Source organism: Actinoplanes siamensis (genome assembly GCF_016862395.1).
GTDB classification, from domain to species: domain Bacteria; phylum Actinomycetota; class Actinomycetes; order Mycobacteriales; family Micromonosporaceae; genus Actinoplanes; species Actinoplanes siamensis.
In genome coordinates this window covers 1-113,458 of record NZ_BOMW01000021.1, presented here as the reverse complement: position 1 = coordinate 113,458, position 113,458 = coordinate 1, and the positions used below count along the sequence as shown (strand labels likewise).

100 protein-coding genes and 2 pseudogenes (1 of these 102 cut by a window edge) are annotated in these 113,458 nt (G+C 71.7%); 49 read left to right on the top strand and 53 right to left on the bottom strand.

What is annotated here, in order from left to right; translation table 11 throughout:
* A protein-coding gene (locus tag Asi03nite_RS38875; protein WP_203678920.1) for a CPCC family cysteine-rich protein crosses the window boundary here: on the top strand, window positions 1-315 show its 3' portion. 225 nt of this gene lie to the left of the window's left edge; 315 of the gene's 540 nt are visible here — the last part of the coding sequence; its start codon lies off the left edge, out of view; the stop codon is at window positions 313-315.
* Here the strand turns inward: Asi03nite_RS38875 and Asi03nite_RS11720 are convergent.
* The 3 genes from Asi03nite_RS11720 to Asi03nite_RS11710 all read right to left on the bottom strand — a co-directional run bounded on the left by Asi03nite_RS11720 (window position 299) and on the right by Asi03nite_RS11710 (window position 6,126).
* The gene (locus tag Asi03nite_RS11720; RefSeq protein WP_203678919.1) at window positions 299-3,634 is read right to left on the bottom strand and encodes a glycoside hydrolase family 3 C-terminal domain-containing protein; all 3,336 of its coding nucleotides are present in this window, start codon (window positions 3,632-3,634) and stop codon (window positions 299-301) included. The two genes, Asi03nite_RS38875 and Asi03nite_RS11720, sit on opposite strands and share 17 nt — an antisense overlap.
* A 1,155-nt stretch (window positions 3,635-4,789) precedes the next feature.
* Window positions 4,790-5,539, bottom strand: a complete 750-nt coding sequence (locus tag Asi03nite_RS11715; protein WP_203678917.1) for a class I SAM-dependent methyltransferase — start codon at window positions 5,537-5,539, stop codon at window positions 4,790-4,792.
* A 242-nt stretch (window positions 5,540-5,781) separates the two neighbouring features.
* Window positions 5,782-6,126 carry a COG4705 family protein gene (locus Asi03nite_RS11710; RefSeq protein ID WP_239102622.1) on the bottom strand — a complete coding sequence of 115 codons (345 nt, stop codon included), beginning with the start codon at window positions 6,124-6,126 and terminating at the stop codon, window positions 5,782-5,784.
* 70 nt (window positions 6,127-6,196) lie between these two features.
* On the opposite strand from Asi03nite_RS11710, the gene Asi03nite_RS11705 reads away from it, so the two are divergent.
* Complete coding sequence (locus tag Asi03nite_RS11705; protein WP_203678915.1) at window positions 6,197-6,946, top strand: ABC transporter permease; 750 nt, start codon at window positions 6,197-6,199, stop codon at window positions 6,944-6,946.
* A gap of 394 nt (window positions 6,947-7,340) precedes the next feature.
* On the opposite strand, the gene Asi03nite_RS11700 is transcribed toward Asi03nite_RS11705, so the two are convergent.
* Together Asi03nite_RS11700 and Asi03nite_RS11695 are read right to left on the bottom strand one after the other, a co-directional pair.
* The gene (locus Asi03nite_RS11700; RefSeq protein WP_203678913.1) at window positions 7,341-8,231 is read right to left on the bottom strand and encodes a M48 family metalloprotease; all 891 of its coding nucleotides are present in this window, start codon (window positions 8,229-8,231) and stop codon (window positions 7,341-7,343) included.
* Complete coding sequence (locus Asi03nite_RS11695) at window positions 8,228-8,596, bottom strand: BlaI/MecI/CopY family transcriptional regulator (RefSeq protein ID WP_239102621.1); 369 nt, start codon at window positions 8,594-8,596, stop codon at window positions 8,228-8,230. The genes Asi03nite_RS11700 and Asi03nite_RS11695 overlap by 4 nt, the downstream gene beginning before the upstream one ends.
* A 41-nt stretch (window positions 8,597-8,637) precedes the next feature.
* Here Asi03nite_RS11695 and Asi03nite_RS11690 point away from each other — a divergent pair, with 41 nt between their 5' ends.
* Complete coding sequence (locus Asi03nite_RS11690) at window positions 8,638-8,841, top strand: hypothetical protein (RefSeq protein WP_203678911.1); 204 nt, start codon at window positions 8,638-8,640, stop codon at window positions 8,839-8,841.
* Here the strand turns inward: Asi03nite_RS11690 and Asi03nite_RS11685 are convergent.
* Window positions 8,832-9,440, bottom strand: coding sequence for a DedA family protein (locus Asi03nite_RS11685; RefSeq protein WP_203678909.1), 609 nt, complete (start codon window positions 9,438-9,440; stop codon window positions 8,832-8,834). The genes Asi03nite_RS11690 and Asi03nite_RS11685 overlap by 10 nt on opposite strands.
* A gap of 422 nt (window positions 9,441-9,862) precedes the next feature.
* Between Asi03nite_RS11685 and Asi03nite_RS11680 the strand changes: the two genes are divergently transcribed.
* Together Asi03nite_RS11680 and Asi03nite_RS11675 are read left to right on the top strand one after the other, a co-directional pair.
* Window positions 9,863-10,393 carry an RICIN domain-containing protein gene (locus Asi03nite_RS11680; protein ID WP_203678907.1) on the top strand — a complete coding sequence of 177 codons (531 nt, stop codon included), beginning with the start codon at window positions 9,863-9,865 and terminating at the stop codon, window positions 10,391-10,393.
* A gap of 65 nt (window positions 10,394-10,458) precedes the next feature.
* Window positions 10,459-10,974 carry an RICIN domain-containing protein gene (locus tag Asi03nite_RS11675; RefSeq protein WP_203678906.1) on the top strand — a complete coding sequence of 172 codons (516 nt, stop codon included), beginning with the start codon at window positions 10,459-10,461 and terminating at the stop codon, window positions 10,972-10,974.
* A gap of 144 nt (window positions 10,975-11,118) precedes the next feature.
* Here Asi03nite_RS11675 and Asi03nite_RS11670 read toward each other — a convergent pair whose 3' ends face one another.
* Window positions 11,119-12,132, bottom strand: a complete 1,014-nt coding sequence (locus tag Asi03nite_RS11670) for a LacI family DNA-binding transcriptional regulator (protein WP_203678905.1) — start codon at window positions 12,130-12,132, stop codon at window positions 11,119-11,121.
* Window positions 12,133-12,602: 470 nt separating this feature from the next.
* On the opposite strand from Asi03nite_RS11670, the gene Asi03nite_RS11665 reads away from it, so the two are divergent.
* Window positions 12,603-14,333: an amylo-alpha-1,6-glucosidase gene (locus Asi03nite_RS11665; protein ID WP_203678904.1), complete on the top strand. Its 1,731-nt coding sequence runs from the start codon at window positions 12,603-12,605 to the stop codon at window positions 14,331-14,333.
* Between the two features lie 160 nt (window positions 14,334-14,493).
* Here the strand turns inward: Asi03nite_RS11665 and Asi03nite_RS11660 are convergent, their stop codons facing one another.
* On the bottom strand, window positions 14,494-15,846 hold the full coding sequence (locus Asi03nite_RS11660) for a ricin-type beta-trefoil lectin domain protein (RefSeq protein WP_203678903.1): 1,353 nt from the start codon (window positions 15,844-15,846) through the stop codon (window positions 14,494-14,496).
* A 145-nt stretch (window positions 15,847-15,991) separates the two neighbouring features.
* A complete protein-coding gene (locus tag Asi03nite_RS11655; protein WP_203678902.1) occupies window positions 15,992-18,373 on the bottom strand; it encodes an RICIN domain-containing protein in 2,382 nt (793 codons plus the stop codon).
* 741 nt (window positions 18,374-19,114) lie between these two features.
* On the opposite strand from Asi03nite_RS11655, the gene Asi03nite_RS11650 reads away from it, so the two are divergent.
* Both Asi03nite_RS11650 and Asi03nite_RS11645 read left to right on the top strand, forming a co-directional pair.
* Window positions 19,115-20,503, top strand: a complete 1,389-nt coding sequence (locus tag Asi03nite_RS11650; protein WP_203678901.1) for a ricin-type beta-trefoil lectin domain protein — start codon at window positions 19,115-19,117, stop codon at window positions 20,501-20,503.
* Between the two features lie 45 nt (window positions 20,504-20,548).
* Window positions 20,549-22,087, top strand: coding sequence for an arabinofuranosidase catalytic domain-containing protein (locus tag Asi03nite_RS11645; protein WP_203678900.1), 1,539 nt, complete (start codon window positions 20,549-20,551; stop codon window positions 22,085-22,087).
* 279 nt (window positions 22,088-22,366) lie between these two features.
* Here Asi03nite_RS11645 and Asi03nite_RS11640 read toward each other — a convergent pair whose 3' ends face one another.
* Together Asi03nite_RS11640 and Asi03nite_RS38490 are read right to left on the bottom strand one after the other, a co-directional pair.
* Window positions 22,367-24,124: an RICIN domain-containing protein gene (locus Asi03nite_RS11640; RefSeq protein WP_239102620.1), complete on the bottom strand. Its 1,758-nt coding sequence runs from the start codon at window positions 24,122-24,124 to the stop codon at window positions 22,367-22,369.
* 77 nt (window positions 24,125-24,201) lie between these two features.
* On the bottom strand, window positions 24,202-24,741 hold the full coding sequence (locus Asi03nite_RS38490) for a ricin-type beta-trefoil lectin domain protein (RefSeq protein ID WP_203679060.1): 540 nt from the start codon (window positions 24,739-24,741) through the stop codon (window positions 24,202-24,204).
* Between the two features lie 302 nt (window positions 24,742-25,043).
* Between Asi03nite_RS38490 and Asi03nite_RS37770 the strand changes: the two are divergent.
* From Asi03nite_RS37770 to Asi03nite_RS11620, 3 genes and pseudogenes are all read left to right on the top strand, one after another.
* Window positions 25,044-25,311: pseudogene (locus Asi03nite_RS37770) on the top strand (transposase); the annotation flags it as partial.
* 154 nt (window positions 25,312-25,465) lie between these two features.
* Window positions 25,466-26,350, top strand: coding sequence for an SAM-dependent methyltransferase (locus Asi03nite_RS11625; RefSeq protein ID WP_203678897.1), 885 nt, complete (start codon window positions 25,466-25,468; stop codon window positions 26,348-26,350).
* Between the two features lie 504 nt (window positions 26,351-26,854).
* The gene (locus Asi03nite_RS11620) at window positions 26,855-27,640 is read left to right on the top strand and encodes an LLM class flavin-dependent oxidoreductase (RefSeq protein WP_203678895.1); all 786 of its coding nucleotides are present in this window, start codon (window positions 26,855-26,857) and stop codon (window positions 27,638-27,640) included.
* On the opposite strand, the gene Asi03nite_RS11615 is transcribed toward Asi03nite_RS11620, so the two are convergent.
* Genes Asi03nite_RS11615 through Asi03nite_RS11595 form a run of 5 tightly spaced genes read right to left on the bottom strand, consistent with a single transcriptional unit; the run spans window position 27,641 to window position 35,819 of the window.
* Window positions 27,641-30,388, bottom strand: coding sequence for an FtsX-like permease family protein (locus Asi03nite_RS11615; protein WP_203678893.1), 2,748 nt, complete (start codon window positions 30,386-30,388; stop codon window positions 27,641-27,643).
* Window positions 30,388-33,510, bottom strand: a complete 3,123-nt coding sequence (locus Asi03nite_RS11610) for an FtsX-like permease family protein (protein WP_203678891.1) — start codon at window positions 33,508-33,510, stop codon at window positions 30,388-30,390. The genes Asi03nite_RS11615 and Asi03nite_RS11610 overlap by 1 nt, the downstream gene beginning before the upstream one ends.
* Entirely contained in the window at window positions 33,507-34,184 is a 678-nt protein-coding gene (locus tag Asi03nite_RS11605) for an ABC transporter ATP-binding protein (protein WP_203678889.1), read from the bottom strand. The genes Asi03nite_RS11610 and Asi03nite_RS11605 overlap by 4 nt, the downstream gene beginning before the upstream one ends.
* Window positions 34,181-35,056, bottom strand: a complete 876-nt coding sequence (locus tag Asi03nite_RS11600) for an ABC transporter ATP-binding protein (RefSeq protein WP_203678887.1) — start codon at window positions 35,054-35,056, stop codon at window positions 34,181-34,183. Before Asi03nite_RS11600 ends, Asi03nite_RS11605 begins: the two co-directional genes overlap by 4 nt.
* Before the next feature lie 40 nt (window positions 35,057-35,096).
* The gene (locus Asi03nite_RS11595) at window positions 35,097-35,819 is read right to left on the bottom strand and encodes an AraC family transcriptional regulator (RefSeq protein ID WP_239102619.1); all 723 of its coding nucleotides are present in this window, start codon (window positions 35,817-35,819) and stop codon (window positions 35,097-35,099) included.
* Between the two features lie 60 nt (window positions 35,820-35,879).
* Between Asi03nite_RS11595 and Asi03nite_RS11590 the strand changes: the two genes are divergently transcribed.
* Window positions 35,880-37,049: an MFS transporter gene (locus tag Asi03nite_RS11590; RefSeq protein ID WP_203678883.1), complete on the top strand. Its 1,170-nt coding sequence runs from the start codon at window positions 35,880-35,882 to the stop codon at window positions 37,047-37,049.
* Between the two features lie 16 nt (window positions 37,050-37,065).
* On the opposite strand, the gene helR is transcribed toward Asi03nite_RS11590, so the two are convergent.
* Together helR and Asi03nite_RS11580 are read right to left on the bottom strand one after the other, a co-directional pair.
* Window positions 37,066-39,171, bottom strand: a complete 2,106-nt coding sequence (gene helR / locus Asi03nite_RS11585) for an RNA polymerase recycling motor ATPase HelR (protein ID WP_203678881.1) — start codon at window positions 39,169-39,171, stop codon at window positions 37,066-37,068.
* Window positions 39,168-40,322 carry a glycosyltransferase gene (locus Asi03nite_RS11580; RefSeq protein WP_203678879.1) on the bottom strand — a complete coding sequence of 385 codons (1,155 nt, stop codon included), beginning with the start codon at window positions 40,320-40,322 and terminating at the stop codon, window positions 39,168-39,170. Before Asi03nite_RS11580 ends, helR begins: the two co-directional genes overlap by 4 nt.
* Before the next feature lie 411 nt (window positions 40,323-40,733).
* On the opposite strand from Asi03nite_RS11580, the gene Asi03nite_RS11575 reads away from it, so the two are divergent.
* The gene (locus Asi03nite_RS11575) at window positions 40,734-41,252 is read left to right on the top strand and encodes a hypothetical protein (protein ID WP_203678876.1); all 519 of its coding nucleotides are present in this window, start codon (window positions 40,734-40,736) and stop codon (window positions 41,250-41,252) included.
* A 59-nt stretch (window positions 41,253-41,311) separates the two neighbouring features.
* Here the strand turns inward: Asi03nite_RS11575 and Asi03nite_RS11570 are convergent, their stop codons facing one another.
* A complete protein-coding gene (locus Asi03nite_RS11570) occupies window positions 41,312-42,709 on the bottom strand; it encodes a protein adenylyltransferase SelO (RefSeq protein WP_203678874.1) in 1,398 nt (465 codons plus the stop codon).
* Between the two features lie 138 nt (window positions 42,710-42,847).
* Here Asi03nite_RS11570 and Asi03nite_RS11565 point away from each other — a divergent pair, with 138 nt between their 5' ends.
* A complete protein-coding gene (locus Asi03nite_RS11565) occupies window positions 42,848-43,879 on the top strand; it encodes an alpha/beta hydrolase fold domain-containing protein (protein ID WP_203678872.1) in 1,032 nt (343 codons plus the stop codon).
* Between the two features lie 139 nt (window positions 43,880-44,018).
* Window positions 44,019-44,753, top strand: a complete 735-nt coding sequence (locus Asi03nite_RS11560) for a hypothetical protein (RefSeq protein WP_203678865.1) — start codon at window positions 44,019-44,021, stop codon at window positions 44,751-44,753.
* A gap of 158 nt (window positions 44,754-44,911) precedes the next feature.
* Here Asi03nite_RS11560 and Asi03nite_RS11555 read toward each other — a convergent pair whose 3' ends face one another.
* Entirely contained in the window at window positions 44,912-45,850 is a 939-nt protein-coding gene (locus tag Asi03nite_RS11555) for a TIGR03557 family F420-dependent LLM class oxidoreductase (protein ID WP_203678863.1), read from the bottom strand.
* Window positions 45,851-46,008: 158 nt separating this feature from the next.
* On the opposite strand from Asi03nite_RS11555, the gene Asi03nite_RS11550 reads away from it, so the two are divergent.
* Complete coding sequence (locus Asi03nite_RS11550) at window positions 46,009-46,737, top strand: ATP-binding protein (protein WP_203678856.1); 729 nt, start codon at window positions 46,009-46,011, stop codon at window positions 46,735-46,737.
* 56 nt (window positions 46,738-46,793) lie between these two features.
* Here the strand turns inward: Asi03nite_RS11550 and Asi03nite_RS11545 are convergent, their stop codons facing one another.
* Entirely contained in the window at window positions 46,794-47,138 is a 345-nt protein-coding gene (locus Asi03nite_RS11545; protein ID WP_203678853.1) for an STAS domain-containing protein, read from the bottom strand.
* Between the two features lie 147 nt (window positions 47,139-47,285).
* Between Asi03nite_RS11545 and Asi03nite_RS11540 the strand changes: the two genes are divergently transcribed.
* The 5 genes from Asi03nite_RS11540 to Asi03nite_RS11520 all read left to right on the top strand — a co-directional run bounded on the left by Asi03nite_RS11540 (window position 47,286) and on the right by Asi03nite_RS11520 (window position 52,267).
* Window positions 47,286-48,134, top strand: a complete 849-nt coding sequence (locus Asi03nite_RS11540; protein ID WP_203678845.1) for a Rieske (2Fe-2S) protein — start codon at window positions 47,286-47,288, stop codon at window positions 48,132-48,134.
* A gap of 27 nt (window positions 48,135-48,161) precedes the next feature.
* A complete protein-coding gene (locus Asi03nite_RS11535; RefSeq protein ID WP_203678843.1) occupies window positions 48,162-48,557 on the top strand; it encodes a ChaB family protein in 396 nt (131 codons plus the stop codon).
* A 17-nt stretch (window positions 48,558-48,574) separates the two neighbouring features.
* A complete protein-coding gene (locus Asi03nite_RS11530) occupies window positions 48,575-49,543 on the top strand; it encodes a chemotaxis protein CheB (protein WP_239102618.1) in 969 nt (322 codons plus the stop codon).
* A gap of 81 nt (window positions 49,544-49,624) precedes the next feature.
* Entirely contained in the window at window positions 49,625-51,472 is a 1,848-nt protein-coding gene (locus tag Asi03nite_RS11525; protein ID WP_203678841.1) for a CheR family methyltransferase, read from the top strand.
* A gap of 57 nt (window positions 51,473-51,529) precedes the next feature.
* On the top strand, window positions 51,530-52,267 hold the full coding sequence (locus Asi03nite_RS11520) for an ATP-binding protein (RefSeq protein ID WP_203678838.1): 738 nt from the start codon (window positions 51,530-51,532) through the stop codon (window positions 52,265-52,267).
* On the opposite strand, the gene Asi03nite_RS11515 is transcribed toward Asi03nite_RS11520, so the two are convergent.
* A complete protein-coding gene (locus Asi03nite_RS11515; protein ID WP_203678836.1) occupies window positions 52,268-53,383 on the bottom strand; it encodes a sigma-70 family RNA polymerase sigma factor in 1,116 nt (371 codons plus the stop codon).
* 192 nt (window positions 53,384-53,575) lie between these two features.
* Here Asi03nite_RS11515 and Asi03nite_RS11510 point away from each other — a divergent pair, with 192 nt between their 5' ends.
* Both Asi03nite_RS11510 and Asi03nite_RS11505 read left to right on the top strand, forming a co-directional pair.
* Window positions 53,576-54,811, top strand: coding sequence for an MFS transporter (locus tag Asi03nite_RS11510; RefSeq protein WP_203678834.1), 1,236 nt, complete (start codon window positions 53,576-53,578; stop codon window positions 54,809-54,811).
* Between the two features lie 160 nt (window positions 54,812-54,971).
* A complete protein-coding gene (locus Asi03nite_RS11505) occupies window positions 54,972-55,817 on the top strand; it encodes a glycosyltransferase family 2 protein (RefSeq protein ID WP_203678832.1) in 846 nt (281 codons plus the stop codon).
* 20 nt (window positions 55,818-55,837) lie between these two features.
* Here Asi03nite_RS11505 and Asi03nite_RS11500 read toward each other — a convergent pair whose 3' ends face one another.
* A complete protein-coding gene (locus Asi03nite_RS11500) occupies window positions 55,838-57,244 on the bottom strand; it encodes an aldehyde dehydrogenase family protein (RefSeq protein ID WP_203678830.1) in 1,407 nt (468 codons plus the stop codon).
* 109 nt (window positions 57,245-57,353) lie between these two features.
* Between Asi03nite_RS11500 and Asi03nite_RS11495 the strand changes: the two genes are divergently transcribed.
* The 11 genes and pseudogenes from Asi03nite_RS11495 to Asi03nite_RS11450 all read left to right on the top strand — a co-directional run bounded on the left by Asi03nite_RS11495 (window position 57,354) and on the right by Asi03nite_RS11450 (window position 69,128).
* Window positions 57,354-58,982 carry a carbamoyltransferase family protein gene (locus Asi03nite_RS11495; RefSeq protein ID WP_203678828.1) on the top strand — a complete coding sequence of 543 codons (1,629 nt, stop codon included), beginning with the start codon at window positions 57,354-57,356 and terminating at the stop codon, window positions 58,980-58,982.
* Window positions 58,979-59,977 carry a glycosyltransferase family 2 protein gene (locus Asi03nite_RS11490; RefSeq protein ID WP_203678821.1) on the top strand — a complete coding sequence of 333 codons (999 nt, stop codon included), beginning with the start codon at window positions 58,979-58,981 and terminating at the stop codon, window positions 59,975-59,977. Before Asi03nite_RS11495 ends, Asi03nite_RS11490 begins: the two co-directional genes overlap by 4 nt.
* Entirely contained in the window at window positions 59,977-61,554 is a 1,578-nt protein-coding gene (locus Asi03nite_RS11485) for an HAD-IIIA family hydrolase (RefSeq protein ID WP_203678820.1), read from the top strand. The genes Asi03nite_RS11490 and Asi03nite_RS11485 overlap by 1 nt, the downstream gene beginning before the upstream one ends.
* Entirely contained in the window at window positions 61,551-62,477 is a 927-nt protein-coding gene (locus tag Asi03nite_RS11480) for a glycosyltransferase (protein ID WP_203678819.1), read from the top strand. Before Asi03nite_RS11485 ends, Asi03nite_RS11480 begins: the two co-directional genes overlap by 4 nt.
* Window positions 62,462-63,679 (top strand): glycosyltransferase, encoded by a 1,218-nt coding sequence (locus Asi03nite_RS11475; protein WP_203678818.1) that lies wholly within the window; start codon window positions 62,462-62,464, stop codon window positions 63,677-63,679. The genes Asi03nite_RS11480 and Asi03nite_RS11475 overlap by 16 nt, the downstream gene beginning before the upstream one ends.
* Window positions 63,679-64,257: pseudogene (locus Asi03nite_RS37765) on the top strand (D-sedoheptulose-7-phosphate isomerase); the annotation flags it as partial. The gene Asi03nite_RS11475 and the pseudogene Asi03nite_RS37765, both read left to right, overlap by 1 nt.
* Before the next feature lie 18 nt (window positions 64,258-64,275).
* Window positions 64,276-65,697, top strand: a complete 1,422-nt coding sequence (locus Asi03nite_RS11470) for a PfkB family carbohydrate kinase (protein ID WP_239102631.1) — start codon at window positions 64,276-64,278, stop codon at window positions 65,695-65,697.
* Window positions 65,694-66,383 carry an SDR family oxidoreductase gene (locus Asi03nite_RS11465; protein WP_203678814.1) on the top strand — a complete coding sequence of 230 codons (690 nt, stop codon included), beginning with the start codon at window positions 65,694-65,696 and terminating at the stop codon, window positions 66,381-66,383. Before Asi03nite_RS11470 ends, Asi03nite_RS11465 begins: the two co-directional genes overlap by 4 nt.
* On the top strand, window positions 66,380-67,303 hold the full coding sequence (locus Asi03nite_RS11460; RefSeq protein WP_203678812.1) for a glycosyltransferase family 9 protein: 924 nt from the start codon (window positions 66,380-66,382) through the stop codon (window positions 67,301-67,303). Before Asi03nite_RS11465 ends, Asi03nite_RS11460 begins: the two co-directional genes overlap by 4 nt.
* Before the next feature lie 448 nt (window positions 67,304-67,751).
* Window positions 67,752-68,828 (top strand): M4 family metallopeptidase, encoded by a 1,077-nt coding sequence (locus Asi03nite_RS11455; RefSeq protein WP_203678810.1) that lies wholly within the window; start codon window positions 67,752-67,754, stop codon window positions 68,826-68,828.
* A complete protein-coding gene (locus tag Asi03nite_RS11450) occupies window positions 68,829-69,128 on the top strand; it encodes a protealysin inhibitor emfourin (RefSeq protein WP_203678808.1) in 300 nt (99 codons plus the stop codon).
* Between the two features lie 41 nt (window positions 69,129-69,169).
* Here Asi03nite_RS11450 and Asi03nite_RS11445 read toward each other — a convergent pair whose 3' ends face one another.
* The 4 genes from Asi03nite_RS11445 to Asi03nite_RS11430 all read right to left on the bottom strand — a co-directional run bounded on the left by Asi03nite_RS11445 (window position 69,170) and on the right by Asi03nite_RS11430 (window position 72,823).
* Entirely contained in the window at window positions 69,170-70,450 is a 1,281-nt protein-coding gene (locus Asi03nite_RS11445) for an MFS transporter (protein WP_239102617.1), read from the bottom strand.
* Window positions 70,451-70,835: 385 nt separating this feature from the next.
* Window positions 70,836-71,012: a hypothetical protein gene (locus Asi03nite_RS11440; protein WP_203678806.1), complete on the bottom strand. Its 177-nt coding sequence runs from the start codon at window positions 71,010-71,012 to the stop codon at window positions 70,836-70,838.
* 90 nt (window positions 71,013-71,102) lie between these two features.
* Window positions 71,103-71,771, bottom strand: coding sequence for an SDR family oxidoreductase (locus Asi03nite_RS11435; RefSeq protein ID WP_203678804.1), 669 nt, complete (start codon window positions 71,769-71,771; stop codon window positions 71,103-71,105).
* A 110-nt stretch (window positions 71,772-71,881) separates the two neighbouring features.
* Window positions 71,882-72,823 carry an LLM class F420-dependent oxidoreductase gene (locus tag Asi03nite_RS11430; RefSeq protein WP_203678802.1) on the bottom strand — a complete coding sequence of 314 codons (942 nt, stop codon included), beginning with the start codon at window positions 72,821-72,823 and terminating at the stop codon, window positions 71,882-71,884.
* 77 nt (window positions 72,824-72,900) lie between these two features.
* On the opposite strand from Asi03nite_RS11430, the gene Asi03nite_RS11425 reads away from it, so the two are divergent.
* Both Asi03nite_RS11425 and Asi03nite_RS11420 read left to right on the top strand, forming a co-directional pair.
* On the top strand, window positions 72,901-73,503 hold the full coding sequence (locus tag Asi03nite_RS11425; protein ID WP_203678800.1) for a TetR/AcrR family transcriptional regulator: 603 nt from the start codon (window positions 72,901-72,903) through the stop codon (window positions 73,501-73,503).
* Window positions 73,504-74,024: 521 nt separating this feature from the next.
* On the top strand, window positions 74,025-74,462 hold the full coding sequence (locus Asi03nite_RS11420; RefSeq protein WP_203678798.1) for a hypothetical protein: 438 nt from the start codon (window positions 74,025-74,027) through the stop codon (window positions 74,460-74,462).
* A gap of 10 nt (window positions 74,463-74,472) precedes the next feature.
* Here Asi03nite_RS11420 and Asi03nite_RS38485 read toward each other — a convergent pair whose 3' ends face one another.
* The 8 genes from Asi03nite_RS38485 to map all read right to left on the bottom strand — a co-directional run bounded on the left by Asi03nite_RS38485 (window position 74,473) and on the right by map (window position 81,400).
* On the bottom strand, window positions 74,473-74,598 hold the full coding sequence (locus Asi03nite_RS38485) for a hypothetical protein (protein ID WP_275409366.1): 126 nt from the start codon (window positions 74,596-74,598) through the stop codon (window positions 74,473-74,475).
* A complete protein-coding gene (locus tag Asi03nite_RS11415) occupies window positions 74,595-75,932 on the bottom strand; it encodes an LLM class flavin-dependent oxidoreductase (protein WP_203678796.1) in 1,338 nt (445 codons plus the stop codon). Before Asi03nite_RS11415 ends, Asi03nite_RS38485 begins: the two co-directional genes overlap by 4 nt.
* The gene (locus Asi03nite_RS11410; RefSeq protein ID WP_203678794.1) at window positions 75,929-76,669 is read right to left on the bottom strand and encodes an ABC transporter ATP-binding protein; all 741 of its coding nucleotides are present in this window, start codon (window positions 76,667-76,669) and stop codon (window positions 75,929-75,931) included. The genes Asi03nite_RS11415 and Asi03nite_RS11410 overlap by 4 nt, the downstream gene beginning before the upstream one ends.
* Window positions 76,645-77,487: an ABC transporter permease gene (locus tag Asi03nite_RS11405; RefSeq protein WP_239102616.1), complete on the bottom strand. Its 843-nt coding sequence runs from the start codon at window positions 77,485-77,487 to the stop codon at window positions 76,645-76,647. The genes Asi03nite_RS11410 and Asi03nite_RS11405 overlap by 25 nt, the downstream gene beginning before the upstream one ends.
* Window positions 77,484-78,551 (bottom strand): ABC transporter substrate-binding protein, encoded by a 1,068-nt coding sequence (locus Asi03nite_RS11400; protein WP_203678793.1) that lies wholly within the window; start codon window positions 78,549-78,551, stop codon window positions 77,484-77,486. The genes Asi03nite_RS11405 and Asi03nite_RS11400 overlap by 4 nt, the downstream gene beginning before the upstream one ends.
* Window positions 78,552-78,603: 52 nt before the next feature.
* Window positions 78,604-79,806: an ROK family protein gene (locus Asi03nite_RS11395; protein WP_203678792.1), complete on the bottom strand. Its 1,203-nt coding sequence runs from the start codon at window positions 79,804-79,806 to the stop codon at window positions 78,604-78,606.
* Between the two features lie 262 nt (window positions 79,807-80,068).
* Window positions 80,069-80,401, bottom strand: a complete 333-nt coding sequence (locus Asi03nite_RS11390) for a winged helix-turn-helix transcriptional regulator (protein ID WP_203678791.1) — start codon at window positions 80,399-80,401, stop codon at window positions 80,069-80,071.
* Between the two features lie 228 nt (window positions 80,402-80,629).
* Window positions 80,630-81,400 carry a type I methionyl aminopeptidase gene (map, locus tag Asi03nite_RS11385; protein ID WP_203678790.1) on the bottom strand — a complete coding sequence of 257 codons (771 nt, stop codon included), beginning with the start codon at window positions 81,398-81,400 and terminating at the stop codon, window positions 80,630-80,632.
* A 51-nt stretch (window positions 81,401-81,451) separates the two neighbouring features.
* Between map and Asi03nite_RS11380 the strand changes: the two genes are divergently transcribed.
* On the top strand, window positions 81,452-81,718 hold the full coding sequence (locus tag Asi03nite_RS11380; RefSeq protein ID WP_203678789.1) for a helix-turn-helix domain-containing protein: 267 nt from the start codon (window positions 81,452-81,454) through the stop codon (window positions 81,716-81,718).
* 52 nt (window positions 81,719-81,770) lie between these two features.
* Here Asi03nite_RS11380 and Asi03nite_RS11375 read toward each other — a convergent pair whose 3' ends face one another.
* A complete protein-coding gene (locus Asi03nite_RS11375) occupies window positions 81,771-82,361 on the bottom strand; it encodes a TetR/AcrR family transcriptional regulator (protein WP_203678788.1) in 591 nt (196 codons plus the stop codon).
* Window positions 82,362-82,484: 123 nt separating this feature from the next.
* Here Asi03nite_RS11375 and Asi03nite_RS11370 point away from each other — a divergent pair, with 123 nt between their 5' ends.
* Window positions 82,485-83,945: an amidase gene (locus Asi03nite_RS11370; protein WP_203678787.1), complete on the top strand. Its 1,461-nt coding sequence runs from the start codon at window positions 82,485-82,487 to the stop codon at window positions 83,943-83,945.
* A gap of 79 nt (window positions 83,946-84,024) precedes the next feature.
* Here the strand turns inward: Asi03nite_RS11370 and Asi03nite_RS11365 are convergent, their stop codons facing one another.
* The 3 genes from Asi03nite_RS11365 to Asi03nite_RS11355 all read right to left on the bottom strand — a co-directional run bounded on the left by Asi03nite_RS11365 (window position 84,025) and on the right by Asi03nite_RS11355 (window position 86,685).
* The gene (locus Asi03nite_RS11365; protein ID WP_203678785.1) at window positions 84,025-85,233 is read right to left on the bottom strand and encodes a sensor domain-containing phosphodiesterase; all 1,209 of its coding nucleotides are present in this window, start codon (window positions 85,231-85,233) and stop codon (window positions 84,025-84,027) included.
* A 186-nt stretch (window positions 85,234-85,419) separates the two neighbouring features.
* Window positions 85,420-85,671: a transcriptional regulator gene (locus tag Asi03nite_RS11360; RefSeq protein WP_203678783.1), complete on the bottom strand. Its 252-nt coding sequence runs from the start codon at window positions 85,669-85,671 to the stop codon at window positions 85,420-85,422.
* A gap of 297 nt (window positions 85,672-85,968) precedes the next feature.
* On the bottom strand, window positions 85,969-86,685 hold the full coding sequence (locus Asi03nite_RS11355) for a hypothetical protein (RefSeq protein WP_203678782.1): 717 nt from the start codon (window positions 86,683-86,685) through the stop codon (window positions 85,969-85,971).
* Between the two features lie 290 nt (window positions 86,686-86,975).
* On the opposite strand from Asi03nite_RS11355, the gene Asi03nite_RS11350 reads away from it, so the two are divergent.
* Entirely contained in the window at window positions 86,976-87,533 is a 558-nt protein-coding gene (locus Asi03nite_RS11350) for a dihydrofolate reductase family protein (protein WP_203678781.1), read from the top strand.
* Between the two features lie 280 nt (window positions 87,534-87,813).
* On the opposite strand, the gene Asi03nite_RS11345 is transcribed toward Asi03nite_RS11350, so the two are convergent.
* Window positions 87,814-88,695 carry a serine hydrolase domain-containing protein gene (locus Asi03nite_RS11345; protein WP_239102615.1) on the bottom strand — a complete coding sequence of 294 codons (882 nt, stop codon included), beginning with the start codon at window positions 88,693-88,695 and terminating at the stop codon, window positions 87,814-87,816.
* 111 nt (window positions 88,696-88,806) lie between these two features.
* Window positions 88,807-89,583, bottom strand: coding sequence for an SDR family oxidoreductase (locus Asi03nite_RS11340; RefSeq protein ID WP_203678780.1), 777 nt, complete (start codon window positions 89,581-89,583; stop codon window positions 88,807-88,809).
* 87 nt (window positions 89,584-89,670) lie between these two features.
* On the opposite strand from Asi03nite_RS11340, the gene Asi03nite_RS11335 reads away from it, so the two are divergent.
* Window positions 89,671-90,231, top strand: a complete 561-nt coding sequence (locus Asi03nite_RS11335) for a TetR/AcrR family transcriptional regulator (protein WP_203678779.1) — start codon at window positions 89,671-89,673, stop codon at window positions 90,229-90,231.
* Between the two features lie 47 nt (window positions 90,232-90,278).
* Window positions 90,279-90,815, top strand: a complete 537-nt coding sequence (locus tag Asi03nite_RS11330; RefSeq protein WP_203678778.1) for a hypothetical protein — start codon at window positions 90,279-90,281, stop codon at window positions 90,813-90,815.
* A 121-nt stretch (window positions 90,816-90,936) separates the two neighbouring features.
* Here the strand turns inward: Asi03nite_RS11330 and Asi03nite_RS11325 are convergent, their stop codons facing one another.
* The 3 genes from Asi03nite_RS11325 to Asi03nite_RS11315 form a co-directional block, all read right to left on the bottom strand.
* Entirely contained in the window at window positions 90,937-91,620 is a 684-nt protein-coding gene (locus Asi03nite_RS11325; RefSeq protein WP_203678777.1) for a DUF6461 domain-containing protein, read from the bottom strand.
* A gap of 477 nt (window positions 91,621-92,097) precedes the next feature.
* Window positions 92,098-93,282 (bottom strand): FAD-dependent monooxygenase, encoded by a 1,185-nt coding sequence (locus tag Asi03nite_RS11320; protein WP_239102614.1) that lies wholly within the window; start codon window positions 93,280-93,282, stop codon window positions 92,098-92,100.
* Between the two features lie 203 nt (window positions 93,283-93,485).
* Window positions 93,486-94,229, bottom strand: a complete 744-nt coding sequence (locus Asi03nite_RS11315) for an SDR family NAD(P)-dependent oxidoreductase (protein WP_203678775.1) — start codon at window positions 94,227-94,229, stop codon at window positions 93,486-93,488.
* Window positions 94,230-94,444: 215 nt separating this feature from the next.
* On the opposite strand from Asi03nite_RS11315, the gene Asi03nite_RS11310 reads away from it, so the two are divergent.
* On the top strand, window positions 94,445-95,089 hold the full coding sequence (locus Asi03nite_RS11310) for a LysE family translocator (RefSeq protein WP_203678774.1): 645 nt from the start codon (window positions 94,445-94,447) through the stop codon (window positions 95,087-95,089).
* Window positions 95,090-95,253: 164 nt separating this feature from the next.
* Here the strand turns inward: Asi03nite_RS11310 and Asi03nite_RS11305 are convergent, their stop codons facing one another.
* Window positions 95,254-97,353, bottom strand: coding sequence for a tetratricopeptide repeat protein (locus tag Asi03nite_RS11305; RefSeq protein ID WP_203678773.1), 2,100 nt, complete (start codon window positions 97,351-97,353; stop codon window positions 95,254-95,256).
* Between the two features lie 118 nt (window positions 97,354-97,471).
* Between Asi03nite_RS11305 and Asi03nite_RS11300 the strand changes: the two genes are divergently transcribed.
* Window positions 97,472-100,960 (top strand): P-loop NTPase family protein, encoded by a 3,489-nt coding sequence (locus tag Asi03nite_RS11300; protein WP_203678772.1) that lies wholly within the window; start codon window positions 97,472-97,474, stop codon window positions 100,958-100,960.
* Between the two features lie 5 nt (window positions 100,961-100,965).
* On the top strand, window positions 100,966-102,033 hold the full coding sequence (locus Asi03nite_RS11295; protein ID WP_203678771.1) for a Het-E N-terminal domain-containing protein: 1,068 nt from the start codon (window positions 100,966-100,968) through the stop codon (window positions 102,031-102,033).
* 226 nt (window positions 102,034-102,259) lie between these two features.
* On the opposite strand, the gene Asi03nite_RS11290 is transcribed toward Asi03nite_RS11295, so the two are convergent.
* Window positions 102,260-102,472, bottom strand: a complete 213-nt coding sequence (locus Asi03nite_RS11290) for a DUF1918 domain-containing protein (RefSeq protein ID WP_203678769.1) — start codon at window positions 102,470-102,472, stop codon at window positions 102,260-102,262.
* Window positions 102,473-102,800: 328 nt separating this feature from the next.
* On the opposite strand from Asi03nite_RS11290, the gene Asi03nite_RS11285 reads away from it, so the two are divergent.
* Window positions 102,801-103,736, top strand: a complete 936-nt coding sequence (locus Asi03nite_RS11285) for a ferritin family protein (RefSeq protein WP_203678768.1) — start codon at window positions 102,801-102,803, stop codon at window positions 103,734-103,736.
* On the top strand, window positions 103,733-103,861 hold the full coding sequence (locus Asi03nite_RS38480) for a ferredoxin (protein ID WP_275409364.1): 129 nt from the start codon (window positions 103,733-103,735) through the stop codon (window positions 103,859-103,861). Before Asi03nite_RS11285 ends, Asi03nite_RS38480 begins: the two co-directional genes overlap by 4 nt.
* A 111-nt stretch (window positions 103,862-103,972) precedes the next feature.
* Here Asi03nite_RS38480 and Asi03nite_RS11280 read toward each other — a convergent pair whose 3' ends face one another.
* The 4 genes from Asi03nite_RS11280 to Asi03nite_RS11265 form a co-directional block, all read right to left on the bottom strand.
* Window positions 103,973-105,472: a molybdopterin-dependent oxidoreductase gene (locus Asi03nite_RS11280; RefSeq protein WP_203678767.1), complete on the bottom strand. Its 1,500-nt coding sequence runs from the start codon at window positions 105,470-105,472 to the stop codon at window positions 103,973-103,975.
* Complete coding sequence (locus tag Asi03nite_RS11275; RefSeq protein ID WP_203678765.1) at window positions 105,472-106,122, bottom strand: fasciclin domain-containing protein; 651 nt, start codon at window positions 106,120-106,122, stop codon at window positions 105,472-105,474. The genes Asi03nite_RS11280 and Asi03nite_RS11275 overlap by 1 nt, the downstream gene beginning before the upstream one ends.
* Window positions 106,123-106,402: 280 nt before the next feature.
* Window positions 106,403-106,801 (bottom strand): SDR family NAD(P)-dependent oxidoreductase, encoded by a 399-nt coding sequence (locus Asi03nite_RS11270; RefSeq protein WP_203678763.1) that lies wholly within the window; start codon window positions 106,799-106,801, stop codon window positions 106,403-106,405.
* A 494-nt stretch (window positions 106,802-107,295) separates the two neighbouring features.
* Window positions 107,296-108,570 carry a DUF1479 domain-containing protein gene (locus Asi03nite_RS11265; RefSeq protein WP_239102613.1) on the bottom strand — a complete coding sequence of 425 codons (1,275 nt, stop codon included), beginning with the start codon at window positions 108,568-108,570 and terminating at the stop codon, window positions 107,296-107,298.
* Between the two features lie 87 nt (window positions 108,571-108,657).
* Between Asi03nite_RS11265 and Asi03nite_RS11260 the strand changes: the two genes are divergently transcribed.
* Window positions 108,658-109,752, top strand: a complete 1,095-nt coding sequence (locus Asi03nite_RS11260; protein WP_203678761.1) for an ROK family transcriptional regulator — start codon at window positions 108,658-108,660, stop codon at window positions 109,750-109,752.
* A 289-nt stretch (window positions 109,753-110,041) separates the two neighbouring features.
* Here the strand turns inward: Asi03nite_RS11260 and Asi03nite_RS11255 are convergent, their stop codons facing one another.
* Window positions 110,042-111,028 (bottom strand): aldo/keto reductase, encoded by a 987-nt coding sequence (locus Asi03nite_RS11255; protein ID WP_203678759.1) that lies wholly within the window; start codon window positions 111,026-111,028, stop codon window positions 110,042-110,044.
* Between the two features lie 102 nt (window positions 111,029-111,130).
* Between Asi03nite_RS11255 and Asi03nite_RS11250 the strand changes: the two genes are divergently transcribed.
* On the top strand, window positions 111,131-111,988 hold the full coding sequence (locus Asi03nite_RS11250; RefSeq protein WP_203678757.1) for a helix-turn-helix domain-containing protein: 858 nt from the start codon (window positions 111,131-111,133) through the stop codon (window positions 111,986-111,988).
* Window positions 111,989-112,110: 122 nt separating this feature from the next.
* On the opposite strand, the gene Asi03nite_RS11245 is transcribed toward Asi03nite_RS11250, so the two are convergent.
* Both Asi03nite_RS11245 and Asi03nite_RS11240 read right to left on the bottom strand, forming a co-directional pair.
* Window positions 112,111-112,482 carry a DUF6578 domain-containing protein gene (locus tag Asi03nite_RS11245; protein WP_203678756.1) on the bottom strand — a complete coding sequence of 124 codons (372 nt, stop codon included), beginning with the start codon at window positions 112,480-112,482 and terminating at the stop codon, window positions 112,111-112,113.
* A gap of 84 nt (window positions 112,483-112,566) precedes the next feature.
* Window positions 112,567-112,794 (bottom strand): hypothetical protein, encoded by a 228-nt coding sequence (locus Asi03nite_RS11240; protein WP_203679108.1) that lies wholly within the window; start codon window positions 112,792-112,794, stop codon window positions 112,567-112,569.
* Window positions 112,795-113,149: 355 nt separating this feature from the next.
* Between Asi03nite_RS11240 and Asi03nite_RS11235 the strand changes: the two genes are divergently transcribed.
* A partial coding sequence (locus Asi03nite_RS11235) for a hypothetical protein (RefSeq protein WP_203678753.1) occupies window positions 113,150-113,458 on the top strand: 309 nt, incomplete at its 3' end.

Here is a 113,458-nt window from a genome sequence, read left to right as displayed (position 1 = left end):
GGGTGGGAGGACGACGGCCAGGACAATCACGACAGTGCAGTCGTCAGGGGCGGACCGAACGGTGGGTTGCATCGACAAGCGACCGTCGCAACCCTGCGCCGGAACGGTGATAGTGAATGGTTGAGCCCTGCCGAAAAGCGCTGGCCGACGACTCCCGATTGGGCTGTTTCGCGGCACCAGGGTGCACGGAGCGAGCCGGGTCGGTGCCGGGTAGCCCGAGGACCTGACACCCTCGGGCTACCCGGTTGGTCGGGACGATCGTTGGCGGCCGGCCGTGTGACGCGAGATCAGCTGATGTTCAGGGCGATGGCTTGACCGAAGCCGTCGCCCTGGTCGATCCGCAACTCGTAGGCACGCGGGCCGAGCCGTCGCCGGCCAGCGGTGGCCCCACCCCGGCGAACCGGCACTTGGGTGGGATCGTGATCAGAGCGGATTCCGACGTTTGCACGCCGGCACTGGTTGCGGTGACAGTGACCCGTACGTGCCCGGCCCTGGCCGCGGTCAGGACTCCCGCCGAGGTGACGCTCGCTCCGGCGGTGTTGGTATCCATCGGGGCGATCTGGTAGCTGTACGTCGTTGTCGGGTTGGCCGGAAACACGCTCGCGGACAGCTTTGTCCCCAAGGATGCCTGGTCGAGCCTAACTTCCCGGTCACCGAAGTCGACCCGCGACGTGTAGGCGTTCGGCAACGCCGAGCCGGTGGCGTCCGGTGCCCCGGAGGTCACCACGACCGGGAAGGTGGTCGACTTGCTCTCCCCGTTGGCGGTGGCCTTGGCCGTGATCAGGGCGGCGCCGGTGGACACGGGCTTGACCGAGCCGTTGGCGTCGACCGTCGCGACCGCCGGGTTGGAGGAGGTGTACTTCGCCTTGAGCGCCCGGTCGGAAAGATCCCAGAACGTCATGTCGTGCTTGGTGACCGACAGTTGGGCGTTGATCCGGTTGTCGGGGGTGTCCAGGCTCAACTCGGTGGCGTCCGGCTGGGCCGAGACCACGTCGACGCCGGCCGTGCGGTGTCCGGTCACCCGCAGCCTCACCGATTTCAGGTCCGCGTCGGCCGAGCTCGGACCGGCCAGGATGGTCCAGTCGCCGGTGGGGAACACCTTTTTGTGCTTCACGTCGTCCCAGAACCACAGGTCACCGGCGCCAATGGTGACCTTTACCGTCTTGGAAGTCCCAGCGATCAGGCCGCTCTTGACCAAACCCTTCAGCTGCTTGAGCGGGCGCTGGTTCCCATCGGCTCCCTTCGGAGCTCGGGCGTAGACCTCCACGACAGCCTTGCCCGGGTTGTTGGCGACCCGGTTCGACACGGGCACCGAGACCGTCACCGAATCGTTGGGAGTGATTTTCGAGGAGGACAGTCTCGGGGTGCCGTAGACGAACGGCGAGTACGACAGACCTTGACCGAACACGTAGTGGGGAGCCGCGCAAGCGGGACCGACCTGGTAGTAGAGGTACGTCCGGCCGCACTTGGCGCCTTCCGCCTTGGTCATCCGGTAGTCTTCGATCGCGCGGTCCGGAGCGGCCGCCGGCCCGAGTTGTGCGTCAACGTCGGAGTACCAGGTCAGCGGCAGCTTGCCCGAGAAGTTGGCCACCGTGGTACGCCCGTCCTCGAGCGTCACCGCGTCGTTGAACAGCAACTCGGCCATCGCCTTGCCCTGGTACATGCCGTTGAAGGACGACCAGACGATCGCCCCTACGCTCGGCAGGTCCTTGAAGGCGCTGACGTCGACCATGGTCTTGGCCTGGATCCACACCACGATCTTCTTGCCGTACTTCTGGGCGAGCGGGGCGATCGAGTCCCGGATCAGCTCGGCCTGCATGCGCGGCATGACGACCGTGGAGCGGTCCGTGCCCTCGCCGCCGTCGTTGTTCCGGTGACCGGCGACCACCACGACATTGTCAGCCTGTGAGATCTGGTATTCGGCGGTCGCCGCGTCGGCTACGGGATCACAGGGGCTGCTGGCGCACACAGAGGTGGTGATCGCGGTGCCATCAGTGTCGAGGACGTCGGGGAACACCGCGAGGTGGCTGGACAGGAACGGCGTGTTGGAGCCCCCGGTCACGGCCGAGGGGGATGACCCCGTCCGCTCGGCCAACGCCTGGGCGAAGGTGGTGTTGACAGCTGTGGGCCCGGAGTAGGAGCCCGACTGGAACCCGTTGAGGGAGTCCACGTGGCCCAGGGCGACTGTCTTGCCGGTCGCCGCGCCCGCGAACGGGAGCGTCCTGCCGGCGTTCTTCAGCAGCACGGGCGCCTCGAGGGCAGATTCGTGCGCGATCGCACGATGTGCCGGCGAAGCCAGCTTGACATCAGGATCGCCGGCCGCCGACAGGGAGTAGGACTCACTGTTCCACGGGACCGAGGCGACGGGATCGAACTCGCCCAGCTGGAACCGCGCGGTGAAGGCGCGGACGAGCGCGATGTCGACGTCGGCCTCGCTGACAAAGCCTTGGCTCTGAGCCGCCGGGAGTCCGGTCGCAGTGGGGTAGTCACCGCCCGAGCAGTCAAGATCGGTGCCGGCCTTGAGCGCCCAGGCGTTGCCGAGGGTCTTGCTGATCTGCGTCTGACCGCCGAGTTGGACGGGCTGCCAGGAGTGTCCTGACGTCCCAGTTCCGTACACGCGGGTGATCGCATCGCAGTCGGAGACGACATAACCGTCGAAGCCGTACGACCTGCGCAGCATGGTCTCGATGGCGTACCGGCTCGCCGCAGCCGGCGTCCCGGGAGTACCGCCGGAGGTGGCATTGTCGCGGGGGCTCCACAGGGTCGGGTAGCTCGAGGCGGACGGGTAGTCCGTCGTGTAGTTCTCCACCTCGGACAAGGCGTTGTAGGCCACCATCAGCGACCGCGCGCCCGCCTCGCCGGCCGAGGCCGCGAAGGGCGGCAGGAAATACTCGTGCATCGACCGCTCGGTGAAGTTCGACGTGCCGAAGTCGCGGTTCGCCTCGGAGTTGTTCGCCAGGTAATGCTTCGGTGTGGCGACCGCCTGAACGTAGTCGTGCGCCCGGGTGGGAATCGTGTCGGGACGCGACCAGGTGTTGCCCTGCAAACCTGTCACGAAGGCGCCGGCCACCTGGCCTGCCAGGAAGGGATCCTCGGTATAGGACTCGTCCGCCCGCCCCCACCGGGGATCGCGGTTAAGGTTCTGGTTCGGCGACCAATAGGTCAAGCCGTGACAGGCGCCACCGACGGGGTTGGGATTCGCCACACCCGGCGGGCAGGACGTGTTGTAGGTCACGCGGGCCTCGTCGGCGATACCGCCGGCGATCTCCCGGGTGATGGCCGGATTCCACGTCGATGCGATCGAGGTGCTCTGCGGATACTGCGTGTAGTTGCCGTTGCCGGGGACGGTCGGGAAGTAGATCCCGTGATTCGCCTCTCCCCAGTATCCGTACGATTTCACGCCCAGCCGGTCGATCGCCTTCGGCTTCGGACGCCAGGTCGCATGCGGCTGCATCGCTATGAGCTGGTCGTACTTCTCCTCCAGCGTCATACGCGAGACCAAGTCCGCCGCACGGACACTGAAGGGCAGCGAGGTGTTCTTGTACGCCGGCGTGCTCTCGGCGGACGCCGAAGTCGGCCGCGCGAACGCGCCGAGCGAGCCCACCGCCATGGTCCACGCCAGCCCGAGCGCCAAGAACCCGCGCCCTGGACTCCTGGCGCCTCTGCCGTGCCTCCTTCCTCGCGAGTGCACAGAATTGGTCTTCACCATGTGAAGGTCTTCCCTGTCCAAGGTGGCGGACTCCGATCTCTCGATGGATCTGAACTGCTGTCCCGCTGCCGCACGGCCCCGGTGAGCGGCCGCCTGTGGCCATCACGTCCTTCGATCGTCAGGGGGAGTTGGAGCTGAACCGGTCCACAAAGCTGGGGGACTGCTGAGCTGGCTGGCTTATGATAGACCAGCGTCAATTAATCAGCGGAACCGTAGAGCCCGTTCGTGATCTATCTGGCGAGTCCTGTGCTACGTGACTAAGCAGACGGTTCCTACACCCTGCTGCCCCCAAGAGCCCGCCTTGACATTGAAGCCTGTCCGGTCTGCCGCCGGGCAGCGACCCCGAGCCGGCTGCGCATATGGCTGCGAAGCCCGCCTGCGCCGCTACCCCTCCGGTACCGCCGACGCCGAGTGGGAGATTCTCGACCTTTGCTCAGCACACCGGCCTGTCGCCGCTCCGGCGGCGGCCGTCCGGAGAAGCACCACCGTCGACCGATCATCGACGCGATCCTCTACCCGCCGTCGCCACAGCAAGCCGCGGCGTGCCTCATGGAAACCGGACCGGGCTGTGTGCAGAGCCTGGCCAAATCACCATTTCGACCGCTGACAAGGCCGCAACGTCGGGTGCCGAGATGCCCGATGTCTGGCACAGTTCGGCTACGGCTTCCGCGAAGCCTTCCGCGCTTTCGTGCACCTCAAGACACTCGCCGTTCGTCGCGTTCACCGTAAGGGTGAGCCAGCGGAACACGCGCTCCGCGCGGCATGAGTGCGTTGCGGGCGTCGGTGTCCCACTGTGAATCGCATTGCTTCTGGTGATCGATCGAAAACAGCCGACCAGCCTTTACCAGAGATGTCTTTCCGACCCTTCATGTTGGCTGGCGGGCCGTTCATGAACCAGTAAACAAAGGCATGTCGTCCTCGTCGCCGAGAGTCTCAACGACGATTTGCCGTGCGCCGGGACGTCGGCCGGCACGTGGAAACAGCCGCAGCCCGGACTCCCGTGCTTACGGGCAGGCCACCCCCGCCTACTGCATCGTCCTGCTCAAGCCGGCCGCCCTCGCATGCCTGACCAGCATGCTCTCAGGTCTGGTCGGCCGGCCGCAGGACGGCGAGGTAGCTGAAGTCGTCCGGGTCGAGCGGCGGGTGCGTGGCATCGAGGCGTAGGCCTGTCCCGGTGAGCAGCAGCGCCAGGTCGGCTGGGGTGTAGCAGCGCAGGCGCTGGCTGATGCGCCGCTTGGGGCGGGCAGTCTCCCACCAGGTGTCGATGGCGGTGCAGGAGTGCTGGTCAAAGGTGAACAGCCGGTCCAGTTCGGCTGGGTAGCCCTCCCCGGGCCGGGCGTCGCGGTGTTCGCGCTTGCCGTGCCGGGCGGCCCAGTCGAAGGGGTTGTAGACGTCGATCAGGGCGACGCCGCCGGGGGCGAGCCAGTCGCAGGCGATGCGGTTGAGCAGGCGGCGCTGGTCGGTGTCGCTGCCAACGCCGAAGCCGTCCCAGTAGGTGACCGCGTCGAATCCGGTACCGGGGTCGGCGGTGTAGAAGTCGCCGCGGACCAGGGTCGGCGTGACGTGGTGCTCGGCGGCCAGGCGTGCGATGTGCTCGGCGCGACCGGTGAGCTCGACGGCGGTGACGGTGTGCCCGGCCATCGCGGTGGCGACGGCCGCGCCGCCGTACCCGCAGCCGAGCTCGAGCACCCACAGCGCCCCGGCCCGGCTGGCGTGGGCGCGGACGCGTGCCGCGCGTTGGTGGTCGGTGTTGGTGACCTTGGCTTCGGCGCCGCCCCACCAGTCGCCCGTGCGGGTGTAGAAGTCGGTGACCCAATCCACAGCAGGCATGGTTCACCACCCGGCGACCGCGCGCACCCCCTTTTACGGCCTACGTGGAGGACTTACCGTCGACGGCGACGGTAAGTCCTCCACCCGTGCCTGGTGCAGGTCGCGTCCGGCTCGCCGAAGCGTCGCAGGCGCTCACAGGTGGTGGCCAGGTTAACGCCGGCCGGCCAGGTCGTTCTTGTCGACCTCGGCCCGCACCGCGGCGGTGCCGGCCAGCACCTGCTCGCGGACGACCAGAACCAGGATCACGCCGAAGAACAGCAGGCTCGTGGCGCTGGCGCCCAGGTCCAGCCCCCGAAGTCCTTCGACTGGGTGAGCAGGTCGCCGAGCGAGGCGCCGAGCGGGCGGGTCAGGACGTACGCGATCCAGAACGTCGCCACCAGGCTCGCGCCGAACCGCGAGGCGAGCCAGGTGCACAGGATCACCGCGCCGAAGATGAGCACGCCGGTGCGGAAGCCCGGGCTGAGCGCTTCGGTGGTCAGATCGCCGGCCGCGGTGCCGAGCGCGAACGTGGTCAGGATCGCGCCCCAGTAGAACGCCTCCCGGCGGGGCGTGTCGATCGAAGTGATCGCCAGCGTGCTGAAAGGCACCTGAAAACCTTTCCGTGTGGTCGGCGTTGTCGCGCCGTGCGGGAGGCCGGAATCTGGTATCAGTGCCGGGATGAACCAGGCAACGATCTCGATCGGGCCGGTGCTGGCCGTGGTGCTCGCGGGGCTCGTGCTCGTCGCCGCGGTGGCGGCCGCTCTCGGCCGGCTCGGCGCTCCCTGGGCCGTGGTCACGGCCTCGGTGCGGGCCGTCGCGCAGCTGGCGCTGGTGTCGCTACTGATCACGGCGGTGCTGCGGTCGTGGTGGTCGACGGCCGGGTTCATCCTGCTGATGGTGCTGGTGGCCGCGGCCACGTCGGCACGGCGGATCAGTACGCTGCGGCTGGGCTGGCCGGCGCTCCTGCCGATCGTGGCCGGTGCCGGTGTGGCCGGGGTCGTGGTCGTCGCCGCCGGCACGGTTCCGGCCACCGAGATCGCGGTCCTGCCGATCGCCGGGATCCTGATCGGCGGGGCGATGACAGCGACGTCGCTGTCCGGGCGGCGAGCGCTGGACGAGCTCCGGGACCGGCGTGGCGAGTACGAGGCCGCCCTGGCCCTGGGTTTCCTGCCGCGCGACGCCGCCCTCGAGGTGTGCCGGCCGACGGCGGGCCAGGCTTTGATGCCCGCCCTGGACCAGACGCGGACGGTCGGGCTCGTCACGCTGCCCGGCGCGTTCGTCGGTGTCCTGCTCGGTGGTGGTTCCGCGGCTCAGGCCGGCGCGACCCAGCTGTTGGTGCTGGTCGGTCTGCTGGCGGCCGAGGCGATCGCCGCCGCCGTGATGCTCGAACTCGTCGCGAGCGGTCTGGTCGGCCGTTCACCCCGGTGAACGGGATCCGCCCCCGAGAGCCGGGCTTCCGGGGGCGGATCCCTTCCAGAGGAGAGAAAGAATGCTCAGGCGGCGACCACGGCGCGTTTCCGGGCCGGGCGCAAGAACAAGATCAAGACCACGATTGCGTACGTCGTGAAGACCGGCCGTCGACCGCGACCGCATCTTCGATCGGTTCGTCCGCCTCGACGACAGCCGCTCCCGTGACGCCGGCGGCTCCGGCCTGGGCTGGCCATCGCCCGTGACATCATTACCGCCCACGACGGCGCCCTCATCGTCGACGAGTTGCAGACCGGCGCCGCCATGCGCCGAACTACCTGCCGCGTGGCCTGCAGAAGCTGTACGGTCTGCCCGGTCCCGGCGAGACCGCCGGCCGGGCCGGACCACCCTGGGCCTAGAGCCAGGCCTGTGCCAGGTCGACGAACGCCTCGGTGGCGACCGCGGCGACCGCGACGAATCCGGCCACGAGCAGGGCCGGAACGATCAAGCGGCGGCGCAACCGGGCGGGCGTGGCCTGGCCCAGGGCCCGCACCCGGCGCACCACGGCGCCGCCGTCGATGCCCAGCGCGCCGGCCGGTTCCGGGCCGGACCCGGCCAGGGCGGCGCGCGCGACGGCCTTGGCGGTCAACCGCCGGTCGCCGACCTCGGTGGCGGCCTCCTCGTCAGCCCAGCGTTCGACCAGGTACGCGACCGCGTTGCGGACGGGAATGAGCAGCGGGTCGAGGGCGGCGGCGGCCGCGGCCAGGGCGACCAGGCGGTGGTGACGATAGTCGAGGTGCGCCTGCTCGTGGGCGAACAGAACGCGGCGTTCGTCGGCGTCGAGCAGCCGCAGGATCCCGGTGGTGATCAGCAGGTGCCCGGGCCGGCCGGCGGCGCCGGGAACGGCCACGGCCAGCGGCTTCGCCCAGTCCGCGACGACCATGCCGTCGTGGGCCTCGCCGACGGCCCGCAACCGGCGGTTGGTAACCAACCTGCGGCGTACGTCGGCCAGCAGCCGGACGGCGCCCCACGCCAGGATGATCCCGGCGAGCAGGGCGACCGGCCCCGGCACCGGTTCCGGAAGCTCCAGGGTGGGGGAGTCGTCGAGGGTGGACAGCGGCGGCACGTCGTCGAGCATGGTGAGCGCCAGCATCGTCAGTGACCAGGTGGACGAGACGGCGGCGACGACTGCGGTGAGAGTCAGGGTTCGGGCGGCCGGCCCGGGCGCGCCCCGGGCGGCGATTCGCGGGGCGAGCAAAGCCAGCGGCAGCGCCAGCAGCAGTGGGAGATATATGGCGACGGTCATGCGCCGCGGTCGGCGTCGGCGAGCAGATCGCGCAGCAGGGCCGCGTCCGAGGCGTCGAGAGACTCGGCGAACTGCCGGAGCACGGCGTGCCGGTCGGTGCCGTCCGGCAGGGCTGCGCGCATCTGGGCCACCGCGGCGGTCGCCGCGTCGTGCACCGGCCAGTACTCGTGGCCGCGTCCGGCGCGGCGGCGCTGCACCTCGCCTTTCTCGTGCAGGCGGATCAGGATCGTCTGCACGGTGTTGTATGCCAGATCGCCACCGACCTGCTGCTGCACCTGGGACGCGGTCATCGGCGCGTCGGCCGCCCACAGGCTGGCCATGACGGCCGCTTCCAGGGTGCCGGGGCGTCGCCTGTCCTTGGTCACGCCCCGAGAATATCGGGAAACAAAACCGGGTCGCTCCGGTCGTGCACCGGCCCACCGACGTCATCGGCGCCTGGCTGTTCGCGGTGACCATGGTCCTGACGATCGCGGCGCTGACCCGCCGCTTGTTCGGCGAGGCGATGAACACCCCACCAGATCAGCGGGGACAGTGGCACCACGATCGCGGCGACCGCGACACCCAGGCCTTGAGCTGGCTGAGCCGGCCCGGTTCCTCGGATCATCGGTGAGCTGAGCGGCTGCGTACGAGCTCGACGGCGATCGGGATCACCGAGACGGCCACGATGGCGATCAGGATCAACTCGATGTTCGACCTCACGAAGGGGATCTGCCCGAGGAAGTAGCCGAGGGTGGTGACCCCGCAGCCCCAGATCGTGCCGCCGATGACGTTGTAGAGCAGGAAGGTGCGGTAGTGCATGTGGCTCGCCCCGGCCACGATCGGGGTGAAGGTCCGTACGATCGGGACGAAACGCGCGAGGACGATCGAGCGGGCGCCGTACTTGGCGAAGAACTCCTGCGCCCGGGTCAGGTTCTCCTGCTTGAACAGGCGCGAGTCCGGCCGGCGGAACAGCGAGGGGCCGAACCGCCGCCCGAACAGGTAGCCGAACTGGTCGCCGGCGATCGCCGCGACCGACACCAGCAGGCACATCAGCCAGAGCGGCAGGCTCAGGTAGGTGCCGTCGGCGATCAGCAGACCCGCGGTGAACAGCAGTGAGTCACCGGGCAGGAAGAATCCGATCAGCAGCCCGGACTCGGCGAACACGATGGCCAGGATGCCGATCAGCCCGAATGTCGAGATCAGCCATTCGGGATCGAGGAAAGCGGGCATGAGGTCCTTCCGGTCGGCGTCCGGCCGTACCGGATCTACCCGGCCGGAACGCCGGTAAACCTACAGAACGTAGGAGAAGTTTTGTCGTTCCGGGGTGAGCGATCGGGCGAGGAACGAGCCGAGCGTCGCGGGCGCGTACACGTCGCTGAACGGCGAGCCAAGGCCGCCGTGTTGAAGACGGGACAGATGGCGCGAACTGTCTGGTGCGCGACCACCGTCGGGTGGCAAGGTCGCTAGCCTCAGACGCGCCGAGATATCGAGACCGAACTATGGGATGGCGATGCCGCTGTCAGGGAACCGGCGACCATGCCGGTCGACATGTTCACGAGGCCGCCCGATCCGGCGTAGGCCGATGACCTCGACGACCTCGTCAAGACTGCGATTGTTGAAGGTCTAAGCCGGTGACCCGCCAAGGAGTCCGAATGCGACAGATGTTCGCAGCCCGCGCCCGCAAGGTGACAACGACAGCCGTGGCCGCCGTGGTGATGTCGACCGGCCTCCCGGCGGTGACAACGACGCCAGCGAACGCCGCGCTGATCCACTTCTTCATCCAGAATATCGCCACCGCTGACTGCCTCGACCAGCACTTCGACCCGAACGCCGCGCCGACGACCACCGTGTACTCGTGGCCGAACCCGTGCCATTACCTCGGCAACCAGCAGTGGCGGTTCGTTTCCGTTGGAGGCAACGACTACAAGGTCGTCAACCAGCGCAGTGAATGGTGCCTGTCCCAGCCGGCCTGGAACGGCAGGGTTTACGCCGAGATTTGCGTCTCGCCGACCCCGGCCAAGCAGAAGTGGGGTCCGAGCCCGGTGGAGCCCGGCGCGAACTTCCTCGTCAACCGCAACACGTCACAGTGCCTGCAACAGGAAGGAAACCCCGACGTGTACGGACGAAACTGCGACCCCACCAACAACTCTCAGCTGTGGCAGTGGCGCGAACGGCCGGCCTGACATCCCCGCCAGGTCACTGCCATACGTCAACGCATCTCTATCAGCCCTGAGAAGAAGGGACATCCGTGAGATCGATCTTCCGGTGGTTCGCTGTCCTGGTCGCTTCGGCCCTTGGCGCGGCCGTGGGACCCTTGCCCGCCTCGGCGCAAGCGTCACAGAATCTGTGGAACGCCAAGAGTGACTGGTGCCTTGAATCGCAGAACCAAGCAAACGTCGAGGTATTCATGTCCGAGTGCATCTCGGGTCAACGGGAACAGAAATGGGTGCTCGTGCCGGCCGCGGGTGGCCATCCCAACGACTACCTGATCAAGCCTGAAAACGACACCGGGCTCTGTCTCGACCAGCACTATTCCACCAGCGGGCCCACAACGCTGCTCCGTGCGTGGCAGTGCACCGGTGTGCTCAACCAGAGGTGGATCATCTCGGTGGGCCCGACGGCGAACACGATAATGAACGCCCGGTCCGTTTGGTGTCTGGATCAGTCCCATGCCGACAACAACACGGTTCCCACCTCCACTGTCGTCGCCTGGCCCCGTTGCCACTTGCAAGACAACCAGCAATGGTTCAACGGCGTTCGCTAGCCCTGGTTCCCCGGCCTGATGGGATCGCCGAGCCTTTCGGCACGACCCGGGAACAGGTGGCGGCCCCGGTGGCCACCGCGCGGGTGAGCCACCGTCCCCGGTACGGATACGAATACCTATCCGCACCTTGCTGAGATCACCGCACTAACGGGCCGGGGCGGGTCCGGTGCTGGCGCGCAGGGAGATCGGCGGGGTCAGCAGCAGGTGATGTGCCGGGGTCTCGGGGGCGGCGATACGTTCGAGGAGCAGCTCGACGGCGCTGGCGCCCATCTCGAAGGTGGGCACGTCGGCGGCGGTCAGCTGCGGCCGGAAGTCCTCCGCCCAGTGCCGGGCGGCCACGCCGGCGATCGAGAAGTCGCGGGGAACCGTCACGTTCGCGCGTTCCAGAGCGCGCTGGATGCCGGGCAGGGCAGCCTCGTTGACGGTGACAGCGGCCGTGACCTCGGGGTGGTCCTCGCGTAGTCGTTCGATGCACGTCTCGCCGGCTGCCGCGTCGTCGGCGCAGGTCAGCGTGACCCCGTCGAGGCCGCGGCGGGTGATGGCCCCGGTGAAGCCCTCGAGAGCACGGTGGGCGGGGCCGTAGCCCGCCGCGACCAGTTCGGCCGACCGGTTGATCAGCGCGATGCCGCGGTGGCCCAGGTCGGCGAGGTGGTACACACAGCGGGAGATCAGGGTGGCGTAGTCGACGTCGACCCAGCAGGTGCCGTGCGGGTTGGCGGTGTGCCCGATGGTGACGAACGGCAAGCCGGTCCGCTGCAGCCGGGTGACGCGGTCGTCCTCGAGCCTGATCTCCATCAGGATCACGCCGTCGACGCGGCGGCCGGAGATGACGCGTTCGAAGGAGCGGTCGTGGTCGCCGCCGGACGGGGAGAGCAGCACGTCCAGATCGGCGTGGGCGGCTGCTTCCACCACGCTGGCGACAAAGCCGAGTTGCATGTCGGTCAGGCGCAGACTGGCGGGCGGGATGACGAGGCCGATGGTGCGGGTTCGTCCTTCCTTGAGCGCGCGGGCGGCGGCGTTGGGCCGGTAGTCGAGTTCGTCGATCACCGCCTGGATGCGCTGCTTCGTCTGCTCGGTCACCGGACGTTTGCCGGTCAACGCGTATGAAACGGTGCTGCGCGACACGCCGGCGCGGCGGGCGATCTCCCCGATGTTCACGGCTGCCCTTCCTGACGACGTCGTTGCCGAGGCCGGACGGCTCACCGGTCGGCACGACGTAACCGCGGGACGCGGCCGTCCCGCGGAAACCGCTTTTGTCGAACCGGTTCGCGGTCAAGGTAAAACGGTCACGGGCACATGTCAATCCGCGACTGCGGCGTGCGGTCCGATTACGACATGCTTGACCGTCACACCATACCGGTCCTATCGTCCGATCGAATCGATCAGTCGAACCGATTCGCACCACCCCTGCGACGAAAGCTCCCCGGCATGAAGACGTTTCTGCTCGCGCTGTATTGACCGCGCCGGACAGCACCGGCGTCGATTCGCCGAGGCCCCGGCCGGGTCTGCCTGGCCACCGCCCCCAAAGAAGACCCGGGCCGCCGAGGAGAAGGGGCGTACGTGGTGGCCGGGTCACCATCGGCGTCGTAAAAGACTGATCGGTTCACGTACCGAAGAAAGCAGGCACTGTGCAGGGCCCGACATTTTCCGTTCACGACATCCCGTTCAGCTATCGCGGCTCCTGGTTCGGCATCTCGCCGGTCATCGCCGAGAACATCGTCGCCGACGACCTGCACCTGGTCTCCCACCAGACCGGGATGCACCCGGTGCTGCGCTTCACCCCGCTGCTGAACGGAGCGCGGGCCGACACCCGGATCGTCGCCGCGCCGTCGCGGCTGCGATGGGAGTCCGACGGGGACGGGATCGACGCCGGCCGCATCGAGCTGGCCTATCAGGACGCGGACACGGTCCGGCTGCGCGGCGCCGGTCTCGGGCTGCGGATCACGGTCGCCTCGACAACGCTGAGCCCGTTCAGCGGCAGCTACCTCTTCCACGATCCGGTCGCCGACGCCCACGTGCTGACCTCGTACGAGACCGGTCGCCGCTACCGGATCACCGTGCTCGACGGCACGATCACCGAGGCGATCGGGGTGGAGGCGCTCGGCACGGGCGAGCGCCACCTCACGCTGCCCGCCGGGCCGGTCTGGGAGATCGCGATCGAGGAATACCAGACCGGACGGCGTCCCCTCGTGGCCTGCTCCTTCGAGGAGGCGGTCGAGGCGGTGGCGAATCAGTTCGCGAGCTTCGTGGACGCCGTAGCGCCGTGGCGTGACCCCGGGACCCCGGCCGCGGAACTGGCGGCGTACGTGATCTGGTCGGCCACTGTCGACCCGGCCGGCTTCGTCGCCCGGCCCGCCGTCCTGATGTCCAAGCACTGGATGGACAAGGTCTGGAGCTGGGACCACTGTTTCAACGCGCTCGCCCTCGCCGCCGGCGAACCCGCCCTGGCCTGGGACCAGTTCCAACTGCCCTTCGACCACCAGGACCCGACCGGGGCACTGCCCGACTCGGTCACCCATTCGGAAGTGCTCTACAACTTCGTCAAACCGCCGATCCACGGCTGGGCACTGCGCCGTCTCGGCTTGTCCCTGACCGAGCACCAACTTCAGGAGACGTACGCGCGGCTGGCCCGCTGGACGCGGTTCTGGCTCGACCAGCGTCGCGTACCCGGCCACGAGCTGCCGCATTACCAGCACGGCAACGACAGCGGCTGGGACAACGCGACGACCTTCGACGGCGACCGCGTCCTCGAGACCGCGGATCTGGCCGCCTTCCTCGTCCTGCAGATGCGCGAACTCGCCGAGCTCGCCACCCGGCTGGACCGCACACAGGAGTCACGACAGTGGCGCGCCACCGGTGACGCCATGCGGGCCGCGCTGCTGGCCGAACTGTGGGACGGCACCCGCTTCGTGGCCCGCAGCGCCGCGACCGGGGCTCCCCGCGCCGGCCGCAGCCTGTTGGACGTCATGCCGATCGTCCTCGGTGCGGAACTGCCCCCCGATGTCGCCACGGCGCTCGCCGCCCGGATCGGCGACCACCTCACCGCGTACGGCCTGGCCACCGAGCCGGTCGGGTCGCCGGATTACCACGCCGACGGGTATTGGCGCGGGCCGATCTGGGCGCCGTCCACGGTTCTGGTCGAAGACGGCCTGCGCCGCGCCGGCCACACCTCGCTCGCCGACGACATCAGCGACCGGTTCCGCGCCCTCTGCGAGAAGTCGGGCTTCGCCGAGAACTTCGAGGCCGAGACGGGCACCGGGCTGAGGGACCGTGCGTACACCTGGACCGCCAGCAGCTACCTCATCCTCGCCGCGGCTCATCAGCAACGTTCGGCGGCCGGGCGGCGCGCGGCCGAGTGAAGTGGCCGCCGCCGCGCCGAAGCAGCAGCCATCGTGGCTACCGTCGTGGACGGCGCGGTCGGGTAGTGGTGCGGTCGGGGAGTGGTGCGGTCGGGGAGTGGTGCGGTCGGGGAGTGGTGCGGCGGGCCGCAGGCCCGCCGCACCGGTCACCGGCCGATGGTCAGCGCAAGGCCCATTGCTGGTTTGCCTGACCGTTGCAGGACCACAAAATGATCTTCGTGCCGTTGGCCGTGCCGCCACCGTTCGCGTCCAGGCACAGCCCGGATTGCCCGCCGGTGATGGTGCCGTTCTGGTTGACGGTCCACTGCTGGTTGGCCTGGCCGTTGCACGACCAGACGATCACGGCGGTGCCGTTGGCGGCGCCCCCGCCGCTCGCGTCCAGGCACATGTTGCCGGACGTCTGCAGTTGCCTGCCGGCGGTGTACGTCCAGGTCTGGTTGGACTGCCCGGTGCAGTCGCGCAGCTCGACCTGGGTGCCCGCGCTCGGGCCGGGCGCGATCACGCATCGGCCGGACTGGTTGCCGACGATCTGCCTGCCTCCCGGCGGCGGCGGCGAACTCGGGGGCGGCGAACTCGGGGGCGGCTGGTCGCCGGTGAACTGGGAGAAGAAGTTCCAGACCACGCCCGAGGTCCAGCTACGCCAGCCGCCACAGGTGCACCCGTCGATCGGACCGGGGTCGTGGCCGCCGTCGAACGGGGCCCAGGCCACCGGATATCCGGCACGGCAGCCGGAATAGGTGGTGACGACATGGGTGAGACTGCCCTGCGCCGGCTCGGGCGGGTTCTGCGGGGAGCAGCCGTTGGCCCGCACGAAGGTGTCGCGCAATCCTCGCCCGTTCGAGATCGGCAGCACGTTGTCCCGGACACCGTGCAGTCCGATGTACGCGATGGGCTGGTTGCCGCCGCCGCACCCGCTGAGTCCCCCACCGGAATAGACGGCCACCGCGCGGAAGACGTTCGCCCGGGCGCAGGCGAGGGCGTACGACATGGCCCCGCCGTAGCTGAATCCGGCCGAGTAGAGCTGCGTCGTGTCGACGCACAGGCCCGCCTCGATCTGCCTGATCATGTCGTCGACGAAGGTGACGTCCTGGCCGCCGGGATTGGCCCAGCCGTTGCCGTTGCCCTGCGGCGCGACGAAGATCGTGCCGTTGTTCGCGCTGTCGGCCAGGCGGCGCAGTCCGTAGTAGGACCAGTTGTAACCGTCGGTTCCGCCGGAGTCGACGTCGTTGGCGGTTCCGCCGTTCCAGTGGAATCCGAAGATCAGCCGGTAGGCGTGGTTGTTGTCGTAGTTGGCCGGCACCCGGATGATGTAGTTACGGTTCTGACCACCGCTCTGGATCGTGTGCGCACCACTGGTCAGCGCCGGGGCTCTGCCGCACCCGGCGGTCGGCGCGAACGGGCGGGCGTCGCTGGCCGACGCGGTCGCGCCGTTGCCGAACGCCACGAAACCGGTCGCGGCGAGGACAGCAGCCGACATCGTGACCAGCCCGAGCAACCATCTCTTTCTGGACATCCGTCAATCCCTTCTTCAGCGGTTACCACGGATCGATCGCCGATTGCTGCCGCCGTCGCCGGATCGGCGGGACGGGACCGCGCCCCCGACGAATGGAGCCGATCTCCTGCGCCCGGGGCGGCAGGCCAGACAACGCGGCGGCTGTTCAGTTGCGCAGCGCCCATTGCTGGTTGGCGCCGCCGCCGCACGCCCACAAAATGATCTTTGTGCCGTTGGTGGTGCCGGCGCCGTTCGCGTCGAGGCACAGGCCCGACTGCGCACCGGTGATCGTGCCGTTGGCGTTGACGTTCCACTGCTGGTTGGCCTGCCCGTTGCAGGACCAGATGATCGCCGCCGTCCCGTTGGCGGTGCCCCCGCCACTCGCGTCCAGACACAACCCGGAGACCTGCAACTGCCGGCCGGCGGTGTACGTCCAGACCTGACCCGGCTGCGTCGCACAGTCCTGCAACTGCACCTGCGTGCCGGCACTCTGGTTGATCGCGGTCACGCACCGGTGGGACTGGCCGCCGACGACCTGGACGTTCTGCCGGGGATCCGGTGGCGTGCCGGACGCCTGAGTGCCGGCTGCCGCCATGACGGCCTGAGCGGCCGCCGGCCAGTTGTTGTTGGTGACCGTCGTGTTGTTGGAGACGACGTTCCCTCGCGCGCCGTTGGCGATCCCGGTCGACCCGTTGCTCGTCCAGTTGTTCTGCACGGTCAGATTACCGGTGTTGACGTCGCTCCAGGCGTTCTCGGTGGCCCAGGTGCCGATGTCGGAGAACACGTTGGTCGTCGCGGTGAAGTACCGCGAGCCCTCGTCGAAGTACAAGCCGAAATACCCATGCGTGCGCAGGCAGTAGTTGTTGCTGATCACCGCGTTCGGGTTGGCCGACAGCGTGTAGATGCAGCCACCGTCGTTCATCTGCTGCATCACGTCGTGCACGTAGTTGGCGGTGATCCGGTTGCCGGTCGCCGTCGTGGCCGTCGAGTATCGCGGCTGGTAGTTGTACAGGCCGCGGTGGGCATACTCGTTGTTGCCGCCGGCGTCGTTCGAGCCCCACCCGTACCCGGCGGAGATGCCGGAGTACGGCATGTTGTAAACCTCGTTGTGGGTGATCGTCGCGTTGGTGACGTAGGTCGGCAGGAACGAGACGATGCCGCGGTAGTCCACGCCGATGTCGTGCACCAGGTTGTTGCTGATGGTGATGTCCCGGTTGATCATGCGGGCGTCGCTCGGGTGGTGTGCGTCGGCCTGCACCCCGCCGGCGACGATCGCGCCGGCCGCGACCCCGGTGAACGTGGAGCCGGTGACGGTGATGCCGCTCGCCCCGAGGCCGACGCCGCTGGCGTGAGCGTTCGCGTCGTTGCCGATGCCGAGCGCCATCTGCCCCAGATTGACGAACTGGTCGCCGCTGAAGGCGATCGTGTTGGCGGCGGACACCTGCACCGCCGCGGGCATCTGGCTCCAGTGCGGGCGGGTGGCCTCGAACTGCGTACAGCCCGACGTGCACGAGCCGAACCCCGGCCACGACCAGTTCCCGGCGAGATAGGCGCCGGTCTGCTGGTCGGCGTAGCCCTGGCTGCCGCTGGGCCCCAGCCAACTCGTACCGGTGAAGGCGATTCCGGTGAACGACAGGTGGTGCGCGGGTGAGTCGTAGGTGCCGCCGATGTCCACCAGCGACTGCAGCACCGGCAGCTCCACATCGGCACTTCCCATGTTCTCCCCCAGGCGGGGAATGTACGACAGAACCCCGGTGCCGGGGTTCAGATACCACTCACCCGGCGAGTCGAGGAATTCGTACGCGTCCTGCAGGTACATGGGTCCGGCCCGGAACGGGCTGGTCAGCGTGTCGTAGCCGAAGTTGTTGTTGTTCCACGCCGGCTGCTGCATCGTGATCATGCCATTGGCGATGCTCTGCACCGGCGAGTACCGATCGGTCCACGAGTCGACGGTCTCCACCTCGACCCGGTTCTGGCTCGCGAGCGCGTTGAGGTAGTCGAGAGCCGCGCTGGAGAACCGCAGGCCGGCGCCGGAAGCCGTGAAGTCGGAGCGGTTGACCTGGGTACGCGCCCGCGTCACCGGAGTCCCGTTGACATAGAGCTGCCGGGTGTCGACCCCCGGGCCGACGTTCGCCTGCCAGATGTTCCTCCCCGGGTTGGCGAGGCTCCACCCGGTGACCTGCCGGGCGCCGGTGACCACGGGGTGGGCCGACGGAGCGGCCTGCCAGATGACAGTGTGCCCGCCGGTACCGGAATCGGCGGCGGTGAACCGCAACGGCGCGGACAACCGGTACACCCCGTCGGCCAACTGGACCGTGATGTCACCGGACATACCGGCGACCATCGACCGGACCGCGGCCTGCGCTCCGGCCAGCGAGCAGGGATCGCCGCTCGTGCAGTTGCTGCCGGCGCCGGACGGGGATACGTAAACGGTCGTCGTGGCCGCGGCCGCGGGGGACGCGGACATCGTCACGGCGGCCACGGTCGCGGCTGCCAGGACGGCGCCGGTCAGCGCCGGATTCCGCGGGGCACTCAGGCGTGGGGGCATGGGACTCCTTGAGATGCGATCAGATCCGGTCGCGCCCGGCGGGGATCGGCGGCGGGATGAGCGCGGCACTTCGATCGAGTCGAACCGGTTCTGTTATGCCGCCACCTTGCGCTGCAAGGTAGGTCGTACACATGTTGGTAGTCAAGTGGTAACAGTCGATACGTCAATCCGCCTGCGGAGCTCGCGGGCGGAGGCCCGACGGCGTCGGCCGCGCTTGTCCCCGGGGTGCTCATGGTTGCGCCGGCGCGGTTCCGAGCGCTCCGCCAAACCGGTTAAGTCCATCGATATGCGTCACTTGACAGTGACGTACTCATCGATTTAGTGTGCGTCGAACCGGTTCGATCTCCGCACCTTGGCATGAGCGACAGCCGGGCACCTACGGCTGCGGCGCCGCCGGTCGCCAGGTGGACCGCCGGGCGGCCCGCCCATGAGCCGGCATGCCGTGTGTCTCCGCGATGGCAGGCACGGGACCGGCCGGCCCCACCTCGACGCTGCCCGGCCAAGGAGGCAACGTGAACAGCGGACTTCAGGTGGCCTGCCGGTACCTGCGCGAGGTCCTGCACCGGCTCGGCAGGCTCGCGCCGAAGGCCAGGGTCCGGCGCGCCTTCGCGTGGGCCTCCTGAGCGACGGCCAGCCCTCGACGCCGGCCATCGCCTGCACCAGCCCGTGGACCCGGGCATCCCCGGCAGTCGGGCGAGCACGGTGGCCGGGCTCCACCACAAGTCTCCTGGAGGAGGAGTCATGGACAGACCTCACCGTCGTCTGCCGGCAGCTCTCGCCGCGTCGGTCATCGCCGCATCGGTGCTCGTGACGGGCGCGCCCGCGGCAGAGGCGGCCACCGCCGCCGTCATCCCCGGCACGATGTGGACCGACACCGCCGGCAACCGGCTGCAGGCACACGGCGCCGGCGTCTTCACCGTCGGCAGCACCTATTACATGGTGGGCGAGGACAAGGTCGCCGGGTCCACGTTCACCGCGGTGGCCTGCTACTCCTCGACCGACCTGGTGCACTGGACCAGGCAGGTCAACGCCCTGTCCCGGCAGAGCAGCGGCGACCTCGCGGCCGGCCGGATCGTGGAACGGCCCAAGGTGATCCACAACAGCACCACCGGCAAGTACGTGATGTGGATGCACATCGACAACACCTCGTACAACGACCAGCGTGCCGGCGTCGCGGTCAGCGACACGCCGTGCGGGCCGTACACCTACCTCGGCGCGACCCGGCCGCTCGGCCACCCGAGCCGCGACCTGGGCCTGTTCAAGGACGACGACGGCACGGCGTACATGATCCACGAGGATTCCGCCGCCGGCATGCGCATCGAACGTCTGGCGCCCGACTACACCACCGCGCAAGGCACCGTCGCCACCTTCCCGTCCCTCGAGTCACCGGCGATGGCGAAGGTGGGCAACCGGTACTTCCTGCTCACCTCACATCTGACCGGCTGGGGCACCAACGACAACGTGTACGCCACGGCCACCTCGCCGGCCGGGCCGTGGAGCGGCTTCACCAACGTCGCGCCGGCCGGCACCCGCACGTACGACTCGCAGAGCTCGTTCCTGCTACCGATCAGCGGCACCGCCGGAACGAACTACGTCTACCTCGGCGACCGCTGGAACGCCGGCGACCTGTACTCCTCACTGCCGGTCTGGCTGCCCATCACCCTGACCGCCGGCGGTGTCGCGGCCCTGAGCTGGTATCCCTCCTGGGGAGTGGACACGTCGACCGGAGCGATCACGCTGCCCAGCTATCCGCGGCTGACCGGCAACCAGTCCGGCCGCTGCCTCGACATCACCGGCGGAGCCCCGGCGAACGGTTCCACCACACAGATCTGGGACTGCAACGGCGGCGCCGGGCAGAGCTATGCCCCGAACACGGCCGGCGAGCTGCGCGTCTTCGGCACCAAGTGCCTGCAGGCCCGTGCTCAGGGAACGACAGCCGGAACCGCCGTCGAGGTCTGGGACTGCAACGGCGGCAACCAGCAGAAGTGGATGCTGTCCGCCGACGGCACGATCGTCGGCGTCCAGTCCCGGCTCTGCCTCGACGTCAACGCACAGGCAACCGCAAACGGCACCCGGGTCCAGTTGTGGACCTGCAACGGCGGCGCCAACCAGAAATGGACCCGGGGCTGACCGGACATCCGGCGTCCCGGACCGCATCGAGATGGAGGTCTCATCATGCTTCGACATGCCTGTGGCGCCTCGGTTCCACCACCGGGCGCCCGGCTGAGGGTGAGTTGGCCGGCGCGCCGGTTCTGGGTCGCCGTCGCCGCGACCGCCATCGCGGGCGTCACGGCCGTCACGGCCCTCCCACCGCCCTCGGCTGCCGCGCAGGACGGACAGATCGTGGGCGGGCAGTCCGGCCGTTGCCTGGATGTGCCGGCCTCCGGCAACGGCACCCAGACGCAGCTGTTCGACTGCGATACCGGTGACGGCCAGCGCTGGACCGTGGGCGGCGGGCAGTTGACGGTGTTCGGCAACAAGTGCCTGGACGCGAGTGGTCAGGGCACCGCCAACGGCACCAAGGTCATCATCTGGGACTGCAACGGCCAGCCCAACCAGCAGTGGAACGTCAACGCCAACGGCACGATCACCGGCGTACAGTCCGGGTTGTGCCTGGACGCCAACGGCGGCGGCACCGCCAACGGCACGATGATCATCTTGTGGTCCTGCAACGGCGGCGCCAACCAGCGGTGGACCGTGTCGACCCAGCCGACCAGCCCGCCCCCGAGCAGCCCCGCGCCACCGCCCGGCAGCCTGCCCTGTGACATCTACGCCGCCGGCGGCACACCCTGCGTCGCGGCGCACAGCACCGTGCGGGCGCTCTACCACGCGTACGCCGGGAACCTCTACCAGGTCCGGCGATCGTCCGACAACACGACCAGGGACGTCGGCCTGCTCGCCCCCGGCGGCACCGCGAACGCCGCGACGCAGGACTCGTTCTGCACCGGCACGAACTGCGTCATCACCGTGGTCTACGACCAGTCCGGCCGAGGCAACAACATGTGGTACCAGGGTTCGGCCGCGGTGCCCGGATCACCGCAGAGCAGTCCCGCGCGGGCCACCTCCGAGTCGCTGACGATCGGGGGCGGCAAGGCGTACTCGCTCTACATCAATCCCGGCAACAGCTACTGGCGGGACGGGCATCTCACCGGGGTGCCCACCGGGAGCGCTCCGGAGGGCATGTACATGGTGACCAGCGGCACGCACGTCAACAGCGGCTGCTGCTTCGACTACGGCAACAGCGAGACGACGCGGAGCGCCGACGCCGCGGGCGCGATGGACGCGATCAACTTCGGCACCGAATGCTGGTTCGGCGGCTGCGCCGGCTCCGGCCCATGGGTGCAGGCGGACCTGGAGTGGGGCCTCTACTCCGGCGGGAGCCAGTCGTGGAACCCGAACCAGCGCGCGCTCCCCAGCAAGTTCGTCACCGCGGTGCTGAAGAACAACGGCACGTCCCGGTTCGCGCTCAAGGGCAGCAACGCACAGTCCGGCACCTTGACGACGATGTGGGACGGCGCGTTGCCGGGCGGGTACAGCCCGATGCGGAAGCAGGGGGCGATCGTCCTCGGTAGCGGCGGCGACTGCTGCAAACCCAACGGCGGCGCGAATCTCAGCGCGGGCACCTTCTACGAAGGGGCCATGGTGGCCGGCTACCCGTCGGACGCCACCGAGAACGCGGTACAGGCGAACATCGTCGCCGCTGGCTACCGCTGACCCTTCAGTACTGCGCGCGTCACCAGCCGGTCGGCTGGTGACGCGCCCTTGTGCCCCGGCCCGGCTCCCGGCGACCGGCCCGGCGGCGCCGGGCCGTGCCGCTGGTGCGGCCGCGTCACGGCGGGTCCGCACACCGTTGGGGCCTTCGGTACGAGCGAAGTGACCCGATCCCCGGTCTGTCGCGGCTGCCCGGAGCCGGGATGGCCGGGATGGCGCGGGACGGCCGGACGTCGGACCCGGCGCTCGACGCCCCGGGTCCGACGTCCGGCTGGACACTGATCAGTTACGCAGGCTCCACCGCTGGTTGGCGCCGCCGTTGCAGGACCACAAGATGATCATCGTGCCGTTGGCGGTGCCGCCGCCGTTGGCGTCCAGGCACAACCCGGACTGTACGCCGGTGATCGTGCCGTTGGCGTTGACGTTCCACTGCTGGTTGGGCTGGCCGTTGCAGTCCCAGATGATGACCTTGGTGCCGTTGGCGGTGCCCTGACCACTCGCGTCCAGGCACTTGTTGCCGAACACCGTCAACTGCCCGCCGCCCACGGTCCAGCGCTGGCCGTCACCGGTATCGCAGTCGAACAGCTGCGTCTGGGTGCCGTTGCCGGAGGCCGGCACATCCAGGCAACGGCCGGACTGCCCGCCCACGATCTGCTGACCGGCGGGCGGCACAGTGGTGGGCGGCGACATGGTGATGGTGAACGTGTCGTCGGCGTTGTTGTGCGGCAAGTTCACCGTCACGCCGTTGCCGGTCAGGGTCATCGTCGTGTCCTGCGTGGTGACCGGCGCCTGCACCGCGCCACCGCCGTTGTACGGGACGCGCTGCACCCGCACCCGCACCTGGTTGTTCTGGACGATCCCGCTCGTGGCGTCCAGCCGCTGGAGGTTCACCGCGACGTTCCCGGTGGTCCGTCCCCCGCCGACGAGGACCTTCGCCACCCCCGTGTCCTTCGTCGCGAACCCGTCGTAGTTCGCGCTCGGCGTCACCGGCGCTATCTGCCCGGTCTGCGAGGCGTAGAAGTTGTAGACCCACCACTCGCCCTTGGGCTGGTACTGGCCGGACGTCCGTACCAGCAGACTCGCCAGGTCGTTGTGGAGGTTCGCCCCGCCGGCCCAGTTGGCCCGCAGGCCGTCGGCGCCGGCGCGCTCGAGCCGGGCGATGTACCACGAACCGTCGCCCGGGTTCTGCTCGTTGGACGCGCCGTATTCGTTGATCTGGTAGGGCCGCGGGTGTGCGATGCCCCGGGCGTCCAGCGAGCCGTTGGCCGCCGCCACGTTGCTCACCGGGTCGCCGGGCAGCGAGTGCCAGCTGACGATGTCCGGCACCACGTTGTTGGCCTTGACGTTGTCGAGGTATTGCGTCCACCAGGACCCGGCGGTCGTGGGCACGCCCGCGAGGCTCGGACCCACGATCAGGTGTGCCGGGAACGCCGTGCGGATCCGCTGGTAGGCGCGCCGCCACATGTCGAAGTACTGCGACTGCGGGCGGTTCCAGAACAGCGAGATGTTTGGCTCGTTCCAGATGTCCCATTCCACCGGGACGCCCGTGGCCCGCACGTCGTTGATCAGCCGGGTCAGGAACGCGTCGTAGTCCGTCCAGTCGCCGTTGTCCCCGGGGAACCGGGTGATCGGGTACCCGTCGGCGCCCCACAGGTCATGGACCAGGAGCACGAAGTCCCCGCCGAGGGCGCGGGCGCGCAGCAGTTGTGCCCGGGTCGAGTTCCACCGCCGGTCGTAGCGGCCCGACACCCACCCGCCGGGGCTGTCCAACTGCGCCCCGCCCGCCCGCATGTAGCGGAACTTGACATCCGTGAAGAAGTGGTCCGGCGGTCCGGACCCGTCCTCGGTCATGCCGTAGATCCAGCCCGAGGCCCGGTACGTCGGCGTTCCGGCCGAAGCCGAGAAGTTGACGCTGAGGGACTCGTCCGCGGCCCGCGCCGGTGTGGCCGGGCCGGCCACGATCGCGGCGGCAAGCAGGCCACACATCGCCGGCAAGGCGGTCAGGGTCCGGCGGAGCCGCCGGAGTCGGATTTTCTTCATCGGCCATCACTCCTTGGTTGAAGGACGCCAGGCACCGGATCTCCGGTCCCAGGCTCGGCCCCGCCGGGCGGCGCCGGTCAGGAGCGAGTCCATTGCTGGTGGCTGCCGCCGTTGCAGGTCCACAGTTCGGCAGCGGTGCCGGTGGTGGTCGCCGCTCCGGTCACATCGAGGCAGAGCCCGGACCGCACGCCGGTGATGGTGCCGTCGGGGTTGACCCGCCACTGCCGGTCGGCGCCGCCCGTGCAGGCCCAGATCCGGACCCGGGCGCCGGCCGTGGTGCCGAGCTCGTCGAGGCATTTGGTGCCGTACGCGGTGAGCTGGTTGTTCGAGCCCAGGGTTCGGTGGTGGTGATCTTCACGGCTCGAACTCCTTCTGGCATGGGGATGTCGCGGCGGCCTTGTCCACGCGCCTCCGCGAGTCTCACGTCGCGCAGATGAGAGGCCGGGTGGGCGGTCAAACTCCGGCGACGGCGTGGCTGTACGAGACGCCGTTCCTGGCGATCCGGCCGGCGACCTGCACCTGTGCCCGGATTCGTGGGTGGGTAGCGGCCGCGCGGACTCGAGCGTCTGGCCCGTCGGCCGAAGAACCGGACGCTTATCCGGCCGGGCGCTCCGCATGGACGGCGAATCGATTCGACAGACACCGTATGGCGTGACATTCGACACTGTCAAGTCACGCTCATCAATCTTGTCAGGGGCGGGTAGGCAGCCGGAACACAGCGCGTTTCCGCAGGTGACTACCACTCACGCGCGGCGGCGGCCCCGAGGCGGGGAAATTTGAACCGGCCGACCGCCGTCCGACTCCGGCTCTGGTACTGCGACGGCACCCGTGATTCGGGTTTGTGCGTGCCCGACCGACGCTCCTGAGCGTCGGTCGGGCACGGTTTACCGTGATGTCGAGGCCTGGCGTGATGAGCTGGGTTCGCGATGACATTCGTGAGTACGGGGTGGACCGGCTCGGGCACACCTCGGCGGTGCTGGTCGTCGACGACACCGGGTTCGTCAAGAAGGGCGTCACGTCCGCGGGGGTGCAACGGCGGTAACACCGGCGCCAGCGGCAAGACCGACAACTGCCAGATCGGCACGCTCCTGGCCTATGTCGCCCCGGCCGGGCACGCGCTGATCGACCGGCACTTGTACCTGCCGGAGTCCTGGACCATCGATCGGCAGCGCTGCGACGCCGCAGGATCCCGACTCGGATCTGCCGGACATCGCAGCGGCTACAGCCTGCAACCGAACCGTTGCGCGGAATGGCTCAATGATCCGGGTGGTCACATCGCGACTATCACCGTCCGCGACTATCATCGTCCGCGACCACGGGACACCCGGGACGCTTTCCACAATGGAGTACAAGACTACGATACGAGTCCGATCCGTCGAGCGCGCAAAGGGAGACACACCAGTGGCTGATCACGCCTCGCCCAGAATCGATACATCTGTCGCGCATCCCGCCCGCCGCTACGACTACCTGCTGGGCGGCAAGGACAACTTCGAGGCGGACCGCGAGTCGGCGAGGCAGATCGAGCGCGTCGTGCCCACGGCCCGGCTCACCGCTCTGGAAAATCGCGCTTTCCTGCACCGGGCCGTACGGTTCATGGCCGGCAACGGCATCCGGCAGTTCCTCGACATCGGTACGGGTATTCCCACCTCGCCGAACACTCACGAGATCGCCCAGCGGATCGCCCCGGCGGCGCGGATCGTATACGTCGACAACGACCCGCTCGTGCTGGTACACGCTCGCGCACTGCTGACCAGCACCCCGCAGGGCAAAACCTCCTACATCGAGGGTGATCTGCGCCAGCCGGGTCAGATCCTGAACGACCGCGAACTCGCGGCGACGCTGGACCTGTCACAGCCGGTCGGACTGCTGCTGGTAGCGGTCCTGCACTTCATCCGTGACGACGACAATCCCCGAGCCACCATCGATGCCCTCATCGATGCGCTGCCAGCGGACAGCATCGTGGTCGCCTCACACGGCACGTTCGAGCACATGCCCGCTGAGCAGGCGGCAGCGCTTACCAAAGTCATGGAGGCGCAGTTCCGGCAACGCTCCGGCACCGAGTTCCGCACCTTGTTCGACCGCCCCGACCTGCGCCTGGTCGAGCCCGGTGTGCAGTCGGTCGCGCAGTGGTGGGCCGACGAGGCGTCTCAACCCCGGCCAGCGATCGAGGATGTCGCCTGTAACGGACTCGTGGCACGCGTGGTCCGCGCCAACACCGAGGTCTGAGCTGGCCCGGCTCGCCGCGTCGAAGAGCCGCAGCAACGGCGGCCGATGTGTGACAGGCCGAACGCGACCGGCGGCGCCGGGGGACCGGCCCGCTCCCCGTGGCGGGCCGGCGAGCTCTACGTGTGGCCCCGGTCCGGCGTTCGCGGTCGTCTGTGGCACGGCCTCGCTGGTCATGCTCGCCGCGCTGACCACAATCGTCGCGCTGACGCTGCGCGCCCGTCGCTCGCGGGGCGAGGATGCCGCCGTGGCGAGGCGATAGGCGCACGCCACGGTGTCACATCGAACTACACCATTGCTTCGCGGGCGTACGGCGGCGGGTACTGATCGTGTGATCCGGGCGGCGCCTGGACTCGTCCCCCGGGCAGCCGGGGCCGGAATGCGGATCCGGACGGTGGCGGCCCGGTCTTCGTGCTCGGCCATAGCCCGCGAGCGACCCTCCACAGCGGACTCGGCTAGCGTAATGACGTACCCATGAGTGCAGGCCCGGCGGAAGGAAAAGGCAACATGCGGTTCGCCATCAACCTCCCCCCGTTCGCGCCACCGGCGACGCTGGTCGGGCTCGCCGTCGACGCGGAGCAGGCGGGCTGGGACGGGGTCTTCTTCTGGGATCACGTGACCTGGGAGCCCGAGCGGCGACTCGACGTGCACGACCCCTGGGTGCTGCTCGGCGCCGCCGCCACCGGTACCGAACGCGTGCTCCTGGGCACCATGGTCACCCCGCTGGCCCGGCGGCGGCCGTGGAAGGTCGCGAAGGAGCTCACCACCCTCGACCATCTCAGTGGCGGCCGTGCCGTGCTCGGGGTGGGACTGGGCGCGCCGGCGGACGCCGAGTTCGAGGCGTTCGGGGAGCGGGGAGAGGCGCGCCACCGCGCGGCCGTGCTCGACGAGGGTCTGATGGTTCTCGACGGGCTCCTGCGCGGGCCGGTGGATCACGACGGGGAGCACTTCACCGTGCGCGCCGAAATGCTCCCGCGCCCGGTGCGGCAGCCCCGCCCGCCGATTTGGGTAGCGGGCGAGAGCCCGCACCGCCGCCCGCTGGAGCGTGCCGCCCGGTGGGACGGGTTCGTTCCGCTCTCCCGCACCGGGACGCTGACCCCCGACAAGCTCTTCGCCTACCTCGACGGCATGGAACGCCCATCAGTGTGGGACGTGGTCGCGCTCCACCCGGACGGCATCCCTGCCGACGAGTACGCGTCCGCCGGCGCCACCTGGCTGGTGGAGGGCATCAGCCCCGACGGCGACTGGATCAACACGCTACGTGCCATGATCCGCCGCGGACCACGTACCTGATCAGGCGCCGCCTACCCGGAGGACCTCGGCCAACCGGCGGCGGCGCCGAAGGGCGGACTCCAGCGGGACCACCGCCGCCACCATCGCCGGGAAGGCGAGGAACAGCACGGTGAGCGCGGCCCACGGCAGCACCAGGGGCGGCGCCTCCGGCTGGGCCGTCAGCAGCCGCAGCGACAGCGGGCCTACCGTGAGGTGGATCAGCAGCAGGCCCAGCAACGGGCCTCCGGCGGCGGCCAGCAGGGCGAGCGGGAGCAGTTCCCCGGCGGCGACCCGGCGTGCCTCGCTGGTGCGCAGGCCCAGCGTGCGCAACCGGCTCAGCGTCTGCCAGCGTTCCGGTGCGCCGGCCGACGCGCTCAGGGCGAAGCCCAGCAGGCCGAGCGCGAGCAGCATCGCCGCCGACGCCCAGGCCAGCCGGATCAGGCCGGTGACCAGTGGGGCGTCGCGCCGGGATGCTTCCACCTCGGCGCGCAGGTCGACCAGGCCTTCCCCGGAGTGTGCGGCGGCGGCCTGCCCGGCGCCCGGTCCGGTGACCCAGATGGTGTCCGGGACGACCTGGTACCCGGCGGCGGTCATCGTCGCCGCGTCGACCACGACGAGATCCTCGGAGCTGTCGACCGCGGGGGCGATCCCGGTCGCGACGAGGTCCAGCGCCGGCGCCGCCTGTCGCGGCAGCTTCAGGTGATCACCGGTCCGGACGTGCCCACCGGCGTAGCGGACCAGCGCCGGCACGGCCGGGCCCGACGCGGTGGGCTGGTTCGGCGCGGCGGGGCTGGACGCGGTGGGCAGAGACAGCGCGGCGGGCAGGGACGGCAGCGCGGGCAGCGGGGTTTCCGCGAGTAACGCACGATAGGCGGCGCTGTCCACGATCACCAGCCGGGCCGGCCGTTCCGCGTCCGCCACGACCAGCGGCGCGACGTCGACGACCTGGGCGGCGACGGCGTGCCGGACCCCGGGCGTGGCGGCGATCCGCTGCGCCGTCTCGGGCACCGTGACCACCGAGTCGGACGCCACCCGCAGCCGGGCGTCCGCGCCGACCGTGCGCCACGCGCCGTCGGTCAGGCCCCGGTCGACGGTGCTCGTCACGGCCAGCGCGAACGACGCCAGCGCGGCCGCGCCGACCAGGGTGAGCACAGGCAGCGGGCGGGCCGAGGCGGACGCCGCGCGGGCCGCCCCGAACACCGCGAGCGGGCGGGACGAGCGCAGCGCCTGCCGCAGCGCCAGCCCGGTGATCAGGGGTAGCAGCCGGAGCAGGAGCGCCGCGCCGGTCAGCACGGCCAGGGCCGGGGCGGCGGCCGGCAGGAGCACGGTTCCGCCCGCGGACGGCAGCACGCCGTGCCGGTTCAGCAGGGTCAGCGCGGTCGCCGCGGCGGCGAGCACCGCGAGTTCCAGGGTGAGCCGGCGCAGCGCGGCGGTGCGCCGGGCCACCAGCCGGGCGCCCCGGTTGGCCGGGACGCGGCGGTCCCGGGTCGCCCGGAACGCCCTGACCACGCCGAACGCCGGGCCGGCGAGCAGACCGGCCAGCACCACCGGCAGCGTCCAGGCGGCGGCGACAGCACCGGTGAACAGCGCCGACAGCAGCGCGCCGGCACCGGCCGCGAGGGCCGCGACCAGGGCGGACTCGATCAGCAGCTCCAGGCCGAGCGAGGGGAGCGCGGCGCCGCGCTGGCGGGCCACGGTCAGGGCCGGTGAGCGGCGGGCGGCCAGCAGTTCGGCGGCCAGCAGCAGGATCAGGACGGCCACCGTGGTGACCGCGATGAGTAGCACCGCCGCCTGCGCGGTGGCGGCGTCGATCTGGTCCTGCACGTCGCTGAGGACGGTGTCGAGCTGCGTCCACCATTGGGATTCGGTGGACCGGTCGCCGGACGAGGCGGACGTCGCCTTGAGCCGGACCACGGCGGACACGATCCGTTGCGCCGAGTCCAGGGTGAGCAGTGCCGGGTCCGGGCTGAAGCGGACGATCCGGTTCGTCTGGTCCGGCTCGAAGGCGAGGCGGAAGTCGGGCAGCGAGTCCTTCGAGACCATGCCGCCGAACCGGGTGATGCCCGCGCCGTCCCGGCCGTGGACCGGGTTCAGCAGCCACGGGGCGGCCTGCCATGCCGGGTCGCCCGGGTCGGTGGGGCGGAAGACGCCGCTCACCCGTACATCCTTGGGGTTGCGATTGTCGTCCTCGACCTGGAGCCGATCGCCCGCCTTGACCCCCAGCCTCGCCGCGGTGGCCTCGGAGACGCCGACCTGCACCGGCCATGGCGGACCGTTGAACGGCGCCTCGACGTCGAGTCGGGCCACGGACGGCTGCGGGGCGGCGCCGGAGACCCAGGTGACAGCCGGGCCGGATCCGCCGGCGACGTAGTCGATGCGGAAGCTGCGCGGCTCGGCGCCGTTGACGATTTTGAGGTACGGGCTGTCCACCAGCTCGACCGGCGGCAGCAGCACCTCGCCCAGCGGCCCGAGCTCGTCCAGCGACCGGTCCCGCAGGTCGTCGAGCGCCTCGGCGGAGCGCGCGGTGCGGACCCGCCCGCCGCCGGACCCGTCGTCGTACTCCCACCGTGCCTGCACCTGCACGTCGGCGTCGCTGCCGGCCTGCCGGACCGCCGCCTGCACGGCCTCGTCGGCGGTGTCGCCCAGCGCCACCGGCACCGCGCCGGCCAGGAACGTGACCACCGCGACCACCACGGCCGACAGCAGCAGCGGCCCGGCGTCGGCCCGGGCGCGGCCCCGGATGCTGGGCCAGTGGAGTGCGGGTCGCATCAGGACACCACCCGGAGTAGGGCCGCGCCGGCACGGCGGGCCTGCACGGTGGCGACCGTGCCGGCCGCCAGCGTGCATCCGGCCACGAGCAGCGCGATCAGCAGCAGTTCTGTCGTCCAGGGCCAGGCCGGCAGCACCGGCGGGACCGGCGTGGCGCCGGTCTCCGAACGGATCAGCAGCGGCGCCACGATCACCGTCCCGGACCCGCCGACGAGCGTCCCGGCGAGCAGCAGCGGCAGCAGGATGGCGGCGTGCTGGCCGAGCAGGGTGGTCCGGATCTCCCGGCCGGTCATGCCGAGGCCGCGCAGCCGGGCCACCTCCACCGCCCGGTCCCGCAGGTCGTGTGTGACGTGCAGGATCACGCCGGCGAGCAGGAGCAGCACGGCGGCCGGCACGAGCAGCCGCAGCACGGCCGGCAGCCCGGCGTTGAGCGGCCCGGCGGTCAGCCGCGCGGTCTCCCCGGCGCGGGTGGTGGCGGCGCCCAGGTGCAGCGCGGCCAGGTCGGTGCGCGCCGGCGAGCCGGCCCACCAGGCGTCGGCCGGATAGGACAGGTCACCGCGCGAGGTGAGCACCCGTGACAGCGAGTCGAGGTCGGCGAGGACCGCGGCGGCGCCGGGCGCGCCGGGCACGGCCGGCACGACACCGGCGACCCGCACCGGAACGGCGGTGGTCCCGACCGTCAGGTCGAGCGCGGCCCCGGTTCTCACCTGCAGCCCGTCGGCCAGTTTCTCGGACACCAGCACCGGCACCGCCGCGGGCGCCTCGAAGGAGGAACCGACCAGCGTCATCTCGGTGGGGGAGCCGCCGCCCAGTTGCACCGTCCCGGTCATCGTCAGCCCGGCGCGGGATCCGGTCATCGCCGTGCCGGCCAGCTGACCGGCGGCGGCCTGGGCCGGGGCGCTGTGCCAGCCGGTCACGTCGCCGGCCGGGCCGGGCAGGCCGAGTGTCACGGTGAACCGGCTCTGCGAGACCTGCCACAGGAGGCCGGAGTCGTAGTCGAACGGCAGCGCGACCGCGACCAGCCGCATCCCGGCGGCCGGCGCGCACCCGGCGAGCGGGCGCCGCTTGCCGTCCAGCGGCACCGGGGCCCCGGCGCAGACCGTGCGCAGCCCGGCGGCGTCCTGCAGGAGCAGTCGGGGGGCCACGGTGACCGGGACGGTGCCGGTCGCCGTGCCGCGCACGGTGAGGGTGGCGCCGGCGGCGACCGGGATGCCGCCGGCCGGGGCCGCCGGGGCCAGCCCGCGGGTCGCCGACGCCCAGTCGGCGCCGTCCGGCAGGCGCCCGCGCAGCAGCGCGCCGGCCCGGGTGGTGTCGAGCGCGATCAGGTGCGGCGTGTCGCCGGCCGCGCCGAGCCACTGCCCGATGGCCACGCCACGGTCGGTGACCGGGCTGATCGCGGCCGCGCCGGTGGCCTCGGTGATCGCCGCGCCCTGGCCGGCGACCGGCGGTGTGGTCAGCCGGAGCGCCAGGTCGGTGCCGACGGCCAGGTCGGCCTGGTCGTGCTGGGACCGGTCCCAGGTGGCCGCGAGCGCCGCCCCGAACGTGCCGGTGGCGGCGGCCAGGCAGATCAGCAGCCCGGCGGCGGCGGCCTGCGGGCGGCGGGCCGCCTCGAACGCGGCCAGCGGCAGCGGCAGGCTCTCGGATCGGCGGGCCAGCCGGTCGGCCAGCCGCAGCGCCGGCGGCACCAGGCGCAGCGCCAGCGCGGCGCCCGCGGCGAGCAGCAGGCCGGGCGCGAGCACCTGCAGGAAGTCCGCCTCGGTGCGGCCGGCGTGCAGCTGCCACCAGCCCACCGCGGCGAAGGCCACCAGGAGCAGGTCGGCGCCGGAGCGGGCGAGGAACTCGCGGCGGCCGCCCGGCCGCTCGGTGCGGACGGCCAGCAGGACGAGCACGAGCGCGAGCCCGAACGAGCCGGCGACGATCGCCAGGATCTGGGCGCCGGTCACGCCGGGCGCGGTGGCGAGCCCGGCGCCGGACATCGGCGGCAGGTGGCTCAGCGCGGCGTGCAGCAGCGACGACCCGGGTATCGCCACCGCCGCGGCGGCCAGCGCGATCAGCCCGGCCTCCAGGGCCGCAGTGACGGCCAACTGCACCCGGCTGGTGCCGACCGCGGACAGCAGCGCGGTCTCCGCGGCGCGCAGCCCGGCGGTGAGCCGGCCGGCCAGGGCCAGCGCGGCGGCGGTCAGCACGATCCCGAGCACCGCCACGGCGAGCACCGCGGCCTGCGTGACGTCCTGCTGGTGCCGGGCCGAGATCAGGGTGTACGGCAGGTCGGACGCGACCCGGGTGAACCTGGCCCGGTCGCCGAGCGTGCCGGTGAGCCGGGAGTCCGCGTCGAGCACCTGGTCGGCGGCGGTGTCCAGGGTGTCCGGGGTGGCCCCGGTCAGGTCGGGACGGACGGTGATCTCCATCCGCAGCAGCGACGAGCCGCCACCGATCAGGTCGACCAGGTCGACCAGGAACGGCCCGTACGCCGGGAAGTCGCGCGTCGTGGTGCCGTCGTTGTGGTCCGGGGCGTACCCGGCGCCCTCCAGCAGATCGCGGTCCCAGCCGACGCCGGGAAGCGGCCGGGCCACGCCGACCACGGTGAGCTCGACGGCCGGCGCGGGCGCCTCGGCGTCCGTGTCGGCCGCCAGGCGTACCCGGCTGCCCACGGTCAGGCCGAGCAGTTTCGCGGTCGGCTCCAGCAGGACCGCCTCGGCACGCCGCGGGGTGGCGCCGGCGCGCGGCCAGCGCCCGGTGACCAGGGCGGCCCGGTCCGGCAGGTCCTCGACGCCGGAGAGGTAGGTCTTCGCCTCGTCGTCGCGGCCGGGCAGATCGCGCATCACCGACGACGCCCGGACCGCGCCGGTGGCCGGGAACGGGGCGAGTGCCGAGGTCAGCACCGTGCGGGTGGCGTCGGTGACGGCCGCCGTGTCGGCGCCCTTGATGGTCGACGTGTACGCGGTGACCGACATCCGCCGCGGGTCGGCCTGCTGGGCGGCGACGCCGAGCGCGACCGGCGCGGTCCGGGTCACCAGCAGCGCGCACACCCCGAGCAGCGTGGCGCCGAGCGTGACCACGGCGAGCAGCGCGGCCAGCACCGGCCACTGGGCCAGGGTCCGCCGCGCGAGCAGGGCGATCACTCGTGCAGCCGCCCGTCGCTGATCCGGATCACCCGGTCCGCGAGGGCCATCATCACCGGGTCGTGGGTGGAGACCAGCGCGGTGACGCCCTCGGACTCGACCACGCCGCGCAGCAGCGCCATCACCGAGCGGCCGGTCTCCGCGTCGAGCTGGCCGGTCGGCTCGTCGGCGATCAGCAGCCGGGGCGAGGCGGCCAGCGCGCGGGCGATCGCGACGCGCTGCTGCTGGCCGCCGGAGAGCTCGGCCGGGCGCTGCTCGGCGTGGGCGGCGAGTCCGACCAGGTCGAGCAGCAGCTCGACGCGTTTCTCCCGGTCGGCGGCCGGGGTGCGGGCCAGGCGCAGCGGGGCGCCGACGTTCTCCGCGGCGGACAGCACCGGGATCAGGCCGAAGGTCTGGAAGACGTACGCCACCTTCTCCCGCCGCAGCCGGGACAGTCCGTCCTCGTCGAGCCGGGTGATGTCGGTGCCGTCGACCGACAGCGAGCCCCGGTCGGCGCGGTCCAGCCCGCCGATCACGTTGAGCAGCGTGGTCTTGCCCGAGCCGGAGCGGCCGACCAGCGCGACCATGGTGCCCGGCTCGACGTCGAAGGAGACGTCCCGCAGGGCGTGCACGGCGGTGGGGCCGGCGCCGAAGGTGCGGTGCACCCCACGTACCTCGACGATCGGCTTTGTCACGGCAGGGTCCGATCCGGGTGGATCCGCACGTGGTCGGCCTCCAGGGCCAGCCGCACGCGGTTCGTCAGGTGCAGGGTCTCGCGGTACTCGCGGGGGATCTGGACGCGGCCGGCGCGGTCCATCACGGCGTACTCCTCCGCGATCACGTGGGTGTCGCCGTCCTCGTTGGTGGCCGTGCGCCGCAGCACCTCGCTGCTGGTCCGGCCGTCGCGGATGGCCACGGTCCGCTCGACCTGCCCGCTCACCCCGGGATCGTGGGTGACCACCACGACTGTCACCCCGTAGCGCTGATTGACGTCGCGCAGCGCGCCGAAGACCTCCGCGGAGGTGGCGCTGTCCAGTTCGCCTGTCGGCTCGTCGGCGAACAGCACGTGCGGCCGGTTCGCCAGCGCCACCGCGATGGCCACCCGCTGCTGCTGGCCGCCGGACATCTCGGCCGGTCTGCGGTCCGCGCAGTCGGCGACCCCGAGAGCTTCGAGCAGTTCGGAGGTACGTTGCCGGCGTGCCCGCGCGGGTTTGCGGGCCGCCGTCATCGGCAGGTCGATCACCTGTCGTGAGGTCAGGTAGGGCACCAGGTTGCTGGCGGTCTGCTGGCGCACGAAGCCGACGGTCTCCCGCCGGTAGCGCACCCGGTCGGCCCGCGACATGGCCAGCAGGTCCCACCGCTCGACGTGCGCCTTGCCGGCGGTCGGCGCGTCGATGCCGGCCAGAATGGACAGCAGCGTGGACTTGCCACTGCCGGATGCGCCCACCACGGCGACCATCTCACCCCGGTTCACCACCAGGTCCAGCCCCTGCAGGGCCTGCACCTCGATGGATCCGGTCTGGTAGATGCGCACCAGGCTCTCGCACGTGATCAGTGCCTCGGACATCGTCCTCCCATGATCTTGGGCGTGTCTTTCCACCAGGTCCTCATCGGTCCGGGAACCGCCCCGGAGTTACTCCGAAGAGCAGGCGGAACGCCTCGACGAACGCGCTGGGGCTGCGGAAACCGCAGTCCACCGCGACCCGGGTGACCGGGCGCCCGGCGGCGAGCAGGTGCAGCGCGTGGTGCAGGCGCAGCTGAGCCCGCCACTGCGGGAAGGTGAAACCGGTCTCCGCGCGGAACAACCGGCTGAGCGTACGCTCCGCCGCGCCGACCTGCCGCCCCAGCTCGCGCAGCGGCCGCTGATCGGCCGGGTCCGCCGCGAGCAGCTCGCAGAGCCGGACCAGCCGCGGGTCGGACGGCGCGGGCAGCAGCAGCGGCAGCGCCTCGGCCCGGCGCAGCTGGTGCAGGGCGACCTGCTCCAGGTGGTGACGGTGATCGGCGCTCAGGTCCGGCTCGTCGCTGAGGGTGCGGATCACCTCGCGCAGCAGTGGCCCGACCACCAGCACGGTCGGCTCGGTGAGCGCCGCCGCCTCGAAGATCAACGAGCGCATCTCGGTCGGCCCGTTCGCCTGGTGCGCGTGCGGCACCCCGGCCGGCAGCCAGACCGCGCGGTTCGGCGGGACCACCCAGACGCCCTGTCCGGTGTGCACCTGCAGCACCCCACGCAAGGGATGAACCAGCTGGTGTACGGCGTGGTCGTGCCACTCGATCCGCTCCCGGTGCCCGAGCGGCCGGATCGTGGGGCCGGTCAGTACTTGGCGTTCCACCGACACAGGTCGGCAGAATATCGGAAGTCCGCGCCCGCCGTTTTCGGCAGCCTGATCACCATGAGTGATTCCTCCTGGCGCCGGATGCGCCTGTGGGCCGCCGCGCACGCCGTCGACGACCTGTATCAGGGTCTGGTCCCGGCGACGCTGCCCTACTTCGTCCTCGACCACCACTACAGCTACGTCGCGGTCTCCGGGCTGACCCTGGCGGCGGCGCTGGGCAGCTCGATCCCGCAACCGTTCATCGGCGTGCTCGTCGACCGGCGCCGGCTGGACTGGCTGGCCGCCGCCGGCGTCGCCCTCGCCGGCCTCGGATTCGGGCTGTCCGGACTGGCCGGTGGCTGGTATCCGGCGGTGTGGACGCTGATCCTGCTCTCCGGGCTGGGCGTGGCGATGTTCCACCCGGCGGCCGGGCGCTCGGCGCGGGCCGCGGCGGGCGACAGCAGCGGCGCGATGAGCGTGTTCGCGGCCGGCGGCAGTGTCGGTTTCTTCCTCGCCCCGGTGCTGGCCACGCCGTTGCTGGTGCGCTTCGGCGTGCCGTCCACGGTGCTGTTCGCGGCGCCCGCCCTGATCGTCGCGGGCCTGCTGCTGCGGCGGCACCGGACGTCCGCGGCGGCCGTCCGGGCGGTACGGGGCGGCGCTGACCAGTGGCGGCCGTTCCTGGCGCTCACCGGCATCGAGGTGGTGCGCTCGGCGGCGTTCTTCGGGGTGAACACGTTCATCGAGCTGTACTGGCTGCGCCACCTGCACGGCAGCCGTGGCACGGCGGGCGCCGCGCTGGCCGTGTTCCTCGTCGGGGGAGTGGCGGGGACGCTGCTGGGCGGGCGGATCGCCGATCGGGCGGGGGCCGTCCGTACCGTCCAATGGGGTGCTGCGGCGGGCTTGCCGGCGCTGGCCGGACTGGCCTTCACCAGCGGCCCGGCGCTGCCCCTGATCTTCGCGGGCCTGGCCGGCGCGGCCCTCAACGTGCCGTTCGCCGTGCTGGTCAAACTCGGACAGGATTATCTGCCGTCTCGTCCGGGGACAGCTGCCGGCGTCACGCTGGGCCTGGGCGTCAGCATCGGCGGCCTGTTCGCGCCGCTGTTCGGCCTGACCGCCCAGCAGCACGGGCCCGAGGGGGTGTTCGCGCTGCTCTGCCTCGCGCCGATCCCGGCGTTCCTGCTCGGACTGCTGCTCACCGAGCCCCGGACGGCCCCGGACCCCAGGACCGCGGATCTCGCGGGTGCGTGACGACGACCGGCCGGCGTCACGCACCCGGCCGGCGTTGCTGTCCGTGGCTGGTCAGGATGGCCAACTGCCGCGTGGCGCGGGTCATCGCGACGTAGCGGTCCACCGCGCCCGCGACCCCGTCGCCGAAGTCATCCGGGTCGACGACGATCACCAGGTCGAACTCCAGGCCCTTGGCCAGGGCCGGGGTGAGCGAGCGGACCCGGTCGCGTTCCGGGAACGACGGCCGGCCGATGACGCAGGCGACGCCTTCGGCGTTCGCCGCCAGCCAGTCGTCGAGGATCGTGGCGAGGGCCGCCGCTGCGTCGTGCCGGACCGGGGAGCCGCCACGGATCGAGGTCGGCACGTTCGCGTCCGGCAGCGCGGCGCGGATGACCGGCTCCGCCTCCGCCATCACCTCGGCCGGCGTGCGGTAGTTGATGGTCAGCGACGAGACGGTGATCTCGTCGATGCCGATCCGGCGCAGCCGCTCGGCCCAGGACTCGGTGAAGCCGTTCCGGGCCTGCGCCCGGTCCCCGACGATCGTGAAACTGCGCGACGGGCAGCGCAGCAGCAGCATCTGCCACTCCGCGTCGGTCAGCTCCTGCGCCTCGTCGACCACGATGTGCGCGAACGGGCCGGCCAGCAGGTCCGGGTCGGCTCTCGGCGGCGTGCCGCCCTCGTCCAGCACCTCCCGCAGGTCCCGCTGCCGCAGCATGGTCATCAGGCCCTCCCCGTCGTCGTACTCGTGGGAGGCGATCAGGTCCTCGACGACCCGGTCCATCTGCCGGCGGTCGGCCGCCACCGCGGCCCTCCGCCGCCGGTCCCGGTCAGCGGCCGAGGCGTCCCCGAGCCGCCGGCGGACCGCGTCGAGCAGCGGCAGGTCGGCGACCGTCCACGCCCGCGGGTCCGCCCGCTGCAGCTTGCGGATCTCATCGATGCTCAGCCAGGGCGCGCACCGGCGCAGGTAGGCGGGAACCGACCACAGATCGGCGACCACGTCCGCGGCGTCCAGCAACGGCCAGGCCCGGTGCAGCGCGGTCCGCAGCTCCCGGCCGCCGGGCGTACCGGTGATCTCCAGCAGCTCCTCCCAGATGTCCTCGCGGGCCTCGTTGTGCGGCGTCCCCTCGGCCGCCTCGAACGCTGCAGCCCAGTCCCGCGCGGTCACCCGCACGTCGCCCTGGTCGGTCTCCACGGTCATCGGCGCGGCCGGCGGCTCCTCGTGGAACCGGACCGCCGCCTCCATGGCCCGCACCAGCGCGGCCGACGACTTCAGCCGCGCCACCTCCGGATCCGGCTCGGGCGGCGCGCCGGCGCCCTCGGCGACCAGGTCGCGCACCGTGCACGTCTGCACGTCGTCCTCACCGAGGCTGGGCAGCACGTCGGAGACGTACGCCAGATAGGGTTCGTGCGGGCCGACGACGAGCACCCCGCCCCGCCGGGCGCCCAGCCGCGGGTCGGCGTAGAGCAGATACGCGGTCCGGTGCAGCGCCACCACGGTCTTGCCGGTGCCCGGCCCGCCGTCCACCACGAGCGCGCCCCGCGACCCGGCCCGGATGATCGCGTCCTGATCGGCCTGGATGGTGCCGAGCACGTCGCGCATCCGCGGCGACCGGCTGGCGCCGAGGCTGGCCAGGAACGCCGACTGGTCGTCCAGCGCGGCGTGCCCGCGCAGGCCGTCCGCGGTGAACACCTCGTCCCAGTAGTCGATGATCCGGCCGTCCAGCCACCGGTACCGGCGGCGGCTGACCAGGCCGTCCGGGTCGGCGTGGGTGGCGCCGAAGAACGGCTCGGCGGCCGGCGACCGCCAGTCGACGAGCAGCCGCCCGCCCGCACCGTCGGTGAGCCCGAGCCGGCCGATGTAGACCGTCTCGCCGTCCGCCCGGACCATCCGTCCCAGACACAGGTCCAGGCTGAACCGGCGCAGCGCGCGCAGCCGGGAGGTCAGCCGGCGGACCTCGTCGTCGCGGTCCACCGCCTGCCGGCCCTTGCCGGCCGGCGCCCGGCGCTCGGCGTCCAGCCGGTCGTCCAGTTCCGCGATGGAGCGCCGCAGGCTCTCCGCGATCGCCGCGAAGTGCTCCTCGTCCGCGGCGATCAGCGCAGGATCGTCCTTGGCCGCATGGTCGCGCAGGTCGAAGACGTTCACCGGCGGTACTCCTCGATCAGCATCTCGGCGGCGACGGCAGCGCCGTCCGGGTACATCGCGGCGGCCACGGCGGCCGCGTGCGCGGCGGTCTCCGGGGCCAGCGCGATCTCCAGCGCCCTCTCGATCGGCTCGCCGGACGCGCCGATGCCCAGCGCGGTCACCCGGCCCGCCCAGTACGGCTGGTCACCGCAGTGCGGCACGATCACCTGCGGCGCGCCGGCCCGGGCCGCGGTGTGCGTGGTGCCGGAGCCGCCGTCGTGCACCACCGCCGCCACCCGCCGGAACAGCGTCGGGTGGCTGGTCTCGCCGGCCACCAGGCAGTCCTCGGCGTCCAGTCCGGCCCAGCCGCGCGACAGGATCACCCGGTGGCCGCGGGCGCGGACCGCCTCGACCGCCTGCCGGGCCCGCTCGCCGGCGGGCATGCTGCCGAACCCGACGTACACCGGTGGCTCGCCCTCGCCGAGGAAGTCCTCCACCTCGTCCGGCAGCGGCTCCTCGTCCGGGAGGATCCACGTGCCGGTCTGCACGACCTGCAGCTCCGACGGTTCCGGCCAGGGGCCGAGCAGCGAGTCGGTGGCCAGCCACGGCAGGTCGGTGAACCCGTGGTCGCGTACGTCGCCGACAGGGCCCAGGCCGTGCCGGGCCCGCTCGGTGTTGAGCACGTCGCGGAACAGGTCGTTGGCGGCCTCGGCGTCCCGCTTCCACAGCAGCCGGTTGTCGGTGACCGCCGGGTCCACCGGGTGGCCCGGGCGGGCGATCGGCTGATGGTGCGGCGAGGGCAGGGAGTTCGGCTGGAAGGCCGCATGGACGTACGGAACGTCCAGCATCTCGGCGACCGACCGCGCGCCCGCCACCGACGGCAGGATCCCGCAGGCCACGAGAACGTCCGCACCGTCCAGCACGGCCGGCAGCTTCGCGAACTGCTCGGCGATCAGCGCGCCGGCCCGCTCCTGGATCGTGTCGGTCACCGGGCCGCGCATGATCTCGCGTGGGGACCGGCCCACCGCGACGAGTTCCACCCCGCGCGACGGAAGCTCGTCCGGTGGGGCGCACACCGTCACCTCGGCCCCGAGCCCCCGTAACCGCGCCGCGAGGCCGATCAGTGGCTCGACGCCGCCCCGTGAGTCGTACGCCGACAGCACCACACGCACTCTGGTTCCCCATTCTCGCAGCTCACAGCGGTTGACTGGGCGATTGTGCAGGAGCACCCGGGTCTTGCCGCAAGACCCCCTCCGTGCTATAGCTTGGAGATGGGAAGAGGTGGGTATGCCCTCTTCCGCCCTTCGCGGTGACGTCGCCGTTCAGCACCCTCGGTCACCCCGCAACACCTCGGTCACCCCGCAACACCTCGGTCACCCCGCAACGCCGGGTTGCCGGCGTGCGCGATCCTGCTGGCATGCCACCGGGCCGTGGTTCACCATGGCGCGGCGATCGGCTCGGCGGCCGGTGCGGGTGTCCGGCCTCGTCGGTGAGGTAGCCGGCCGGCGGTGGCCGGAACACGTCCACCGAGCATTAGCCGGCAAATCGGACTGCTGTGGAGTTCTCGTGCGAGACTGCCTGGTATGACATTGATCGACCTGGACCGCGAGCCGGACGAGCGACCCGTCGCGGACCGGCGCGGGCGGGCCTGGCCGTGGGTCGCCGCCGCGCTGGTGGCCGGGGTGGTCACGGGCGGGCTGGCCGTGCACGGGTGGCAGGAGCACCGGACCCGCAACCAGGTCGGGCTCGTCGTGCTCGCGGACGCCAGCGACTGGATCGGCGACCGGGTGGAGCCGGGTGGCCAGGGCAGCGTCCTGCTCTACGGCCACGTCGCGATCGTCAACACCGGGCCGAACGCGTTCCAGGTCCGCGGCCTCGGCGGCGTGCACCTCACCGCGATGGGCGGGCTGGACCGCTGGATCGAGCCGGCCGGCGTCCTCTACACGTCGTTCTCGGTCGAGTTGCCGTGCGCCGGGACCGATCTCTCCGCGCTGGGGATGTCCGTCACCGTGGAGCCGCGCGACGCCGCGCGCCGGGACGTGCCGGTGTCCGTCGACGGCCACCCGTGGCAGCGGCGGTTCGGCAAGGCGTGCGACTACTAGCGCCTCGATTTTGGCCAGCACGTTTGCCGGTCGCGATCATGGACAGTGCGGCTACCGGGTCACGTCCCGCAGAACGTGCGGTAGGGGCCGAAGTCGCCGGGGGCCGGCTCCGCGTACCGGGCCAGGCCCGGCCGCTCCCGGAACGGTTCGGAGATCACCTCGACCAGGCGCTCCACCGGCGTCAGGTCGCCGGCCACGGCCGCCGCCAGGGCCTCCTCGACGAGGTGGTTGCGCGGGATGTAGATCGGGTTGACCCGGTCCATCGTCCCCGCGTCCGGTGAGAGGGCGCGCCAGCGGGCCAACCACAGATCAAAATCAGCCGGGTCCGGGAAGAGGGCACGTGCCGGCTCCGCGTCGCCCCGGGCCGCGATCGCCAGCGTACGGAAGAAGCTCGTGTAGTCCACCCGGCCGGCTCGCAGGATCGCGGCCAGGTCGGTGGTCAGGCCGGCCGGCGGGTCCTCGGCCAGGCCCAGCTTGGATCGCATCCCACGGGTCCACGCCGCGTCGAAGGCCGGCCCGAAGCGCTCCAGCGACGTCACCGCGAGCGGAACCGCCCGCTCCTCGTCGTCGTGGAAGAGCGGCAGCAGCGCCTCCCCGAGGCGGGCCAGGTTCCACTGTGCGACGGCCGGCTGATTGCCGTACGCATACCGCCCGCCGGTGTCGATCGAGCTGTAGACCGTCGCCGGGTCGACCGCCTCCAGGAACGCGCACGGCCCGTAGTCGATGGTCTCCCCGGAGATCGTCATGTTGTCGGTGTTCATCACGCCGTGCACGAACCCGGCCAGCATCCACTGCGCGATCAGCGACGCCTGCGCGGCCACCACCGCGTCGTAGAAGCCCAGGTAGTCGCCTTTGAGCTCGGGGTAGTGCCGGTCGATCGCGTGGTCGGCGAGCCGCCGCAGCAGGCCGTCGTCGCCGGTGGCCCGGGCGAACTGGAAGCTGCCCACCCGCAGGTGGCTGGCCGCGACCCGGGCCAGCACGGCGCCGGGCTGCGGCTGCTCGCGCAGGACCGTGCGGCCGGTGGCGACCACGGCCAGGGACCGGGTGGTGGGGATGCCCAGCGCGTGCATGCCCTTGCTGACGATGAACTCCCGCAGCATCGGGCCGACCGCGGCCAGGCCGTCGCCGCCGCGCGCGAACGGGGTCCGGCCGGAGCCCTTGAGGTGCAGGTCGCGGCCGCCGATCTCGCCGAGCAGCAGGGCCCGCCCGTCACCGAGGCGCGGGGAGTAGCCACCGAACTGGTGCCCGGCATACGCCTGGGCCACCGGCTTGGCGCCGGCCGGCGGCTCCACGCCGGTGAGCAGACCGGTGGTCAGCTCGGCGGGGTCCAGGCCCAGCTCGGCGGCCAGCTCCTTGTCGAGGATCAGCACCTCGGGCGCCGGGGCCTGCTCCGCCCGCCACGGGATCGCCAACTCGGGCAGCTCGTCGGCGAAGCGATGGTCCAGAGTCACGTCCACCCATCGACGGTAGCCGCGCCCGAGGCCAGCCGCCTCGGCGCCACGGGGCGTTCCATCTCACACCGGCGCCGAGGGGAACGGCCACCGGTCGCGTGTGTCGGCGCGCTGCCCGGCGGCGTGCCGGTGGACAATGGAGCCATGACTGACACCCAGCTCAGCGGCCCGGCGCCGCGTCAGGCGCGTGGCCGGGCCACCGTCCTGGGGTACGCCATGAAGGCGCTCCGCACCCTGCCGCGCCCGGTCCAGCGCGCCGTGCTGAGCGGCGCCACCGCCGGCGAGCTGCCCCCGGTGCCGGACTTCGTGCGGATGCTGGAGATCGCCGGTGACCTGCCCGACGCCGGCCCGACCCACGCGGAGCTCATCGCGCGGTACCCGTCGCTCGCCGGCGTCGAGGTCAGCTCGCCGGAGATCCCGGGGGTGCCGGCCCGGCTCTACCGGGTGCCCGGCCGGGCGGCGTCGTCGGCGCTGGTCTGGGTGCACGGGGGCGCGTTCGTCTCGGGCGGCCTGGAGATGGCGGAGTCGCACTGGACCGGGCTGATGCTGGCCGCCCGGGGGATTCCGGTGCTGGCACTGGACTACCGCAAGGCGTTGCACGGGGTGACCTTCCCGGCGGCCTCCGACGATGTGCTCGCGGGGTGGGCGTTCGCGGTCAACCACCCGGATCTGATCGGGGTGCCGTCGGCGAAGCTGCACCTGGGCGGGGCGAGCGCGGGCGGCAACCTGGCCGCCGGCGTGGCCAAGCGGCTGCGCGACGGGCAAGGGCGGCCGCCGGCCTCGGTGGTGCTGGCCTACCCGGGGCTGCATCCGGAGCTGTCCGGTTGGGACGAGCCGGGACTCGCGGCGATCCGTGGTAACCGCGACGCGGTGTACTTCTCACCGGAGTGGATCAAGGAGCTGAGCGTGCACTACGCGGGTCCGGCCGGGGTGACCGACCCGTACGCCTTCCCGGGGGTCGGCGACCTGGTCGGCACCCCGCGCACGCTGATCGTCAACTGCGAGTCGGACACCCTGCGGCGCTCCGGTGAGCTGTACGCCGAGCAGCTGCGGGCGGCCGGCGTCGAGACCACGGTGCACCTGCTGGCCGGGGCGGCGCACGGAACGTTGAACGAGCCACTGACCGAGGCCGGCGTCCGCACGATCGAGCTGATCGGCGACTGGCTCGGCGACTGACGGGCCGGCTCACCTCGCGGGCCGGGGTCGGCCGTTCGGTTGCCGATCTCCGGGAGTACGGGGCAGCGCGTCGCGTTGATCAACCAGTACCCTGGCCGCTTCGCAGGTTCTTCACAGCTTTTTGTGCAACGAGGTGAGCATGTCCCAGCCGCAGCCCGCTCCCTGGGGTGGCGTGTCCCCCGACCCCGCCCGTCCCGCGCCCGGGGGCCACCCCGCGCCGGGTGCCATCCCGGGGCAGCCCGCCGCGTACCCGGTTCCCGGGCAGCACCCGGGCGCCTACGTCGCTCCCGGCGCCTACCAGGCTCCCGGGCAACACCCGGCTCCCGGCGCCTACCCGGAGCAGGCGGGTCACCCCGCGCCCGGCGCCTACCCCGCGCAGGCGGGTGCGCCGGCGCCGGGTGCGATCCCGGCGCCGTACTCCGGGCAGCCCGTGCCGGGGCAGCCGCCGGCGCCGCAGCCCGGATACCCGCCGCAGGGCGTGTTGTCCTGCCGGTTCTGCGGTTCGGTCCCGGCCGCGCAGGCCAAGTTCCGCGGGCACCAGGGCATGCTGGTGGTGATGCGGTTCCTCAGCAGCGAGGGCCCGTTCTGCCGCAGCTGCGGTCTGTCCGTGTTCCGCCAGATGACCTCGAAGACGCTGGTCCAGGGCTGGTACGGCTACGCCTCGTTCATCATCACGCCGATCACCGTGCTGATGAACCTGGCCCGCCACGGCCGCGTCGCCAACCTCGCCGAGCCGCGGCCCAACCCCTACGGGCCCAGCCGCCCGCCGATGGATCCCGGCCCCCGCCTGCTGGAGCGGCCGATGACGTGGATCGGCCTGGTCATCCCGGTCGCCCTGATCTCGCTGATCATCTACGCCGCCACCCAGGGCTGAGCCCGGGGCCGCCGGAGTCCCGGCGGCCCACCCCGGCGACGGTGAGCGGTTCGCCGATCCGAGGCGGGTCACCGTCGCGCGGCTGTGCCGGGTGCCCGGCTCCCGGCGCCGCCGCTTCCGGCAGCGGCGCGGGGGCCGGGCACGCCGGCCGGGGACGGTCAGAGGAACTCGCGGCGGTAGAGGTCGATCATCTCGGCGTAGTCGGGGCCGATGTTCGCGACGTAGACCTCGTCGAAGCCGGCTTCCTCGTAGGCCTTGAGCTGGGCGGCGTGGCCGGCCGGATCCGGGCCGCAGACGATCGACTCCTTGATCATTTCCGGGGTGACCAGCGAGGACGCCTGCTCGAAGTGGCGCGGGGAGGGGAGCACCTGGGACAGTTCGCCGGGGACGCCGGCGTTGGCCCACAGCCGGTGCGCGGTGCGCACGCCCTGCTCCTCGGTCGGCGCCCAGCAGCCCTTGAAGCCGCCCTGGACCGGCTTGTCGCCGCCGCCCGCCTCGCGGAACCGCTTGACCAGGTCACCGTCGGGCATGACGGAGATGTATCCGTCGCCGATCCGGGCGGCCACCTCGATCGCCTTGGGGCCGAACGCGGAGACGTACACCTTCGGCGGTGTCTCCGGCCGCGTGTAGATCCGCGCCTGGTCCACCTCGTAGTGCTTGCCGCGGCGGCTCACGAAGTCGCCCTTCCACAGCTCGCGCATCACCTCGACGGCCTCCTCCAGCATCTCCAGGCGCTCGCTGGCGACCGGCCAGCGCATCCCGGTGATGTGCTCGTTGAGCGCCTCGCCGGTGCCGACGCCGAGCACGAACCGGCCCTCGTGCAGGACCGCGCTGGTCGCCGCGGCCTGCGCCACCACGGCCGGGTGGATCCGGACGGTCGGGCAGGTCACCGCGGTGGTGATCGGGATGCTGACGACTTGGCTGAGGGCGCCGATGGTGGACCAGACGAACGGGCTCTGACCCTGCTCGTCGTTCCACGGGTGGTAGTGGTCGGAGATCCACAACCCCTGGAAGCCGGCGTCCTGCGCCAGCTTGGCCTGCTCGATCAGCTGGGCCGGGGTGTATTCCTCGCTGGACAGGAAGTATCCGATTCGCATGGTGTCGCGGTTACCCGCCGGACGGCCGGAGAATCGTGCCGCTGCCGTACCGCTCGTGCGCCTGTTTCCGAGGCGTTCGGGGCATACCCCGGCAGGTCTCCCGGACAGATGTCAGATCTTATGTGTGCTCTGACGCTCCACCGAGCAAGAATGATGAAATGCCGGACATCAGCTGTACGGTCAGCCAGATCGGCACCCGGACCGTGGTGCGCCTGCGCGGTGACCTGTGCACGGCGACCGCCCCACAGGTCCGCGCGGCCCTGCTGAAGTGTCTCGTCGAGCGGCCCGACGCGGTCATCGCCGAGCTCGGTGACCTGCGGGTGCGCGACCGGGTGGCGCTGGCGGTCTTCGGCGCGGTGGCCCGCCAGGCCGCCCTGTGGCCCGGGACGCCGCTGCTGCTCAGCGATGCCGGCGGCGGGTTCACCGAGCTGTTCGCGAGCGGCCGGTACGGGCGGATGCCGCCGGTGCTGGCGACCACCGAGGACGCCCTCCGGATGCCGTCCGGCGAGCAGACGCCCTGGCTGGCCGACAGCCTGCTGCCCCTGGGCGGGGCGGCCGCGCACGCCCGCCGGCTCGCGGCCGAGGCCTGCGAGCGGTGGAACCAGCCGGCGCTGGTGGATCCGGCCCGGATCGTGGCGGGGGAGCTGGTCACGAACGCGATGGTGCACGCGCAGACGATGATCGACCTGCGGTTCTCGCTGGGCCGGCGATACCTGCTGATCGCGGTCCGGGACGGGTCCGACGAGATCCCGCGGCGGCAGCCGGGAGATCCGCTGGACCCCGGGACCCCGCGCGGCCTCTTCCTGGTGGAACAGTTCGCGCGGCGCTGGGGCGCCGTCCCGGCCGAGGGCGGCAAGGTGGTCTGGGCCGGCCTCCCGCTGGTGTAGCACAGCTGTCCCGCGGATCACCCGGGACGCCGGCACGGTCCGCGGGGGGACAGGCTCTAACGGTGCGCCGGGACGTGGCGGACCGTGGTGTGGAACAGGCTGAGCAGGCCGGTGGTGGCGAGCACGCCGTGCACCACGCCACGGGCGTTGACCACCTGGTAGGCGAGTCCGTGGTGCAGAGCCACGGCGCGGCCTTCCAGCAGCGCCCGGATGCCGGCCGCGGCCAGGAACGGGACCCGCTCCAGATCGATCACCAGCACCCGCACACCCGGCTGGCCCGCCGCGTTGCCGATGATCTGGGCCAGCGCGTCGCTCGCCCCGTCGTCGATCTCACCACGGACGGCGAGACGGATGACCCCCGCGCCGTCGTTGTGCTTGCTCACCGCGAACGAGCTGGTCATATCTCCCCCGGCGAGAGTTCCGTCCAGTTTCCCGCGCACTGACGGCCCGGTCCGGGACATCTACGCGGACTTGTCACCCTAACCGTGGCGGGTGGCAACCGCACGAGTTAGGCGTTTCGGTCGATTGTGACGGGGAACCCGATCACCATGCCGATCCTCAACCGCCTGGAAGAAGCCCGCCGCCTGGACGGCGTCAGCGATCGACTGCAGTCCGCGGTGACCGCCACGGTCCGCCCGCAGAAACTTCGTGACCTGCTGCACGGTACCTGGCTGGGGCATCCACTGCACCCGGTCCTGGTGCAGGTGCCGGTCGGCGCGTTCTTCTCCACGGCCATCCTCGACCTGCTGCCCGGCCGGCGCCCGGCTTCCACGACGCTGGTCGCGGTCGGTGTCGGCGCCGCGGTACCGGCCGTGGCGGCCGGCTGGGCGGACTGGTCGCAGCTGACCCGCGACCGGCGCCGGGTGGGCCTGGTGCACGCCGGCGCGAACGCCGTGGCGATCGGTCTCTACACCGCGTCGCTGCTGGCCCGGCTGCGCGGGCGCACGACGCGGGGCAAGGCGCTCGGGTACGCCGGGCTGACAGTGGCCGGGCTCGGCGCCTATCTGGGCGGTCACCTGGCGTACGCCCAGGGCGCCGGGACCAATCACGCGGCCGCGGACGTCGACCGGCTGCCGGAGGACTGGACCGAGGTGTGCTCCCTGGCCTCGGTCCCCGAACAACGACCGGTGGTACGCCTGGCCGGCGACGTCCCGGTGCTGCTCTACCGGATCGGCGACAAGGTGTCCGCGCTGGTCGAGCGCTGTGGTCACGAGACCGGCCCGTTGGGCGAGGGCGAGGTCACCGGGACGGGCTGGGACGCCTGCGTGGTGTGCCCCTGGCACGGCAGCACGTTCCGGCTCAGCGACGGCGCCGTGGTGCACGGACCGGCCGCGAACAACCAGCCGGTGGTCCCGGTCCGGGTCCGTGAGGGCCGCGTCGAGCTCCGCCAGCCGTGAGTAACCCTATCGAAGCAGGAGGTAGTCATGCCCGCGCGTGAGGACATGCCGTCCACGCTGAAACGATCCCCCAAGAAGGCCCAGGAGACGTACGTCAAGACCCACGACTCCGCGGTCGAGCAGTACGGCGAGGGCGAGCGCGCCCACCGCACCGCGTTCTCCGCGGTCAAGCACTCGTTCGAGAAGGTCGGCGACCATTGGGAGCCGAAGGCGGAGAAGGGCCCGAGCGACGCCAAGGCGGCCGGCGGGCGCGACACCAGGGCCGAGACCGCCGGTGGCGTCGACGCCAACGCCAGCAAGGCGCATTTGATGGACATCGCGAAGCGGCTGGACATCAGCGGCCGCTCGAAGATGACCAAGAGCGAGCTGGTGGACGCGATCCAGAAGGCCAACAACCGGAGCACCAGGAAGGCACGCGGCTGAACCGGGATCTGATCGCGGTGGGCGCCTCGGCCGGTGGGGTCGAGGCGCTGCGCACCGTGGTCGCCGGACTGCCCGGGGACCTGCCGGCGGCGGTGCTGGTGGTGCTGCACGTGCCGCGGCAGGCCCCGAGCGCGCTGGCCGCGATCCTGGACCGGTCCGGGCCGTTGCGGGCGGCGACCGCCGTGGACGGCGAGGCGCCGCAGCCGGGCCAGATCTACGTGGCGCCGGGCGACAGGCATCTGATGCTGATCGACGGCCGGCTCCGGCTCAGCCACGGACCATCCGAGAACGGCCACCGCCCGGCGGTGGACCCGCTGTTCCGGTCGGTGGCCCGGGCGCTCGGCCGCCGGGTCGTCGCGGTGGTGCTCTCCGGCTCCCGGGACGACGGCGCGGCCGGCGCCGAGACGGTGGCCGCGCAGGGCGGGCGGGTGCTGGTGCAGGAACCGGACGAGGCGCTGTTCTCGTCTATGCCCCGGGCGGCCCTGGCCCGGGTCCGGTCGGCGACCGTGCGCCCGGCGGCGCAGCTCGGGAAGCTGCTCGGCGAGCTGAGCCGGGTTGAGGTCGGTGACAGCCGGCCCGCGGACGACCCCGTCCTGGCCGCCGAGGTGGCGATCGGCGCGACAGGTGAGCCGACCATCGACCGGCTCGCCGCGGAACCCGCCGGATACGGCTGTCCCTCCTGCGGGGGCTCGCTGTACACGCTGGCGCGGGAGCCGGTGCCGCGGTTCCGCTGCCGGGTTGGTCACGCCTGGTCGCCGGAGAGCCTGCTCGACGAGCAGGCGGTGGTCACCGAGGGGGCGTTGTGGCAGGCGCTGCGGGCGCTGGAGGAGAAGGCCGAGCTCAGCCGACGGATGGCGGGCAGCGCCGCGGCCCGGGTGTCCGGCAGCCACTACGACCGGATGGCAGCGGAGGCGGAGAGCGCCGCGGCGTCGGTGCGCGCCCTGCTGGACCGGCTTCCCACGACGAGCGCGAGCCGTCAGGAGTGACCAGGCGGTGAGGAGCGACGTCCGGCCGTCCCGGTTGCGATAGCGTGACGCCGCCGGTGGACGAGAGGAAGGCACGGGAGTATGGACCAGGTGGACGCCGACTTCGAGGATCTCCTGACGTACCTGAAGGAGACCCGCGGATTCGACTTCACCGGTTACAAGCGGTCGAGCCTGGTCCGGCGGGTCGACCGGCGGATATCCCAACTGCCGGTCACCGGCTACGCGGAGTACCTCGACCATCTGCAGGTCCATCCGGACGAGTTCACCGCCCTGTTCAACATCATCCTGATCAACGTGACCGCGTTCTTCCGCGATCCGGAGGCGTGGGAACACCTGCGTACCGACGTGCTCGTCCCGATGATCGCGGAGAAACCCGAGGGCAGCCCGATCCGGATCTGGTCGGCCGGCTGCGCCTCCGGCCAGGAGGCGTGCACCCTGGCCATGCTGCTCGGGGAGATCCTCGGACCGGAGGAGTTCCGGGCCCGGGTCAAGATCTACGCCACCGACGTGGACGAGGAGCAGCTCAACGAGGCCCGGCACGCCAGCTACAGCGCGCGGGACGTGGAGAACGTCCCGCCGGAGATGCTGGAGCGCTACTTCGAGCAGTCCGGCAACCGGCACGTCTTCCGCAAGGACATGCGCCGCTCGGTGATCTTCGGCCGGAACAACCTGGTGCAGGATGCTCCGATCTCCCGAGTTGACCTGCTGACCTGCCGGAACACGCTGATGTACTTCAACGCCGAAACCCAGGCCCGGATCCTGGCCCGGTTCCATTTCGCCCTCAACGACGGCGGCGCGCTGTTCCTCGGCAAGGCCGAGATGCTGCTCAGCCACAGCGGCCTGTTCCTGCCCACCGACCTGAAGCGGCGGATCTTCCGCAAGGTGCCGTCCCGCTCCCTGGTGTCTGTCGGCCCGGTGCGTGCCGGGCAGCCGGTCGCCCTGCCGCCCCGCCCGCTGGTCGGCCTGGACCAGTTGCGCAACGCCGCCCTGCTGGCCGGCCCGGCCGCGCAGATCGTGGTGACCGCGGACGGCCTGGTGGCGCTCGGCAACCGGCAGGCCGAGTCGCTGTTCGGTGTGTCGTCGCGCGACGTCGGCCGGCCGTTCCGCGATCTGGACGTCTCCTACCGGCCGGTGGAGCTGCGCCGTTACATCGAGCAGGTCCAGGTGGAGCGCCGCGCGCTGCACGTCACCGATGTCGAGTTCAACCGCTCCGGCGAGATCGTGCATCTGGATGTCCAGGTCACCCCGCTGGTCGACGCGGGCGCCGGCCTGCTCGGCGTCAGCCTGGTCTTCCACGACGTGACCGCCGCGCGGCAGCTGCGGGTCGAGCTGGAGCACGTCAACCGGGAGCTGGAGGCGGCGTACGAGGAGCTGCAGTCGACGAACGAGGAGCTGGAGACCACCAACGAGGAGCTGCAGTCCACGGTCGAGGAGCTGGAGACCACCAACGAGGAGCTGCAGTCCACGAACGAGGAGCTGGAGACGATGAACGAGGAGCTCCAGTCCACCAACGACGAGTTGCAGGGGATCAACGATCAGCTGCAGCAGAGCAGCTCCGACCTGGACGCCGCGAACGGGTTCCTGGACGCCATCCTGGCCGGCCTGCGGGCCGGGATCGCGGTGGTGGACCGGGATCTGCAGGTGCGGGTCTGGAACCGGCAGGCCGAGGAGCTGTGGGGGCTGCGCGCCCCCGAGGCGGTCGGCCAGCACCTGCTCAACCTCGACATCGGGCTGCCGTTCGACCAGATCCGGCCGCTGATCCGGCAGTCGATGGCCGGTGACAGCGACGCGGCGCGGGCGCGGATGGAGGCGGTGAACCGGCGTGGGCGGCCGATCACCGTCCGCGTCGAGTGCAGCCCGCTGCTGGACGTCGCCGGAACGCCGACCGGCAGCATCGTCGTGATGGAGGCCGTGGCGACGCCCGGGTAGTTTGGCCGCTGCGGCAACGGGCATCCGCGAAAGAGCGGCTGACAGGAAGGCAACGGCATGGCAGCGGCAGCGGCGTTGAGCTGGAACATCGGCGAGCGGGACGGCTGCGTGATCGTCACGGTGCACGGGCGGCTGGATCTGGGCGCCACCCGGGGGCTGCGGGGAGCGCTGCAGAAGGGCCTGGCCGAGCAGCCGGCGGCGTTGCTGGCCGACCTGGCCGGGATGTCGCTGGGCGAGGAGCCCGCGTTGTCGGTGTTCACCGCGATCCACCGGCAGGCGGCGATCTGGCCGGGCACACCGTTCCTGCTCTGCGGGCCGTCGATGGAGGTGGCCGGACTGCTCGCCCGGCACCGGTACGGTGCGCTCCAGGTCCACCCCGCCGTTGACCAGGCCGTCCGCGAGGTGGTCCGGAACGAGGTGGTCGTGCCGATGATCAGCGATCAGTTGCTGCCGGTGACCGGCGCCGCCCGGCACGCGCGGGACCTGGCCACCGAGGCCTGCGTGCGGTGGGACCTGCCCGACCTGATCGGCCCGGCCGGCGTGGTGGTGACCGAGCTGGTGACGAACGCGGCGGAGCACGCGAACACCATGATCACCCTGCAGTTCGTCCGTCGCACCCGATACCTGCACATCGCCGTCCGCGACGGCTCGGCCTGGCCGCCGGAGCCCCGCCTGCCGGAGGGCGAGGGACTGGACCGGGGCCGGGGCCTGCTCCTGGTGGACAGCCTCGCGGTGGACTGGGGATGGCTGCCGACCCGCGACGGCAAGGTGGTCTGGGCGACCCTGGCCCTCTGATCAGTCCTGCAGCACCTCGCGCAGACCTGAGATCGCCAGAACCCTCGCGACGTACGGTTGCAGCCCGGTCACGGTCATCCGCACGTCCCGCCCCTGGGCCACCGAGTGCACCCCGTTGAGCATGCCGATCCCGGCCGCGCTGAGCAGCGGCACCCCGGACAGGTCCACGATCAGGCGGCGGCCGTGCCCGCAGGTCCCGGCCGCGCTGAGCAGTTCCCGCCGCACCTGGTTGGCGTTGTCCCTGTCGATCTCGCCGTGCACCGCGGCGCGCACCCCGTCCGGGGCGGTCGTGACGGCCACCCGGTGCTCCGGTCCGCCGGCGCCGGTCCAGGCCGGCGGGGTGTCCGACAGCATCGCCTCGCGCAGCCAGGTGAGCGCCCGGCTGAGCAGCCGGGACACGTGCATCTGCGAGATGCCCAGCTCCTCGGCGATCTCCACCTGGCTCAGGTTGCCCCAGAACCGCAGCGCCAGCAGCCGCCGCTCGCGGGCCGGCAGCTCGCAGAGCAGCGCCTCGACCGTCGTCCGGTCGTCGACCAGGTTCAGGTCGCCGTCCAGGGTGCCGAACAGGTCGCCGACCTCGGCGCCGTTCTGCTGGTCGCCGAGCGGCGCGTTCAGTGACTCGGTGCTGTGCGCGGCCGCCGAGGTCTGCGCGCCGAGCACGTCGGCCTCCTCGACCCCCAGCCGCTGGGCCAGCTCGGCGACGGTCGGGGTGCGGGCCAGCTCGCTGGTCAGCGCCGCCTTGGCGTGCACGAACTCGAGCACCCGGTCCTGCTGGCCGCGTGGCACGTGGACGCCCCAGGTGTGGTCCCGGAAGTGGCGCTTGATCTCGCCGGTGATGGTGAGGATGGCGTACGCCGTGAACGAGCCGCGCTCCGGGTCGTACCGGTCGACCGTCTTGACCAGTCCGAGCCGCGCGACCTGCTCCAGGTCGTCGGTCGGCTCGCCGCGCCCCCGGTAGCGCCGGGCCAGCCGCCCGGCGAACGGCAGCGCCTCGCGGACGAAGTCGTCCCGCAGGCGCCGCAGGGTGCGCGCGTCGGCGCGCTCCCGGGCGCGCGCGTACTGGTCAGCGAGCACGTCGAGATCCTCGAACGGCTCCAGCTGATCGGTATCCGGCATGAAACCACCCCCGATTGCCCAGGTGCCCCGCCCTGGTATGCCCCAAACATCCGACTTCTGCAACTGTGCCGGTTGCGGTCCGGTAGTGCATGCGAGTTGCCCCGAAGCGACCCTGGCGGCGTTCCGAAGAGCCTCACGGCGCCGAGGTACGGCGCTGTCGTCTTTCCGGGGGGTATCGCCACCTTGGCTCCGATGTTCGCACCGCTGAAGGAGCGCAACTACCGGCTCTGGGCCGCCGCCGACCTGGTGTCGACGGCCGGCACCTGGATGCAGGTGCTCGGGCTCAACTGGCTGATCCTGTCGGATACCGGCTCGGCCGCCACCATGGGCCTGGTCGTGATGCTGCAGGCGCTGCCGGTGCTGGTGCTCGGCACCTGGGGCGGCGCTCTGGCCGACCGGCTGCCGGCCCGTCCGCTTCTGATCGCCTCCCAGGCGGTGCGCGCGCTGCTGGCGCTGGCGTTGGTGGCGCACGGCGGCCACTCGCTGATCTTCGCGGTGGCCCTGGCCTCCGGCGTGATCAGCTCGTTCGAGGGCCCGGCGCTGGGCCGCTTCGGTTCCGCCCTGGTGCCGCCGTCGGCGCTGGGCTCGGCGCTGGCGCTGGGCTCGGTGCTCAGCTCGGCCGGCCGGATCGGCGGCATGGCGCTCGGCGGCGTGCTGGTCGGCATCACCGGACCGGCGGCGCTCTTCGTGATCAACGCGGTGTCGTACCTCGCGGTCATCCTGGCGCTTGCCGCGATGCGCATCGGTGAGCTGCGGGACCTGCCGGTCGCCGCGGCGGGGGAGCGCGGCGTGCGGTCCGGCCTGCGTTACATCGCCGGCCAGCCGGTGGTCCTGATCGTGCTGGCGCTCTCCTTCGTGCTCGGCTCGCTGGGCCGCAACTACCAGGTCAGCATGGCTGCCATGGTGGCCGGCCCACTGCACGGCGGCTCGGGCGCCTACGGCCTGCTCTCCACCGTCTTCGCGGTCGGCGCCGTGCTCGGTGGGCTGCTGCTGGCCGGTTCCGGCCGGTCCACCCTACGGGTGCTGCTCGGCACCGGCCTGATCATCAGCCTGTTGCAGATCGGCTCGGGCCTGGCCCCGGACGTCACCTCGTTCGCGGCGCTGATCCTGCCGATCGCCGCCGGCGCGGTGGTCTTCGACACCGTCGTGTCCACCCGCATCCAGCTGGACACCCGGGAGGACATGCGCGGCCGGGTGCTGGCCGCGGTCGGCATCGTGTCGTCGCTGTCCGGCATGGCCGGAGCGCCGGCGGTCGGCTGGCTCTGCGACACCCTCGGCCCGCGTGGCGCCCTGCTGATCGGCGGCGTGGTCACCACGGCGGCGGCGGTGGCCGGCGCGGTCGCGATCGCCCGGGTCCAGGGCCGCAAGGTGCACCTGCCGCACCTGCCGCACCCCGAGCCGCTGCGCGTCGCCGAGCAGATGGCGTAGGTCCCGTCGTCCTGCGGAACGCACGAGCGGGCAGGCGACACCGATCCACCGGCCGGGCCACGTCGCGGCGCCAAGCCATGAGCTCCACCAGCGCGAACAGTCCCCGTCCGGGTGATCCGGGCGGGGACTGTTTCGCCGCGGGGCGGGTATGAGGCGGGCCATGTCAGTGATCAACAAGCCGGTGCCGCCCGTCGTCGAGACCGACGAGGTGACAGTGGTGGTCGCCACCCGCAACCGGCCCGACCGGCTCCGGGAGACGGTCCCGCACCACCGGGCCACGACGATAGTCGTGGACAACGCCTCCGATCAGCCGCTGCACGTGCCGGGGGCGGAGGTGGTCCGGCTGGACGAGAACATCGGGGCGGCCGCGCGCAACACGGGAGCGCTGCGGGCCCGCACGCCGTTCGTGGCGTTCGCCGACGACGACTCGTACTGGGCGCCGGGGTCGCTGGCCCGGGCCGTGGAGATCTTCCGCGCCCACCCGGAGGCCGCGCTGCTGACCGGCCGGGTGCTGATCGGCCCGGACGGCCGCCTCGACCCGGTCTCGGCAGGCATGGCGGCTACGCCGATCGGCACGCCGGCCGGCGCAGCCGGGCCGTCGGTGCTGGGCTTCCTCTCCTGCGCGGTGGTGGTCCGGCGATCCGCGTTCCTCGCGGCCGGCGGGTTCAACCCCCGATTGTTCGTGTACGGGGAGGAAGCGCTGTTGGCGATGGACCTGGCCGCCGCGGGTCACCAGCTCTCCTACGTCCCGGAGCTGGTGGTCCGGCACTTCCCGGAGCCGGCCGGGCGGGACAACCGGGCCCGGGCCCGGCGGGAGGCCCGCAACCGGGCGCTGACCGCACTGCTGCGCCGCCCGCCCGCGGTGGCCGCCCGCACCCTGGCCGAGGTCGCCCGCACGCAGCCGGCCGCGCTGCCGCACCTCGTCCGCGACCTGGGCTGGGCGCTGCGTCACCGGCGCCGGCTGCCGGAGCCGGTCGAGCTGGCCCTGCGGCGGCTGGCCGGGTAGCCGGGCCGGTGACGCCGGCTCTACCAGCCGGAGGGCGGGGCCTCGAGGTGTACGGCCTTGGTGGCGGTCATCTCGTCGAGCAGTTCCGGGCCGTACCCGAAGCCCTGCCCGCTGAGGCGGCGCGGATGCGCGGCGCCGCCCGGAGCCCCGCCGAACACCGCGTTGATCTTGATGGTGCCGGCCGGCAGGGTGCGCCAGGCCTGCTGGGCGTGGCTCATCGACCCGGTCAGTACGGAGGCCGCCAGGCCGTAGTCGGAGTCCGCGGCCCGGCGCAGCCCCTCCTCGAACGAGTCGACCACCGCGACCGGCGCCACCGGCCCGAACGTCTCCTCGCGCAGCACCGTCATCGCGTCGGTGCATCCGGAGAGCACCGTCGGCGGGTAGAAGGCGCCCGGCCCGCCCGGCACGGTCCCGCCGCGCAGCACTGTCGCGCCGTCCTTGACGGCCTGCTGGACCTGCTCGTCCACGGCGTCCCGCAGGCGCCGATCGACCAGCGGCCCGAGCCGGGACTCCCAGGCGTCCGCCTCGGTGACCAGCGCGTCCAGGAACGCGTCGGCCACCGACGCGTGCACGTAGATCCGCTCCACGGCGACGCAGATCTGCCCGGAGTTCGCGAACGCCCCGAGCGCGGCCTGCCCGGCGGCCCACACCGGATCCACCCCGGCGTCGACCAGCAGCGGATCCTTGCCGCCGTTCTCCAGCAGCGCCTTGGCACCGGTCCGCGCGCACGCCGCCGCGATCGCCCGCCCGGTCGCCGTCGAGCCGACGTGCGCGACCACGTCGACAGGCGCGTTGCTCAGCAGGGCACCGGTCGTGCCGTCGCCGTTGACCAGGTTCAGCACGCCCGGCGGGAAGTGCGGGGCGAGCAGCTCGACCAGGTGGTGGCCGGTGGCCGGGGTGCGCTCGCTCGGCTTGTGCACCACCGTGTTGCCGGTGACCAGGGCGGCCCCGAGCAGCCCGCAGGCCACCGCCACCGGGTCGTTCCACGGGGTGATCGCCGCGACCACCCCGCGTGGACCGTACGCCATCAGGTCGATCGCCTCGTTGTTGCCGGCCAGCGTCCGTCCCCGGTGGACCGGGCCCAGCTCGGCGTACTGGCGCAGGGCGCCGGCGCCGGCCAGCACGGAGTCGCGGGCGTCGGCGACCGGTTTGCCCATCTCCGCCGAGATCAGCCGGGCCAGGTCGTCGGCGCCGGCCTCGACCGCGCCGGCCGCGGCGTGCAGGGCGGCGCCCCGGGCGGCCGGGGCGGTGCGGGCCCACGCGGCGGCGGCCTCGCGGGCGGCGACCACTGCCGCGTGGACATCGGCCTCGTCCGAGGCGACGACCCGGGAGACCGGCTGATCGTCCGAGGGATTGATGACAGTCAACTCGCGACCGGAGCCGCCGGGGCGCCGGGCACCGGCGATCAATTGGGTGACGTCGAACATGTGCGGCCGCTTGCCCCGTCCTGACCGGCGCAAACGTCAAACACTTCGACCGTCGAAGTTTTTTGGTGATCTTGGAGTAGGAGCGGGATCCCCGGGTATCCGCGCCGCCATGCGAGTGCTGGGAATCAACGCGATCTTCCACGATCCGGCGGCGGCGCTGATCGTGGACGGAGAGGTCGTGGCCGCCGCCGAGGAGGAGCGGTTCAGCCGCCGCAAGCACGGCAAGCGGCCGGTGCCGTTCGCGGCCTGGGAACTGCCGGAGCTCTCCGCCGCCTGGTGCCTGGCCGAGGCGGGGCTGCGACCGGGCGATCTGGACGCCGTCGCCTACTCCTTCGACCCGGGGATCAGCCGCGACGCCGCCGACCTGGGCCTCAACGACCCGTCGGACCAGCTGCGGATCGACTACGCGCGCCGGGCCCCGCAGTTCCTGGCCAGCGCGCTGCCCGGGCTCGACCCCGACCAGGTGACGTTCGTGCCGCACCACGTCGCGCACGCCGCCTCGGCGGGACTGTCGGTGCCGGAGGACAACGCGGTGCTGGTGCTGGACGGCCGTGGCGAGGTCGCCGGGCATCTGGCCGGGGCGTACCGGGGTGGCGAGCTGACCGTGCTGCGCACCCAGGAGCTGCCGCACTCGCTCGGGCTGCTCTACGAGGACCTGACCCGGCACCTGGGCTTCCTGCACTCCAGTGACGAGTACAAGGTGATGGCGCTGGCGTCGTACGGCACCCCCAGATTCCTCGACCTGCTCCGGGAGCTGATCCGCGGCACCGGCGACGGCGGGTTCGTCGTGGACCGTATCGACTGGAGCGCGCTGGCCAAGCCGTGCGCGCCCGGCGGCGAGCTCACCGACGCGCACGCCGACCTGGCCGCCAGTGTCCAGAAGCGCCTCGAGGAGGTGATCCTCGACCTGGCCCGGTGGACCTACGACGCCGCCGGCGGAGTGTCCACGCTCACCATGGCCGGCGGCACCGCGCTGAATTGTGTCGCCAACGGCCGGGTGGCCGCCGAGGGCCCGTTCGACCGGGTCTGGGTCCAGCCGGCCGCCGGCGACTCGGGCACCGCGCTCGGCTCCGCCCTGGCGCTGCACGGGCAGAGCATCCCGTTCACCACCGCGGCGCTGGGCCGCGGCTGGTCCGACGAGGAGCTGGAGGCCGAGCTGAAGCGGGCGGCGCTGCCCTACACCCGCCCGGCCTCGATCGCCGCCGAGGCGGCCGAGGTGCTCGCCCGCAACGGCATCGTCGCCTGGTACCAAGGACGCAGCGAGTACGGCCCGCGCGCCCTCGGCCACCGGTCGCTGCTCGCCCACCCGGGCCAGTCGGACACCCAGCGCCGGATGAACGACGTGAAGGGCCGCGAGCAGTTCCGCCCGATCGCGCCGATGGTCCGCGCCGAGCGCTTCCACGACATCTTCGACGGCGTCTACCCGAGCGACTTCATGCTCTTCGTGCACCGCGTCAAGCCGGACTGGCGGGAGCGCATCCCGGCGGTCGTGCACGTCGACGGCACCGCCCGGGTGCAGACCGTGCACCGCGGGACCGAGCCGGTGGTGGCCGAGATGCTCGCCGAGTTCGAGCGGCTGACCGGCCTGCCGGTGGTGGTCAACACGTCGCTGAACACGGCTGGCCGCCCGATGGTCGACACCCCCCGCGAGGCGATGGAGCTGTTCGGCTCGGCGCCGGTGGACCTGCTCGCCATCGGCCCGTTCGCCGTCCACCGGGCACAGGCGTTCGGCGCGTGATCACGGTCGTGGTGCCGTCGCTCGGCCGGCCCTCCCTGTACGCGCTGCTCGACCGGGTGCCGCGGGACTGGGAGGTGCTGGTGGTCGACGACCGTCGGGATCCGCGGGTCCCGCTGGACGTGCCCGCGCACGTGCGGGTGGTGCCGGGGCCGGCCCGCGGCCCGGCAGCGGCCCGCAACGCCGGCTGGCGGGCGGCCCGGCACGACTGGGTGGTCTTCCTCGACGACGACGTGCTGCCCGGCCCGGACTGGGCGGTCGAGCTGCGGGCCGATCTGGACAAGGCCGGCCCGGAGGTCGGCGGCGTGCAGGGCCGGCTGCGGGTGCCGCTGCCCGTGGACCGCCGGCCGACCGACTGGGAGCGGGTCACCGCCGGGCTCGCCGACGGCAAGTGGATCACCGCGGACATGGCGTACCGCCGCGAGGCCCTGGGCTGCGTCGGCGGTTTCGACGAGCGGCTGCCGCGGGCCTTCCGCGAGGACGCCGAGATCGCCTTCCGGGTCCGCCAGGCCGGCTGGCAGCTGCGGGTGGGCCGGCGGCGGGTCACCCATCCGGTACGGCCGGAGAGCCGCTGGGTGAGCCTGCGCACCCAGCGCGGCAACGCGGACGACGCATTGCTGCGCCGGATCTACGGCCCGCGCTGGCGCGATCTGCTGGACATCCCGCCGGGCCGGCGCCGCCACCACGCCGCGATCACCGGCTGCCTGCTCGCCGCGGTCGCCGGCGGGGCCGTCGCGGCGGCCACCGGGCGGCGCGGCTGGGCGCTGGTCGCCGCGGCTGCCGCCACCGGTTGGGCCGCCGGGACCGCCGAGTTCACCGCCGCCCGCATCGCCCCCGGCCCACGGGACCGCCGCGAGGTCACCACGATGCTGGTCACCAGCGCGGCCATCCCGCCGGCGGCCGTCGCGCACTGGCTGCGCGGCTGGTGGCGCTGGCGCCACGAGGAGCCCGGCTGGGCGACCGAACTGGCGCCGGACCCGGAAGCGGTGACGGCCTGATGTCACGGCTCTACGACGCCGTCCTGTTCGACCGGGACGGCACCCTCATCGTGGACGTCCCGTACAACGGTGACGCCCGCCTGGTCGAGCCGATGCCCGGCGCGCGGGCCGCCCTGGACCGGCTGCGCGCCGCCGGCCTGCGGCTGGGCGTGGTCACCAACCAGTCCGGCCTGGCCCGCGGACGATTCACCGAAGCCCAGCTGGCCCAGGTCAACAACCGGGTCGAGGAGCTGCTCGGCCCGTTCGGCACCTGGCAGATCTGCCCGCACGACGACACCGCCGGCTGCGACTGCCGGAAACCGCGGCCCGGGTTGATCCGGGCGGCCGCCGAGGCGCTCGGCACCACCGCGCAGCGGTGCGTGGTGGTCGGCGATATCGGCCGGGACATGACCGCGGCCCTGGCCGCCGGGGCCGCCGGGATCCTCGTCCCGACGCCTGTCACGCTGCCCGCCGAGGTGGACGACGCGCCCACGGTGGTGGGCACCGTCGAGGCCGCGGCCGACCTGATTCTCGACCGGGAGGACCTGGTCCGGCCGGCGAGCCGGCCGCGCAGGGCGGGGACGGTGCTGGCCGTGCGCTCCGATTCGGCCGGGGACGTGCTGGTCACCGGGCCGGCGATCAGGGCGCTCGCGCACCACGGCGAGCGGGTGGTCCTGCTCTGCGGCCCACGCGGCCGGGCGGCGGCCGAGCTGCTGCCCGGGGTGGACGAGCTGATCGAGTGGAAGCTGCCCTGGATCGACCCGGAGCCGGATCCGGTCGAGGCGGCCGACCTGCCCGGGCTGATCGAGCGGATTCGCGCGGCGGGCGTCGACGAGGCCGTGGTGTTCACCTCGTTCCACCAGTCGGCGCTGCCGCTCGCGCTGCTGCTGCGCTCGGCCGGGGTCGGGCGGATCACCGCGATCAGCGAGGACTATCCGGGGTCCCTGTTGGACGTGCGGCACCGGGGTGTGCCGGCCGGGGTCCCGGAACCGGAACGCGCGCGCAGCGTCGCCGCGGCCGCGGGTTTCCCCCTGCCCGACTCCGACGACGGCTGCCTGCGGGTGCGCGGCGTGCGCCGCCAGGGGCCGGGCGACTACGTGGTGGTGCACCCGGGCGCCAGCGTCGGGGCGCGCTCCTGCCCGCCGGACGGCATGCGGCGGATCACCGAGGCGCTGGCGGCGCACGGCCATCGCGTCCTGGTGACGGCCGGGCCGGGGGAGAAGGCGCTGGCGTCGTACGTCGCAGGCGCCGTGGCGGACCTGGAGGTGCCGCGCACCTTGACCGATCTCGCCCACCTCTTGGCGAAGGCCTCCTGCCTGGTCGTCGGGAACACCGGGCCGGCCCACCTGGCCGCCGCCGTCGGCACCCCGGTGGTCAGCCTGTTCGCACCGACCGTCCCCTACGCCCAGTGGGGGCCCTACCGGGTGCCCGCCGCGCGCCTCGGCCGCGGCGGCGCGCCCTGCCGCGACACCCGGGCCACCACGTGCCCGGTCCCCGGTCATCCCTGCCTGTCCACCGTCGAGGCGGCCGACGTCGTCGACGCCGTGACCCGGCTCGGCGCCCGGCCGGCCGCGCGAAACCGTGAGGTAGCCGCTTGAACATCCTGCTCTGGCACGTGCACGGCTCCTGGACCACCTCGTTCGTCCAGGGCAAACATCGCTACCTGGTCCCGGTCAACGACGCCCGCGACCAGTGGGGCCGCGGCCGGGCCCGCACCTTCGACTGGCCGGCCAGTGTGGAGGAGCTGCCGCTGGAGGAGATCCGTGACGCGGATGTCGCGATCATCCAGCGGCCCGAGGAGATCGACCTGGTCCCACCCAGCCTCCCGGTCATCTACGTGGAGCACAACACCCCGAAGGGGGACGTGCCGAACACCCGGCACCCGATGGCCGACCGCGACGATCTGGTCATTGCCCACGTCACCCACTTCAACCAGCTGTTCTGGGACACCGGGTCGACCCCGACCACCGTCATCGAGCACGGCATCGTGGAACCCGCCGCGCGCTTCAGCGGTGAGCTGGAACGTCTGGCGATCGTCACGAACGAGCCGGTCCGCCGCGGTCGGGTGACCGGAACCGATCTGTTCCCCCAGTTCGCCTCGGTAGCGCCGCTGGACGTGTTCGGGATGGGCGTGCGCGGCCTGTCCGGCGACCGGATCACCGCCCACGAGGATCCGCCCCAGCGGGTCATGCACGAGCAGGTCGCCCGGCGCCGCGCCTACCTGCACCTGTGCCGGTGGACCTCGCTCGGGCTGAGCCTGATCGAGGCGATGCAGATGGGCATGCCGGTGCTCGCGCTGGCCACCACCGAGGCGATCGCGGCCGTGCCGGAGGGCGCAGGAGTCCTGTCCACGAAGGTCTCCACGCTCGTCGAGGCCGCGCACTGGCTGATCGAGGAACCCGATCAGGCCCGCCGGATGGGCGAGCGGGCCCGCCGCGCGGCCCTCGCCCGGTACGGCCTGGACCGGTTCCTCGCCGACTGGGACCACCTTCTGGAGGAGCACACATGCGGATCGCGATGATCTCCGAACACGCCAGCCCGCTCGCCGCGCTCGGCGGGGTGGACGCGGGCGGCCAGAACGCCCACGTGGCCGAGCTGGCCGGGGCCCTCGCGGCCGCGGGGCACACGCTGCGTGTATACACCCGGCGCGACGATCCGGGCCGGCCCGTCGTCGTGCCGATGGCCGACCGCGTCGAGGTGGTCCACGTGCCGGCCGGGCCGGCCGAATCCCTGCCCAAGGACCAGCTCCTGCCGTACATGGGGGAGTTCGCCAACTGGATGGCCGACGACTGGCGCGACTTCGCGCCGGAGGTCGCGCACGCGCACTTCTGGATGAGCGGGCTGGCCATGGTCACCGCCGCGCGCCGCTGTGACGTCCCGTCCGTGCTCACCTACCACGCGCTCGGCACGGTGAAGAAGCGCCACCAGGGGTCCGCCGACACCAGCCCGGCCCACCGGATCGGCTACGAGCGCGAACTCGGCCGGGTCGTCGACCGGGTGGTCGTGCAGTGCCAGGACGAGGTCCGTGAGCTCGTGCTGCTCGGCGTGCCGCGGTCGCGGACCACGCTGGTGCCGTCCGGGGTGAACGTCTCGCGCTTCCGCAAGGACGGCCCGGTGGCGCCGCGTTCCGGCCGGCTGCGCATCCTCAGCGTCGGCCGGCTGGTCCCGCGCAAGGGGTTCGAGGACCTGATCCGGGCGCTGCCCGAGGTGCCGCGGGCCGAGCTGGTGATCGTCGGCGGGCCGCAGGCCGCCCTGCTGGAGCGGGATCCCTACGCCCAGCGGCTGCTGCGCCTGGCCAAGGAGTGCCATGTGGAGGACCGGGTCCAACTGGTCGGGGCGGTCGCCGCGGACCGGATGCCGGCCTGGTACCGCTCGGCCGACGTGGTCGCCGCGACCCCCTGGTACGAGCCGTTCGGCCTGACCCCGCTGGAGGCGATGGCCTGCGGCGTGCCGGTGGTGGCCAGCGCGGTCGGTGGGCTCACCGACACCGTCGTCGACGGCGTGACCGGCGACCTGGTGGCGCCGCAGGACCCGCGCGGGCTGAGCCAGGCGCTGCGCCGGATCCTCGGCGACGACAACCGGCGGCTCAGCTACTCGGCGGCGGCCGTGGACCGGGCCGTGCACGCGTACGCCTGGCCGCAGATCGCCGGCCGGATGAGCGCCCTCTACGCGAGCGCGGCAGGCGTTCCGGTGGCCGACCGCCGCACCCCGGCGGTGGCCTGATGGATCCGCTGGACAAGCACCTGAGCGGTCTGGCCGCGGCGCTCGGGCCGTACCGGACGGTCGCGGCCCGGCTCGCCGACTGGGGCGCCGAACTCGCCTGGCACCTCGGGCGCGGCGGGCGGCTGCTGGTCGCCGGCAACGGCGGCAGCGCCGCGGAGGCCCAGCACCTGGCCGCCGAACTGGTCGGGAAACTGCGCGAGGACCGGGCGCCGCTGTCCGCCATCGCGCTCACCCCGGACTCCTCGGCGGTCACCGCGATCGGCAACGACTACGGGTTCGAGGAGGTGTTCGCCCGGCAGGTCCGCGCCCACGGGCGGCCCGGCGACGTGCTGCTGGTGATGTCGACCAGCGGGCGCAGCCCGAACCTGGTGGCCGCGGTGCGGGCGGCCCGCGAGTGCGGGCTGCGGACCTGGGCGATGGTCGGGCCCGGCCCGTCCCCGGTCGGCGACATCTGTGACGAGGTGCTGCGCTGCCCGTCGCCGGACTCGCAGGTGGTCCAGGAACTGCACCTGGTCTCCGTGCACGTGATGTGCGAGCACATCGACCTGACCCTGCCGCGCGTGCTCGCCGGCTCGGCCCCGGAAGGAGGTTCCACAGTGACGAAGCCGCTGCTCGTCGTCGTCGGCGACACGCTGCTCGACCGGGACGTCGAGGGCGCTGTGCACCGGGTCGCCCCGGACGCGCCGGCCCCCGTGCTGGACGAGGAGTCGGTGTCCGAACGGCCCGGCGGCGCCGGGCTGGCCGCACTGCTCGCGGCCGCCCAGGACGACTACCGGGTCGCGCTGGTCACCGCGCTGGCCCCGGACGCCGCCGGGGCTCGGCTCAGCGAGCTGCTCACCGCCGCCGGCATCGAGGTGCACGCGCTGCCGCTGCCCGGCGCCACACCGCAGAAGATCCGGATGCGTTCGCGCGGTCAGGTCCTGATGCGCCTGGACCGCGGCGGCCCGGCGCAGCCGCCGGGCGACGCCCCGGACGGTCTGCTCGACCTGCTGGACGCGGCCACCGCGGTCCTGGTCAGCGACTACGGCCGTGGCGTCGCCAAGCACCCGGCCGTGCGCGCGGCGCTGGAGCGGGCGTCCGCGCCGATCGTCTGGGACCCGCACCCCGGCGGCCCGCCGCCGGTGCCCGGGGTGCGCCTGGTGACGCCGAACCTGTCCGAGGCGGTCGGCTTCACCGGGGACGCGGCGCGCGGTTCCGCGCTGAGCACCGCCCAGCGCGCCGGGCAGCGACTGCGCGACCAGTGGCGGGCACAGGCGATCGCGATCACCTGTGGCGCGGACGGCGCGATCCTGTGCCAGGCCGGGCCCACGCCGCTGGTCGTCCCGGCGCCCGGGGACGCCGGCGACGCGGACACCTGCGGGGCGGGCGACCGGTTCGCGGCAGCCGCGGCGCTGGCGCTGGCCGCGGGCGCGCTGACGTCCGAGGCGGTGCAGGACGCGGTCTCCGCGGCGACGTCCTACGTGCTGGCCGGCGGGGTGGCAGCGGCGCTGTCGCCGCCGGCCGCTCTCCCCACGCCGGAGCCGGAACGCATCGGCGCCGACGCGGCCGGGCAGCTCGCCGCGTCGGTGCGCGAACGCGGCGGGGTGGTGGTCGCCACCGGAGGATGCTTCGACATCCTGCACACCGGACATCTCGCGACCCTGCGGGCCGCGCGCGGGCTGGGCGACTGCCTGATCGTCTGTCTGAACAGCGACGATTCGGTACGGGGTCTGAAGGGCCCGGACCGGCCGCTCAACGCGCAGGCCGACCGCGCGCGGCTGCTCGCCGCCCTGGACTGTGTGGACGCCGTCGTGATCTTCGACGAGCCGACGCCCGAGGCGGCGCTCTCCTGGCTGCGGCCCGACGTCTGGGTCAAGGGCGGCGACTACGCCGACGGCGGCCCGTCGCTGCCGGAGGCCGAGCTCGTCAAGCGGTGGGACGGGCAGACCGTGATCGTGCCGTACGTCGACGGTCGCTCCACCACCCGGACCATCGCCGCGGCCCAGGCCGCGGCCGTCATCACCACCAGCGGAAGGTGAACAGCATGGACGCAGTCATCGTCACCGGCGGTTCCAGCGGCCTCGGAGCCGCGGTCGTGGACGCCGTGAGCAAGGCCGGCGGGCGGCCGTTCGTGATCGACCGGCGGGCGCCGGCCGGGGACGTCCCGTGGGTCGAGTGCGACCTGGCCGACACCCGGGCCGCCGAGCAGGCCACCCGCAAGGCGATCGAGCTGGCCGGCGGCGGCGTCGACGGGGTGGTCACGGCGGCCGGGTTCGACGTGCCCGGCGCGCTCGGCGACGTGCCCGGCGAGGTGTGGGACCGCATCGTGGCGGTGGACCTGCTGGCCACGGCCGCGGTGATCCGGGCCGCGCTGCCCGCGCTCAAGGAGTCGCACGGCGGGGTGGTCACGATCGCCTCGACGCTCGGCGTGAAAGCGGTGTCCGACGCCACCGCGTACTGCGCGGCGAAGTTCGGGGTGGTGGGCTTCACCCGGGCGCTCGCGGCCGAGCTGGCCGGCGACGTCGACGTCACACTGATCATTCCCGGCGGGATGCGGACGAAGTTCTTCGACGAGCGCGAGGAGCGTTACAAGCCGGGGCCGGACGCGAAGCTGAACGACCCGTCCAACGTCGCCGAGGCGATCCTGTTCGCGCTGCGGCAGCCGGCCGGGTGCTCGGTGCGGGAGCTGGTCATCGCCGGGGAGACGGAGACGTCGTACCCGTGATCCTGGTCCTGCGTGCCCTCGGGGTGGGCGATCTGGCCACCGGGGTCCCGGCGTTGCGCGGGCTGCGGGCGGCGTTTCCGGAGGAGGAGCTGGTGCTCGCCGCGCCGGCCTGGTTGACGCCGCTGATCGACCTGATCGGCGGCGTCGACCGGGTGCTGCCCACCGACGGCCTGGCCCCGCGGAGCTGGCCTGTCGATCCGCCGTCGCTCGCGGTCAACCTGCACGGCAGCGGACCCGAGTCGCACCGGCTGTTGCGGCGGGCCCGGCCCGGACGGATGTGGGCGTTCCGCAGCCCGGCGGCCGACCACCTCGACGGGCCGCAGTGGTCCGGCGCCGAGCACGAGGTGCGCCGGTGGTGCCGGATGCTGCGGCACTACGGGGTGCCGGCGGACGAGTCGGAGCTCGCGCTGGCCGCGCCCCCGGGCACGGTGGCGCGCCGGGTGACGATCGTGCACCCGGGGGCGAAGTCGCCGTCCCGGCGGTGGCCTGCGGAGCGGTACGCGGCTGTCGCCCGGGAGCTGCACGCCGCCGGCCACCAGGTGGTGATCACCGGCAGCGCCGCCGAGCGGGAGGTGGCCGAGAAGGTCGCGGCGGACGCCGGGCTGGGCGCCGGGGCCGTGCCGGAGACCGGCCTGGGGGCGCTGGCCGGGCTGATCGCGCACGCCCGTCTGCTGGTCAGCGGGGACACCGGCGTGTCGCACCTGGCCACGGCGTTCGGGACGCCGTCGGTGACGTTGTTCGGGCCGATGTCACCGAGGCTCTGGGGGCCACCGCCGGGGCGCGCCCGGCATCAGGTGATCTGGCACGGGACGCGCAGCACGCGCGGCGACCTGCCGGGCCCGGAGGTGCATCCCGCCCTGCTCGCGGTGACCGCCGACGAGGTCCTGGCCGCGGCGCGGCGCGCACTGTCCGGGATCTGATCCCCGGGACCGGCCGGGGACGGTCGAGGGGCGCGGATGTCCGCGGCCCGGGCGCTCGTCGGGGATCGGCGCCGGCTCGATGCCGGCGGCGGCGTGGCCGGGGCGCGCGGACCACCGTGGCCGGCGGCCGGGCGAAGGTGGTCAAATGGTCTTTGACGGTCATGGGACTCCCTGGGCCGTAGTCATGCCTCGCCCGCGACGGTGCCGAGAAGCCAGTAGGCGCCACCGACACTCCCGCGCGCCGCGCGAGGTGGACCAGCTCGTGATCGTCCGGCCCGAAGTGTCTGATCAGGGACGGGGCACTCGACCGGGAGGTTGGTCACTGCGAGCATCGGCAGCCTGACGAGCCGCCGGCGCCGTAGTGCGAATCCCTCCCGCGGAGGTATCTGTCCCCGCCCCCGGCACATCTGTTCTCCCTGAAGAGCATCTACCGGATTCGAGGTCGACCATGACGCCCACCAGAACGCTCAGCTGCATCACCCCGCCGTTCATCCTGACCCGGCTCCTGGACAGCGACAACGTGGAGATCCGGCAGGCCGCGCTCGCCACCCTGCTCACCACCGCCCAGCTGCGCGGCGAGCGCTCGGTGCGCGGGCTGATCGCCGGCGCGCTGGCCACGCCCGCGGACGGCCGGCGCAGTATCTTCGACTGCGCGCACTCCACCTACCTGCCGTCCGCGAGGCTGACCCGGTCGGAGAACGACGAGCCGGTCCAGGACGCGTCCGTCAACCGGGCGTACGACGGTTTCGGCACCACCCGCGCCTTCTTCCAGGAGGTCTTCGGGCGCAACTCGATCGATGACCGGGGGCTGCCCCTGCAGGGGTACGTGCACCGTGGCAACCGGTACAACAACGCGTTCTGGGACGGCCGGCAGATGGTCTTCGGCGACGGGGACGGCCAGGTCTTCCTGGACTTCACCGGCTCGCTCGACGTGATCGCGCACGAGCTCACGCACGGGGTCACCGAGCACACCGCCGCGCTGGAGTACCACAACCAGTCCGGCGCCCTGAACGAGTCGATGTCCGACGCGTTCGGCTCGATGACCAAGCAGTGGCTGCTGCGGCAGACCGCCGACCAGGCGGACTGGCTGATCGGCGCGGAGGTCTTCACCCCGCACATCGACGCGGACGCGCTGCGGTCGATGAAGGCGCCGGGCACCGCCTTCGACAACAAGCTGTTCGGCCGGGACCCGCAGCCCGACCACATGGACCGCTACGTCCAGGCGCCGGACACCGAGGACGGCGACAACGGCGGCGTGCACCTCAACTCGGGCATCCCGAACAAGGCGTTCTACCTGGTCGCCACCGGCATCGGCGGCAACTCCTGGGAGGCGCCGGGCCACATCTGGTACGAGTCGCTGAAGGCGTCGACCCAGACCACGGACTTCCAGGCCTTCGCCGACACGACCTACGATAAGGCCGGGACGCTGTACGGCGCGGACAGCCGCGAACAGCGCGTCGTCAAGGAGGCATGGGCCGGGGTGGGCATTCAGATCACGACGGCGCCGACGCTCGGGCGCGGCTAGATGCGGTTGTCCCTGGCGACGCGCGGTGGGATGGCGGCCCCGATCGCCCGGCGGCTGCCACCCCAGGTGCTCGACACCGACCGGCTCCCCGACGACGCCGTCCGGGAACTGCGCCGGCTCGTCGCGGCGGCGAGCGCCGACCCGGGCGGGGCGCATCCGGCGCCGCCTGCCCGCGACGCCATGACCTACACGATCACCGTCGACGACGGGCCGCGGTCGGCCACCCTGGTCAGCTCGGACACCTCGATGTCGCCGGCCTTCGCGGCCCTGCTCGACCACGTCCAGCGTCACCTGGGCTGACGACCGGGGCGGCGGCCGCCCCGTACGGCCGGCATCGCTTCTCAATTGCGGCGGACCGGGACCCGGGCGGCGGCCCCGGGCCCGGCGAGCCGGATCCGTAACTTCCGGGACTCCGGCTCGGCTGGCGGCGCCGCGCTGACCGGAACTGACCAGTCGACGCGCCACACCGGGCGCAGCACCGCGGCCAGATACGCGAGCCCGCACACCCACAGCGCCGCGGTCAGCCCGCCGAGGTTCAGCAGCGCCGCGCCGAACAAGCCGCCCACCGGGATGCCGGCCCACGCCCAGGCACTGATCAAAGTCTGCACCCGGCCACGCAGCGCCGCGGGGATCAGCTCCACCTGCAGCGTCTCCAGCAGCGGGTTGAACAGTCCCGAGCCGATGCCGGCCAGGGCGTAGACCGCGATCACCGCCTCCGGCGGCAGGCCCAGCGCGAGCACCAGGATCCGCGTCGGCCCGCTGCTCAGCACCCCGATGAGGTACGTCAACCGGCGCGGCAGCCGGGTGCCGAAGCCGGCCGACGCCAGCGCCGAGGCGATCGACGCCAGCCCGACCGTGCTCAGCGCCAGCCCCACCACTGTCGCGTCGTGCCCGCCGGCCCGCGCCCAGACCGGCAGCAGCACCGCCATCAGAGCCTGGTCGAGCAGGTTGGTCACGACGAACATCGCGGTCACCGCACGCAGCGGCGCGTTGCCGCGCAGGAACGCCGTGCCGGTGCGCAGCCGGGTCAGATACGACTCGTCGTCGCGCCCGCGGTCCCGCACCGGATCGGTGACGGTCAGCGTCACGATCAGCGTGGCCACCCCCAGCATCGCCGCGGCCACCCACAACGCGCGGCCGCCGCCCAGCGTGGCGACCAGCCAGCCGGCCAGCGCGGTGCCGACCGCGGTGGCGGTGCGCTCCACCGCGGTGGCCAGGCCGACGCCGCGCGCTGTCGACTGGCCGGCGTCGGCCGCCGCGAACGGCACGAGCAGCCGTTTCGCGGCGCTGGCCGGCCCGTCGGCGCAGCCGACGACCAGCAGCATCAGGGTGAGCAGCCAGAGTGGGGGAGTTCCGAGCAGCGCCGGGACGATCAGCACCACCGCGGACACCACGTCCCCGGCGGCGCTGATCCGGCGTGGGCCGATCCGGTCCAGCAGCGGCCCGGCCAGCCACTGCGTGAACGCGTAGGGAAGCACCTGGCAGGCCACCACCAGGCCGGTCTGCGCGGCGCTGCCGGTGCGCTCCAGCACCAGCCACGGCACCGCGACGGTGAGCAGCCGGTTCGCGGACAGCGTGCAGGCCTGTGAGGTCAGGACACCGGAGAGTCCACGCCATCTCACCCGGCCATCACCGGCACGTGCCCGGTGTCACGGCGCGGTCCGGCCGCGTAATCGATCAAGGGCGCCATCGAACATCCTTCGGCAAAAGGCGAGGCGGTTTCCTCGCACCGTAGATGCCGATGGGCACGGCAGGTAGTCGCCCGTCGATTACGAGATAGCCGGTATCAGCGCCTGCCGGCGCTCTTCACGCTTGTTGCTTTTCCGGCTTCTCGCAGGTCAGAGTCAATGGGGTCAACTACTTCGGTCCGCGTTTATCGGCTACTCGACATGCCGAAATGATGTTCCCGAAGTCGCACAGTGAGTCCGTCGTACGCTTCTTGGGGTTCTTGACTGCGGCGGGAAAACGTGAAGGGTGAATTGATGACCTTGATGCTCGCGCTTCCTCTCAGGCCGGCTCGGGCTCCGGTTCGGCGGGCACCGGCTCGACAGGCATCGGCTCGGCCGGGGCCGGCGGCAGGTCCGGATTGCCCGGCTCCAGCTCGCCCGGATCGTCGGGAATCGGCGCGCCGGGGTCGAGCGGCGGATAGCGGTCCGGGTCGGACGGCAGTCGTTGGATCGGCATCGAGTCCCCCTTTCACCAGGCCCCGGTCCCGGTCCGGCACGGGGCTCAAGATCGAGTACCCGCCCGGGCCGGGCCCAAACAGCAGGCAGTTCAGGCGAGGTCGTCCTCGCTGAGGGCGTCGGCGATCGGCGTGGCGCCGGCGTTGAAGCGGATCGTGCGGTGGATCGTCGCCGGCTCGTGCAGGGCCCGCAGCACGACCGCGGCCACGTCCGCCCGGCTCACCGAGCCGGCCGTGGCGCCCTGGTTGGCCGTCTCGATACGGCCCGTCGGCGGGTCCAGGGTGAGGCGGCTCGGGCCCAGGATCGTCCAGTCCAGATCGGTGGCCGCCAGGTGGGCGTCCGCGGCGGCCTTCGCCTCGGCGTACGGGAAGAAGCCGTGGCCCTCGGGAACGCCGTGCTCGATCTGCGAACCGAAGTAGGACACCATCAGGTAGCGGCGGACCCCGGACCGCAGCGCCGCGTCCATCGAGCGGATCGCCGCGTCCCGGTCCACCGCGTAGGTGCGCGCCGGGTCGCCGCCGCCGGCCCCGGCCGACCACACGATCGCGTCCTGCCCGGCGAAGAGTTCCGCCAGCTCCGCCACGCCGAGCCGCTCGACGTCGGCCACCACCGGCGTCGCCCCGGTGGCCGCGACCTCGGCCCGGTGCCCGGGATCGCGGATCACCGCGGTCACCTCGTGCCCGGCCTCCACCAGCAGCGGCAGCAGCATCAGCGCCACCTTCCCGTGGCCGCCTACGACAAGAACGCGCGCATTGTCCATTCCGGTCACGGTACCGGTGCGGCGCGCAGTCCTGGCCGAACCGGGGCCGAGAACTTCGGCGGAGTCGCCGGCCCCGGGCTTGCCTGCGAAGGCCCGGGGCCGGTTGCCGGTCAGGCCGTCACGATCGGTTTGAGCGCCTCGCCGACCATGTTGACCACACCCGGCCGGTGACCGTTACGGATCAGGTTGATGGTGATGCCGTCGATGCCCGCGCCGATCACCTTCTCGTGCAGTTGCTCGGCGACCTGCTCGGCCGTACCGACGAAGGCGCGGTTGCGGCGGTCCTCCGGGACCGACTCCCTGAGCTCCTTGGCCTCCGCCTCGTTCTCCCCGACCATGCCCATCGCCAGGTAACTGGTGGCCAGCGTCGCCGGGTCGCGGCCGATCTCCGCACAGCGCTCGCGCAGCACGGCGACCTTGCGGGCCACGTCCTCGACGTCGCAGATGATGTTCATGTGGTCGGCGAAGCGGGCCGCCAGCCGGAACGTCTTCTGCTCGCCGGAGCCGCCCAGCATGATCGGGATGTGCGGCCGCACCCGCGGGTTGTTCATCGCGCCGCGGGCGACGTACCACTTGCCCTCGAACGTCGCGGGCTCGCCCTCGAGCATCGGGCTGATGATGGTGAGCGCCTCCTCGAGCCGCTCGAAGCGCTGCCCGAACGTGCCGAACTCGAACCCCAGGTCGTGGTGCTCGCGCTCGAACCAGCCGGCGCCGATGCCGAGAACGGCGCGGCCCTTGGACACCACGTCCAGGGTGGTGACCGTCTTGGCCAGCAGCGCGGGATTGCGGTAGGTGTTGCCGGTGACCAGCGTGGACAGCTGGATAGTGGACGTGACGGACGCGAGCGCGCCGAGCGTCGTGTACGCCTCGAGCATGTTCGCGTCCGGCGTGCCGATGCCGGGCAGCTGATAGAAGTGGTCCATCACCAGCACGGTGTCGAAACCGGCCGCCTCGGCCTCCTTGGCCTGCGCGGCGACCGTGTCGAACAGCCGCTCCTCCGGGACGCCGGGATAGGTGAAGTTCGGGATCTGGTACCCGAGCCGGATGGTCACGCTGCCTCCTGTGTAAGAGGTCTCTCACTTGGTAATGTAAGAGCCAACTTACACGGCTGTGAAGGACGGTGCGGAAGGTGTCGCGCGATCGCGGTTATCATCACGGCGACCTGCGCGCGTCACTGATCACCGCCAGTTTCGAACTGCTCGCCGAGGTGGGGCTGCGGCGTTTCTCGGTGGCCGCGGTGGCGCGCCGGCTGGGCGTCAGCTCGGCCGCGCCGTACCGGCACTTTCCCGGCCGTGACCACCTGCTCTCCGCGGTCTCCGCGGCCGCCGCCCACGACCTGCGGTCCGCGATCGTCGCGGCCGCCGACCGGGCCGGCGCCGACCCGTCCTCCCGCCTGGCGTCGGTCGCCGAAGCCTATTTCCGGTACGTGGTGCGCACCGGCGCCGGCTTCCACGTGATCTACGCCGCCGAGTTGTACGCGGTCCCGGACGAGGCCCGCCGTGAGCAGACGCGCGCGCTGATGGCGACGCTGCTGGAGCTGGCGTCCGCGGTCGGCGTCCCGTCCCATCGGCAGGCGGTCGCCCTGGTCGAGGCGATCGTCGCGGTCGCGCACGGGTACACGACGCTGTTCGCCGAGGGCTTCTTCGCCCAGGGAGCCCTGACCGTGGACGCGACGGCCGCGCGCGCGGTGGCGGCGGCCGAGGCGTTGATCCGCGCCGCCGGGGACCGCTGACCTCACCGGTTGCGGCAGCACCTCGACGGCGCGGCGCTCGTCCGTCGCCCGGTACGCCTCGGCGGCCTGCGCCACGGGCAGTCGGCGGGCAGTTCCCGAGTGCCGGAGCTGTCCGTCTTTTCCGGAACCAACAATACCGTCGGACATTCACCGGGATTCTTTTTTGAAAGAATCCACACCCGGCTTGCCGTGCGCTCTTTAGTGTTGGCTCGTTCGTGCAAATCATCATCTGAAAGGGCTGAACAATAATGATGTCGATGACGCGTATGGCGATCGGCGCCGGTATGGCGGTTGCGACCAGTGTGGGCCTGGGCGCCGGCGCCGCGTCAGCAGCTCCGCGTGACAGTTCCGACAGGGTGGGCCAGATCACGGCCGCCGGAAGCAGACTCCAGTTTCACGACTGGTACGACAGGCTGAGTGAATGCCGCAGTGACGGATACGACGGCCAGCGTGACGATTGGCTCCCCAACTGGAAATGCAAGAAGGGAGCCGGCATTCACTCGAAGCAGTTCGCCCTGTTCGTGGAGTACCGGCCGGACTACGACAACGACAACAGCAACCAGAACAGCAACAGCAACTGGAACAACAACCAGAACAACAACCGCAACAGCAACCAGAACAACAACCGCAACAGCAACCAGAACAGCAACGACAACAGCAACCGCAACAGCAACGACAACAGCAACCGCAACAGCAACGACAACAGCAACCGCAACAGCAACAGCAATCAGAACAGCAACGACAACCGGAATCTCAACAACAACGACAACCGGAACGTCAACAACAACAACAATGACAACCGGAACGTGAACAACAATCGGAACAGGAACAACAACAACAACGCGAACAGCAACGCCAACGCCAACGCCAACGACAACGACAACTGGAACGACAACGACACCGGTACCGGCGATGACAACTACGGCGGGGTTACCCCTCCCAGCTGCAAGAGCGCCTGACGCCTGCTGATCACTTCGCCCACCCGCCCATGGCCGAGTGTCGCGCCGGGGCGGGTGGCGTGCCGTAGCCGTCGATCGCGTCGTCGCCGCGGTGGCCCGGGTCGACGGTGTCGGGGAAGTACCGGAGGAAGGTCATCGGACGCCCTCGCCCGCCAGGACCAGTCGGTTCGCCGGGCGGGGGAGGCCGTAGTGCTCGCGCAGCGTGGCGCCCTGGTACTCGGTGCGGAACAGGCCGCGCTCCTGCAGGATCGGCACGACCTTGGTGGCGAACGCCTCGATGCCCGCGGGCAGGACGGCCGGCATGATGTTGAAGCCGTCGGCGGCGCCGTTCTCGAAGTACTCCTGGATGGTGTCGGCGACCTGCACGGGAGTGCCGGTGAAGGTGCGGTGGCCGCGGCCACCGCCGAGGCGGCCGATCAGTTGCCGGACGGTCAGGTTGTCGCGCCGGGCCCAGTCGACGATCAGCGTACGGCGGCTCTTCGCGCCCTCGATCTCCTCCTCGTCGGGCAGATCCCGCGGCAGCGGCCGGTCCAGCTCCAGGATGCCCGGGTCGACGCCGAGCGTGTGGGCCAGTTGCCGGAGCGCGTACTCCGGTCCGATCAGCCGGTCCAGCTCGGCGTCGAGCTCGCGGGCCTCGGCCTCGGTGTCGCCGATGACCGGCACGATCCCGGGCAGCACCACCACGTGGTCCGGGTCGCGCCCGGCCCGCGCCACCCGGCGCTTGAGGTCGGCGTAGAAGGCCTGGCTCTCGGCGAGCGTGGGCTGGGCGGTGAAGACCGCCTCGGCCCACTTCGCGGCGAACTCCTTGCCGTCCTCCGACGAGCCGGCCTGCACCAGCAGTGGGTACGCCTGCGGCGAGCGCGGCACGTTGAGCGGACCGTCCACACGGAAGAACTCGCCCCGGTGGCCGATCCCGCGGACCCGGTCGCGCAGCGCGTGCACGCCGTGCTGCTTGTCAGCGAGGATCGCGTCGTCGGTCCAGCTGTCCCAGAGCTTCGTGGCCACCTCGAGGAACTCGTCGGCGCGCTGGTAGCGGGTGCGGTGCAGCGGCTGCCCGTCCAGGCCGAAGTTGCGGGCGGCCGCGTCGCCCGCGGTGGTGACGATGTTCCAGCCGGCCCGGCCGCCGGACAGGTGGTCCAGCGAAGCGAACCGGCGGGCCAGGTTGAACGGCTCGTTGTAGCTGGTGGACGCGGTCGCGATCAGTCCGATCCGGCTGGTGGTCACGGCCAGTGAGGCGAGCAGCAGGGTCGGTTCCAGCTTGCCGGACGGCCGCCGGCCCGGGTCGTTGAACAGCACCGGGCTGTCGGCCAGGAAGACCGAGTCGAACTTGGCGTCCTCGGCGACGCGGGCCAGGTGCTGGTGCGCGGCGAGGGAGAGATTGGCGTACGGGTCGGAGCCGGGCAACCGCCAGGACGCCTCGTGGTGGCCGGTGTCGTGCAGGAACAGGTTGAAGTGCAACTGGCGGCTCATCGCAGGTTCTCCTCGTCGACACCCAGTTCGTCCAGCAGAAAGGCGCGCAGCTCGGCGAAGGCGGGCGCGGAGCGCGAGCGATCCGGCAGATCCACGCGTACGTCGCTGCGCACCACCCCGGCGTCCAGCACGATCACCCGGTCGGCGAGCACGATGGCCTCGTCGACGTCGTGGGTGACCAGCAGCACCGCCGGCCGGTGCCTCTCGCACAGCTTGCGCAGCAGGGCGTGCATCCGCAGCCGGGTCAGCGCGTCCAGCGCGCCGAACGGCTCGTCGGCCAGCAGCAGTCGCGGCTCGCGGACCAGCGAGCGGGCCAGTGACGCGCGCTGCTGCTCGCCGCCGGACAGCTGGTAGGGCCAGGCGCGCTCGCGGCCGGCCAGCCCCACCTCGGCCAGCGCCTGCCGGCCACGCTGCGCCGCGCCGGCGCCGCGCAGCCCGAACGTGACGTTGTCCAGGATCCGCTTCCACGGCAGCAGCCGGGAGTCCTGGAAGACCACAGACACCGAGCCGGGGACGGTGATCCGGCCGTAGCCGTCGACGTCGCGGTCCAGCCCGGCCAGCGCGCGCAGCAGCGTGCTCTTGCCGGTGCCGGAGCGCCCGATCAGCGCCACGAACTCGCCGTCCGCGATGTCCAGGTCCAGGCCGTTGAGCACGCCGCCGTTCTGGTGGAAACTGCGATGCAGGTCCTGTACGCGGACCGCCGGCCCGGTGCTCAGTCGTCGAGTGTCCGCCGCCATGCCAGCACCCTCCTTCCGGTCAGGCGTACCGCCGTGTCGGCGAGGTAGCCGAAGAGGCCGTAGATCACCAGGCCGACGACGATCACGTTGGTCGCCCCGTACTGCTCGGCCAGCATGATCATGTAGCCGACGCCGCTGACCGCGTTGTACTGCTCCACCACGACGAGCCCGAGCAGCGCCGAGGTCACCGCGAACCGCATGCCGAGCAGGAAGCCGGGCAGCGCGCCGGGCAGCACCACGTGCCGGACGAACTCGCCGCGCCCGATGCCGATGGTCTCGGCCAGCTCGGCGTACTTGCCGTCGATGCCGCGCAGCCCGTTGTGCGTGTGCACGTAGATCGGCACCAGGCTGATCAGCGCGATGGTCACGATCTTCATCTGCTCGCCGATGCCGAACCAGGCGATGAACAGCGGGACCAGCGCCAGCGTGGGGATAGAGCGTTTGATCTGGATCGGGCCGTCGAACACCGACTCGCCGATCCGGGACAGCCCGGAGACGATCGCCAGCAGCACCCCGCCGGCCACGCCGAACGCCAGGCCGACCACCACCCGCCGCAGCGAGGACAGGATGTTGCCGAGCAGGTCGTGGTCGGTCCACTGGTCCCGGAAGGCGGTCACCACGTCCCACGGCGCGGTGAGCACCGCGGGACTGATCAGGCCGGTGGCCGAGCCGATCGACCAGACGGCCAGCACCAGGGCCGGGCCGACCCAGAAGGCGAACCGGAAGCGGCGGCCGGGCCCGAGCCGCCGGCGTACGACGCGGTGGTCGGCCCGCGCGGCACCGGTGGCCGGCTCACCCCGGTGGATGGTGGCGGTCACGAGGCATCACCGGTGACCGTCCGCGTCCCGGCGGCCGCCGTCTCGACCGGCTCGAACCGGCGGTCGACCAGCGTGGTCACGTCGAGCTTGTCGTGCTTCTGCTCGGTGGCCAGCAGGTCGGCGGTCTGCTGCAGCCGGGCGATGGCGTTGTCCCAGGTCGCCGGGATGCCCTTGGCGCCGGTGAGCTCGACGACCACCTTGGCGTCCGCGGCGGTCAGGCCCTGGCTGTCCTGGTAGTAGAGCTTGGCGTACTCGGCGGGGTGGTCGTTCTGCCAGAGCAGGGCCTTGGTGCGTACGCTCACGTAGATTCTGAGCGCCGCGGCCTTCGCCGCGTCCTGCACCGACTTGGTGAGACAGTAGAGCGTCGACGCGTCGTCGCGGATCCCGGTGTCGACGGCCGTGGCGCCCGGGTACTTCGCCTTGTAGACCCTCACGTACTGCGCGCTCAGCGGCGCCACGTCGACCGCCTTGGTGCCCAGCGACGTCACGTAGGAGTCGTTGGTGCTGGTCAGCTCGACCAGCTTGACGTCCTTCCGGGTCAGGCCGGCCTTCTGCAGCACCCGCAGCACGAGGGCGCCCTGGGCCTGGCCGGCGCTGTAGGCGATCCGCTTGCCGCGCAGGTCGGCCAGCGAGGTGACGTTCACTCCGGGTGCGACGCCCAACTGGTAGACCGGGAACTTGAGCGGGTCGACGGTGACCGACTGGAAGACGATCCTGGTCGAGGTGCCGGTCCACGCGGCGAACAGCGACGGGATGTCGGCGACCGCGCTGCAGTCCAGCTTGTCGGCGCGGAAGGCCTGGATGCTCTGCGGGCCGCCGCTGATGTTCGCCCACTCGACCCGCACGCCGGCGGTGTCGAGCTCCTTGTCGAGACCGGCCGCGCCGAGGACGGCCTGGATGGTCGGGTCGCCGATGCGGATCGTGGCGCCAGTCGGCACCTGCTCCGGCAGCGCGGCGGTCAGCTCCAGGGTCGAGCCCGGTTCGTCGCCTCCGCACGCGGCGACACCAAGGGACAGGGCGGCCGCCAGCACGGCGGCGGCAGCCCTTCGGGGGATCAAGCTCATGCAATTCATGCTATCCAGATAGGATTACTGGGCAACTATGCGCACGACTGAATTAAGTGCGCCCAAGTGGCGACGCGTACACCCGGTGCAGCGCGACCGCCCCGCCGGCGACCGCCAGCACGCTGTCCGGAAAGCTCGACGGGTGCACGATCCGGACCGCGTCCACACCGGCCGACGAGTGCGCAGCCACCTCGCCGCGCACCGTCGCCAGGCACCCCGGCAGCCGGTTCACCCCCGCCTCGGCCACCACCAGCACCTCCGGATCGAAGAGGTCGAGCAACAGCGCGGCGGCGCGGCCGACCAGCCGGGCCCGGTCCCGCAACATCCGGACCGCCTCGGCCCGGCCGCCCGCCGCGGCGTCCACCAGGTCACCGATCTCCGGCCGGTCGATCAGCCCGGCGGCCAGCGCGCGGCGCACCACCACCCGCTCCGAGACGGCCACCTGCAGGCAGCCCACCCGCCCGCACGGGCAGGCCTCGGCGCAGCCCTCGACCGGCAGATGGGCGACAGCGCCGGCCGCCGACCGGGGACCTTCGTGCACCACGCCGCCCGCCGCGAACGCGACGTCGACCAGGTTGCCGACGAACAGGTGCGCCGCGCTCTCCCGCATCCGGGCGGCGCCGAACAGCTGCTCGGCACGCAGCAGCGCCCGGGAGTTGCTGTCCACCCGCACCGGCAGCCCGGTGGCCTCGGCGAGCACGGCGCCGGCGGGCACGTCCCGCCAGCCCAGGACCGGGTGCTCGATCACGGTGCCGTTGGCGGCGTCCACCCAGCCGCCGGTGGCCAGCCCGGCTCCGAGGATCCGGCGCCGCGGGTGCTCCCGGCGCATCGCGGCGATCCCGCCGCCCAGAGCGGCGAGAACACTGCCCGGATCGCGCTCGCCGTGCGGGGCGCGGTGCTCGTCGAGCACCCGGCCACGCAGGTCGAGCAGGGCCACAGTGGTGCACGGCACGGCGACGTGCACGCCGATCACACCGACCGCGGCCGGCTCGACGTCCAGCGGCACGTGCGGGCGGCCCATGCCCGGCGGACCCGCGGCCTCCGGGACCTCGCGGATCAGCCGCTGTCTCAGCAGGGCGGCGGTGGCGCCGGTGACGGTGGCCGCGGAGAGCCGGGTGACCCGGGCGACCGAGCTGCGGGCGACCGGGCCGTGCTGGAGGATCGCGTGCAGCACCGCCGCCGCGGAGTCCGGTGGTCGGCGCGGCGCCGGCACCGGGAGGTCCTTGCGCCGGGTGGTGTGCCCAACGGGGATCATTTCGGGACTTTATCGTGGGTTGTCCGGTGCCGGGGTGTGCGGTTACCGGACGTTAACAACAATCTCGGCGGTGGCTGCTGTGCCGATCACGAACGTTCACCGCCTCCCACCGCCGCCGTGCCGGCGAACCGGAAGTTCCGGACGGCCGGCACGTGAGACCGGCGGCTGTCGTTCCGGTCCGGGCCGGGGCAGGTGCAGCACCGGCGCATTGTCGGTGCGAGGCTGGATAGGTCTGACCATTGTCGGTCACCGCTGAACGCGCCTATTCGGTGTGCGCGCCGGCGTCGAATGCCCGTCGATTCTTCGTGATCACCTCCAGGTTCGTCTCGGCCCACGAGCCCAGCGCCTTCACCGGCGGCAGCAACGTTTCGCCGAGCGTGGTCAACGCGTACTCCACCCGGGGCGGCACGCACGCGTACACCGTCCGGGTGACCAGGCCGTCGCGCTCCAACTGCCGCAGGGTGACGGTGAGCATCCGATGGGAGACACCGGTGACGGCCCGTTGCGGGGCGCCGAAGCGCACCGGTCCCTGTCCGACATGGCCGATCACCAGCAGGCTCCACTTGTCACCGACCAGCGCCAGGATCTTCAGCACCTGCCGGCAGGTGGCCTCCGCCGGACAGTGACCGCCCGGTTGAACTCGATCGCCGGATCCACCGGGCGGTACGCCCGCTCGCCGGGCGGCTCCTCGCGGTCTTCGGGCACAGTGTACGGCGGTGGCCCGGTCCGGCTCCAGGTTTGGTCCGCAGCAGCCTCTCCAGCAGTTTCTTGAGCCTGGCAGCGGTGGTTTCGGTGGGGGTGTGGGCGGCCAGGGCGTGGCCGGCTACGGGCGCGGGGTCAGGATCCGCGGGCCCGCCTCGGTGACCGCGATCGTATGCTCGGAGTGCGCGGTCCGCGACCCGTCGGCGGACCGGATCGTCCACCCGTCCTTGTCGAACTTGATCTTATCGGTGCCCGCGCAGAACCAGGGCTCGATCGCGATCGTCAGCCCGGGCTCCAGCTTGATGCCCCGCCCGCGCCGCCCGTCGTTGGCCACGTGCGGCGCCGGCTCGTGCATCGTGCGCCCGACGCCGTGCCCGCCGAACTCCATGTTCACCGTGTACCCGTACTCGCGGGCGACCGCGCCGATCGCCGCTGAGACGTCGCCGAGCCGGCCACCCGGTTGGGCCGCGGCGATCCCCGCCTCCAGCGCCACCTCGGTGCACTCGATCAGCTTGAGGTCGGCCGGAGCGGGCGTGCCGGCGATCACCGAGAGCGCGGAGTCGGCGACCCACCCGTCGATCGACACGGCCATGTCGATGCTGACCAGGTCGCCGTCGCGCAGCCGGTAGCTGTGCGGCAGGCCGTGCAGCACCGCGTCGTTGACCGACAGGCACAGCACGTTGCGGAACGGCCCGCGGCCGAACGAGGGCGCGTAGTCCCAGTAGCACGACTCGGCGCCGCGCTGCTTGATCCGCGCGCGGGCGTGGTGCTCGAGGTCCATCAGGTTGACCCCGACCTCGACCAGGCCGCCCAGCTCGGCGAGCAGCTCGCCGACGAATTGTCCGGTGACGGCCATCCGGGCGATCTCGTCCGGAGCCTTGAGTTCGATCACGTTACGCCTCCCTAGTGGTATTGTTATACCACCTCTCGGAGAGGAGATCCGATGAACCGCCCGCCGCTCACTCCGGACCTGATCGCCGCGGGTCAACGCCTCGGCGCCGCGCTGCGGGCCGCGCGCGGGACCCGCAGCCAGGCCGAGGTCGCGCTGGCCGCCGGCATCTCCCCGGAGACGCTGCGCAAGATCGAGAGCGGTCGCCTGCCGACCCCGGCGTTCGGCACGGTCGTCTGCCTGAGCGAGGCCCTCGGCGTTCCGGTGGCCGATCTGGCGGACGTCTGGCTGAGCGGCGTGCCCGCCGGCCAGCCCTCCTGAGCCGCGCCCGCGGGTGTCCGGTGGCGCGCGGCCCGACCCGGCCGGCGTCCGGTCAGCGCCGGTCGAGGATCGCCTCGATCATGCGCAGCAGCCGCGGCCCCACCTGGCCGATGCTGCCGTTCTGGTGGCTGACCTGGGCTCCCTCCAGCAGGAACGTGATCTCGGCGGTGGTCTGCTGCGGATCGGGCAGGCCGGCCGCGGCGCACATGCCCAGCAGGCGGTCGGTCTGCAGCGCCTTGTGCCGCTCGATCACCTGGCGGGCGGGGTGCTCGCGGTCCGGCAGCTCGGCCAGCGAGTTGATGAACGGGCAGCCCCGGTACGAGATTTCGGGCAGCCCGTCGGCGATGAACCGGGCCAGCGCCAGGATCTGCTCCCGGGGGCGGCCCGGATGGTCCGCCTCGGCCCGGTCGAAGGCCGCCTGATAGTCCGCGGCCAGGATGCGCAGCCACTCGGTGACCAGTTCGTCCTTGGTCTCGAAGTGCCGGTAGATCGCCATCTTCGTGGTCCGCGCCCGCTCCGCGATGGCCTGCACGCCCACCCGGGCGATGCCCTCGGCCTGGAACAACTCCTCGGCCGCGTCGAGGATCCGCTCGCGGGGCGGCAGTTTCGCCACCCGGGTCGGCCTTCTGGCGGTGGTCGTCATGAGAGCTCCGGTGGTCGGGGTCGTTGCGCAGCCGCCCTGTGCCCGGCTACGGTACCAAACCGTCCCAGTTGATACCGATCGGTATCGTCGGGTACTGAGTGGTATCAGCAGTGGGGAGTGATCGTGAGACTGAGCGAGTACGTGCGGCTGGACGCCGTCGCACAGGCGGCGCTGGTGGCCGCCGGTGAACTACGGCCGGCCGAGCTGGAGGCGGCCGCCCGGGAGGCCGTCCGCGCGGTGAACCCGGCGGTCAACGCCGTCGTGGAGACCTGGCCGGTCGACGCCGGTCCGGCGCCGGACGGCGCGCTGGCCGGCGTCCCCTTCCTGATCAAGGACATCGGCGTCACGATGGCCGGCCGGCGGATGGAGGCGGGCAGCCGCCTGCTGGCCGGGCACGTCGCCGGCGCCGACTCCTACCTGATGACCCGCCTGCGCAGGGCCGGGCTGGCGATTTTCGGGCGCACCGCCACCCCCGAGCTGGCCTACAGCATCACCACCGAACCGATGCTGTACGGCGCCACCCGCAACCCGTGGGACCCGCGGCGCGGCGCGGGCGGCTCCAGCGGCGGTGCGGGCGCGGCCGTGGCCGCCGGGATGGTCCCGATCGCCCACGCCACGGACGCCGCCGGATCGTTGCGCATCCCCGCCTCGTACAACGGGATCTTCGGGTTGAAGACCACCCGCGGGCGGGTCTCCCTGGGCCCCGGCTTCGACGAACAGTTCAGCGGCCTGGCCGTGCAGGGCTGCCTGAGCCGCACGGTGCGCGACAGCGCGGCCCTGCTGGACCAGATGCGCGGACCCGAGCCGGGCGACCCCTACTTCGCCGCGCAGCCGTCGCGGCCCTACGCCGACGAAGTCACCCGCGAGCCGGGCCGGCTCCGCGTCGGCGTGCTCGCGCAGGCCTGGGGCGGGCGCCGCACCACCGCACCGGTGCTCGGCGCGCTGGACGCCACCGCCCGCCTGCTCGAATCCCTCGGCCACCGGGTGGACGGCGCCGAGATCGCCCTCGGGCTCGACTGGGCGGACTTCGTGCTGGCCAACGCCCGGGTGTGGGCGGCGAACCTGGCCGCCACTGTCGACGGAATCGCCGGCCCCTCCGGCCGGCCGGTCGACGCCACCACCCTGGAACCGGTCACCCTCGCCGGCTACCACTACGGCCGGCAGATCGGCGCTGCGGAGTTCCTCGCCGCGCTGGCGATGCGCAACCAGGTCTCGCGCAGCCTGGCAGCGTTCTTCGCCGCGCACGACGTGCTGCTCACCCCGACCGTGCCGGAGCTTCCTCCGCCCCTGGGCACCCTTGCCGAGGGCGCGGAGGATCTGGATGGCGTGGGCTGGATCGAGCGGGTGTTCGACCGCTCCCCGTTCACCGTCGCGTTCAACGTGGCCGGGACGCCGGCCATGTCCGTGCCGGCGGGCGTCGATCCGGGAACCGGGCTGCCGATCGGCATGCAGTTCGCCGCCGGACACGGACGCGAGGACCTGCTCTTCCGCTTGGCCGGTCAGCTCGAACGGGCGGCGCCGTGGGCGGCCCGGACGCCTGTCGTCCGGGCGGGCTCGGCGCCGCGCCGTACCGTCAAGCATTGATGCGGCGGCCCGGGCGCGCCGGGACACGGTTGCGGCCGAGGCTCCCACCTGCCGGGTGGGCGTCCCGGACGCCCGGCCGTCAGCTCCGACCCGCGAGCGCCGTGGTCTGCTGGGCCGGGGCGAGGTCGTACTCGTCGCGCAGCTCCTCCGCCGTGGTGGCCCGGTCGAAGAGCCACCCCTGGCCCAGACCGACGCCGAGCCCGGCCAGAGCCGCCGCGTCCGCCGCGGTCTCGACCCCCTCGGCCACCACCGTGGCCTTCACCGCGCCAGCGAGTTCCACCAGGGCCTTCGCCACCACGGAGAGCACGTTGTCGCCGGCCACGCCGCCGACCATGCTGCGGTCGAGTTTGATCACGTCGGGCCCGGTGGCGACGATGTGCCGCAGCGAGGAGAAGCCCGCGCCCACGTCGTCGATGGCCAGGCGCATTCCCCGGCGGCGCAGCGGCGCCAGCACCGCCCGCAGGTGGTCGTAGTCGTCGATCGGGTCATGCTCGGACAGCTCCAGCACCACCCGGTCGAGCGGCAGCCCGCTCAGGAACTCCACGCCGCCCGCGGTGAAGAGGGTGGCCGGCGAGATGTTCATCGCGATGTATCCGGGCACGTCCGGCAGATGCTCCGCGGCCTGCCGCAGGGCCGCCAACTCCAGGTTCTCGCGTTCGCCGACCAGGCCGGCGTCGGCGAACACCTCGTCCGGCGGCTGGAGCCACTCCTGCGGGAACCGGCTGAGCGCCTCGGCGCCGGCCCGGCGGCCGGTGGCCAGGTCGACGATCGGCTGCAGGAGCACCACCGGGCCGCCACGGTTCAGCACCGGGCGCAGCCTGCTCTCGATCTCGGCGTTGCGGCGCCGCTTCCGGACGTCCGGTTCGATGATCACCGCAGCCGCGTGGGCCAGCACCTGCATGAAGACCCGGTCGCGGTCGGTCAGCTGCGGATCGGCGGCCAGCCCGGCGCCGCAGAACGTGCCGTACACGGTGCCGTCGCTGAGCTCGACCGGAACCGAAATGTAGCTCCGGATCCCCTGCTCGGCGGCGGGCAGCCGCATCGCCGCCGGAAACTCGGCGACGTCCGGGATCACCGGCGGCAGCTCACCGTCCATGACCGCCTGGCAGAACGAGGTGTCCCGGTCCTGCACCATACCGTCCTGCAGCGGCAACACCGAGTCGACCACCTCGAGGTGCTGCACCGGCCCGTCCATCCGGCTCAGGAACGCCAGACCCATCCCGAGCGACTCCCGGGCGGTGCGCAACAGGTCCGCGACCTGTCGCGCGGTTTCGGAGCGTTCCGGCATCAGGTCTCCTCGCGCACTACGACATCGGCTGACCGATCTCATCGACACCCGCACGCCCGGGTTGAGGAACCCGGCGGATACGCCGGCCCGCTCCGGCACGGACTCGGCCACCCGGGCGCCACGGTCGTCCGTTCCCGACGCCTCCGGCCGCAGCGGTGGCTCGCCGGGTGGCCCCGGCCGCCGCGGTCACGGTCCGGTTCCGCCGGCCGGGTTCTCCACGCGGGCGATGAGCTGCTTGAGCCGGACGATCTCGGCGGCCAGCGCGGCGCCGCCGGCCGCGGTGAGGCTGACCCAGGTGCGGCCACGCCGCCCCTCGTAGCCCTTCTCGACGGCGATCAGCCCGGCCGCCTCCAGGACGCTCAGATGTTCGGAGAGGTTGCCGGCGGTCAGGTCGAGCCGGGTGCGCAGGTAGCCGGCCGCGCCCAGCAGCAGGATCACGCCGCTCCGCCACCCCCACGGCGCCGCCCAGCGACCGGGGCAAGGTGTCGTTCGCCGTGATCACCCGCGCTCCGCCCAGCCCACCCTGGACTGCGTCGCGATCGGCGTGAGCGTCGACGTCAGCCCATACCGAAGCCGATGACCAGGCAGAAACGCCGCCACCTCGCGAACGCCGGAGTGCCGTCCGAGCAGGAGCGGCAGCGCCGACCCGGCGAACACCGGCACCGCGCCGATCAGCGCACACCCGGAAGCCCGAGCGCTCCGGAGACGGCCGGGGGAGCGGCCGGCGGACCGTGGTCAGTGGCGGCTTCGGGCCGCCACCACCTGCGCGGCGAAGCTGGCCACCAGCAGCGCCAGCCCGGCCAGGCCGGCCCACAGTGGCACGCCGGAGATCCGCGCCGCGTCGTACTCCGGGTCGGTCCGCGCGACGCTGGAGGCCCGGTCACCGAGGGCATAGGCGTCGACGGTGATCGGGCCGGTCGCGCCGAGGATGTCGTCGCCCTTGACCGAGATCTTGCCGGTGTGCTTCTTCCCGTCCACCGTCCAGGTCGCACCGTCGCAGGTGGCGTTGCTACCGCCGACACCTCGCCGGCCCTTGGTGAACTTGCAGTCACCCGGGCTCGGCACCGTGGCGGCGACCCGGTCCCCGTAGAACCCTCGGTAGTTGTTTCCGTCGAACCATCTGGTCAGCAGGCCACCCAGGGACAGCACCACGGCGATCGCCCCGACCGCCGCCACCACGGCCAGCAGTCGTGAGAACACCGGCGGGCCGCTGTCGGCGTCGTCGCTGATCATCGCGAGGAAGCCGGCGTAGACGAGGGCGCCCAGACCCAGGGACACCAGGATCGGGGCGAGAACGCTGATCCGGTACGGGCAGCAGATGAAGATCACTCCGAGCGGCACCGCGGCGACAGCCACCCAGAACGCGGCCGGCATCTTGTCGTCGCCCGCCCCGGCCGCGGCCGTACCACCCTGCACCATGACGCCCCTCTCCGGCAGCAACGCCCATCGCATCGAAGACCATAACGGCCCGGCGCCCGCAGCAGAAAGTGGGCTCGGGCCACGGCGCCACCCACCCGCTCGTCGCGCGACCAGCTCAAGATCTGATTCGGCATCGCCACCCGCCAGGTCATCCGCCGGGGCGCCCTCGCCCGGGGTGCGCGTCCTCATCCGGACCGTCCGCGCCTGCATCGCCTCCTGGAACACCGGCCCGCGACTGCTCACCTCCGACAGCGACCGCCGGCGTCGCCGGGCCAGTCCGCGACCGCCCGCGCGACGCCGTAGCGGCGTTAGACTCGCCGGCCATGGGACTGCTCACCTTCAGCATCAACCTCACCCTGGACGGCTGCGTCGACCACGGGGAGGGGATCGCCGACAACGAGACGCACGCTCTCTTCACCCGTCTCATGGACGAGAGCGGGGCGATGCTGTGGGGTCGCGTCACCTACGAGATGATGGAGAGTTACTGGCCGGCCGTAGCCCGCGGCGACGAGCAGGCGCCGCCGGCCATGCGCGAGTGGGCGATCAAGCTGGAGGCCAAACCGAAGTACGTGGTGTCGTCGACGCGCACGGACTTCCCCTGGGCCAACAGCCACCACATCGCCGGCGATCTGCGCGCGGGCGTGCAGAAGCTCAAGGACGCGACCCCGGCCGGAGTCCTCCTCGGAAGCGGCAAGCTCGCGACCGAGCTCGACCGGCTGGACCTGATCGACGAGTACAAACTGCTCGTCCATCCCAGGATCGCCGGCCATGGCCCGACGTTGTACCAGGGCGGGCTGCCCGGCACGCGCCAGCTCGAGCTGATCTCGGCGGACCCGCTCCGCAACGGCGCGGTGGCCATGCACTACCGCCGCGCGCGCTGAATCACAGAAGTCCATCGCCGCCGGCTCACCGGCGGCGTGGCGTCCTCCTCGCGCTCGCCGCGCAGTCCCGACCGACTCCTCGAAGGCGAGGACGTTGTCGAAGAGCCGTTCGAGGCTGCGAGGATGTCGCCAGCGGCGCAGGATTATGGGCACCTCGCCGACGTCTCCGAGCCGGGCTGCGGTCGTACGACCAGTAAATGAGTAGCCGGTGAGCGGATCCCTGCCGGAGGCTTCGGCGGGTCTTCGAGATCAGACGGCTATGGTCGTTCGGAGTGCCTGTCTATGGGAGCAGGGGCTCGACGGTGCTGGCGTTCGTCGCCTCGGTATTGCTCAGGACCACGATGCGGCGACCGAGTTCGGGAATGTTGCCGACGTACGCCTTGTAGCCCGCGTTATGGCCGCTGTGGTGCCACCATCGCCGACCGTTGAGCTCACCGACGAAGACGCCGTAGCCGTAACCGCTGATATCCGGGCCATTGTCGGTCCGGGCCCGCTCGGTCAACATCAACGTCCGGTACGGTTCGCTCAACAGACGGCCGCGTTCCAGGGCATCGAGCCATGTCAGCACATCCTTGGCCGTCGACCACACGTCTCCCGCGCCCATGCCGACCACGTCCAGTTCCCAGGTCGGTATCGGCCGGCCCTCGGCGTCGTGGCCGAGCGCCAGATCCGGCCGGGCACCCGGCGATCCCGCGAAGGTACTGGTCAAGCCGAGGCGGCCAAAGATGCGGTCCGCCAAGAAGACCCGGTACGGCGTATCGGCTGCCCGTTCGACGACGTGCGCCAGCAGCACGTACCCCGGGCTGCTGTAGCACCAGCCCTCGCCCGGCGGAAACTTCAGTGGCACGCAGTGGAACGTCTTCAGCAGGTCGCCGGGATCCACCCGCCGAGCTAAGTCGATCATGGGATAGTCGTCCCAATGGCCGAGGCCGGCGGTGTGGGTGAGCAGCTGGTGCAGCGTGATGTTCTGCCACTCCTGCGGGCAACCGTCGAACCAACGGCCCACCGGTTCGGCGAGGGCCAGCATGCCCTCCTCGACGAGCAGGAGCACGGCCGCCGCCGTGAACTGCTTGCTCACCGAGGCCAGCTGATAACGCGTCTGCGTGGTGTCGTCCACGATGACATCCGCACCCTGCCGCACCAGGATCTCCGCTCGTATCATGCCGCCGACCCTAGACGCTCTCCGCGTCTGTCCGACGCGGACGTGATGGTCGCTCGCCCGCCCCGTGAGCGGGTGGAGTCACGCGGCGTTCCCGGTGCCGGATCGGCTCGCTCATGTCTGCTCCGTCGGCAGCATGCGCAGCTCGGCGACCGCGACGTGCCTGGGGCGGGTGACGATGTAGCCGACCGCATCGGCAACGTCGTGCGCCTGCAACGTCTCCATGGAGGCGTACCATGCCTGGTTCGTCTGCCGCATGCCGTCGCGAATGTGATCGGTGATCTCGGTATTCACCGCGCCCGGCTCGACGGCCGATACCCGGATGTGCTCACGGCCCAGCTCTTGGCGCAGGGCCTCGCTGAACGCGGTGACCGCGAACTTGGACGCCGAGTAGACCGCCGCGCCACCGTACGCCGACCTCCCCGCCACCGAGCTGATGTTGACGATGTCGGCCACCGAGCGCGGGGAGGTCTGCGCCGCCTTGCGCAGATGAGGTAGGGCCGCGTGTGTCAGCTCCAGCAGAGCCGTGACGTTGAGATCGACAGTACGCCGCCATTCCCGCAGCGGTGCCTCGGCGGCCGGCCCGATGAGCATGACGCCGGCCGCGTTCACCAGAGTGTCCAGCCGTCCCATCCGGTCGACGATTCTGCCGAGCAGGCTTTCGCCGGGCTCGTCGGTTATGTCAGCCGCGAACACCTCGGCATGCCCGCCCCGGGTGCGCAGTTCGGCGGCGAGCGCCTCGATGCGCTCGGCGCGGCGCGCTACCAAGGCGACAGCAGTTCCCTGATCGGCGAGGGTCTGAGCCACCGCCCGCCCGATGCCGCTACTGGCTCCGGTGATTACCGAGACGGTCCCGTCGAGACGACGGGCCGTCCCCTGTTGTCTGTTCACTTACCCTCCGATACGAACTGGTTCGTATCAAACGATAGAACCCCCGTCCCGCTAAAGCAAACGAACTGGTTCGTATATGTTGGTGAGATGGACCGCTCCGAAGCCAGCCGTCGGCGACTGATCGAGGCCGCCACCCGGGAGTTCGCGGCACACGGCATTGCCGGGGCCCGCGTCGACCGCATCTCCCGCGAGGCCCGCGTGAGCAAGAACCAGATGTACGCCTACTACACCAGCAAGGAAGGCCTTTTCACGGCCGTACTCACCGACGTGGTCAACGGCGTGGTCGGCGAAGTCCCCCTCACCGCGGAGGACCTGCCGGGCTACGCGGTTCGCCTTTACGATGCCTACCTCGAACGACCGGAACTTGTTCGACTGTCCATGTGGGCCCGCCTGGAACGCACTCCCACGGGATCGCTGTTTCCCGCAGACCCGGCCAAGGCGGAGGCTTTGGGTCAGGCCCAAAAGGCCGGCGTCGTCCGGGTGGACATCCCGGCCGTTGACATCCACGCCCTCGTCATCGCCCTTGCCCTCGCGTGGTCACCGGCAAGCCTCATCGACACGGTCGACACCGAGGCGCCGCAGGTAGAACACGACAGGCGCCGCAAGAGCCTGGCCGCCGCGGTCCGGAGCGCCTTCGTCACCGCCTGAGGTCAGCCGGTTCCCCGCCCGCGCCAATCCACTCAGACCAAGATCGCATGCACGGATCCGACGCTGAGTTTGCGCGCGGCGGTGCCGTGGGCATTGCACGACACATGGATGACGGTCACTTTGCGACGTCGTACACCTTCGGCGGCGCGCTCGGACGTACGGCGGCGGTCCTCGCCGCGTTCATCGTGCCGGTGGTGCTCGGCGTGGCCGGAGCGGCCGGGTTGTTCGGCACGGACCAGGTATGGCAGCGGATCGCGTTCGTGCCACTGGGTCTGATCGTCGGCACTGTGTACGGGTACCTGGCGCTGTTCCGGATCGCGTACCGGCTGCGGATTGTGGACTCGCGGCTGCACTGGCGTGCCGTGTTGCGTAGCGGCAGCGCGCCGCTGGCGGATGTGAGTGAGGTGGTGCCGCATCCGAAGAACTACACGACCGTGGTGCTGACCGACGGCCGGCGGGTTCACGTCGCCGGGGTCCATGACGTGTGGCCGTTCCTCAACGCAGTGCGTCGGGCTGCCCCACATGTGCGGATCAAGCGGCCATTCGGCCTGCCGACACCACGATGGTTCGGGGCCGACGGCTGACTGGTGACGACGATCGCGCGGCATCCGCTCATGCCGCCGATCGGGTGCTGCTCGCGTCGCAGGTCGGTCAGGGCGGCAGACGTCCGGTCGCGCTGAGAAGAGGTGAGTCCGTATAGTCGGATCACCCTGCTGGTTGCAGCCCGGGGTCCGGGTTCTCCTGCTCCCACGCGGCGGTGTCAGCGTCGTATACGGCCGTGACGATGTATGTTGCCGCATGCAGCAACGCGGTCGTCATCGGCACTCTGGTCAGGCGTTCGGTCAGCGCGAAGGCGAGCTCGGTCGCGTCGGCATCGTCGCTGCCCTGACCGTCCGTGGCGAAGCCGGCGGCTCGCATGGCGGCGAGGAGCATGTCCGGGTGGCTGCCGGTCCTGTCGCCGGGGTCGTACGGATCGAAGGCGACCTGGATGTCGCCGTTCTTCACCAGCGCGAACCGGGAGTCCTGTTCGACGTTGCGGTAGTGGGACACCACGGTCGTCCGGGTCGAGAGTCGTTCGAGAAGGTCGTCCCTGAGTCCGAGTATCCCGTTGTCCTCGACAACCAGCGACCATCCTGACATCGCGGCCACGGCCATCACCGCCTCCCCACGACGCCGACCGGAGAAGGACGCCCAGTCAGGTCCCCAGCCCGTTGTGCCCAGCCGACGGCCACCGAGCTTCTGCATTACCTGACCCGGAGCAGTGCCGGCGATCCAGGTGAGGCAGAAGCCTCCGGTGAGTTCGCCGTTGGTCTCGAACCAGCCGTGGTCACCGTCGGTGGTCTGTGCAGTCGGCTGCGACGCGGTTGGGCCTGACGGTGGTGTCTCCATCGGCCCGGACGGCTCCGGATCTCCGCGGTGGGCCTGCTGTGCGCAGCCGACGAGTGCCGCCGCCAACGACGTCGCACCCAGAGAAACAAAAGCTCGCCGCCGCATACCGCCAGTGGATCATGGAAGAGGCGACCGGACAACGCCCTGATCTGCCGCAGGTCGGGCACGTCGACGCCGCGCGTTCTGTCGCGCTGCGTGTAGCGCGCTCGGCGCCGCCTGACGCACGCTCTTGCCGATGGCTACCTGCCCGCGGCCTACGGTCACACTGAGGGCCGTCAATAGCGTGGGCGCGAGCGGTTGACTGCGTAACGTAACGACGGATGGGAGTCCACGCAGCCAATCCGGCTTACTCCCAGGCCGTGATCCGATCGCCGTAACGGGTGACGAAGCTGCGTTGAGCGCTGCCACGTCTGAGCACTTCGGGAGCCGCCTGTCCCAGGATTGCCCCGGGACAGACGGCGCCCGGGGCTGCGCGTCCTACGGTTCGACGTGGGCTCTGGAGTCCGGCACTGCTGTGTAGTCGGGCAGTTCGACGCCGCTGATCGCGCGTTCGACGACCGCCATGAGCGCGTCCATGTCGGGCTCCGGGGCGGGTTCGGCGTCCGGCGCGGAGACCGCGCGGCTCTGCACGTGCAGCCGGCCGATTTCCTGGTTGGCCTCGACGAATGGGCGCATTCGCTTCTCGTAGCCGGCGAACCCGACCTGCGGGTCCCACCCGGCGGCGGCCAGCTCTCCGGCCAGCAGATACGCCCCGACCAGGGCCATCCCGGTGCCCCCGCCGGAGAATGGCGACGAGCTGAACGCCGCGTCGCCGAGCAGCGCCACACGTCCGCTGGACCAGCGGTCCATCACTACCTGAGCGACCTGGTCGAGGTAGAAGTCCGGGGCGTCGTCGAGGTGCGCCAGGATACGCGAGGTCGACCAGCCCAGGCCGGCCATCCGCTCGCGCAGCAGGTCCTTCTGGGCCGAGACGTCGCGGTAGTCGATGTCGAAGGTGGGCGCGGGGAAGGAAAGCATGGCCATCGCCCGGGTGGCGTCCGGGACAGGCCGCAGGCCGGCGGAGCGCCCGGACCCCTGGTCCTGGTAGTCGATCAGCCAGCGGTCCAGCCCGAACTCGTTGGGCACGCTGTAGAAGGCCAGCACGCGCCCCAGGTGACGGACGAACCGTTCGTGCGGTCCGAAGACCATCGCCCGGAGTGCCGAGTGCAGCCCGTCGGCCCCGACCACCAGGTCGTAGCGCCGTCGGTCGCCGCCGGCGAAGGTGACATCGACCTCGTCCGCGTTCTGGGCGAGCTCGGCGATCCGATCGCCGAAGACGTACTCGACGCCGTCGCGGGTGTCGTCGTAGAGCACCCGGGACAGATCCCCACGCAGAATCTCGATGTCCGCGATGTACCCGTCGCCGCCGTCATCGTCCGCGCGGAAGGTCTCCAGCACGTTCCCGTCCGCATCGACCGTGTGCGCGCCGGCGGTCTCGGTGCGGGCCGCACGCACCGCCGCGTCCAGTCCCATGCGCCGGATGACCTCCTTGGCCACGCCGCGGGCGTCCACCGCCTGTCCGCCTGGACGCAACTCGCCAGCCCGCTCCACCACGGTCACTTCGGCCCCGCGCCGATGCAGCCAGTGGGCCAGCGCCGGCCCCGCGATGCTCGCTCCCGACACCAACACCCTGATACCGCTCACAACGCCCCCCTGCTGCTCCAGATCGAGTCAATGATGTCGGGTCGGCCCGGTCCCCGGTAATTGAGGATGTTCAGCTCCCGGTTCAAGCACACGAAAGAGCTGCGGGCCCCGTCCCGGCGCGATGGCCAGGACCGGGGCCGTAGCCCTGTGCACGGCATGGACACCGCCGCAACGACGGATGATCAGATGGTGAAGCCACCGTCTACGTTGACCGTGGCCCCAGTGATGTAGCTGCCGCCGGGACCGGCGAGGAACGCCACCGTGGCGGCCACGTCGGCGGGCATCGCGTAATGACCGAGGGCGGTGAACCCGTTGATGGTGTCGGCGTTCGGACCGCCGGCCGGGTTCAGCTCGGTGTCCGTGGGCCCCGGATTCACCAGATTCACCGTAATCGCTCTGCCACCGAGTTCGCGACCGAGTGCCTTGGTCAGGCCCGTCAACGCGGTCTTGCTCATCGCGTACAGCGAAAAGCCGGGGAAGACTGCACGCTGGGCCATGTTGCTGCCGATGTTGATGATCCGCCCGCCGGCAGACATGTGGCGCACCGCAGCCTGCGAGGCGACGAACGGCGCTCGGACGTTGACCGCGACGGTCTGCTCGAAGTCCTTCAGGCTCAGTTGCTCGATCGGTCCGAGCAGGAAGGCGCCGGCGTTGTTCACCAGGATGTCCAGCCGGCCCAGCTCCCCGACAGCCCGGTCGACCGCGGCAGCCACCGCAGCGGGGTCGGCACTATCCGCCTGGATGGCGATCGCCCGCCGTCCCAGGGCCTTGACCTGGTCGACCACTTCGTCGGCGCGTCGCTGATTCTGCTGGAAAGTGAGCGCCACATCAGCGCCCTCCTCGGCCAGGCGCAGCGCCACGGCGGCGCCGATGCCACGGCCCCCGCCCGTGATCAGAGCCACCTTGTCATCAAGTCCGTTGTTCATGACGGAAAGCCTTGTCGACATCGACCCCGGTTGTCTGGCGGTGATCGGACGGCGCGTTCCGCCTCGCGTCGGTTCGACATCCTCCTTCCATAGGGCACCCGCATACTGACTCGCGGCTGATGACCTACGTCCTGGCGGGCGGATTCCCGTTGGCCGACCGCGCACGTGCACGCGGCTGTTGCGCCCGCGCGGGGGCTTGCGGGTACGTTGACGTCGTGGTTGGCCTTGACCAAATTATCGCCCTCGGGCTCGCGTGCGTGCTGCTCATCGTGGTGCCTGGACCGAGCGTGCTCTTCGTCGTCGGGCGTGCGCTCACTTACGGCCGTGCCACGGCACTCGCCACTGCCGCCGGTAACAGTCTTGGGACCTATCTGGTCGCAGCATGCGTCGCTTTCGGTCTCGGGCCACTGCTCGAGCGCTCGACGATGCTGTTCACGGCCGTGCGGTGGGCCGGCGCCGCGTACCTGATCTGGCTCGGCGTTCAGGCATGGCGCCACGCCCGCCACGCCGCCACACCCGACACCACAGCTGCGGCGGGCACCCCACTGTCGCGGTGGCACGCCGTACGCGCCGGAACGCTCGTCGGTATCACCAATCCCAAAGCGTTCATCATCCTTGCCGCGGTCCTGCCGCAGTTCGTCGACCGGGCGGCCAGCGACGTCCCCGTGCAGCTCCTGGCCTTGGCCCTGGTGCCGGTGTTGGTCGGTCTACTGACCGACAGCGTGTGGGGCCTAGCCGCCGATGCGGCACGCGGCTGGTTCGCTCGCTCACCACGACGCCTGGTCGTGGCCGCAAGGGCTGGCGGCGCGTCGATGATCGGCCTGGGCGTCTCGGTAGCTGTTGGCGGCCAGGCTCGCTGACACCGATGAACGCTGGGACCTGCAAGCGTGCCCGCCATTGATTCCAGGAACCGGACCACCCGATCCCAGCTTCAATCGACGCGACTCAACGAGCGTCGGCGCCCGCTGACACGTGACCGGACGTCATCTCCGGCCGGTTCCCCGGCCCGCTGCCGCCGACCGGCTCAGGAGCGGAGCCGCGCGGCGACGCGACCGGCTTCCGTCGTACGGAACTGCGCCTCGTAGAGCCTCAGCGCCCGCCGCCAGGCCTCGTCCGCCCGGTGCCGGTCGCCCGCGGCGGCATGGGCATCGCCGAGGTGTTCGGCCATGGCGGCTTCGAGGTACGGGTTGGCAGCGCCGTCCCCGATCGCGAGCGCGCGCGAGTAGTGCCCGACGGCCTCGCCGGGCCGGTTCATCAGCCGGGCGATGTGGCCCAGGTTGTCGAGGGTGGCCGCGGACCCGGCCGGGTCGTGGTTCCGCTCGTGCAGGGCGAGAGCCTGCCGGGCGGCTGATCGGGCGTCCCGGTGCTGGCCCAGTTCGGCGAGCTGGCGAGCGGTCCGGTTCAACGCGTGGGCCTCGCCGACCGGGTCACCGCAGTCGCGGTAGAGACGCAGCGCCTCGCGGGCATGGCGCAGGGCGGTGTCGTGGTCGCCGGCGAGGGACGACAGGCGCGCCAGGTCGTGATGGGTGTGCGCCACGGCGAGCCGGTCGTCGCGGCCGGTGGCGGTGTGCAGGGCCAGGTCCAGGTGACGGCGCGCGTCGTCGTACTGCCCGGCGTGGGTCAGCGCTCGGCCGAGCTGCCGCTCCGCCAGGGTGATCGCATGCGGGTCCGCCAGGGCGTGGGCGGCGTCGGCGCCCCGGCGCGAGGTGTCCACGCTGTCGCGCAGCAGCGCCCAGCGGTACTGGTAGGTGTCCAGCACGCGGGCCAGCAGCCAGACGTGGCGCCACCAGCCGTGCTGTCCGGCGTGCCGCTGGATGGCGAGCAACTGACCGTACTCGGTGGTGAACCAGGCCAGGGCCGCGGACTCGTCGGGCAGGGGCGTCGTGCTCACCCCGGGAGCCGGGTGGTCCAACGTCACCGGCGTGCGGTAGGGAAACAGCAGCCGGTCCGCCTCGTGGGCGGTGTGCAGGTAGGAGTCGGCCAGCCGCCGCACGGCGGTGACGCGTTCCGCCTCCGGCTCGTCCTCCTCGGCGAGTTCCCCGGCGTGCCGCCGTAGCAGGGCGTGCATCAAATAACGGCGCGGGCTCGGCTCCTCCACCAGGTTGGCCCTCTCCAGTTCGTCCAGCAGCGCGGTGGCCCCGCGCGGCGCGAGGCCCAGCAGGCTCGCGGCGGCGTGCTGCCCGAGCTGGGCGACAGGCGCCGTGCCGACCAGCCGGAACGCCCGGGCCTGCGGCGCGGTGAGCCGGGAGGTCGACCAGGAGAAGACCGACCGCAGGCGCATGGCCTCCGTGCCGGCGTCGAAGCCGCTCAGGTGCGCCTCCGTCGCGCCGAGCTCGTCGATCATCGCGGACAGCGGATGCCCGGGGTGCCGGGATGCCCGGGCAGCGACGATGGACAGGGCCAGTGGCAGGCCGCCGCAGTGGTCGATCAGGCCGTCGAGGGCCGCCGGTTCCACCCCGGCCACCGGCTCGTCGAGGTTCCCGGTGAGCAGCGCCGCCGATCCGGCCCGGTCCAGGACGCCGAGCCGGATCCGGCGGACCCGTCCGGCGCCCAGGCCGGCAAGGTGGTTGCGGCTGGTCACGATGACCGCGGAGGGCGCCGCGGCAGGCAGCAGCGGGACGACCTGTTCCGCGTCGGCGGCGTTGTCCAGGACGACGAGCACACGTCTGCCGACGAGCTGGCTCCGGAACAGCGCCGAGGCCGCGCCGAGGTCGGCGGGGACCGCGCCGGCCGGAACGCCGAGGGCGGCCAGGAAACCGCTGAGCACCGTGAGCGGGGGTGGGCCCGGCTCTGCGGCCCCGAATCCGCCGAGGTCGGCGAAGAGTTGCCCGTCCGGGAACCGGTTCAGGTTCCGATATGCCCATTCGAGCGCGAGCGTGGTCTTCCCGATCCCCCCAGGACCGTCGATCACCGCCACGAAGAGATCGCCTGTGCGGGTGACATCGTCCAGTGCGGCGATCTCGCCGTCTCGGCCGACCAGCAGCCACGGCCGGGCCGGCAGCTGACGCGGGAGCGGCGGCGGCTGCTCGGACGACGAGGCGAAATGGACTCCGCCGCGTAAGCTACCCGCCTGAACGACGATGTGGGCGGTGCCGTCCATGGAGTTGTCGGTGGATCCGGTCATCGGCAGCCCCCGATACGTGGCATGTCGTTGCATTCTCGTCGGACAAGCCCCGTGGTGGAACCCGCCATCGCGGTGAGTGGTCATGATCTGCGCGTGCGAAGGGGCCGACGTGGATGCGGTGAACTCGGGAAAGCTGGTCCGGGTGGCGATCGCCGGGGTGACGGCCGGCATGCCGGTGCTGGGCATGGCCGCGCCGCCCGCTCTGGTCCGGATCGAGCCTTTCGGCACGGATCCGCGGGTGCGGCTGGACGCGACGGCGGGCGGCGGGCGGATGCTGGCCCGCTGCCTGCGCGACGGGAGGGCGGCGGAGATCGCCGCGCTGCTCGATCCCGAGGTGCCGGAGGATGCCACGCTGCTCCTGCTGCCCCGCGACGAGTCCACCGGTCAGCTCGACTTGCTCGCCGATCTGCGGACGCTGGCCCGCCGGGCCGCGGTCACCCTCGACGGTGACCGGTTCGCGGCCGAGGTGATCCGCGGTGACCGGCACACCCGCGCCCGCGCGGTGCTAGCCGCGATGCACGGCACCGGCGCGACGGCCGAACGCCGGCGCCAGGTGCACGCCCGCTTGCGCCGGCTGCGGGTGCCCCGGCCGGCCGAGGTGGCGGGCCTGCTGACAGTACGCGTCGAGGACCCCGCCGTCCTGGCGGCCGCTGTCCAACGCGCCGACCAGGTGCTGGCCGGCTGGCCGCGGGCGGTGGACCTGGCGACGCCGGCCCAGGCGGCGACGCCGGCCGGGCCGGGCCGGGTCATCGCCGTCCCCGGGCGGGGCAACCCCGCCGAGGAACGCACCCGCCGCGGCCTCGTCGACCGGCTCTCCCAGCTGCTCGCCGACCGGACCACGGCACGCCGGGTCGCCCTGGTGGCCGGATCCGGGATGGGCAAGACCTCGCTCGCGGTACGGATGTGCGGCCACCTGGCGGACGGCTACACCGTCGTCGGCTGGCTGTCCGCCACCAACTCCACCACCTGGCGCTCGTCGGTCGCCCTGCTCACCGAACGCCTCGGCGTCGACGGCGCCGGCCCGGACGACCTCTGGCAGGCGCTCGGCGAACGACGACCGGCTCTGATCGTGGTGGACGACGCCCCGGAGCCGGCCGCGTTCGCCGCCTCGCTGCCCTCGATTCCCGGTGTTCACGTGCTCGTCACCTCGCCGTCGGTCCGCTGGCGCGCCGAAGCCGCCACCGTCGAGCTGGAGCCGCTGTCCGAGCCGGACGGCATCGAGTTCCTGCTCGCCCGTACCGGCGCCGAGGACGAGCGGCTGGCCGCCGAGGTCACCCGCCGGCTCGGCGGCTTCCCGCTGGCGCTCGAGCAGGCGGCGGCCGCCGTCGTCGACGGGTTGTCCCTGCGCGGCTGGCTGGATCGCCACGGCGACGCGCCCGCCACCGGAGCGGCCGCTCTCGACCAGGCCTGGCGGATCCGCCTGGCGGCTCTGCGGGACGGCCATCCGGATGCGCTGGCGCTGCTGCGTATCCTGTCCTGCGCGCAGCCCGCCCCCGTTTCCGGTGAGCTGCTGACCGGACTGGGTCGGGACTACGGCGACGACCCCGCCGTCGCGGTGTGCGCCGACACCGGACGCCGTGACGCCGCCGTCGCCGAACTGCGGGCCCAGGCCCTGATCCGGACCGGCGCCGACGAGGAGACGCTGCTGGTCCATCCGTTGCTGGCCGGCGCGGTTCGCGACGAGGCCGGTCCGGAAGCGGCCCGGGTCGCGCTGATGGTGGCCGCCGTGGCCGGGCGCCTGCTGGGCGACGAGGACGTCAACGACGCCGATCTCTGGTCTCGCGTCATGGCATTGTCCGCGGTCGCCGTGGCGGCCTGTCACCTGGTCCTCGACGGCTCCCGGCAGCGCCCCGGCAGCGTCGCCCCCGACCGCTTGCGCGCTCTGGCGAATCACGCGCTCTGGCTGCCCCGGGCGTACCTGCACGAGCGTGGCGCGGCCCGCGACGCCTACCGGGTCGCCCTGCTGGCGCTGGCGATGCACGGCGACGAGGTCGCCGCGGCTGCCGTGCCCGGAGTGTCCGCCGAGGTGATCGACGCGTTCGACGACCTCGACCCGGCTCTGGTGCTACCCGCGGAGCGGCTCGGCGACGTCGCGGGCGCCGACGCGCGGATCTCGGCGGCACGATGGCTCAACGAGACGGACGCGCTGCTCATGGACGTGGATCTGGCGAAGGCCGAGGCGTACGCCCGCAGGGCCCTGACGCTCCTTCCGCGCCGGACCCGCGAAGCCGCCGGCCCGGACGCCGTCCCCTGGCCGGCGGTGATCCGGGTGGAGATCGGCGACAATCTCGGCTACATCCTCGAACTCAGGGAGCGGTTCCCGGAGTCCGCGAAGGTGTACGACACGGCCATCCGTCACCTGCTGTCCTTCCCCGGCGGCGCAGCCGGGAGCAAGTACGCCGAACTGCTCAACGACCGCGCGCTGCTGCTGCTCGACACCGGCCGGTACGACCGCGGCGTGGTGGAGTTCAGCGCCGCCGCGGACCTGGCCCGGAAGAGGTCGCAGGGTCCCGAGGTGCTGTACAACATCGACAACAACGTGGCACGGACCGAACATCTGACCTGGCGGCTGCGGTCCGCGTACCGGCGGCTGAACGACGGCCTGCACTGGCTGCTCGACCGGTCGCCGGCGCAGAGCACGAACGTCGTGATCGCACAGTGCAACCTCGGGCTGGTGACCTACGACCTCGGTGCCACCGACGAGGGGTTCGCCCTCGTCCACGGTTCCTGGCAGACCCTGCGGGACCGACTCGGACCCGAGGACCGGGAGACCCTGGTCCGGCGGCTGGCCCTGGCCGAGCTGCAGCTGGCCCGCGGCGACCGGCGGGCCGCCCACCAGGGGGTCCTCCTCGATCTGGCGGCCTGCCAGGCGGAGAGCGGACCCGAGTCCGCCTGGGCCACCGTCCACCGGCTGCGGGCGGCGTGGCTCACCGGCCTCGCGGCGCAGCCGCCGGAGACGGTCCACGGTCTGGCCGCCGCGGTGGAACGGCTCTTCGGCGCGGACACCGCCCATGCCGCGATGGCCCGGGACGCCCTTGCCGCCTGGCGCCTGGCCGACCCGGCCACGGCCGGGCCGGACGACGTCGGGTCCGCGGCGAAGGCCGTCCGGTACTCCACCCGGGCTCTCGGCCCCGGCCACCCGCTGACCCAGCTGTCCGGCGCCCGCCTCGCGTTGCTGCGCCGGGACACCGCCCGGCGCCCACGTCCGCTGCGGACCGGCGCCGGGCGTGTTCTGCTGACCACGCTGGACTCGCTGACGCGGCCGGGGGCCGGCGGGTTCGCCGAGGACCTCCGGCAGCACGGCCAGCCGCCGGTGGATCCGGCCCGGCCCGGCTGGGAGGCGGACCGTCTGCGGCACCTGCTCGCGGACGACGTCGTCGAACCGTCCGCCGGCGAAGAGCTCTGCTGGCGGGCGAACATCGGCCGGCTCGCGGCCCTGGCCGGCGCTGCCGACGCCGGTGTCCTGCTCCGGGAGGCGGCGGACAGCAGCGCGGCGCTCTACGGTCCGGACCATCCGTGGACTCTGGCCCGGGCCGCGGCGGCGGCCATCGCCGACGACGACCCCGAGACGCTGCGCACCGTCGTGACCGCGCCGATCTGGAGGTGAGCACGATGCCGCACCGGGTCTTCATCGTGTGGGCGCACCGCGACCCGCGCTGGAGCGCCGGAGAACAGGACCGCTACCGTGCGGCGGTGCTCGCCTTCGCCCGGGCACTCGACCGGGTCGACGGCCTCGAAGTGGAGATCGACCTGTTCCACAGCGAGGATCGGGCGATCGACTTCACCCGCTGGGGGCCGGACCGGATCACCTGGGCCGACACGGTCATCATGATCAGCAGCGCACCCCTGTGGGACCGCTGGTCCGGCCGCAACCCGCCGGACGAGGGCGCCGGGGCGGTTCGCGAGTGCGACGCGCTGCACGGCCTGTTCGACACGAACCAGGCCGATTTCCAGAGCAAGGTCCTCATCGTGGAGCTGCCCGTCGGCGCGCACGCACCGGTCCCGGCCGATCTGTCCCGCGTCCAGCGCCGCACCGTCGACGATCCCGAGGCGACCCTCGTGCTGCGCTGGCTGCTGAACCAGCCCCGGTACCCGCGGCCGGCGGGGAAGGTGCAGGTGGACCTGCCCCCGTACCCGGAGGCGCCCTTCCCGGGCATGCCGCACCGCCGGGCGGATCACCTCGCCGCCGAACGCGCCCGCCGCCGGCAGCCACCGCCCGGCCCTGGCCGCCAGCGGTTACTGTCGGGAGCAGGTGAGTCACTGGAGGTGTCGATGGATCCGATCACGGCCGGCGTAGTCGCGGCCACCGTGGTACCGCTGGCGAGCGGCGCCGCCGGCGAGGCCGGCAAACAGGCTTGGGCTTCCCTGTCCACCTTCGTGCGCGACCGGTTCGGTCGCGACTCAGGGCCGTGCACCGCCGTGCGGGCCCTCGACGAGCAGCCGCAGAGCACCGCCGTCGGGGAGGTGCTCGGCCGGGTCCTTGAGGACGCCGCCGCCTCCGACGACCGCACGGCGGACTGGCTGCGAAGCTGGCTCGACCACGCCGGCCCGCTCGCCGGGCGGGCACCCGAGACCGGCGCCGTCCACAACACCATCGCCGGGAGCGCGCAGATCCAGGGAGCCGCCATCCAGGCCCACACGATCCACGGACCGATCACTTTCGGCGGCGTCCAGTCGTGAGGGCGCGCTGAGCAAACCCGGGCCCCGGCATGCCGGGGCCGCCAGCACGCTCTACGGGCGCACGTCCCGGAACGCCGACAGTCGCGACCGTGACCGCCTGGACCTGTACGGATCGCACCGGCGGCCGGCACGTGGACCCGCAGTACGCCGCCCGCTGCGCCTCGCTCAGTTGATGGTCATCGCCATCACCGCCTTCCCGCGTCGGGCGTCGGACCGGTGGCCGGGATCAGGGCACGGTGGTGGCCGCGTCGCTGTGACTGGGCTCGATCCAACTCTCCGGCCCGGGGTAGAAGAGTGTGGTGTGGTCGTCGTTGATCCACTTCACGGTGTACGGCGGACTGCCGTCGGGATGGTCGATACCGGTGATGACGCCGACCCGGTTCTCGATGCCGACGTGGACTCCCGCGACGACGATGCGGTCGCCGATGTGGGCTTTCATGGCGTTTTCTCCCGTCTGTTCCGCGCGGGATTCCGGCACGGGCGGTCCGACCATTCGGTGCGTCCCACTCGCGTGTGAGCCTCGCTCATCCGGTTCGGCCCGCTCCTGATCAGCTCGATTCTCGCACCCGCGGACCAGGAACATCAGGGTCTTGGGTCCCAGATGGCCCGATGTGCCGTTGCCGGCGGGCACGGCTTCTCCCGGCCTGAGGAAATGGCGCGGGAATCAAGTCGTGTCTGAGTATTCGAATGGGCGGAAATGGCGCCCGGGGCTGATCGTAATGGTGCAATATGGCGTCGCGAACAATTCTTGGAAGGGGGAGGTTTCCATGCGCGCACGCACTGCGCTCAGCGTCGGCCTGGCCGTCGTGATGACGGTCCAGACGCCCGCGGCGGCGTCCGAGGCCGGTGCCGGACAGGGGCCGGCCCGCGGCGAGTCCAGCACCCGGGCCGATGTGCTGGCGGCGCTGCACGGCGAAGCCTATGACTACCGGGTCTACCGCGCCTATGCGGCGCAGGCGGCGGCCGCCGGCTCGGAGACGGCGGCCCGGCTGTTCCGGGAGACCGCACATCAGGAACGCTACGAGCATTTCGCCGAGCTGGCGCGGCTCGCCGGCCTGGTGGGCAGCGACGCCGACAACCTCACCACGGCCATCACCGGGGAGCACTACGAGGCGACCGAGATGTACCCGGCGTACGCCCGGCAGGCGCGGCGCGACGGCTGCGCCGCGGCGGCAAAGGTGTTCACCGAGATCAGCCACGACGAGCAGCGCCACGCGACGTGGTACACGGCGGCCCGGGACGCGATCACCGATCCGGACGCCGATCAACGGTTCCCGGTGGGTGAACGGGTGCCGGCCGCCGCCATCCCGGCAGGGCCCGCCCGCTGCACCGGCCGGACACAGGCCAACCTGCTGGACGCGATGCACGGCGAGGCGTTCGCCGGTGTGCAGTACGCCCTGTACTCCGAGCACGCCCAGCGGTCCGGCCGGCCGCGGCTGGCCCGGCTCTTCGCGGACGTGGGCAGCCAGGAGCACAACGAGCACTTCGTGGAGGAGGCGAGGCTCGCCGGGCTGGTCGGGCCGACGGAGGACAACCTGCGCACCGCGCTGGCCGGTGAGCGGGACGAGGCGACGATCACGTACCCCCGATATCGTGACCGGGCGGTGCGCAACCATGACCTGGCCGCACGGCTGTTCGACGAGTTCGCCCAGGACGAGGCGAGGCACGCCGGCCAGTTTGCCGCCGCGCTGAGCTGCAGGTGAACGCCTTCGGCTTCGAGGACGGCATCGCCCTCCTGCGCACCGCCGAGCACGGCGGCGACCAGGCCGAGGACGTCCGGCAGGCCGCCGTGTTGTGCCCGGCGCCGGCCATCCTCGTCGAGGACTGACGGCACGTCCTGCCGCGAGACACCCGCCGCGACGGTCCACGGCGGCGGGTGTCCGTCATCCGCCGCGGAGCAGCGCTTGCGGTCAGATGGTCACTGGCGTATCGCCTTCGCTCAACCCACGGTGACGCTGATCGTGTGCCATCCGGTTGCGCCGTCCGGGAACGGCGTGGCTCGGGTCTCCGGCTGCACCGCACCGCTCTTGTCGGTGGCGCGCACCGCCAGCGAGTGCGGCCCGGCGGTCGCCTTCCAGCTCAACCGCCATTGCGTCCAGGTGTCGATCGAGGCGGTGGGCAGCAGTTCGGCCGGCTGCCAGGGGCCGCCGTCGACGCTGATCTCGACGGTCTCGATGCCGCGCCGCTGTGCCCAGGCCACCCCGGCCACGGTCACCGTCCCGGCCGCCATCCGGGCGAACGGCTTCGGCTTGTCGATGCGTGAGGCGGTCTTCACGGTTCCCTCAGTGTCCCAGCCGCGTTCGACCCAGTAGGCGTCGAACCGATCAAAAGTGGTCAGCTCCAGCTCGGTCACCCACTTGCAGGCGCCCGCATACCCGTACAGTCCCGGCGTCAGCATCCGGACTGGGAAGCCGTGCTCGAGGGGCAGCGGCTCACCGTTCATGCCGACCGCGAGCATCGTGTCGCGGCCGTCGAGGCCGGTGGCGACCGGCGTGCCGATCGTCATCCCCTCGACCGAGCGGGCCACGATCTGGTCCGCGCCAGCCTGCACCCCGGCCTCCTTCAACAGCGCCGCGAGCGGGACGCCGAGCCACCGCGCGGTGCCGATGTAGGGGCCGCCGACCTCGTTGGACACGCAGTTGAGGGTGATGTCACGCTCGATCAGCGGCCGGCGCAGCAGCTCCGTGAACGACAACTCGATCTCCCGGTCGACCATCCCGTGGATCTTCAGCCGCCAGGTCGACGGATCGACGCGGGGCACGGTCAGGGCGGTGTCGACGCGGTAGAAGTTCGCGCTCGGTGTGGTGAAGTCCGCTGCGATCCCGTTTGGCAGCGGCTTCGCCGGATCTGCGGCCGCGGGGAGACGGATCGCCTCCCGGGACTTGCCGGCCGCATTCTCGCGCTGACCGGAAACGGCCAGACCCGCGGCCTCCGCCGCACCGGCGCCGGCCGCCAGCAACGACAGGCGAAGAACCAACCGACGATCAACCCCGTTTTCCCGTACGGCGTCAGCAGCGTCCCGCCGTTCGCGCAGCAGCCACCACAGCGCCAGTCCGGCCAGTGCCGCCCCGAACGCGGCCGGGACCGCGTCCAGCACGGTCCCGGCCGGTCGGCACAGTGCGGCGGCCGCCCCCGCCACACCGAGTACTCCCGTTCCCACCGGTATCGCTGCCCGCCACCTCGTCGCCGCGATACCGGTGGTTACGGTGAGCAGGACCAGCACGACGCCGATCACGCTGAGCAGGACCGGCTTGTCGTGGGTGCCCCACTCCCGTACCGCGAATTCTTTGATCGGGGTGGGGGTGGCGTCGATCACCGTGCCACCCACCGCGACCAGCGGGCCCGCACCGGGCCGGACCGCGGCCGCGAGCAGTTCCGCGGCCGCGATCCCGGTGCCCGCCGCGACGATCCCACTGATCGCCCCGCGCAGCCGGCTCATCAGCTCTTCGGCATCAGGACGGAGTCGATGATGTATACGTTGGCGTTGGCCGTCTGCACGTTGCCGCAGACCACCGAGGCGCTGTCGGTGCCGACCTTGAAGTTCTCGCCGCTGCCGGTCACGGTCAGCTCCTGGCCCTGCAGCGTCTTGTGGGTGCCGGCCAGGTCCGCCGGGGTGAGCTTGCCGGGCACCACGTGGTAGGTGAGGATGCTGGTCAGTGTCTTCTTGTCGGCGAGGACCTTGTCCAGGGTGGCCTTCGGGATCTTGGCGAACGCGTCGTTGGTCGGCGCGAACACGGTGACCCCGTCGGCCGAGTTCAGCGAGTCGACCAGACCGGCCTTCTTCACCGCGGTGACCAGGGTGGACAGCAGCGGGTTGCCGGACGCGGCGGTGGCCACCGGCACCTTGCCCATCGCCTCGAAACTGCCGGCGTTGGCCGGGTCGGTCGGCACCGCCGCACACCCCGGGCCGAAGTTGACCATGTCCGTGCCGCCGATGCCCGGGGCCGTGCTGGGCACCGCCGAGGTCATCGTCGGCGCCGCAGCCGTCGTCCCGCCGCTGTTGCTGTCGTCGGAGTCACTGCCACAGGCGGACAGGGAAATCGCGAACACGGTCGCGGCGGTCAGGGCGGTGAGCTTCGTTGCACGCATCGATCTGCTCCTCTTTATTGGGACTTGCACCGATGATTCGGCGCCGACCGTGCCGCGGATTGGTGGAATCTCAGATTGTTTTCACGCCGGCCACCATCAGCGCGGGCTCGCGGGATCCGCCGGGCGGTTCGACCGGGACACCGACCAGGGATCATGCTGCGCCCCGCCATCAACGAACCATCCCTCGCCGCGTCCGATGCTCTCGCGAGGATTCGGAGCCGAAGGATCATCGGATGGGTTTGACCGCCAGAAACCTCCGCAGCACTCACCGAGTACGCCGCTACCGGCCGAAGGTGCGTCGTCGAGGGTCCCGGCTTCGACCAACTATGCGTGGGTTGACTGCGGTGTGGCATCCGACCACAGCCATCGCCAGATTCACGGTGATGAGGTCAAGGATCTGGGATGCCGACGCGTCTCCGAAACGTGCCACGTCGAAGACTGCGGCGTTGTTGACCCATCCGGCGAGCGGGCCGGTGGACTCGGCGATTGCCGCCGCTCGTTGCGTCGTCGCCACGTCACGAGCATCGCCGGTGATCAGAGTGACCCGTTCATTCGTCCAGTCCAGCTGGTCGGCCATGTCAAGGATGACGACGCTACCGTCGCCGGCCAGGCGTTCGGCGATGGCTCGGCCGATGCCGTGGGCGCCCCCGGTGACGACGAACGATGGTGGAGTCAGCATGGCGGGTACAGCCTCCTGCGGTGGCCTTCAGGTCCGGACGGTGTTCTGGCCCGCGGGGATCAGCAGGCGCTTGCCGGAGTCGACATTTTCCTGCCTCGGTATCAGACCCCACGGCTGGTCACCCATACCGCGTCGACGGCGAAAACGCCAGGAAGGTCGCGACATGCTCACGCGCGTGGGCGTCCGCGAACGAGGCCGAGAAACCGCGCATGTCCTCGTCGGCATGGTCGGACACGGACACGCCACGATGCGCCGGGCCGGCTGACGATTCACCTGCAGCACACTGTGCGCCGGCCAGCCCGTCGCCGAGATCTGGTGCACGGGCCTGCCGCGATCGGTGCGACGACAGTCGGTCATGACGGCGGCCCGCACTCGGTCGGCGACCGAGGACCAAGTCGGACGAAGCGTGACGACCACGTCGGCCGCCGCGCACGACTTGCGGCAGACGGACGCCTGGCGGACGTCAAACGCGGCCCGACCACGGTGCCGGGGTCTCAAGCGATACCGAGGCCGCGGCGTCCGGTCTCGTTGAGGTCTTCCAACTGAAAGCGGTTGGGCCATTCGCGCTCGTAGTGCTCGGCGGGGAAGTCCGACGGGCTCGATCCGGTCAGGAACGCCTCGCGGACGTTGGCGGCGTACTTCTCGTTGCGGGGGCACCAGGGGGCGGCGGGGATGTACATGACGTTGCCCCAGCCTTTCTGGTTTTCGACTGCCGCGACGCTATGGATCATGTCGGCGTGCCACCAGACGGAGTCGCCCGCCTGGACGTCGGGGATGCCGGTCAGTGCCTCCATGAGCGGGGCGTGCCACTTGTGACCGGCGGGGAAGACCTGGTTGACGGTGACGCCGCACATGTCGTCGTCGGGCACGTCGGACAGCAGGGGGCGCACCATGAGGTACGCCATGGCCTCCGGGATCGGAACGGTGTGCAGCACGCCTTGGTCGTGATCCATGTCGGACAGCGCGGTCCACCCCTGGAAGGTGCGGAATGCCGAGCACATGGTGGTGCCGGGGTACTGCGGACCGGCCGTGCGGTGGGCGGCGTCCCAGGGGTCGTACTGCTCGACGGTGCCGTCGAACAGATGCCGGAACGCCTGCTGGTACGCCTGCGTCATCCAGAGGTCCAGGGTGCCCGGGTCGAGGTGCGTGCCCAGACCGGCGGAGTCCGCGCCCTCGGGGCGGCGGCGGATGCGGTCGGGGTAGAGCGAGTCGCGGTTCGGGTCGAACCACTGGACGCCGCCGGACTCGGACTTCCACTGCCTGTTGAGGAAGGCTTGGACGTTCGCCATACGGTCGCTCTGGCGGGCCTGCATCTGGGCGGGCGACCAGTAGATCGGGTAGATCTCGGGTCTGGAGCCGACGCTGCCGAAGAAGTCGTCGCCGGGACCCCGGTAGTCCTCGAAGAAGTTGTTGCTCTCGACGTAGTCGACGATGTCCTGATCCCACTGCCGCGCCTGGTCACGGTCGAAGTGGCCGCGCACGACGACGCAGCCGCGGCGGTGCAGCAGGTCCAGTTGATCGGCGGTGACGGTGCCACTCGCGATGTCGGCGTAGTCGATGACGGGCCAGACGCTTTCACCGCGCCGGCGGGCCGCGTTGATGTCGTCGACGGCGGCTTGAACACGTCGTTCGACGACGGCGAAGACCTCGTCGACCGTGCGCCCGGAGGCGTTGATCCGAGCCCGCAGCGCGGCCTTGATCTCGCGGGTGGCCGCTTTGAGGTCAGCGGGAATCTGCTCCCAGTGCGGCAGAGCGGTGGTGGCCGACACGGCATCTCCTTCTAGTTAGATCTCCTTACTTGGAAGATTCTAAAGGACCGCGATTCTCTAGACAAGGGCCCTGACTAGAATGGCGGTGTGGAACCTCCCTTGCCCTCACAAGAGCTCGTCCGGTCCCTCACCGACGAGCACGTGCTCCGCGCGTTGATGCACCATCGTCGGCTGACCCGTGCCGAATTGGCAGCCGAGATCGGTATCTCCAAGCCGACCGCGGGGGAGAGCGTGCGCCGCTTGGCCGATCGCGGTTTGGTGGCCGACACCGGCGAGCGCACCACCGGTGGCCGTGGCCGCGGTCGCGTGGGCTCGTACTACTCACTTGCTCCGGCGGTGGGGGTGGCGCTGGCGACCGTCATAGCTCCCGAGGGTGTCGTGGTGGAATGCCTGGACGTGTACGGCGACACCGTGGCCCGCGCGATCCGGCGGATCAACCGGCCCACCCACGGGAGCCAGGCCGCAGCGGCTTTGACGGCCGCTGCCGCCGAGGCCCTCGCCTCCGCCGGGCAACCGGCCAGGCTCGCCGTTGTCAGCGCGGCCGACCCGGTGGACCGTGCCACCGGCCGCCTCGTGCATCTGCCCGATTCGCCGTTCCTCCTCGGCGAGCTCGACCCCGTCGCCGTCCTCGCGCCGCAGGCCGGCGGTCCGGTCATCGTCGACAACGACGTGAACTGGGCAGCGCACGCGGAACGGGACGCCGCCCGCGACTTCGCCTACCTGTTCCTGGGCGAAGGGCTCGGCTGCGCAGTCGTCAGCGACGGCGAGGTCCGTCGTGGCCACAGCGGGCTGACCGGCGAGATCGCCCACGTGCTGACCCTCGGGCCGGGTGGGCGGGCGGTCCGGTTCATCGAGGTCTTCGGCGAATTGGGCCTGCGCCGCGACGGCTCCACGGCCATCGACGTCGAGCGGCTCCTCGGGGGCGACGCCGCCACGCGGGCGGCCATCGGGCAGGCTGTTGGCGGTGTCGTCGCCGCCGTGGTCGCCTTCGCCGACCCGCTGGAGATTGTTGTCGGCGGCTCGTGGGGGCCGGCTCTGATTGACAGCATCCGAGCGGCGACGGCACGGATGCCGCGCCGGGCTGCCATCCGTCCTGCCCGCCTGACCAGTGAGCCGGTCCTGGCCGGAGTGCGCGCCGAGGCGCTCAGTCGCTTACGGTCGGCCATTACCGCGAAAGACTGACCCGAATGGCCCTCTACGGATCGACACAGGCGCCAGGTCTCGCGCTGTCCCACGAGGAGCCACAACCGCAGGGCGCCCGCTCATCGGCTAGAAGTCGTGCGCTGACCGGGCCGGAGCCCGTCATGGCCCGTAGCGATCGCCTCGCGGCGGATGAGCACGCGAGGCAACCACCCGGATCGCGGCAGGAGAGTAAGAAGACGGGATCGCGCCGCCTGAACAGCTTCAGGTGACGAGGGTTACCTGAAGCTGCTGTCGCCGGTCTCCGACGTATTCGGGTCGGCCCCGTAGTTCAGTTGCCGACCTCGAGGGCGGCCATGAACGCCGTCGGGTATCGGTCTCCACGGGCTGACCCGGCCGGCACCGCCTTCTCGATCTCGGCCAGGTCGTTGCCGGTCAGATCCAGGCCGATCGCCGGGAGTGCCTCGGCCAGCCGCTGTCGGGTGCGGGCGCCGATCAGCGGGACGACGCGCTCGTCCTGCGCGGCGACCCAGGCGATCGCCAACTGGGCGACCGTGCAGCCCTTGGCCTCGGCGGCCCGGCTCAGGGCGTCGACCAGGGCCAGGTTGTGCGCGGCGTTCTCGCCGGAGAAGCGCGGGCTGTGGTTGCGGTGGTCGCCGTCCCGGCCGGGCGCCCAGTGCCCGCTGAGCAGGCCCCGGCTGAGCACGCCGTACGCGGTCAGTCCGATGCCGAGATCACGCAGCGTCGGCAGCACCTCGGCCTCGATCCCCCGCGACAGCAGCGAGTACTCGATCTGCAGGTCGGCGATCGGGTGCACGGCATGGGCCCGGCGGATCGTGGCCGCCCCGGCCTCGGACAGCCCGGCGTACCGGACGTACCCCGCCTCGATCAGCTCCTTGATCGCGCCGATGGTGTCCTCGATCGGCACCTGCGGGTCGACCCGGGCGGGGCGGTAGATGTCGATGTGGTCGACCCCGAGGCGGGTCAGCGTGTACGACAGGAAGTTCTTGACCGCCTCGGGCCGCCCGTCAGCGCCGGAGAACCGCATGCCCGGCCCGACCAGCTGACCGAATTTGACACTGAGCTGATAGCTGTCCCGGTCCCGCCCGCGCAGCGCCTCGCCGAGCAGCAGCTCGTTGTGGCCCATGCCGTAGAAGTCGGCGGTGTCGATCAGGGTCACGCCGGCGTCCAGCGCGGCATGCACGGTGGCGATGCTCTCCCCGCGGTCGGCCGGCCCGTACGAACCGGACATGCTCATCGCGCCCAGACCCAGCGCCGAGACGATCGGACCGTGCTCACCAAGAGTTCGTTTCTGCATGTCCCCAGCCTGCGCCGGATCCGCCGGGCCCGGGAGCGGAGCGCTTGTCGTGGGAGCGCCGCTCCCTGTCTCCCCGACCACCCGGCGAGGGAGCATGGTCGCATGGAACGTGACACGCTGGCCGATTTCCTGCGCCGCCGCCGGGAGGCGATCCGCCCGGCCGAGGTCGGCCTGTTCGACGGACCGCGCCGCCGCACCAACGGTCTGCGCCGGGAAGAGGTGGCGATGCTGGCCGGCATGTCGGTGGACTACGTGGTCCGCCTGGAGCAGGGCCGCAGCAGCCAACCGTCGACGCAACTGCTGGTCGCGCTGGCCCGGGCGTTGCGGCTGTCCGACGACGAACGGGACCACCTCTTCCGCCTGGCCGGGCACCAGCCGCAGCCGGGCGCCGACACCGCCCGGCTGGCGCGGGCGGGTCTGCTGCGGATGCTGGACCTGCTCGGTGACACCCCGGCTATGGTCATCTCCGACCTGGGCGTGGTGCTGGCTCAGAACCGGGCGTCGATGCTGCTGGCCGGTGACCACACCGGTTTCACCGGCTACCGCCGCTACCTGGTCTATCGCTGGTTCACCGAACCGGACACGCGCCCCGTCGCGTCCGATTCGGAACGCGAACGGCTCGGCCGGCAGCACGTGGCCGATCTGCGCGCCGTGGCTGGCCGACGGGCAGGCGACCCGGAGGTCACCGGCCTGATCGCGGCCCTCCGCACCGCCAGCGCCGACTTCGCCCGGCTGTGGGCGGAACACGAGGTCGCGGTACGCCGCAGCGACCGCAAGACGTTCGAGCACCCACGGGTCGGCCGGCTCACCATGGACTGCGAAACCCTGGTCACCCCGGATCTGGGCCAGCAACTGCTGGTGCTGACCCCGGCCGACGAGGAGGCCCGCGAGCGCCTGTCGCTGCTGCGGGTCCTCGGCACCGAGGAGTTCCCGGAGTCGGTCACGGCTGAAGGTCGATAACGCCTTCGCCGGTACGAATATCGACGCATCGGGCCGGCTCCGCTGGCTGGGGCACAGACCACTGGTGCCACGCGCGGTCGGCGGCGAACGAGTAGCCTCCTTCCCCTCATGCGCAAAGGGTCCTACCTGCCGTCGGGTTCCATGGTGCGAACACGCAGGAGGAAGCCGGCGAATCGCCGATCGCCCATGTCGCTGTTCCATCTCTTCGCTTCGTCGACGGCGGTAACGATCCCGGAACCGGCAACTGGCTCGGGTGCGAAACGACAATGCACCGTGTCAATCGAGACAACGGTGGCGACGGTTGGCGGACCGTCCGAGCCGCCGTGGTGGTCCTCGACGGCATCGATGGTCGCAGCAACGCCATCTCCGAGGACGGTGTCGAGCCACTCGACGTCGGTCGCGGGTCGTAGCCGCCACGACACCTCGGAGTTCTTCCGGAAAGGCGTGCCGCAACACTCCATCTGCCAATCGGCCATCCATACCTTGAGCTGCATGAACCGAAGTCTGCAGGACGCCGTCGGCGCGCTCGATGCCGCCCTCCGAACCGCCGCGACAAGATCGGGTTCGGTGAAGTGATCTCAGCAAGCTCCGGACAGGTATTTGTATTCGTAGTGAGTCAGGCGCGGCGCGTCGGCGACGATGTCGCCGGTCCGGCGCGGGCTGACGGTGGTGTGACGCAGCGTTTTCCAGCAGCCGATCAGGATCGCGAAGCCGCGTTCGCCTTGCCATCGCAGGCCGCGCAGGAGCCAGTTGTAGCGGCGGTCGTCGGGGCCGAGCGTTCCGCGCGCAGGTCGCCGGGGCCTCATGCCGCACGTTCACCGGCAACTCTGACCCGAATCGCAGGGCGACGCCGAGCGCGGCAGCCGGGGCGCGGGTCGCGTCGGGCAGCCGCGCCACCCTGTTTGTCATAAATGAGGCACTCCTGATATTCGCTGACCAGACTCGCTCTGCTTACCCATGTCGGTCGGTAAGTGGGCCACCAGCCGTGTTCGCGTTGGATTCGTCACACGGGCTGGAGTGGTTAACCGGATGGTGGGCTAAGCTCCGTCGCTGACATCGATGACGGCGCCTCTGAAGATGTGGCATCGATATTCTTTCAAGCGGGGGCGCGGCGCTGCAGAGCCGTCTTCCTCCATTCTTCAATCGCTAATGGAGACAGTTTTGATCTACCGGAAAATCCTGGCTCGAATCTCGGTGACCGCAGCGGTGTCCGGGGCGGCCCTGGCGTTGACGGCGTTCCCGGCACAAGCCGGCCTTGATCAGGGAGCCAACGACCTTCCCTGCAGCGTGGGTGAGATCTGCTTCAGCGAGTACTCGACTGACTGGAACAAATCACACAAGGACTTTTGGAACACGGCCAACCACGGCCAGAACAACTCCCACGACTACTACACCTTCAACGCCGGCGTCGGTGCCACGCGACACCGTGTCATCGACGCACAGTCGGGCTTGGCGAACAAGGACACCCAG

Coding starts and splice junctions, on each gene's coding strand:
- Asi03nite_RS11350 (WP_203678781.1), top strand. CDS start 86,976: ATGGGACTGCTCACCTTCAGCATCAACCTCACCCTGGACGGCTGCGTC.
- Asi03nite_RS11700 (WP_203678913.1), bottom strand. CDS start 8,231: ATGACCGTCGCCATATATCTCCCACTGCTGCTGGCGCTGCCGCTGGCT.
- Asi03nite_RS11330 (WP_203678778.1), top strand. CDS start 90,279: ATGCACGGATCCGACGCTGAGTTTGCGCGCGGCGGTGCCGTGGGCATT.
- Asi03nite_RS11410 (WP_203678794.1), bottom strand. CDS start 76,669: ATGGCGGCGGACACTCGACGACTGAGCACCGGGCCGGCGGTCCGCGTA.
- Asi03nite_RS11620 (WP_203678895.1), top strand. CDS start 26,855: ATGCGGTTCGCCATCAACCTCCCCCCGTTCGCGCCACCGGCGACGCTG.
- Asi03nite_RS11505 (WP_203678832.1), top strand. CDS start 54,972: ATGTCAGTGATCAACAAGCCGGTGCCGCCCGTCGTCGAGACCGACGAG.
- Asi03nite_RS11645 (WP_203678900.1), top strand. CDS start 20,549: ATGCTTCGACATGCCTGTGGCGCCTCGGTTCCACCACCGGGCGCCCGG.
- Asi03nite_RS11520 (WP_203678838.1), top strand. CDS start 51,530: ATGGCAGCGGCAGCGGCGTTGAGCTGGAACATCGGCGAGCGGGACGGC.
- Asi03nite_RS11510 (WP_203678834.1), top strand. CDS start 53,576: ATGTTCGCACCGCTGAAGGAGCGCAACTACCGGCTCTGGGCCGCCGCC.
- Asi03nite_RS11640 (WP_239102620.1), bottom strand. CDS start 24,124: ATGAAGAAAATCCGACTCCGGCGGCTCCGCCGGACCCTGACCGCCTTG.
- Asi03nite_RS11290 (WP_203678769.1), bottom strand. CDS start 102,472: ATGAAAGCCCACATCGGCGACCGCATCGTCGTCGCGGGAGTCCACGTC.
- Asi03nite_RS11485 (WP_203678820.1), top strand. CDS start 59,977: ATGTCACGGCTCTACGACGCCGTCCTGTTCGACCGGGACGGCACCCTC.
- Asi03nite_RS11550 (WP_203678856.1), top strand. CDS start 46,009: ATGCCGGACATCAGCTGTACGGTCAGCCAGATCGGCACCCGGACCGTG.
- Asi03nite_RS11545 (WP_203678853.1), bottom strand. CDS start 47,138: ATGACCAGCTCGTTCGCGGTGAGCAAGCACAACGACGGCGCGGGGGTC.
- Asi03nite_RS11475 (WP_203678818.1), top strand. CDS start 62,462: ATGCGGATCGCGATGATCTCCGAACACGCCAGCCCGCTCGCCGCGCTC.
- Asi03nite_RS11495 (WP_203678828.1), top strand. CDS start 57,354: ATGCGAGTGCTGGGAATCAACGCGATCTTCCACGATCCGGCGGCGGCG.
- Asi03nite_RS11555 (WP_203678863.1), bottom strand. CDS start 45,850: ATGCGAATCGGATACTTCCTGTCCAGCGAGGAATACACCCCGGCCCAG.
- Asi03nite_RS11365 (WP_203678785.1), bottom strand. CDS start 85,233: ATGCCGGAACGCTCCGAAACCGCGCGACAGGTCGCGGACCTGTTGCGC.
- Asi03nite_RS11500 (WP_203678830.1), bottom strand. CDS start 57,244: ATGTTCGACGTCACCCAATTGATCGCCGGTGCCCGGCGCCCCGGCGGC.
- Asi03nite_RS11660 (WP_203678903.1), bottom strand. CDS start 15,846: ATGTCCAGAAAGAGATGGTTGCTCGGGCTGGTCACGATGTCGGCTGCT.
- Asi03nite_RS11540 (WP_203678845.1), top strand. CDS start 47,286: ATGCCGATCCTCAACCGCCTGGAAGAAGCCCGCCGCCTGGACGGCGTC.
- Asi03nite_RS11275 (WP_203678765.1), bottom strand. CDS start 106,122: ATGCGTGCAACGAAGCTCACCGCCCTGACCGCCGCGACCGTGTTCGCG.
- Asi03nite_RS11280 (WP_203678767.1), bottom strand. CDS start 105,472: ATGAGCCGGCTGCGCGGGGCGATCAGTGGGATCGTCGCGGCGGGCACC.
- Asi03nite_RS11455 (WP_203678810.1), top strand. CDS start 67,752: ATGACGCCCACCAGAACGCTCAGCTGCATCACCCCGCCGTTCATCCTG.
- Asi03nite_RS11250 (WP_203678757.1), top strand. CDS start 111,131: ATGGAACGTGACACGCTGGCCGATTTCCTGCGCCGCCGCCGGGAGGCG.
- Asi03nite_RS11680 (WP_203678907.1), top strand. CDS start 9,863: ATGCGACAGATGTTCGCAGCCCGCGCCCGCAAGGTGACAACGACAGCC.
- Asi03nite_RS11525 (WP_203678841.1), top strand. CDS start 49,625: ATGGACCAGGTGGACGCCGACTTCGAGGATCTCCTGACGTACCTGAAG.
- Asi03nite_RS11400 (WP_203678793.1), bottom strand. CDS start 78,551: ATGAGCTTGATCCCCCGAAGGGCTGCCGCCGCCGTGCTGGCGGCCGCC.
- Asi03nite_RS11255 (WP_203678759.1), bottom strand. CDS start 111,028: ATGCAGAAACGAACTCTTGGTGAGCACGGTCCGATCGTCTCGGCGCTG.
- Asi03nite_RS11395 (WP_203678792.1), bottom strand. CDS start 79,806: ATGATCCCCGTTGGGCACACCACCCGGCGCAAGGACCTCCCGGTGCCG.
- Asi03nite_RS11590 (WP_203678883.1), top strand. CDS start 35,880: ATGAGTGATTCCTCCTGGCGCCGGATGCGCCTGTGGGCCGCCGCGCAC.
- Asi03nite_RS11435 (WP_203678804.1), bottom strand. CDS start 71,771: ATGGACAATGCGCGCGTTCTTGTCGTAGGCGGCCACGGGAAGGTGGCG.
- Asi03nite_RS11285 (WP_203678768.1), top strand. CDS start 102,801: ATGCGCGCACGCACTGCGCTCAGCGTCGGCCTGGCCGTCGTGATGACG.
- Asi03nite_RS11615 (WP_203678893.1), bottom strand. CDS start 30,388: ATGCGACCCGCACTCCACTGGCCCAGCATCCGGGGCCGCGCCCGGGCC.
- Asi03nite_RS11515 (WP_203678836.1), bottom strand. CDS start 53,383: ATGCCGGATACCGATCAGCTGGAGCCGTTCGAGGATCTCGACGTGCTC.
- Asi03nite_RS11705 (WP_203678915.1), top strand. CDS start 6,197: ATGAACCAGGCAACGATCTCGATCGGGCCGGTGCTGGCCGTGGTGCTC.
- Asi03nite_RS38485 (WP_275409366.1), bottom strand. CDS start 74,598: ATGACCTTCCTCCGGTACTTCCCCGACACCGTCGACCCGGGCCACCGC.
- Asi03nite_RS11335 (WP_203678779.1), top strand. CDS start 89,671: ATGGACCGCTCCGAAGCCAGCCGTCGGCGACTGATCGAGGCCGCCACC.
- Asi03nite_RS11270 (WP_203678763.1), bottom strand. CDS start 106,801: ATGCTGACTCCACCATCGTTCGTCGTCACCGGGGGCGCCCACGGCATC.
- Asi03nite_RS11345 (WP_239102615.1), bottom strand. CDS start 88,695: ATGATACGAGCGGAGATCCTGGTGCGGCAGGGTGCGGATGTCATCGTG.
- Asi03nite_RS38490 (WP_203679060.1), bottom strand. CDS start 24,741: ATGCGGAGCGCCCGGCCGGATAAGCGTCCGGTTCTTCGGCCGACGGGC.
- Asi03nite_RS11380 (WP_203678789.1), top strand. CDS start 81,452: ATGAACCGCCCGCCGCTCACTCCGGACCTGATCGCCGCGGGTCAACGC.
- Asi03nite_RS11650 (WP_203678901.1), top strand. CDS start 19,115: ATGGACAGACCTCACCGTCGTCTGCCGGCAGCTCTCGCCGCGTCGGTC.
- Asi03nite_RS11325 (WP_203678777.1), bottom strand. CDS start 91,620: ATGGAGACACCACCGTCAGGCCCAACCGCGTCGCAGCCGACTGCACAG.
- Asi03nite_RS11575 (WP_203678876.1), top strand. CDS start 40,734: ATGACATTGATCGACCTGGACCGCGAGCCGGACGAGCGACCCGTCGCG.
- Asi03nite_RS11655 (WP_203678902.1), bottom strand. CDS start 18,373: ATGCCCCCACGCCTGAGTGCCCCGCGGAATCCGGCGCTGACCGGCGCC.
- Asi03nite_RS11715 (WP_203678917.1), bottom strand. CDS start 5,539: ATGCCTGCTGTGGATTGGGTCACCGACTTCTACACCCGCACGGGCGAC.
- Asi03nite_RS11355 (WP_203678782.1), bottom strand. CDS start 86,685: ATGCGATGGGCGTTGCTGCCGGAGAGGGGCGTCATGGTGCAGGGTGGT.
- Asi03nite_RS11600 (WP_203678887.1), bottom strand. CDS start 35,056: ATGTCCGAGGCACTGATCACGTGCGAGAGCCTGGTGCGCATCTACCAG.
- Asi03nite_RS11685 (WP_203678909.1), bottom strand. CDS start 9,440: ATGCCCGCTTTCCTCGATCCCGAATGGCTGATCTCGACATTCGGGCTG.
- Asi03nite_RS11535 (WP_203678843.1), top strand. CDS start 48,162: ATGCCCGCGCGTGAGGACATGCCGTCCACGCTGAAACGATCCCCCAAG.
- Asi03nite_RS11440 (WP_203678806.1), bottom strand. CDS start 71,012: ATGCCGATCCAACGACTGCCGTCCGACCCGGACCGCTATCCGCCGCTC.
- Asi03nite_RS11565 (WP_203678872.1), top strand. CDS start 42,848: ATGACTGACACCCAGCTCAGCGGCCCGGCGCCGCGTCAGGCGCGTGGC.
- Asi03nite_RS11375 (WP_203678788.1), bottom strand. CDS start 82,361: ATGACGACCACCGCCAGAAGGCCGACCCGGGTGGCGAAACTGCCGCCC.
- Asi03nite_RS11450 (WP_203678808.1), top strand. CDS start 68,829: ATGCGGTTGTCCCTGGCGACGCGCGGTGGGATGGCGGCCCCGATCGCC.
- Asi03nite_RS11240 (WP_203679108.1), bottom strand. CDS start 112,794: ATGAGGCCCCGGCGACCTGCGCGCGGAACGCTCGGCCCCGACGACCGC.
- Asi03nite_RS11295 (WP_203678771.1), top strand. CDS start 100,966: ATGCCGCACCGGGTCTTCATCGTGTGGGCGCACCGCGACCCGCGCTGG.
- Asi03nite_RS11315 (WP_203678775.1), bottom strand. CDS start 94,229: ATGAACAACGGACTTGATGACAAGGTGGCTCTGATCACGGGCGGGGGC.
- Asi03nite_RS11415 (WP_203678796.1), bottom strand. CDS start 75,932: ATGAGCCGCCAGTTGCACTTCAACCTGTTCCTGCACGACACCGGCCAC.
- Asi03nite_RS11305 (WP_203678773.1), bottom strand. CDS start 97,353: ATGACCGGATCCACCGACAACTCCATGGACGGCACCGCCCACATCGTC.
- Asi03nite_RS11625 (WP_203678897.1), top strand. CDS start 25,466: ATGGAGTACAAGACTACGATACGAGTCCGATCCGTCGAGCGCGCAAAG.
- Asi03nite_RS11560 (WP_203678865.1), top strand. CDS start 44,019: ATGTCCCAGCCGCAGCCCGCTCCCTGGGGTGGCGTGTCCCCCGACCCC.
- Asi03nite_RS11245 (WP_203678756.1), bottom strand. CDS start 112,482: ATGCAGCTCAAGGTATGGATGGCCGATTGGCAGATGGAGTGTTGCGGC.